At 26.0% G+C, this 115,343-nt stretch carries 101 protein-coding genes, 10 tRNA genes and 1 other RNA gene; 73 read left to right on the top strand and 39 right to left on the bottom strand.

Annotated elements, in window-relative coordinates:
- Positions 1–285: 285 nt before the first annotated feature.
- The 6 genes from MarbSA_RS05245 (at position 286) to MarbSA_RS05220 (ending at position 5,546) form a co-directional block, all read left to right on the top strand.
- Entirely contained in the window at positions 286–1,533 is a 1,248-nt protein-coding gene (locus tag MarbSA_RS05245) for an N-6 DNA methylase (protein ID WP_221062012.1), read from the top strand.
- Positions 1,502–3,394: an Eco57I restriction-modification methylase domain-containing protein gene (locus tag MarbSA_RS05240; protein ID WP_221062011.1), complete on the top strand. Its 1,893-nt coding sequence runs from the start codon at positions 1,502–1,504 to the stop codon at positions 3,392–3,394. Before MarbSA_RS05245 ends, MarbSA_RS05240 begins: the two co-directional genes overlap by 32 nt.
- A 281-nt stretch (positions 3,395–3,675) precedes the next feature.
- The gene (locus tag MarbSA_RS05235; RefSeq protein WP_156314552.1) at positions 3,676–3,813 is read left to right on the top strand and encodes a hypothetical protein; all 138 of its coding nucleotides are present in this window, start codon (positions 3,676–3,678) and stop codon (positions 3,811–3,813) included.
- Between the two features lie 345 nt (positions 3,814–4,158).
- Positions 4,159–4,452 (top strand): hypothetical protein, encoded by a 294-nt coding sequence (locus tag MarbSA_RS05230; protein ID WP_054834644.1) that lies wholly within the window; start codon positions 4,159–4,161, stop codon positions 4,450–4,452.
- 64 nt (positions 4,453–4,516) lie between these two features.
- Positions 4,517–4,807: a hypothetical protein gene (locus MarbSA_RS05225; RefSeq protein ID WP_221062010.1), complete on the top strand. Its 291-nt coding sequence runs from the start codon at positions 4,517–4,519 to the stop codon at positions 4,805–4,807.
- Between the two features lie 268 nt (positions 4,808–5,075).
- Positions 5,076–5,546, top strand: coding sequence for a hypothetical protein (locus MarbSA_RS05220; RefSeq protein WP_054834643.1), 471 nt, complete (start codon positions 5,076–5,078; stop codon positions 5,544–5,546).
- A 350-nt stretch (positions 5,547–5,896) separates the two neighbouring features.
- Here the strand turns inward: MarbSA_RS05220 and MarbSA_RS05215 are convergent.
- The 5 genes from MarbSA_RS05215 to MarbSA_RS05195 all read right to left on the bottom strand — a co-directional run bounded on the left by MarbSA_RS05215 (position 5,897) and on the right by MarbSA_RS05195 (position 7,954).
- Positions 5,897–5,970 (bottom strand) — tRNA-Arg (locus tag MarbSA_RS05215).
- 99 nt (positions 5,971–6,069) lie between these two features.
- Positions 6,070–6,144 (bottom strand) — tRNA-Arg (locus MarbSA_RS05210).
- A 364-nt stretch (positions 6,145–6,508) separates the two neighbouring features.
- A complete protein-coding gene (locus MarbSA_RS05205) occupies positions 6,509–7,222 on the bottom strand; it encodes a proteasome assembly chaperone family protein (RefSeq protein ID WP_221062009.1) in 714 nt (237 codons plus the stop codon).
- A gap of 28 nt (positions 7,223–7,250) precedes the next feature.
- Positions 7,251–7,448, bottom strand: a complete 198-nt coding sequence (locus tag MarbSA_RS05200; protein WP_054834642.1) for a hypothetical protein — start codon at positions 7,446–7,448, stop codon at positions 7,251–7,253.
- Between the two features lie 35 nt (positions 7,449–7,483).
- Entirely contained in the window at positions 7,484–7,954 is a 471-nt protein-coding gene (locus tag MarbSA_RS05195; protein WP_221062008.1) for an endoglucanase, read from the bottom strand.
- An 840-nt stretch (positions 7,955–8,794) separates the two neighbouring features.
- Between MarbSA_RS05195 and frhA the strand changes: the two genes are divergently transcribed.
- The 4 genes from frhA to frhB all read left to right on the top strand — a co-directional run bounded on the left by frhA (position 8,795) and on the right by frhB (position 12,277).
- Positions 8,795–10,012 (top strand): coenzyme F420 hydrogenase subunit alpha, encoded by a 1,218-nt coding sequence (frhA, locus tag MarbSA_RS05190; protein WP_054835494.1) that lies wholly within the window; start codon positions 8,795–8,797, stop codon positions 10,010–10,012.
- Between the two features lie 81 nt (positions 10,013–10,093).
- Positions 10,094–10,564: a coenzyme F420-reducing hydrogenase, FrhD protein gene (frhD, locus tag MarbSA_RS05185; protein WP_042702369.1), complete on the top strand. Its 471-nt coding sequence runs from the start codon at positions 10,094–10,096 to the stop codon at positions 10,562–10,564.
- A 3-nt stretch (positions 10,565–10,567) separates the two neighbouring features.
- Positions 10,568–11,419, top strand: a complete 852-nt coding sequence (frhG, locus tag MarbSA_RS05180; RefSeq protein WP_042702366.1) for a coenzyme F420 hydrogenase subunit gamma — start codon at positions 10,568–10,570, stop codon at positions 11,417–11,419.
- A 12-nt stretch (positions 11,420–11,431) separates the two neighbouring features.
- Positions 11,432–12,277 (top strand): coenzyme F420 hydrogenase subunit beta, encoded by an 846-nt coding sequence (frhB, locus tag MarbSA_RS05175; protein WP_042702364.1) that lies wholly within the window; start codon positions 11,432–11,434, stop codon positions 12,275–12,277.
- Between the two features lie 599 nt (positions 12,278–12,876).
- On the opposite strand, the gene map is transcribed toward frhB, so the two are convergent.
- Positions 12,877–13,797: a type II methionyl aminopeptidase gene (gene map / locus MarbSA_RS05170; RefSeq protein ID WP_054835897.1), complete on the bottom strand. Its 921-nt coding sequence runs from the start codon at positions 13,795–13,797 to the stop codon at positions 12,877–12,879.
- Positions 13,798–14,127: 330 nt separating this feature from the next.
- Between map and MarbSA_RS05165 the strand changes: the two genes are divergently transcribed.
- The 4 genes from MarbSA_RS05165 to rnpB all read left to right on the top strand — a co-directional run bounded on the left by MarbSA_RS05165 (position 14,128) and on the right by rnpB (position 15,830).
- Positions 14,128–14,559 (top strand): hypothetical protein, encoded by a 432-nt coding sequence (locus tag MarbSA_RS05165; protein WP_054835462.1) that lies wholly within the window; start codon positions 14,128–14,130, stop codon positions 14,557–14,559.
- 12 nt (positions 14,560–14,571) lie between these two features.
- A complete protein-coding gene (locus MarbSA_RS05160; RefSeq protein WP_042702358.1) occupies positions 14,572–15,063 on the top strand; it encodes a hypothetical protein in 492 nt (163 codons plus the stop codon).
- Positions 15,064–15,311: 248 nt separating this feature from the next.
- A tRNA-Met gene (locus tag MarbSA_RS05155) sits at positions 15,312–15,386 on the top strand.
- Positions 15,387–15,541: 155 nt separating this feature from the next.
- Positions 15,542–15,830, top strand: an RNA gene (rnpB, locus tag MarbSA_RS05150) — RNase P RNA component.
- 474 nt (positions 15,831–16,304) lie between these two features.
- Here rnpB and MarbSA_RS05145 read toward each other — a convergent pair.
- Positions 16,305–18,143, bottom strand: coding sequence for a NosD domain-containing protein (locus MarbSA_RS05145; protein WP_221062007.1), 1,839 nt, complete (start codon positions 18,141–18,143; stop codon positions 16,305–16,307).
- Between the two features lie 487 nt (positions 18,144–18,630).
- Between MarbSA_RS05145 and MarbSA_RS05140 the strand changes: the two genes are divergently transcribed.
- Positions 18,631–20,280, top strand: coding sequence for an ABC1 kinase family protein (locus MarbSA_RS05140; protein WP_221062006.1), 1,650 nt, complete (start codon positions 18,631–18,633; stop codon positions 20,278–20,280).
- Positions 20,281–20,417: 137 nt separating this feature from the next.
- Here MarbSA_RS05140 and dnaJ read toward each other — a convergent pair whose 3' ends face one another.
- The 3 genes from dnaJ to MarbSA_RS05125 all read right to left on the bottom strand — a co-directional run bounded on the left by dnaJ (position 20,418) and on the right by MarbSA_RS05125 (position 24,691).
- A complete protein-coding gene (gene dnaJ, locus MarbSA_RS05135) occupies positions 20,418–21,563 on the bottom strand; it encodes a molecular chaperone DnaJ (RefSeq protein ID WP_221062005.1) in 1,146 nt (381 codons plus the stop codon).
- 339 nt (positions 21,564–21,902) lie between these two features.
- Positions 21,903–23,780, bottom strand: a complete 1,878-nt coding sequence (gene dnaK, locus MarbSA_RS05130) for a molecular chaperone DnaK (protein WP_054835183.1) — start codon at positions 23,778–23,780, stop codon at positions 21,903–21,905.
- A gap of 332 nt (positions 23,781–24,112) precedes the next feature.
- The gene (locus MarbSA_RS05125; protein ID WP_054835184.1) at positions 24,113–24,691 is read right to left on the bottom strand and encodes a nucleotide exchange factor GrpE; all 579 of its coding nucleotides are present in this window, start codon (positions 24,689–24,691) and stop codon (positions 24,113–24,115) included.
- A gap of 490 nt (positions 24,692–25,181) precedes the next feature.
- On the opposite strand from MarbSA_RS05125, the gene MarbSA_RS05120 reads away from it, so the two are divergent.
- Positions 25,182–25,640, top strand: a complete 459-nt coding sequence (locus MarbSA_RS05120; protein ID WP_042704437.1) for an ArsR/SmtB family transcription factor — start codon at positions 25,182–25,184, stop codon at positions 25,638–25,640.
- Positions 25,641–25,851: 211 nt separating this feature from the next.
- On the opposite strand, the gene hypF is transcribed toward MarbSA_RS05120, so the two are convergent.
- Entirely contained in the window at positions 25,852–28,245 is a 2,394-nt protein-coding gene (gene hypF / locus MarbSA_RS05115) for a carbamoyltransferase HypF (protein ID WP_221062003.1), read from the bottom strand.
- A 722-nt stretch (positions 28,246–28,967) separates the two neighbouring features.
- Here hypF and larB point away from each other — a divergent pair.
- Entirely contained in the window at positions 28,968–29,807 is an 840-nt protein-coding gene (larB, locus tag MarbSA_RS05110; RefSeq protein WP_221062002.1) for a nickel pincer cofactor biosynthesis protein LarB, read from the top strand.
- A gap of 65 nt (positions 29,808–29,872) precedes the next feature.
- A complete protein-coding gene (locus tag MarbSA_RS05105; RefSeq protein ID WP_221062001.1) occupies positions 29,873–30,814 on the top strand; it encodes a GNAT family N-acetyltransferase in 942 nt (313 codons plus the stop codon).
- 89 nt (positions 30,815–30,903) lie between these two features.
- Here the strand turns inward: MarbSA_RS05105 and hisE are convergent, their stop codons facing one another.
- From hisE to MarbSA_RS05085, 4 genes are all read right to left on the bottom strand, one after another.
- On the bottom strand, positions 30,904–31,197 hold the full coding sequence (gene hisE, locus MarbSA_RS05100; protein ID WP_042702350.1) for a phosphoribosyl-ATP diphosphatase: 294 nt from the start codon (positions 31,195–31,197) through the stop codon (positions 30,904–30,906).
- Positions 31,198–31,271: 74 nt separating this feature from the next.
- Positions 31,272–32,126 carry a CBS domain-containing ParB/RepB/Spo0J family partition protein gene (locus tag MarbSA_RS05095; RefSeq protein ID WP_042702347.1) on the bottom strand — a complete coding sequence of 285 codons (855 nt, stop codon included), beginning with the start codon at positions 32,124–32,126 and terminating at the stop codon, positions 31,272–31,274.
- Positions 32,127–32,220: 94 nt separating this feature from the next.
- The gene (gene gatB, locus MarbSA_RS05090) at positions 32,221–33,573 is read right to left on the bottom strand and encodes an Asp-tRNA(Asn)/Glu-tRNA(Gln) amidotransferase subunit GatB (protein WP_221062000.1); all 1,353 of its coding nucleotides are present in this window, start codon (positions 33,571–33,573) and stop codon (positions 32,221–32,223) included.
- Between the two features lie 390 nt (positions 33,574–33,963).
- Complete coding sequence (locus MarbSA_RS05085) at positions 33,964–34,965, bottom strand: radical SAM protein (protein WP_432420121.1); 1,002 nt, start codon at positions 34,963–34,965, stop codon at positions 33,964–33,966.
- 379 nt (positions 34,966–35,344) lie between these two features.
- On the opposite strand from MarbSA_RS05085, the gene MarbSA_RS05080 reads away from it, so the two are divergent.
- The 11 genes from MarbSA_RS05080 to MarbSA_RS05030 all read left to right on the top strand — a co-directional run bounded on the left by MarbSA_RS05080 (position 35,345) and on the right by MarbSA_RS05030 (position 40,213).
- Positions 35,345–35,959 (top strand): zinc ribbon domain-containing protein, encoded by a 615-nt coding sequence (locus MarbSA_RS05080; protein WP_221061999.1) that lies wholly within the window; start codon positions 35,345–35,347, stop codon positions 35,957–35,959.
- A 206-nt stretch (positions 35,960–36,165) separates the two neighbouring features.
- Positions 36,166–36,238 (top strand) — tRNA-Asn (locus MarbSA_RS05075).
- Between the two features lie 5 nt (positions 36,239–36,243).
- A tRNA-Ile gene (locus MarbSA_RS05070) sits at positions 36,244–36,317 on the top strand.
- Positions 36,318–36,556: 239 nt separating this feature from the next.
- Positions 36,557–36,631: transfer RNA gene (locus MarbSA_RS05065), tRNA-Glu, on the top strand.
- A 135-nt stretch (positions 36,632–36,766) separates the two neighbouring features.
- Positions 36,767–36,849 (top strand) — tRNA-Leu (locus MarbSA_RS05060).
- Between the two features lie 115 nt (positions 36,850–36,964).
- Positions 36,965–37,040 (top strand) — tRNA-His (locus MarbSA_RS05055).
- 390 nt (positions 37,041–37,430) lie between these two features.
- The gene (locus MarbSA_RS05050) at positions 37,431–37,970 is read left to right on the top strand and encodes a hypothetical protein (RefSeq protein WP_054835710.1); all 540 of its coding nucleotides are present in this window, start codon (positions 37,431–37,433) and stop codon (positions 37,968–37,970) included.
- Positions 37,971–38,352: 382 nt separating this feature from the next.
- Positions 38,353–38,760, top strand: coding sequence for a Holliday junction resolvase Hjc (hjc, locus tag MarbSA_RS05045; protein WP_042702335.1), 408 nt, complete (start codon positions 38,353–38,355; stop codon positions 38,758–38,760).
- 235 nt (positions 38,761–38,995) lie between these two features.
- Positions 38,996–39,067: transfer RNA gene (locus tag MarbSA_RS05040), tRNA-Cys, on the top strand.
- A 50-nt stretch (positions 39,068–39,117) separates the two neighbouring features.
- Positions 39,118–39,278, top strand: a tRNA-Trp gene (locus MarbSA_RS05035).
- Positions 39,279–39,592: 314 nt separating this feature from the next.
- Positions 39,593–40,213 carry an MBL fold metallo-hydrolase gene (locus MarbSA_RS05030; protein WP_054835405.1) on the top strand — a complete coding sequence of 207 codons (621 nt, stop codon included), beginning with the start codon at positions 39,593–39,595 and terminating at the stop codon, positions 40,211–40,213.
- Positions 40,214–40,712: 499 nt separating this feature from the next.
- Here the strand turns inward: MarbSA_RS05030 and MarbSA_RS05025 are convergent, their stop codons facing one another.
- The 3 genes from MarbSA_RS05025 to MarbSA_RS05015 form a co-directional block, all read right to left on the bottom strand.
- The gene (locus tag MarbSA_RS05025) at positions 40,713–41,363 is read right to left on the bottom strand and encodes a potassium channel family protein (RefSeq protein WP_042702330.1); all 651 of its coding nucleotides are present in this window, start codon (positions 41,361–41,363) and stop codon (positions 40,713–40,715) included.
- A gap of 204 nt (positions 41,364–41,567) precedes the next feature.
- Complete coding sequence (locus tag MarbSA_RS05020; RefSeq protein WP_042702327.1) at positions 41,568–43,019, bottom strand: TrkH family potassium uptake protein; 1,452 nt, start codon at positions 43,017–43,019, stop codon at positions 41,568–41,570.
- A 685-nt stretch (positions 43,020–43,704) separates the two neighbouring features.
- Entirely contained in the window at positions 43,705–43,926 is a 222-nt protein-coding gene (locus MarbSA_RS05015) for a TRAM domain-containing RNA chaperone (RefSeq protein WP_042702324.1), read from the bottom strand.
- A 1,030-nt stretch (positions 43,927–44,956) separates the two neighbouring features.
- Between MarbSA_RS05015 and MarbSA_RS05010 the strand changes: the two genes are divergently transcribed.
- The 3 genes from MarbSA_RS05010 to MarbSA_RS05000 all read left to right on the top strand — a co-directional run bounded on the left by MarbSA_RS05010 (position 44,957) and on the right by MarbSA_RS05000 (position 48,097).
- Positions 44,957–46,060: a UPF0104 family protein gene (locus MarbSA_RS05010; protein WP_221061998.1), complete on the top strand. Its 1,104-nt coding sequence runs from the start codon at positions 44,957–44,959 to the stop codon at positions 46,058–46,060.
- Between the two features lie 279 nt (positions 46,061–46,339).
- Positions 46,340–47,233, top strand: a complete 894-nt coding sequence (gene fhcD / locus MarbSA_RS05005; RefSeq protein WP_042702321.1) for a formylmethanofuran--tetrahydromethanopterin N-formyltransferase — start codon at positions 46,340–46,342, stop codon at positions 47,231–47,233.
- Between the two features lie 333 nt (positions 47,234–47,566).
- The gene (locus tag MarbSA_RS05000; protein ID WP_042702318.1) at positions 47,567–48,097 is read left to right on the top strand and encodes a beta-class carbonic anhydrase; all 531 of its coding nucleotides are present in this window, start codon (positions 47,567–47,569) and stop codon (positions 48,095–48,097) included.
- A gap of 185 nt (positions 48,098–48,282) precedes the next feature.
- Here MarbSA_RS05000 and MarbSA_RS04995 read toward each other — a convergent pair whose 3' ends face one another.
- Positions 48,283–49,458: an NAD-binding protein gene (locus MarbSA_RS04995; RefSeq protein WP_052332082.1), complete on the bottom strand. Its 1,176-nt coding sequence runs from the start codon at positions 49,456–49,458 to the stop codon at positions 48,283–48,285.
- A gap of 574 nt (positions 49,459–50,032) precedes the next feature.
- On the opposite strand from MarbSA_RS04995, the gene MarbSA_RS04990 reads away from it, so the two are divergent.
- Positions 50,033–51,637 carry an NAD(P)H-hydrate dehydratase gene (locus MarbSA_RS04990; protein WP_221061997.1) on the top strand — a complete coding sequence of 535 codons (1,605 nt, stop codon included), beginning with the start codon at positions 50,033–50,035 and terminating at the stop codon, positions 51,635–51,637.
- A 234-nt stretch (positions 51,638–51,871) separates the two neighbouring features.
- Positions 51,872–52,570: a DNA/RNA nuclease SfsA gene (sfsA, locus tag MarbSA_RS04985; protein WP_221061996.1), complete on the top strand. Its 699-nt coding sequence runs from the start codon at positions 51,872–51,874 to the stop codon at positions 52,568–52,570.
- Positions 52,571–52,756: 186 nt separating this feature from the next.
- On the opposite strand, the gene MarbSA_RS04980 is transcribed toward sfsA, so the two are convergent.
- The 3 genes from MarbSA_RS04980 to cyaB form a co-directional block, all read right to left on the bottom strand.
- On the bottom strand, positions 52,757–53,497 hold the full coding sequence (locus tag MarbSA_RS04980; RefSeq protein ID WP_221061995.1) for an NAD-dependent protein deacylase: 741 nt from the start codon (positions 53,495–53,497) through the stop codon (positions 52,757–52,759).
- A 144-nt stretch (positions 53,498–53,641) separates the two neighbouring features.
- Entirely contained in the window at positions 53,642–54,265 is a 624-nt protein-coding gene (locus MarbSA_RS04975) for a hypothetical protein (RefSeq protein WP_054835442.1), read from the bottom strand.
- 112 nt (positions 54,266–54,377) lie between these two features.
- Complete coding sequence (gene cyaB / locus MarbSA_RS04970) at positions 54,378–54,929, bottom strand: class IV adenylate cyclase (RefSeq protein WP_054835441.1); 552 nt, start codon at positions 54,927–54,929, stop codon at positions 54,378–54,380.
- Between the two features lie 620 nt (positions 54,930–55,549).
- Here cyaB and MarbSA_RS04965 point away from each other — a divergent pair.
- From MarbSA_RS04965 to MarbSA_RS04875, 19 genes are all read left to right on the top strand, one after another.
- Positions 55,550–56,095, top strand: coding sequence for a TATA-box-binding protein (locus tag MarbSA_RS04965; RefSeq protein WP_042702310.1), 546 nt, complete (start codon positions 55,550–55,552; stop codon positions 56,093–56,095).
- A 12-nt stretch (positions 56,096–56,107) separates the two neighbouring features.
- Positions 56,108–57,898, top strand: a complete 1,791-nt coding sequence (gene serB / locus MarbSA_RS04960) for a phosphoserine phosphatase SerB (RefSeq protein ID WP_221061994.1) — start codon at positions 56,108–56,110, stop codon at positions 57,896–57,898.
- A 160-nt stretch (positions 57,899–58,058) separates the two neighbouring features.
- Positions 58,059–58,244, top strand: a complete 186-nt coding sequence (locus tag MarbSA_RS04955; RefSeq protein ID WP_042702308.1) for a hypothetical protein — start codon at positions 58,059–58,061, stop codon at positions 58,242–58,244.
- Between the two features lie 595 nt (positions 58,245–58,839).
- On the top strand, positions 58,840–61,026 hold the full coding sequence (gene topA, locus MarbSA_RS04950) for a DNA topoisomerase I (RefSeq protein ID WP_221061993.1): 2,187 nt from the start codon (positions 58,840–58,842) through the stop codon (positions 61,024–61,026).
- Between the two features lie 760 nt (positions 61,027–61,786).
- Positions 61,787–64,534 carry an STT3 domain-containing protein gene (locus MarbSA_RS04945; protein WP_221061992.1) on the top strand — a complete coding sequence of 916 codons (2,748 nt, stop codon included), beginning with the start codon at positions 61,787–61,789 and terminating at the stop codon, positions 64,532–64,534.
- Positions 64,535–64,941: 407 nt separating this feature from the next.
- Positions 64,942–66,036: an OBG GTPase family GTP-binding protein gene (locus MarbSA_RS04940; protein WP_221061991.1), complete on the top strand. Its 1,095-nt coding sequence runs from the start codon at positions 64,942–64,944 to the stop codon at positions 66,034–66,036.
- Between the two features lie 188 nt (positions 66,037–66,224).
- Positions 66,225–66,863 (top strand): adenylate kinase family protein, encoded by a 639-nt coding sequence (locus MarbSA_RS04935; protein ID WP_231624110.1) that lies wholly within the window; start codon positions 66,225–66,227, stop codon positions 66,861–66,863.
- 832 nt (positions 66,864–67,695) lie between these two features.
- A complete protein-coding gene (locus MarbSA_RS04930) occupies positions 67,696–68,067 on the top strand; it encodes a ribonuclease P protein component 4 (protein ID WP_054835302.1) in 372 nt (123 codons plus the stop codon).
- Positions 68,036–68,293, top strand: coding sequence for a YhbY family RNA-binding protein (locus tag MarbSA_RS04925; RefSeq protein WP_042704428.1), 258 nt, complete (start codon positions 68,036–68,038; stop codon positions 68,291–68,293). Before MarbSA_RS04930 ends, MarbSA_RS04925 begins: the two co-directional genes overlap by 32 nt.
- 127 nt (positions 68,294–68,420) lie before the next feature.
- The gene (locus tag MarbSA_RS04920; protein ID WP_042702300.1) at positions 68,421–68,861 is read left to right on the top strand and encodes a 30S ribosomal protein S19e; all 441 of its coding nucleotides are present in this window, start codon (positions 68,421–68,423) and stop codon (positions 68,859–68,861) included.
- Between the two features lie 245 nt (positions 68,862–69,106).
- The gene (locus MarbSA_RS04915; RefSeq protein WP_042702298.1) at positions 69,107–69,454 is read left to right on the top strand and encodes a DNA-binding protein; all 348 of its coding nucleotides are present in this window, start codon (positions 69,107–69,109) and stop codon (positions 69,452–69,454) included.
- Between the two features lie 17 nt (positions 69,455–69,471).
- Positions 69,472–70,086 carry a DUF7411 family protein gene (locus MarbSA_RS04910; protein WP_221061990.1) on the top strand — a complete coding sequence of 205 codons (615 nt, stop codon included), beginning with the start codon at positions 69,472–69,474 and terminating at the stop codon, positions 70,084–70,086.
- Positions 70,087–70,288: 202 nt separating this feature from the next.
- Positions 70,289–70,444: a 50S ribosomal protein L39e gene (locus tag MarbSA_RS04905; protein ID WP_042702295.1), complete on the top strand. Its 156-nt coding sequence runs from the start codon at positions 70,289–70,291 to the stop codon at positions 70,442–70,444.
- Positions 70,445–70,452: 8 nt separating this feature from the next.
- Positions 70,453–70,698, top strand: a complete 246-nt coding sequence (locus MarbSA_RS04900) for a 50S ribosomal protein L31e (protein ID WP_042702293.1) — start codon at positions 70,453–70,455, stop codon at positions 70,696–70,698.
- A gap of 208 nt (positions 70,699–70,906) precedes the next feature.
- Positions 70,907–71,578: a translation initiation factor IF-6 gene (locus MarbSA_RS04895; RefSeq protein WP_042702290.1), complete on the top strand. Its 672-nt coding sequence runs from the start codon at positions 70,907–70,909 to the stop codon at positions 71,576–71,578.
- A gap of 148 nt (positions 71,579–71,726) precedes the next feature.
- Positions 71,727–71,951 carry a 50S ribosomal protein L18Ae gene (gene rpl18a / locus MarbSA_RS04890; RefSeq protein ID WP_042702286.1) on the top strand — a complete coding sequence of 75 codons (225 nt, stop codon included), beginning with the start codon at positions 71,727–71,729 and terminating at the stop codon, positions 71,949–71,951.
- 64 nt (positions 71,952–72,015) lie between these two features.
- Complete coding sequence (pfdA, locus tag MarbSA_RS04885) at positions 72,016–72,444, top strand: prefoldin subunit alpha (RefSeq protein WP_042702283.1); 429 nt, start codon at positions 72,016–72,018, stop codon at positions 72,442–72,444.
- 756 nt (positions 72,445–73,200) lie between these two features.
- Positions 73,201–74,544: a signal recognition particle-docking protein FtsY gene (gene ftsY / locus MarbSA_RS04880; protein ID WP_054835342.1), complete on the top strand. Its 1,344-nt coding sequence runs from the start codon at positions 73,201–73,203 to the stop codon at positions 74,542–74,544.
- 45 nt (positions 74,545–74,589) lie between these two features.
- Entirely contained in the window at positions 74,590–75,384 is a 795-nt protein-coding gene (locus MarbSA_RS04875; RefSeq protein WP_221061989.1) for a phospholipase D-like domain-containing protein, read from the top strand.
- Positions 75,385–75,430: 46 nt separating this feature from the next.
- On the opposite strand, the gene dmpI is transcribed toward MarbSA_RS04875, so the two are convergent.
- Complete coding sequence (dmpI, locus tag MarbSA_RS04870; protein WP_221061988.1) at positions 75,431–75,619, bottom strand: 4-oxalocrotonate tautomerase DmpI; 189 nt, start codon at positions 75,617–75,619, stop codon at positions 75,431–75,433.
- Between the two features lie 270 nt (positions 75,620–75,889).
- On the opposite strand from dmpI, the gene MarbSA_RS04865 reads away from it, so the two are divergent.
- Positions 75,890–76,342: a dCTP deaminase gene (locus tag MarbSA_RS04865; RefSeq protein WP_054835338.1), complete on the top strand. Its 453-nt coding sequence runs from the start codon at positions 75,890–75,892 to the stop codon at positions 76,340–76,342.
- 145 nt (positions 76,343–76,487) lie between these two features.
- Positions 76,488–78,191 carry a thiamine pyrophosphate-binding protein gene (locus MarbSA_RS04860; protein WP_221061987.1) on the top strand — a complete coding sequence of 568 codons (1,704 nt, stop codon included), beginning with the start codon at positions 76,488–76,490 and terminating at the stop codon, positions 78,189–78,191.
- A gap of 289 nt (positions 78,192–78,480) precedes the next feature.
- Here MarbSA_RS04860 and MarbSA_RS04855 read toward each other — a convergent pair whose 3' ends face one another.
- On the bottom strand, positions 78,481–79,623 hold the full coding sequence (locus tag MarbSA_RS04855) for a pyridoxal-phosphate-dependent aminotransferase family protein (protein WP_221061986.1): 1,143 nt from the start codon (positions 79,621–79,623) through the stop codon (positions 78,481–78,483).
- A gap of 449 nt (positions 79,624–80,072) precedes the next feature.
- Between MarbSA_RS04855 and MarbSA_RS04850 the strand changes: the two genes are divergently transcribed.
- Complete coding sequence (locus tag MarbSA_RS04850) at positions 80,073–80,843, top strand: 6-hydroxymethylpterin diphosphokinase MptE-like protein (RefSeq protein WP_054835381.1); 771 nt, start codon at positions 80,073–80,075, stop codon at positions 80,841–80,843.
- Positions 80,844–80,937: 94 nt separating this feature from the next.
- Complete coding sequence (locus tag MarbSA_RS04845; protein ID WP_221061985.1) at positions 80,938–82,056, top strand: ORC1-type DNA replication protein; 1,119 nt, start codon at positions 80,938–80,940, stop codon at positions 82,054–82,056.
- A gap of 438 nt (positions 82,057–82,494) precedes the next feature.
- Here MarbSA_RS04845 and MarbSA_RS04840 read toward each other — a convergent pair whose 3' ends face one another.
- Positions 82,495–82,683 (bottom strand): hypothetical protein, encoded by a 189-nt coding sequence (locus MarbSA_RS04840; protein ID WP_221061984.1) that lies wholly within the window; start codon positions 82,681–82,683, stop codon positions 82,495–82,497.
- A 196-nt stretch (positions 82,684–82,879) separates the two neighbouring features.
- Here MarbSA_RS04840 and MarbSA_RS04835 point away from each other — a divergent pair, with 196 nt between their 5' ends.
- From MarbSA_RS04835 to mtnP, 3 genes are all read left to right on the top strand, one after another.
- Positions 82,880–83,350 (top strand): archease, encoded by a 471-nt coding sequence (locus tag MarbSA_RS04835; protein WP_042704426.1) that lies wholly within the window; start codon positions 82,880–82,882, stop codon positions 83,348–83,350.
- 444 nt (positions 83,351–83,794) lie between these two features.
- Entirely contained in the window at positions 83,795–85,255 is a 1,461-nt protein-coding gene (locus MarbSA_RS04830) for an RtcB family protein (protein ID WP_221061983.1), read from the top strand.
- Between the two features lie 77 nt (positions 85,256–85,332).
- Entirely contained in the window at positions 85,333–86,112 is a 780-nt protein-coding gene (gene mtnP / locus MarbSA_RS04825) for an S-methyl-5'-thioadenosine phosphorylase (RefSeq protein WP_221061982.1), read from the top strand.
- A 20-nt stretch (positions 86,113–86,132) separates the two neighbouring features.
- On the opposite strand, the gene MarbSA_RS04820 is transcribed toward mtnP, so the two are convergent.
- Positions 86,133–86,324: a helix-turn-helix transcriptional regulator gene (locus MarbSA_RS04820; RefSeq protein ID WP_042702244.1), complete on the bottom strand. Its 192-nt coding sequence runs from the start codon at positions 86,322–86,324 to the stop codon at positions 86,133–86,135.
- Positions 86,325–86,326: 2 nt separating this feature from the next.
- Complete coding sequence (locus tag MarbSA_RS04815) at positions 86,327–86,743, bottom strand: DUF2178 domain-containing protein (RefSeq protein ID WP_042702241.1); 417 nt, start codon at positions 86,741–86,743, stop codon at positions 86,327–86,329.
- A 619-nt stretch (positions 86,744–87,362) separates the two neighbouring features.
- Here MarbSA_RS04815 and MarbSA_RS04810 point away from each other — a divergent pair.
- The 12 genes from MarbSA_RS04810 to MarbSA_RS04755 all read left to right on the top strand — a co-directional run bounded on the left by MarbSA_RS04810 (position 87,363) and on the right by MarbSA_RS04755 (position 99,684).
- Complete coding sequence (locus tag MarbSA_RS04810) at positions 87,363–87,932, top strand: flavodoxin family protein (RefSeq protein ID WP_042702238.1); 570 nt, start codon at positions 87,363–87,365, stop codon at positions 87,930–87,932.
- A 12-nt stretch (positions 87,933–87,944) separates the two neighbouring features.
- Complete coding sequence (locus MarbSA_RS04805; RefSeq protein ID WP_054835180.1) at positions 87,945–88,280, top strand: NifB/NifX family molybdenum-iron cluster-binding protein; 336 nt, start codon at positions 87,945–87,947, stop codon at positions 88,278–88,280.
- 89 nt (positions 88,281–88,369) lie between these two features.
- Positions 88,370–88,819, top strand: coding sequence for a flavodoxin family protein (locus MarbSA_RS04800; RefSeq protein ID WP_221061981.1), 450 nt, complete (start codon positions 88,370–88,372; stop codon positions 88,817–88,819).
- A gap of 528 nt (positions 88,820–89,347) precedes the next feature.
- Entirely contained in the window at positions 89,348–89,926 is a 579-nt protein-coding gene (locus MarbSA_RS04795) for a 30S ribosomal protein S3ae (protein ID WP_080459367.1), read from the top strand.
- A gap of 299 nt (positions 89,927–90,225) precedes the next feature.
- The gene (locus MarbSA_RS04790; protein WP_278523826.1) at positions 90,226–90,924 is read left to right on the top strand and encodes a TIGR00297 family protein; all 699 of its coding nucleotides are present in this window, start codon (positions 90,226–90,228) and stop codon (positions 90,922–90,924) included.
- A 377-nt stretch (positions 90,925–91,301) separates the two neighbouring features.
- On the top strand, positions 91,302–92,549 hold the full coding sequence (locus MarbSA_RS04785; RefSeq protein ID WP_221061980.1) for a 2,3-bisphosphoglycerate-independent phosphoglycerate mutase: 1,248 nt from the start codon (positions 91,302–91,304) through the stop codon (positions 92,547–92,549).
- A 40-nt stretch (positions 92,550–92,589) separates the two neighbouring features.
- Positions 92,590–93,984: a phosphoglucosamine mutase gene (gene glmM, locus MarbSA_RS04780; protein WP_221061979.1), complete on the top strand. Its 1,395-nt coding sequence runs from the start codon at positions 92,590–92,592 to the stop codon at positions 93,982–93,984.
- A gap of 98 nt (positions 93,985–94,082) precedes the next feature.
- Positions 94,083–95,363, top strand: coding sequence for a bifunctional sugar-1-phosphate nucleotidylyltransferase/acetyltransferase (gene glmU / locus MarbSA_RS04775; RefSeq protein ID WP_042702219.1), 1,281 nt, complete (start codon positions 94,083–94,085; stop codon positions 95,361–95,363).
- Positions 95,364–95,669: 306 nt separating this feature from the next.
- Positions 95,670–96,170 carry a gamma carbonic anhydrase family protein gene (locus MarbSA_RS04770; protein WP_221061978.1) on the top strand — a complete coding sequence of 167 codons (501 nt, stop codon included), beginning with the start codon at positions 95,670–95,672 and terminating at the stop codon, positions 96,168–96,170.
- 228 nt (positions 96,171–96,398) lie between these two features.
- Entirely contained in the window at positions 96,399–97,511 is a 1,113-nt protein-coding gene (hisC, locus tag MarbSA_RS04765; protein ID WP_221061977.1) for a histidinol-phosphate transaminase, read from the top strand.
- 21 nt (positions 97,512–97,532) lie between these two features.
- The gene (locus tag MarbSA_RS04760; protein ID WP_221061976.1) at positions 97,533–98,231 is read left to right on the top strand and encodes an anaerobic ribonucleoside-triphosphate reductase activating protein; all 699 of its coding nucleotides are present in this window, start codon (positions 97,533–97,535) and stop codon (positions 98,229–98,231) included.
- Between the two features lie 304 nt (positions 98,232–98,535).
- Positions 98,536–99,684 (top strand): tetratricopeptide repeat protein, encoded by a 1,149-nt coding sequence (locus MarbSA_RS04755; RefSeq protein WP_054835632.1) that lies wholly within the window; start codon positions 98,536–98,538, stop codon positions 99,682–99,684.
- A 70-nt stretch (positions 99,685–99,754) separates the two neighbouring features.
- Here the strand turns inward: MarbSA_RS04755 and glmM (MarbSA_RS04750) are convergent, their stop codons facing one another.
- The 6 genes from glmM (MarbSA_RS04750) to thiC form a co-directional block, all read right to left on the bottom strand.
- Complete coding sequence (glmM, locus tag MarbSA_RS04750; RefSeq protein WP_221061975.1) at positions 99,755–101,137, bottom strand: phosphoglucosamine mutase; 1,383 nt, start codon at positions 101,135–101,137, stop codon at positions 99,755–99,757.
- A gap of 384 nt (positions 101,138–101,521) precedes the next feature.
- Positions 101,522–101,920 carry an OB-fold nucleic acid binding domain-containing protein gene (locus MarbSA_RS04745; protein ID WP_221061974.1) on the bottom strand — a complete coding sequence of 133 codons (399 nt, stop codon included), beginning with the start codon at positions 101,918–101,920 and terminating at the stop codon, positions 101,522–101,524.
- Positions 101,921–102,521: 601 nt separating this feature from the next.
- The gene (locus MarbSA_RS04740) at positions 102,522–104,174 is read right to left on the bottom strand and encodes an ATP-dependent DNA ligase (RefSeq protein ID WP_221061973.1); all 1,653 of its coding nucleotides are present in this window, start codon (positions 104,172–104,174) and stop codon (positions 102,522–102,524) included.
- Between the two features lie 418 nt (positions 104,175–104,592).
- Positions 104,593–105,081 carry a ferredoxin-thioredoxin reductase catalytic domain-containing protein gene (locus tag MarbSA_RS04735; protein ID WP_054835696.1) on the bottom strand — a complete coding sequence of 163 codons (489 nt, stop codon included), beginning with the start codon at positions 105,079–105,081 and terminating at the stop codon, positions 104,593–104,595.
- Positions 105,082–105,149: 68 nt separating this feature from the next.
- A complete protein-coding gene (locus tag MarbSA_RS04730) occupies positions 105,150–105,428 on the bottom strand; it encodes a glutaredoxin family protein (protein ID WP_042702205.1) in 279 nt (92 codons plus the stop codon).
- A gap of 225 nt (positions 105,429–105,653) precedes the next feature.
- The gene (thiC, locus tag MarbSA_RS04725; protein WP_221061972.1) at positions 105,654–106,928 is read right to left on the bottom strand and encodes a phosphomethylpyrimidine synthase; all 1,275 of its coding nucleotides are present in this window, start codon (positions 106,926–106,928) and stop codon (positions 105,654–105,656) included.
- Positions 106,929–107,329: 401 nt separating this feature from the next.
- Between thiC and MarbSA_RS04720 the strand changes: the two genes are divergently transcribed.
- Positions 107,330–107,716: a CBS domain-containing protein gene (locus tag MarbSA_RS04720; protein ID WP_042702199.1), complete on the top strand. Its 387-nt coding sequence runs from the start codon at positions 107,330–107,332 to the stop codon at positions 107,714–107,716.
- Between the two features lie 171 nt (positions 107,717–107,887).
- Here MarbSA_RS04720 and MarbSA_RS04715 read toward each other — a convergent pair whose 3' ends face one another.
- The 6 genes from MarbSA_RS04715 to MarbSA_RS04690 form a co-directional block, all read right to left on the bottom strand.
- Positions 107,888–108,730, bottom strand: a complete 843-nt coding sequence (locus tag MarbSA_RS04715; RefSeq protein WP_042702196.1) for a methanogenesis marker 8 protein — start codon at positions 108,728–108,730, stop codon at positions 107,888–107,890.
- Between the two features lie 111 nt (positions 108,731–108,841).
- Positions 108,842–109,366, bottom strand: coding sequence for a phosphatase PAP2 family protein (locus MarbSA_RS04710; RefSeq protein WP_221061971.1), 525 nt, complete (start codon positions 109,364–109,366; stop codon positions 108,842–108,844).
- A 736-nt stretch (positions 109,367–110,102) separates the two neighbouring features.
- Positions 110,103–112,307 carry a CDC48 family AAA ATPase gene (locus MarbSA_RS04705; protein WP_221061970.1) on the bottom strand — a complete coding sequence of 735 codons (2,205 nt, stop codon included), beginning with the start codon at positions 112,305–112,307 and terminating at the stop codon, positions 110,103–110,105.
- Between the two features lie 1,021 nt (positions 112,308–113,328).
- On the bottom strand, positions 113,329–113,709 hold the full coding sequence (locus MarbSA_RS04700) for a hypothetical protein (protein WP_221061969.1): 381 nt from the start codon (positions 113,707–113,709) through the stop codon (positions 113,329–113,331).
- Between the two features lie 7 nt (positions 113,710–113,716).
- The gene (locus MarbSA_RS04695) at positions 113,717–114,118 is read right to left on the bottom strand and encodes a hypothetical protein (protein WP_054835829.1); all 402 of its coding nucleotides are present in this window, start codon (positions 114,116–114,118) and stop codon (positions 113,717–113,719) included.
- 24 nt (positions 114,119–114,142) lie between these two features.
- A complete protein-coding gene (locus tag MarbSA_RS04690; RefSeq protein WP_221061968.1) occupies positions 114,143–115,132 on the bottom strand; it encodes a cysteine peptidase family C39 domain-containing protein in 990 nt (329 codons plus the stop codon).
- Positions 115,133–115,343: the final 211 nt, after the last annotated feature.

The following is a 115,343-nucleotide window of genomic DNA, read 5'->3' as shown; positions in this document are numbered from 1 at the left end:
GTTCTTTTTTGATTCATTGTTTTTCATTATTTAATTTTTTTTAAAAAAATTTTTTATTTTCAATTGTATATGATTATAAATACTTTGAGGTAGGAATTTTTGTTTTAACATTAAGTTTTCTTCTTTATATTATTATTAGATTTTGTTTTTTCTTCTTAATTTTATAATTTTTTTTAAATTATTATTTAGTTTTGTATATTTTCTATTAATATAACTTAGAAAAATATTTAATAAGAAAGTATCAAAACATAATATTAAGAAAATAATATTTTAAATGATTGGTGTGTGTTAGTTATTAAAGAAGCTCCAAATAACATGAAAAAACTAGTTGAAAAATTTAAAGAAAACATTGAATCTTACAAAAGTAGCTCCTATAATGAAACAACAGTAAGGCAAGAATTTATAGATCCATTATTCATAGCATTAGGATGGGATGTTAATAATGAACAAGACACTGCACCACAATATAGAGATGTTATTCTTGAAGATAGTATAAAAGTAGGAGGTAAAACAAAAGCTCCTGATTATAGTTTCACTTTACATGGAAGAAGAATGTTCTTTGTAGAAGCAAAAAAGCCATCAGTAAACATTGCTAAAGACAAAAACCCTGCACACCAATTAAGAAGATACGCATGGAGTGCAAAACTATCATTATCAGTATTAACAGACTTTGAAGAACTAGCAATATATGAATCAAAAACAAGACCTTCAAACAAAGATAATGTTTCAACAGGAAGAGTAGCATTATACAAATACACCGACTACATAGAAAAATGGGATGAAATATACAACATACTATCAAAAGAAGCAGTCCTTAAAGGAAGCTTCGATAAATATGCTAAAAGCACAGGTAAAAAAGGAACAAGCGAAGTTGATGATGAATTCCTAAAAGAAATAGAAAACTGGAGACTAATATTAGCAAAAAACATAGCCCTTAGAAATAAAGAATTATCAGTTGAAGATTTAAATTACGCAGTTCAACAAACAATAGACAGGATAATATTCCTACGAATGGCCGAAGATAGGGGAGTAGAACCTTACCAAAAATTGTTAAAAATACTTGAAAAACCAAATATTTACGCTGAATTTGGAAAATTATGCATAAAAGCAGATGCCAAATACAATTCAGGTTTATTCCACTTTAAAGAAGAGAAAAACATAAGTCAACCTGCTGACACATTCACACTAAAATTAAAAATTGATAATAGTGTGTTTAAAGAAATAATAAAAAACTTATACTACCCATTATCACCATACGAATTCAGTGTTTTATCTCCAGAGATACTTGGAAATGTTTATGAGCAATTTTTAGGGAAAATAATAAGATTAACTCCTTCACATCAAGCTAAAATTGAAGAAAAACCAGAAGTGAAAAAAGCAGGAGGAGTATATTACACTCCACAATACATAGTGGATTATATAGTAGAAAACACAGTTGGGAAAATATGTAAAGGTAAAACACCAAAAAAAGTATCTAAAATAAGAATACTGGATCCTGCATGTGGAAGTGGATCATTCTTACTTGGAGCATAATTATCTTTTAAAATGGCATATTGATTATTATTCAAAGTTAACCAAACACCCTAAAAACACAATATATCAAGGAAAAGGAGGAGAATATTTCCTAACAATACAAAAGAAAAAAGAAATATTATTAAACAATATTTATGGTGTTGATATTGATACACAAGCAGTTGAAGTAACTAAGCTCAGTTTACTGTTGAAAGTATTGGAGAATGAGAATAAAGATGCTCTCGAGCAACAAAAGAAATTAATACAAGAAAGGGTGTTGCCATATCTTGGAGATAATATAAGATGTGGAAATAGTCTTATAGGAACGGATATATTAGAAAATAATGATTTAACACAAGAAGAGATAAAAAAAATAAATCCTTTTGATTGGGAAGAAGAATTTCATACTATAATGACTAATGGAGGATTTGATGCAATAATAGGAAACCCACCATATGTTGGGCAAAAAAATAATAATGAAATTTTCGCTCCTATTTTCTCTACTAAATGGGGAAATGATTTTGCTAGAAATATGGTGAAAGTTGATTTATTTTATTTCTTTTTCCATAAGTCTATAGATATTGCTAAAAAGAATGGATTAATATCTTTTATTACAACTAATTATTTTTTAACAGCAGATGGTGCTTTTAACTTAAGAAAAGATTTCAAAGAAAGAACTACTATTCTAAAATTGTTAGATTTTAACGAATTAAAAATTTTTGAAAATGCAAAAGGACAACACAATATTATAACCATACTCAAGAAAAAATATAAAGGAAAAGATTTTGCTGAAAATCTAATTACAAAAAATAAGGGGGATGCTTCGGAATTTTTAATCAAATCAATTTTTAATCACAAAGATGAAAATACTGAATATTTTAAAATAAATCAGAATGATTTGTTTGAAGGAGAAAATAATTATTTAAGAATTGTGGGTTCTGGTAACTCTCCTTCCGGAAATAAAAAAACTGATTCTATTTTAAAAATCTTAAATAAAATAAGTGACCAAGGGGTTATTATAACTAAAAAGTGTGATGTTAAAACTGGACTTAGAACAGGTATAGATAAAGTTAGTAAAAGTCATATAAACAAAATTAAAGATGGAACATATAAAATAAAAAATAATTATGTCATAAATGAAGATGTTTTTATAGTTTCTAATGAATTTTTCGAAAATACTCCTAAAAATGAAAGAAATTTATTAAAACCATTATTTAAAAATTCAGATATTAAAAGATATTCTAATAAAAAAATTGCAAATAAATATGTGATATATAGTAATAAAAATACTCTAATAGATAACTATCCTTTTATTAAAAAACATCTTCTAAAATTTAAACCTTTAATTAAATCAATTAGGGGAAAAAATGGAGAAAAATGGTATAGTATAGTAAGATCTCGTGAAAATAGGATTTTCAATTCTCGCAAAATTGTTATACCTCAAAGAAGTAAATTAAATGATTTTTCATATAATGAATGTGATTTTTATGCTTCATCCGATGTTTATTTCATAATCGACAAAAAAGAGAAAACTAATATTGACTTAAAATATGTATTAGCATTGATTAATTCTAAATTGTATTATAATTGGTTTAATCAAAAAGGAAAAAAGAAAGGTGATGCTCTTGAGTTATATCAAAAACCTCTTTCTCAAATTCCTATAAAAGATATAAATAAAGATAAACAACAACCTTTCATTGATTTAGTGGATAAAATGATTCAATTAAATCAGGATTTATCTAATGCTAATAATCCGCATGATAAAAAACTATTAGAAAAACAAATAGAAATCACAGACGATAAAATAAACAGACTAATTTATGAATTATATAAGTTAAGTCCTAAAGATATTGAAATAATCGAAAATTCATTAAAAGAATAATAATCCTCTATAAAACATATTTAAAGATAATTTTTAAGGAGGATCTAAAAAAATGGATAAAGGATAATATTATTATTAATATTATTTACAGCAGTAATAGGATTTACATTAAGTAATGTATCAGCAGTATTGAGTAAAACTATATAAAAAATCAATTAAATTTAGAGATAATAGTTATGATGGAGTAATTGACACTGTTAAAATTGGACCTAAAAACAAGATATAGAATATATTATGGTCATTGTGAGAAAAAACACAACCATAAAAAAGATTATGGATAGGTGGGAAAACAAACAGACATAGCAACTAATTTAGGTTATTATTCTCCTTCTAAATATCATTTATATAAAGCAAAGATTACTTTGTTAAAAATCATTATAGTAGTAAATGGTTTAAAGCAGGTAAGTGGGAAACAATAGATTATAATGCTAAAAATGGTTATATAAAATATAAAGCAACAACATACTATTATAAAAAATAACCATATACTTTTCTTATTTTCTTTTTAAATTCTTAATTTAAATATTAATTTTTCTAATAGATTATTCATTTATTCTGTATTGTTGGATGATTAATATAGAAAATTATAATAATAAAAAATACAGATAATTGTATAGAATGATTATCGTATGATAGAATTAACAAGAGATTTTTCAAATTAACAGATTAAAGGAAAGAGTTTTTAAAATATATTGAATATGCATTATACTCATAGAGGAATTATTATATATAAATAACTTAATATTATTTACAGTGGGTTTAAAATGGATGCTTTATTTTTTAAATTAATATTATTAATTATTTTTATTTTAATTATAGTAGTTAATAATGATTTAAGAAAACAGTTTATAGAACAAATGAAAACAAATATGATAATAAAATACTTGGTATTCCCTATATTATTATATGTTATATTTGTAATTGCATTATTAAGTATTAATGTAAAAATAGAACCTCCACAATTAGTAACGGTTGGTTTGTTTGTTGTAATGATTTTGGGAGTTATTCTTGGTTGTATTGAAGATAGAAAAAAGAAAAAACAGGAGAAAAATGAATAGTTTATTAAATATAGTTATATTATAAGATGGATGGTTAAAGATGAATTATTTTGAGTATATAAATATGGATCCTGTATTGGCTATTGTGGTTGCTATGGTTTTACTTATTGCGTGTTTTTTAGGGCCGATTTTATTAAATAAATATTTTTTACCTAAACGTCTTAATGATGATGGGGAATTAGAAGGATTTCTTGATACTGATACAAAAGAAGGAATTATATATCTTATAAGTTTGGCAGCACTAATAATTTTTATTAGTATGATTTTAAGCTTACTCTTTTGGGGTCTCATGGTTTTTGCCATTGTTCCAATTGTAGGGCTTATATATTTTACCTATAGATATTTTAAACTATAATATCTTTCTTATATATTTTCAAGTAGCTACTTTTTAATAGTTTTACTTTAATAAACTTATTTCAATGTTTGCATCATTTCAAATCAATAGTTACTTAAACTTAGTAATTTACTTAATAAGTTTTGTAAGAATAAATAGGATATTTGAAAATTAGTATTTTATTAAGTGTTTAATCTATTATTATTTTTATTTTTTTTAGTAATATTTATATATTATTTTGTTGTATATTTAATATTATCTTATGTTTTTTTAGGAGGTGTATTTTTTTATGGGTAATAAGAATTTTGCTATAATATTGGTTGTGATAATTGCTTTTTTGGTTGTTGTTTCTGCAATAGGGGTTTTTTATTTTTTAAGCCCTGCTAGTTCTGATTCTATGAAGAATGAGACTTTTGATAATGTTATTATTAGTGTTCCATCTAATGTAAATTTTGCAAAAAATGATTTAAATATTTATGAAGATATGATTAAAGGAATTTCAATTTATACTTATACAACTGGCACTGATAAAAGTTTTATTGAAGAATTAATTAGATCTGAACCTATTTTAAATAATTTAACTGAGATTAATATAACTAATCTTTCATCTAATGCTAAAGCTTTTAAATGGGGTCAAGATGAGAATATGACAACAATCATTGTTATTAATGATGAAAAAGATAAGGCGGTTTTTATAGTTTCTGTTTATGATAGGGATTTAGCTGTTCAAATGGCAAATAGTGTTGTATTTCCTAATTAATTAGGAAACTTTTTTTTATTTTTTGTATATTAAAATTATAAATTTTATAAGTAGTAATAATTTTTAATTATTTTAATAAATTATTTTAGATTTTTCAAAAAATTAACAAACGAACTTGGAAATGATTTAAACTCTCAATCTTAAAATTAATTTTATTTACTATTAAAATGTCTACTTTTTAATATTCTTCTTTTTAATAACTTATTCTTATATTTCCATCATTTTAAACTAATAGATTCTTGAAATATAGTAGTTTAATTAATAGTTTCTATAAGAATAGTTGGGGTATTCTAAAAATTAGTATTTTATTTAGTGTTTAATCTATATCTCTTTATGTTAAATTTAGCATACGGACTTGGAGGGATTTGAACCCTCGATCGCAAGATTAGGAGTCATGCGCCTTTCCAAACTAGGCCACAAGCCCTTAAAATAGATTTTTATGAAAAATAGTATTTTTTGAAAAAAAATGAACTTTTTTAAAGTTTTAATAATTTTATTTTTTTTTAAAATGAAAAGATAGGTACGGGCCGGGAGGGATTTGAACCCTCGATCTACGGATTAGAAGTCCGTCGCCTTATCCAGACTGGGCCACCGGTCCATATGAATATGTATATGTTTTATTTTTTTATTCACTGAAGTTTTTTTCTTCTTTTTAACCTTATTTATTTTATTTATTGAATAAATAGGTTTTAATTAATGTTTTTTTTCTGTTGTATCATATTATTGTTAGATATACTTATGATTTACAGAATAATAAATTATTGTACTTTTTACTATATAAACATAACTCTTATATAAATATATTTCTTTTTAATATTTATTTTTAGAGCTAATTTTTTTCTGTAGAAATAGTTGAAAAATATATTTTGAACTTTTTAATATTTAAACTTAACATTAAAATTAACATTAATATATATTATAAAAATTATAAAAAAATAGTTGTAAATAGCAAAAATAGCTATTTACATATAAATAGGTGGTTGAGGATCTTTTGTAACTTCTTCAGCTAGTTTTTGAAGTCTTGATTCAATATCTTGAGCTTCTTTTATAAGTGGCTCATAATCGATATCCATATCAAGTAGTTTATTAAGTCCTTGAACTGCTTCAGCAGCAGCTCGTGGATCAGGATATTGTGTTAGAGTTTCTGCAAGGATACATGTAGCAGGGATATTTTTTTGTGCAGATTGGGTCAATAAAGTTCCTGAAATTCCATTTATATTTCCCATTTGCATTATTGGAAGATCTTTTTCTTTTAGTTTATCTAGTGCTTCTGTTGAGTTAGCAACCGCACCTGCGGGATTCATTTTTTCTCTAACAAGTGCACTATTAAATGTTAATAATTCTTTGCTGTTATTTTTATCCATCCAGTCAACTATCACATTTGTCATATCAAAAACAACTTCTTGTGGAACTATAAAATCTGATAAAAATAGTACTAATCCTTCTCCTTCATATATTCTAAAAGGATGTAATGCTATACCTTTGTATAATACTGCCAATGGAGGAAAATGTTTTGATTCAATATAACCAATTTCTCTCATTTTTAGGTTATCTACTAATAACCAACCTATTATGTTCCCAATAAGCCCTGCGTTTGGGGAACCTTCAAGTACAATTGCATCTTCTATATCTTCTGAAACTATTTTACAACAATCAGTTTTAGTTTCCACTATCATTTGATTCAACCCTATTCTTAAATTTTAATTAGCAACCAGCTCCACCAAGATTTTCGCCAGTTTCACTATTTATATGGATTTCTCCAACGATGACTTCATTTATAAGTATAGGAACAATATAAACTAAATTATTGTCCATTTCTTTTAATCTTGGTGTTCCAGCTATTGCTTCTTTTTCTTCAATATATTTTGAAGCAATTAATTGTGCTTCTTCTTCATTTATCATATATTTCCGCCTCTCATGATTATGAATATTTTTAGTTATACTCTATTTGTGTGTCCGTTTGGTTCTACGCCAATACCGTCTACTACATTACCATTTTTATCATAGACTTTAACAACCCACATTTGTATAGAACTATCCCATTGTGCATCTCCTGCATATGCTCCTGGCTCTTGAATTACACCTTGAGCTATTTGTTTAGCTTGGGATGCAGTCATACCTCCCTGGGACGAATCGCCACCACTTCCAGAATTTCCATTTGTAGATCCTCCACTATTTGATGATGATCCACTTGAGCCACCACTGTTACTAGCTCCATTATTGTTATTATTATTTGTTCCATTTACATCTCCAACTCCAGAAGAACCAGCATCACTAGAACTACTATCTGGAGTATAACCTGGAAGACTAAATATGCTATTATCTGGATTGGTTACACTATAAGCTGTTACTCCAGCAGCTATACATAAAACTATTATAACTGAAATAATTATGTTTGAACTTTTCATTTAATTACCTCTTAGGTTTGGTATTATTATGCTTTTTACAAGTTATTTAATAAGATCTTCTTTTTTTGTTTATTTTTTATTTTTTTTATTCTTATTTAATATAACTTAACATAATTATACATGATATTATATATTCTAATTACTTAATATATCTTTCTGTTGTTCTATTTTATTACTTAAATAATTATTTTTTCTTTTTTAATAGTGTTTTATTTCTTTTTTATCATTGTTTTATTGTTTAAAGTTTATTCTATGGAGTTTTAACTTTATTTTAGATAATTTTTAGATAATTATTATTTAGTAGATAACTTATTATTTGATATAAACTTGGATATTTTAATTATAAATAATATTTTTAATTATATAGTTTAAATTATAATATTATTAAGTATTGCTAGTTTAAATTATAATATATAAGATTATATAATTTAAAATTATAAAATTCTTAATTGTATCTAGTTTAAATTTTGATAATTTTATATTATACTATTGATTTATAATCTTTTGATTTGAATTTTATATTTATATTTTAATTTATAGTTTTTAATTGATTATTAATTAATTTTTAATAAATTTTTTGTTTTGCCTAAATTTCATTCATTTGCTTGTTTTTTAGTTATTTTTTCTTATTTTTTCTTTTAAGTAACTATTTGATTTTTATTCTTTGATTAATACTTAGCTTAAAATTTTTATTAAAAAACTGTTTTTTAACCAAGCCTAAACTTCACTTTATAATATATAAATGTTTCCTTTTTTTTCAAATGGAAACTTTATTAATAAAGAGTTATGTAAAATATATTTGTTAGTTTCTAATTTTTTATAAATAAAGAGGTGACACATTTGAGCGAAAAAATAGTTATATCTCCTACATCTCGTCAGGAAGGGCATGCTGAGCTTGTCATGGAAGTCGATGATGAAGGGATAGTTACCAAAGGAAGATACTTTAGTATCACTCCTGTTAGAGGCTTAGAGAAACTCGTAGCTGGTAAAGCACCTGAGACTGCACCAGTTATGTGTCAGAGGATTTGTGGTGTCTGCCCAATACCTCATACTTTAGCTTCCGTAGAGGCAATGGATGACTCATTAAATATTGAAGTCCCAAAGGCCGGTCAATTGTTGAGAGAATTAACCTTAGCTGCACATACAGTCAACAGTCATGCTATACATCACTTTTTAATAGCTACCGACGTTGTGCCAGAAAACTTATTTGCTGATGCTGTTAACAGTGTTTCTACAATAAGAAAAAATGCACAATATGTTGTAGATATGGTTGCTGGTGAAGGTATCCACCCATCTGATATTAGAATTGGTGGTATGGCTAGTAATATTACTGAATTAGCTAGGAAAAAATTATATTCAAGATTAAAAGCACTAGTACCTGTCGTTGATGCTCATGTAGAGTTAATCACTGGTTTAGTTGCTGATAAAGAATTCCCTGCAGGATTAGGTGTACATAATCAACCTGTTTTTGCAAGTGATAAGATCTATGGTAAAAGAGAATACTTTGACTTAGATAGATTTACTGAGATAATGCCTGAAAGTTGGTATGATGACCCTGAAATAGCTAAAAGAGCTTGTTCAACCATTCCTTTATATGATGGTGTTAACGTAGAAACTGGTCCAAGAGCAAGAGCTGTTAAGTTTGGAGGCTTTAATGAAAGAGGAGTTGTAGCTCAGCATGTTGCTAGAGCTGTTGAAATGAAATCCCATCTTTCTAGAGCAATTGCCATCTTAGATGAATTAGATACTTCAGCAAATACTTTAGCTGACTTTGATCCTAGAGGAACAAATAAGCTTGGTATTGGAGCAATTGAAGGACCAAGAGGTTTAGATGTTCACATGGCACAAGTTGCCGATGGTAAAACTCAATTCTATAGTGCATTAGTACCTACTACTTGGAATATTCCAACTATGGGTCCTGCTACTGAAGGATTCCATCATGAATGGGGACCTCATGTTATACGAGCTTATGACCCTTGTTTATCCTGTGCTACTCATGTAATGGTAGTTGATGATGAAGACAAGAGTGTCGTTAAAAACGAAATGGTAAAAATCTAATTAATATATGATTTTAGTAAAGTTAATTATTTAATTTTACAATACAATCGTTATTATTAATGGATTATTGAAGGGAAAAACATGCCATATGATGCAGAAATATTAGTTGTTGGATGCGGAAACATACTCTTTAAGGATGATGGTTTCGGTCCAGAAGTTATTAATGCTTTAGAAGACTATTTTAAAGATAAAGAAATGCCAAATGACACCATGTTTATTGATGCAGGAACTGGTGCAACACACTTTATATTTACTTTGCCACATGAAAGTTGGAAAAAGTTAATAGTAATTGATGTTGTGGAGTTTGATGCAGAACCAGGAACTCTAAAAATTTTTAGTCCCTATGATATGCCAAGAGGAGCATATGAAAATGTTCATTCTTGGCCAGTTGAAGAACCTCTTCATGACTTAGCTAAAGACATTGAAGTAGTTATTGTAGGGTGTAAACCTAAGGAAATTTCTGCACCAAATGTGGAAATGGGCTTATCAGAGCCTGTTAAAAATGCAATCCCTGAAGCCATTGAGATGATTTTAAAAGAAATAGGGGTTTAGCAAATGCTTGCAAGAATTAAAAGATTTTTAGGACTTGGAGGTAAGCCAGAAAAACAAGCTAAGCCAATTAAGCCAAAAGATGATGAATCTTCACAACAGGAGGTTGAAAAAGTGGCTGATAAACCAAGAATAGGATATATTCATTTGAGTGGGTGTTCTGGTGATGGTATGGCATTAACAGAAAATTATGACATACTCGCCGACCTACTTACTGATATGGTAGATATTGTATATGGACAAACCTTAGTAGATGTGTGGTATGAAGATGGTAATAACCAAAATAATCCACAAATGATTGATGACATGCCAGAAATGGACTTAGCATTAGTAGAAGGGTCTGTCTGTTTACAAGATGAACATAGTATGCATGAACTTAAAAAATTAAGAGAAAAATCTAAATTAGTATGTGCTTTTGGGTCTTGTGCTATGAATGGATGTTTCACACGATTCTCTCGTGGTGGACAACAAGCACAGCCAAAACATGAAGCATTTTTACCAATTGGAGATATAGTACAAGTTGATTGTGCAATTCCAGGTTGTCCTGTTTCTCCAGAGATTGTAGCTAAAACTGTAGTTGCGCTTATTAATGGAGACATGGATTATTTACAACCTATGTTAGATATTGCAGGTTGTACATATAACTGTGGTTGTGACTTACAAAAAAATATTGTTAATAAGTCCCTTTGTACTGGATGTGGAACTTGTGCAATGGCTTGTCAAACAAGAGCTATTGATATGAGAGAAGGTAGACCAGAAGTCAATATAGACAGATGTATTAAATGTGGTATATGTTACACTCACTGTCCAAGAAGCTGGTTCCCTGCAGAACAGATCAATAAGGATTTAGGACTATAGGAGGGTTTAAAAATGGTATTAGGTACTTATAAAGAAGCTGTATCTGCAAGAGCTACTGATAAACAAATCCAAAAAGTCTCACAAGATGGTGGAATAGTAACTGCATTATTATCTTATGCATTAGATGAAGGTATTATTGAAGGAGCTGTAGTAGCAGGACCTAGTGAAGAGTTATGGAAACCAGAACCATTAGTTGCTATGACTTCTGATGAAATTCTTTCTGCAGCAGGAACAAAATACACTTTTTCCCCTAATGTATGGGCATTGAAAAAAGCTGTTAGACAATATGGGCTTGAAAAAGTCGGTACTGTTGCAATTCCGTGTCAATTACAAGGTATTAGAAAAACACAATCTTATCCATTTGGAACAAGATTCTTAGCTGATAAATTATCTTTAATTGTTGGTATTTTCTGTATGGAAAATTTCCCATTTGCTTCACTTGAAACTTTCATCAGTGAAAAGATGAAATCTTCACCTGAAGTAACTGAAAAAATGGATATTGGAAAAGGTAAATTCTGGATTAATGCTTTAGGCGAAGATATTGGTCTTCCATTAAAAGAAACTCATGGATATGAACAAGCAGGATGTAATATATGTCCTGATTACACTGCTGAGTTAGCAGATGTATCTACAGGTTCTGTTGGTTCTCCAGATGGTTGGTCTACTGTTCTTAAAAGAACTGAAGCTGGTATATCCATTTTCGATCAGGCTGTTGAAGCTGGTATTATCGAAATTAAATCCATGGATGATGTAAAACCAGGTTTACCATTACTTGAAAAACTATCAAAAGGTAAAAAAGACAATGCTAAGAAAGAAAGTGATAGTAGAAGAGAATTGGGACTCCCTGTTCCATTCTAATTCTATTTTCATTTTTTATTTTTATTTTTAAATTTTTCAATATATAATCCTTTTAATAATATAATAAATTATACTATTTTTAAATATCATAACAGTTTAATACATCATAATACTGTTACATATAATGCTATTTGTATATCATAATATTTTTGCATATTATACTATTTTTAAATATCATTAATACTTTTATATATTATAATATTATTACATATCATAATATTTTTGAGATAATTGTTATTAACAAAATTATTATTAAAATTATTATATTAAAATTATTATTAATTAATAATACAATAAAAATAATATAATAATTATAATAATCTTACTATTAAAAACAGTCTTATTATCTAAAATAAAAGCTTTATTGATCTAAATATTATTATTTAAATAATTTTAATAATTATAAAAATTTTTTATTTTTATAAAATTAAGAAATTTTTGATTTCTTAATAACTAAAAATTTTTAATTATTAGATCAAAAATGTTATTTTTAACTTTATACATCTTAAAAATAATAATACCTATCTTAAAAATATAAAAATTATATTAAAAATAAAAAAGATATTAGCTGAATTTTTATGTAAATTTACATAGATTGATTATTTGGTTGTTATAGTACAACTGTCTCCTTCAACAATAACAGTATGTTCACTTTGAGAAACCCAACAATTAGTTTTTTCTTTTAATGCAGGATAGGGATATATTGCCATTGCTTGTGAAAGTTGCCTCATAGAACTATTTAATCGATTTGGATTGAATTTTTCTGTTAGCCATCTGATAGAAAAGGGTAGTGTATTGTAGTTTGTTTTTATTTCACTTAGAACTTTTGTAGTATGTGCCATCCTGAAAGGTTTATCCTTTAAATATCTAAATATGTATGTATTTGGAGTATCAGTTACCCAGCCAACTCCATCTGTTGCAAATGGTTCTATAGCTATTACATCTCCTTCTTTTAATTTTGTGATGCTTTTATCATCAACACTAGGGATTGATAAACCAGAGTGTAAATTCCATTGTTCTAAACTATGTCCTGTTAAATTAGATACTGGATTAAATCCATAACTATTTATAGCTTCTTGAACAGCTTTGCCTATTTTACCAATTTCAACACCTGGTTTCACTGTATTAATGGCTGCTTCAAGCCCAGCATCTGAACTTTCAATCATTTCTTTATTTTTATTTATAATATCATCATCATACTTTTCTTCTAAATCTTTCCCAGGAACCATTACTGTTATTGCAGAATCAGCTATATAACCATCAATATGCGCTCCTAAATCTAATTTTACTAAATCTCCAGTAGATATTTTTGTTTTATCATTAAATGGAGAGGTATAATGAGCTGTCATTTCATTTACAGAAACATTACAGGGGAATGCTATTCCTGCTCCTGCTTTTTCAATTTCATTTTCTACAAATTCTACTAAGTCTAATATTGGTAAATCATCTTTTATAATTTTAATTGCATCTTTTCTGACTTGTGAAACGATTTTCCCAGCTTTTTCATATGATTCTATCATGTTTTCATCTTATTTTTTTATATACTAATAAATTTATTGATTTTGATGTTCTATTACTATTTAAACTAATTTTTAATAAAACTAAATTGTAACAATATTAAATATATTACAATATGAATTATAATATATTAAATATAAAATATATTTATAATTTTACTAAATGTAGTAATTATATTTTGCTAATCTGAAGTATATTTAGTTTTTTATTTTAAAATTCTTACAAAATTTTTATATACTTTTATTAACAAATATTAATCATAATAGTCTTTCATATAGATATATAATATATATTAAAATTTTTAAATTAAAATTTTAAAATGAGGTAAAATTATGGCAAATGTGGTATTATCTGGTGTAAATACAATATCAGTTAACCAGATATTCATTGTTGTTATCGCCATCATTGCTTTAATAGCTATTATAATAATAGTTATGCAGTGGAGACGAGTTAGAGAATCTCAAAATAATGTTCGAATAATGGAAACCGAGATTGAGCTTAAAAAAATAAGCATGGTCGAGAAAGATTTGGAATCAAAGCGTTTAATGGAGAATCCAATTCAGTTACCTAAAGAACAACAAGAGAATCTTTCTACTATTCGTAAATCTACATCTGATATAATGGGTGATGTTGGATATTTACACAGTGAAATTAATGAAAGGTTAGCTAGATTAGAAGCTCAAACAGAGCAAAAAAAGCTTGAAAAGATGCTTAAAGAAATTGAAATTAAGGAAAAACAACTCCTTAAAAAAGGTAAACTCTAATGGGGTGTTATTATGGATGCTTTAGAAGCTTTAGCTGTTTTAATACTTGCAGGAGCAATAATAGTTTTATTATATTATTATTTACAAAATAATACAGAAGCTATGAGTAAAGTTAGAGAATATATCCCTTCCAATGTTCAACAAAATAATGAGGAAGAACAAATTCCAACTGGAGGTTTAAATATGACTCAAAATGCAAATTCGGATTCAAATACTTCTATGGGAGAAAAATTAAAAGTTAAATTTAAAGACATTGATATGCCTAATTTTAGTACTGATTCATTTTCAAAGAAAATCGATTCATTTTTAGATGAAAAAAGTGATGAATTAATTAAAGATTGGTCTTTAGCTACTAAAGAAGATACTGAGGCTCTTGAAAAAAGATACGAATCAGTTTCTAGAAATGTTGATGAATTAACTAAGAGATTTAATGAATATAGGGAATATACTAATGAAAGATTAGATTCTATCAATGAAAGGTTAAGCAAACTTGAAGAAGAGTAAATAATAAAAATAATAAAATAATTTTTATCCTATTTTTTTATATCTTTTTGTTTCTATTTTTTTTATTTATTTTTATAAAAAGCTTTATATACTATAAAAACATATAGTTTGATGATGACTATTTTTAAGTAGATCTCAAACTTTATTAAAAGTATTTTTTTAAAATTCAAATTTATTATTTTAGATTTTTGTTCTAAAAATAATTTGTTTTTTGTAAACTATTTGTTTAAATATATTTTCATTCATTTAGCAGGGTGGGGTAGTCTGGTGATCCCGCGGGGCTCATAACCCCGAGAGCCCTAGTTCAAATCTAGGCCCTGCTATTCTAAATTTTTATTTTTTACTATTTAATAAATATTATGTTTTTAGGAATTTCACAAATTTTTCAAGAATTTGCAGATTTCATAATATTTTTAGGTTAAATATAATAATTTTAATTAAACTTATTAATAATAAAATATATAATTTTTTAGTGATAGCAAGCTAAAGACAGTTACTGGTTATTAGTTAACTAAGGAAACTCCATCCATCACACAGAACTATAATGTTGAAAGACATATGCTGAGAGGTATGACTCTGGAGCAGAAACGACACGTCTTTTAATGAATGACTATGATAGTTTAATCTTGATTGACATTAAAAGGATCGGTGAAACGGCCATTCTATAGGGTGCAAGGACAAGTTTGCTTTTGATCCTCTGTGGTAGGCAAGGTAGTCCGCGTAGATGAATACTGTATAAAACAGAAGGTGGGTTACTCTTAGCATGCTATCACCTTCATTTTTTCTTACTTTCTTACTTTTTTAATTATTTTTAGACAAATTAAGCTTATTTAAAAGATATTCGTATATCTATAATATTCTTGGAAGTCATTTTTGGGAATTCCATATTTCTTTTATTTTTTTCTACATAAATAATTATAATAAACCTTCATAATTATATTAAGTTAGGCAGTTATTATGTAAATTTTCATAGACTTTTTTAATATAATAAATGTATCCATAGATTTCATAGTTAATACTTTAGTATATACACATCTTTTAATATATCATATCTAATCTAATAGATGATTTATAAGCTTTTTTTATATATATTAAAAAAATAAAAAAAGAAAGAATATTAAAAATAATTTAAAAAAAGATAGCAAATAGCTATATTAGCTATTTACTTGATTTTAAAAGTTCTAAAAGTTCTAAAAATTTTGGAATATTTTGAATAGAATTTTATTAATTATTCTATAACTTCACCTTTTAACTATTCTCATTGTATTTTTGGTGAATATATTCTTTGAAATAGTATTTTTAATCCCTTTAATATATATTCCGTACTTATGGTATGAAATTTTATTTTTTAAGATCTTATTTTTACTTCCTAGAATACAAATTCCAATTTTTGAATTTTTATATACAGTATTTATATATACAGTAACACTTTTAGCAGTTTTAGGGAGTATAAGTCCATATTTACAATTTTTCAAGGTATTATATTTTATTGTTGATGTGACACTAGAGTATATTCCTTTAATATTAGATTTTACTGTGTTTTCTCTTATTAAAGTATCTTTACCTATATTATAAATACCATATTTTGCATTTGAATAAATCTTGTTGCTATTTATATTAACTGACTTTGCTTTATTATAAATACCGTTTTGATAGTTCTGTATTGAAAATCCACGTATACTTGTTCCAATAGCATTGGTATTAACTTTTATAGCGATTCCTTTGTTATTAATACCTTTTAAATTAACAGTACCATTAGTTCTTAAATCTAAAGTTTTAGATATTGATAATGTTAATCCTTTATAAGTTCCTTTTGCAAAAAGTATAATGTCTTTAGATGCAGCTTTGTTGATTATGGACTGTATTGTACTTTTACTCATCTTATTATTAACTTTCCATATAACTTTGGCATTTGCTACATTAACTCCCCTATTGTTTTCAGAAGATATATGATTATTATCCCCTTCAAACACAGTTTTTACAATTAATTTACCATATGAATATGAAATATAACTAAATTTAGCTATTCCATTAACATTGGTAATGCTATTACCAATATATACATTGTTCACATAAAATTTAACAACTTTATCAGAAATTGGATTACCCTCTTCATCTTTTAAAGTAGCGATGAGATTAAACAATAGTCCTCTTTTACCATTAACAGAATTTATATTAATACTAGTGTTTTTAACTACTAAAATTTCTGAAGTATATATAGAAATTAAATTTCCTTTAGTATAATTTGAATAATATTCACCAGACAGAAGATATTTGCCTAAAGTAGTTATGCTTAAATCATATTTTGCTAAGCCTTCAGTTACTATTGCATTAAATCTTTCATCACCTAATAAAAATGTGAAATTACCTCCAGAAATATTATTTCCTTTATCATCAGTAACTAAAACATATAAACTTATATCTCCTTTTATAATTTTAATAGTCTCATTTTTTAGTAATGTTAATTTTACAGTATCAATTGATCCATTATTGTATATATAATGCCCCTCAGTAGAAGCAAAACAATTATTCATAGTGTTATTTTTAAGTTTTAACATTCCATTGTTCCAGATTGCTCCTCCTCTTTCTGCTGCAGTATTATTTTCAAAGTTACAATTTGTTATTGTTAAAGTACCATAATTAACTATTGCCCCTCCATTTATGTTTGTACAATTTAAAATTGTTAAATTGTGTAAATAAACAATAGAGTTTGAACTTATGTTAAATAGATATGAAATTGAACTTCCATCAATGTACGTTTTGTCAACTCCCTTACCTATAATAGAGATACTTCCCTCTTGATTTTTATGAAACTTACTGATTTCAATTTTCGTGTTATTATCACCTTTATAGATTCCTTCATCTAAATAAATAATGTTTTTATCGGAATCTGTTGATTGATTGATAGCCTTACCTATTGAATTGTAGGGATTATCACTTGATCCATTCCCTGATGAATCATCTCCACTAAGAGAAACATAAATATTATTTTCAGCTGCTGAAACTTCTGATGCTATAACAACACCTGAAAATAAACTTATTATAAGTAAAAAAATTATTATTACCTTATTAATTTTCAATAATTGCGCCCCCTTATTTAATATTTTTAAAATTAGCTAATCAATAATTAAAAAGAAAAATTAAAAAGAAAAAATAGTATTAAGATTATTTTGTATATTTAAAAAATTTCATTTCACTGATAAATTAAAAGCATGATTGATTAACTAGTAATACTATATACTAGACAACATATATAATTAACTATACTATTATTTAATTATACTATTTTTATATTTTATTTATAGTTATATATATTTTATTCACAAATATAGGGAATATTCATATTGATATAAATATTACTCCTATTCTATAAATTAATATATAATTTTTATATATTTATATTAATTATTATTTAATTTTTATATAATCATTATTTAATTTATATTTAATTTATATCTATTTCTCATTTGTTCCTTATTATTCATTATTTATTATTTATTCAATTTTTTTCATGATTTAATGATTTTTGATATAATTATTTATAGTATTAAAATCTATTATTTAATTATGAACATAATTAAAAGGGGAAACAATACAAATCTAAGAAGATTAAATGAGATTCTGAAAGTTTTCAGCAAATATGAGTTTGGTTTTGTAATTGAGAGAATAGGTCTAAAACACAAGATTCCATTTTTTGGGCATTCTAATAAATATGAATCATTAGAGGAACTTGATGATTCATTGCCCGTAAGATTAAGAAAAACATTACAGGAATTAGGTCCTGCATATATCAAATTAGGACAGATGATAAGTACTCGTCCTGATTTGGTTGGAGAATCGATTGCATCTGAGTTTTCTAAAATGCAGTCTGATAATCCAACTGTAGAATTTTTAGAAATAAAAAAAATTGTTGAAGAAGAATTAGATAGTCCTATAGATGATATATTTGATATATTTTATGAAACTCCTTTGTCTGCTGCATCTATTGGTCAAGTTCATGTAGCTAAATTGAAAAATGGTCCTTATGTTGCAGTTAAAATTCAAAAACCAGATATTGAAAATGTAATAAAAAGTGACTTAGCTATAATGAAATTTTTAGCTAAAAGAATTGACCAATATATTCCAAGAGCTAAGCCTTATAATTTTCCCATTATAATTAAGGAATTTGAAAGGTCAATTTTAAAAGAAATTGATTATAATCAAGAATTAAATAATATGGAGCATTTTAAAAAGATATTTGATGATGATGAAACAGTTCATGTTCCAAAAGCATATTCTGAATTTTCAACTAAACGGGTACTTACTATGGAATATGTTAATGGGGAAAAGATTTCTGATGTTATATTGTCAGAAGGAATTTACGATAAAAAATTAATAGCCCAAAGAGGAATGAAATCTTACTTTAAACAGATTATAGATCATGGTTTTTTCCATGCAGATCCACATCCATCTAATATTTATATTTTGAAAGGTAATATTGTTTGTTATATTGATTTTGGAATGATGGGATTTCTTGATAATGAGTTTCGTGAAAATTTAACTGAATTATTCGTATATTTTATTGAAAAGAATGTTAAAGGAATGATTAATCAGTTATCTTATATGGGAATATTAAACAATCGTGTAAATAAGAAGAATTTAAGCTATGATTTAATGGATCTAATGAATAAATATTATGGAGTAGAATTAAAGGGAGTTCATGGTGGAATGATGGATTTAATATCTGTTATGAGGGATTATGAAGTTACTATGCCAAGAGAATTTGTTTTAATCTCTAAAGGCATTTCAATGTTAGAAGAAACAGGTATAGAATTAGATCCAAATTTTGATACAATATCAACACTTGAACCATATGTTCGTAAAATAACGGTTAGAAGATTAAGCCCATTTAGATTAGTTAAGTTTATTAAAGATAATATTTTTGAAATTGAGCATATATTAAAGACACTCCCATTAAATATATCTAAAACACTTTATAAGTTAGAAGAAGGCAAGCTACTTATTGAGTTAGAGCATAAAAATTTAGAAAAAATGATTAATAGAATTTCAATTTCAATGATTTTATCAGCATTGCTTATTGGATCTTCACTAGTTATATTATCTGATAAAGGCTTTATGATATTTGGTTTGCCGTTTTTAGGAATTATAGGATTTATTTTCAGTGCTATATTGGGTCTATGGCTAATTATATATACATTAAGAGGAAAAAATTATTAAAAATAAGATTAAAATAAGTAAGATTAAAATAAAGAAATATAAAGTAAGGAAATATAAAGTAAGGAAAAATTAAAATTAAAAAATTATATTTAATATTTTTTATTAAAAATTTTATTAAAAAGTGATAAATTGGAATTTTAGTGGTTAATAGCTTCTTTTACTTTATCAAAGAATCCTTTTTCATAAGTTTTTATCTCTTCACCACTTATTTCAGCGAATTCTTTAAGTAATTCCTTTTGTTTTTCATTTAATTTTTGAGGAACAACTACACTAGCTGTAACATAAAGATTTCCTTTGGAATTTCTCCTCATTATAGGCATACCTTGACCTCTTAAACGGAATACAGTACCACTTTGAGTTCCAGGAGGTATTTTGAGTTCTACTTCACCATCAATAGTAGGAATATCTATTGAATCTCCAAGACTAGCTTGAACAAAACTGATTTGTTGTTCATAATAAAGATTAGGCCCTTCTCTTTCAAATTTTTTGTGTGGTTTAACATTAATTAAAACAATCAAGTCTCCATATCCACCATTAAAATCTCCAGCATTTCCTTCACCAGGAACACGAAGACGAGAACCAGATTCCACTCCAGCAGGAATTTTTATACTAATTGTATTATTTTCTCTTACTTTTCCTTTTCCATTACAGTTCTTACATGGGTCTGTTATGATTTTTCCTTCTCCTCTACATTCGGGACAAGGTCTTACATTCATCATTTGACCTAATATTGTATTAGTCACTTGTTTCACTTGACCAGTTCCACCACATGTTTGACATTCTTTAGGATTGCTTCCAGGCTCAGATTTGCTTCCATGACACACTGGACATTCTACATCATGCATTATAGAAATATCTTTTTCTATATCTTTTGATGCTTCTTCTAGAGTTATATCTATTTCTGCATAGATATCAGATCCTCTTTGAGGACCTCCTCTTCTGTTTCCACCACCAAATCCAAACATTTCAAAGATATTTCCCATGTCAAATCCACCACCAAATCCTTGGAATATATCTTCAAAATTAACATTTCTGAATATGTCTTCATTAGAGAAGCCATCCATACCAGCATGACCGAACTGATCATAAGTTTTTCTTTTTTCTTCGTCAGATAAAACAGCATAAGCTTCACTTATCTCTTTAAACTTCTCAGTAGCTTCTTCATCTTCAGAAACATCTGGATGGTATTTCATAGCTAATTTACGATAAGCTTTTTTTATTTCTTTTTTATCTGATCCCTTCTCTACCCCGAGAACATCATAATAGTCACGCTTTTCTGGCATTTATTCACCTAAAATATAAAATCATTTATAAAATAAAAATTATCAATTTTGTTAATTTTGTTTTGAATATTAACTCTATTTATTAATATTAATCTTATATATTAATATTAAGCTTACTTATGAATATAATTTTTTTTAAATATAAAAATAATTAAAAATAAATCAATTATTAAAAATAAAATTTAGGATATATAATAGTTTTGATTATATTAGTTCTAATTATATTTTAACTAGTATATATCCATTATTTAGTAATATATTGTTTAATAATGTATTATTTAGTATAATTTAGTATATATCTACTATTACATTATAAGTTTATTTTTATTATAGATATATTTATTTTTTAACTTCATAATCTGCATCAATAGTGTCATCATTGTTAGACTCATTATCTTGGTCTTGATTTCCACCTTGATCTGCTGCTCCTTGTTGAGCTTGTTGTGCTGCTTGAGCTTCTTGATAGATTTTTGCACCTAATTCCTGAACAATTTTTGTTAATTCTTCAGTTTTATCTTTTATAGCTGCAATATCATCACCAGTTATTAATTCACGAAGTTCTTTAACTAAATTTTCAATTTTAGATTTTTCATCATCAGATACTTTATCTTTAAGATCTTCTAAGGTTTTTTCTGCAGTATAAATCATAGAGTCTGCATTATTCCTAACTTCAATCTCTTCTTGTTTCTTTTTATCTTCTTCAGCATGCACTTCAGCTTCTTTAACCTTTTGATCGATTTCATCATCAGATAATTTAGTTGAAGCAGTAATTGTAATAGCTTGCTCTTTACCAGTTCCCATATCTTTTGCAGATACATTTATAATACCGTTTGCATCAATATCAAATGTAACTTCAATTTGAGGAACTCCTCTTGGTGCTGGAGGGATTCCTACTAATTGGAACCTTCCAAGAGTAGTATTATCAGAAGCCATTGGTCTTTCACCTTGTAGCACATGAATATCCACAGAAGTTTGATTATCTGCAGCTGTTGAGAATATTTGGCTCTTTTTAGCAGGTATTGTTGTGTTACGATCTATGAGTTTAGTTGCAACTGCTCCCATTGTTTCAATACCTAATGAAAGTGGAGTAACATCAAGAAGTACAAGATCTTTAATTTCTCCGGCTAATACTCCTCCTTGAATAGCTGCACCCATAGCTACACATTCCATAGGATCAATTCCTCTTTCAATATCTTTTCCAATATATCCTTCAACGAATTTTTGGACTACTGGCATTCTAGTAGGTCCACCAACAAGAATTATTTTATCTATGTCTCCTTTTGTCATTTTAGCATCTTTTAATGCTTGTTCCATAGGATTTCCACATTTTTTAACAATAGGATCAACTAATTCTTCAAGTTTTGCTCTAGTAAGGTTGTTTATTAAATTTTTAGGACTTCCATCAGTTCCCATAGTGATGAACGGTAAGTTTACTTCACTGGTTAAGGTGGTTGAAAGTTCTATTTTTGCTTTTTCAGCTGCTTCTCTAAGTCTTTGAACTGCTTGATCATCATCCATAAGACTTATACCTGTCTCTTTTTTAAATTCATCAGCTAAATAATTCATTATAGTATTATCCATATCGGTTCCACCGAGTTGTGTGTCACCGCTGGTAGATTTAACTTCAAATACTCCTCCACCAAATTCCATAATGGTTACATCAAGAGTACCTCCACCAAAATCGAATACCATAATTTCTATTTCATCTGCTTCTTGTTTATCAATTCCATAAGCTAAACTTGCTGCTGTTGGCTCGTTTACAAGACGTACAACATCTAAACCTGCTATGGTACCAGCATCCTTAGTAGCTGTTCTTTGATTATCATCAAAATAAGCTGGGACAGTAATAACAGCTTTTTTTACTTCTTCTCCAAGGAATGATTCTGCATCTTTTTTAATTTTTTGAAGAATAAAAGCAGATATTTCTTGTGGAGTATATTCTTTTCCTTGAACTTTAACTTTTCTGTCAGTTCCCATACTACGTTTTATTGCACTAATTGTATTTTCTGGGTTTGTAACAGCTTGTCTCCTAGCTGGTTCTCCAACTAATCTCTGTCCATCTGGTGTAAAAGCTACATAACTTGGAAATGCTTTACCATACTGACTAGCTCCTTCTGCACTTGGTATTACAGTTGGTTTTCCACCTACAAGAACTGCTGCAGCTGAATTACTTGTTCCTAAATCGATTCCTATTATCTTTTCTTTTTTATCTGCCATGAATGTCACCTATATAATTTTTTGTATTACTTTTTATTTTTATTATTTTTCATTAAAGTTTTATTTTTATTAAAATAGAGTATATATTAAAATATTTTTATATGAAAATTATCATTGTGTATAAGATTTATATAAAATAAGACTTATTTATATAAAAATTATTTTTTATATATGACTCATTTTATGTTATATAAGACTTATTTTAAGTCATATTAGGATTATTTTAACTATAATACTATTTTAAGTTATATGAAAATTATTTTAACTTATATAATAATTATTTTGATTTATATAAGAGTTATTTGATTTGTAAATAAATTTATTTGGCTAATTTATTTTTTACAAACTCTAACTTTGGAATATTTAATTACCTTATCTTTTAGAGTGTATCCTTTCATTAATTCATCAATGATTTCACCATTCTCATGTTCTTCACTAGCTTCTGCCATTAAAGCTTCATGTTTAAATGGATCGAATTTTTCGCCTTCTGCAACTATTACTTCAAGCCCTTCTTTTTCTAAAGTTGATTTTAATTTGGAATATATTAATTCTACTCCTTCTCTTAATTCTTTTTCAGTTTTAGATTGTTCAAGAGCTCTTTCAAGGTCTTCATAGCTGTCTAATATATTCATTATTAAATTTTCATTTGCAAACTTAATGATTTCTTGTTTTTGTTTTTCAGTTTGCTTTTTAAAATTTTCAAAATCAGCCTGAAGGCGTTGAATATGAGACATATATTCACTTATTTCTTCATTTTTGTCTTCAAGGTCTTTTTCTATATTAGCTAACTCATCTATCTTTATTTTTAACTCTTTCTGAGTATCATCAAATTCTTTTTCCTGAAGCTTCATTTTTTCTTTCATTTCTTTTATTTGCTCTTCAAGACTTACTATTTTTTTGTCATTAGCCATCAATTCACCTTTTTTAATAATAATGAAAGAAAGAGTTTTGTTATAATTAATAAATTTGATTAATGAATTTATATTGTTTGAAATAGATATTAATTATTAAAATTTCTAATTTATACAATTAAATAATTGTGCAATTAGAAAAAAATTAAATGTTTTTGATTATCAAAATTTTGGGTTGAGGTTAGTTTTATTTTAATAATAAAAACAATTATTTTTGAATTCATATTTGGACTTTTTTCTATCAAATTTATTAAAGTAACAAAAAGTTATCTTTCTCATTATCTTATAGTAACAAAAAGTTATATAAATGTTTCGATACATAGTTAATATGATGATTATGATAGGCGATAATTTTAATAATAAAAAAAATAATAAGGGCAACTTTGGCACTAATACTAAAGAATTTATTAGTGATAATGATTTAAACAATTTTAATGCTCCTAATCCTTATAATATTACTGATAATAGTAACCAATTTAATAATGTGGATATGGAAGATATTCTTGATGTCATGGGATGTCGAACTAGAAGAGAAATTATTAATTTGTTAAGAGAAGAACCAAGATTCGTGAGTGAAATATCACAAGAGCTTGAAATTGGACAAAAAGCAATTATTGAACATTTAAGAGCTATGGAAGAAATTGGAATACTTGAATCTTCTTTTAAAAAAATTGTTAGAGGTAGACCTCGTAAATACTATGATATGCCTCATGATTTCACCATTAACATAACTATAACTGAGAATTCTTTTGATGTTAATATTTCGGAGGATATCCTTAATCTTAAACAACTTCCTTCTGGGGATGAATGGTCTAAGTTATTAGATATTGAAAAAAGAATTGATCAAGGGCATTGGGAGGCTGTTGAAGAGCTCAAAAGCCAAATAAGATTATATGAGAACTTAAAGAATAGGGCAGAGTATATTCTTGAAAGAACTCAAATGGAATGAGTTATATCTTTCAATCCATCCATATATGTTTATAACTAATAAATATATATTCAAATTATCCATATATTCTCAATTCATTCATATATCTACTCATATATTTTCGCATATCAATTCATGTTATTTTTTATAATGCATTCTCTTTTTATTATGTTATTAAATTAATGTTATCTTATTATTCTATTAATTCCATTTATGGCTATATTTAATAGACTTATTTTTTAGTTTTAGAAGATGCTATTATGGCCTGCCCAAGTGAGATAGAACCATCACCTGCACAAGAATTTCTATGTTGAATGAATTTAAATCCTTCTTTTTCAATATATTGTTTTGTAGCTAAAGTAATAGCTTCATTATAGAAAACTCCTCCAGTGGCACCAATATAATCAATTCCAATTTTTTCTGCAGCATCTACAGCTAATTTTGCTAACCCTTTACTAATAGCAACTTGTCCAGCATATGCTATCTCTTTTTTATTTTTTCTTTCTTTTATTAAATCCATTATATCTATAAGTATTTGACTAGTATCAAGGACAGGTCTATTATCCACCTTTTTAAATTTTGGTTGGATGGTTATATCTCCATTTGCAGCATATGCATATGATTCTAATTTCATAGAACATTCTCCTTCATAAGTTCTTTTACCACAAATATTTAAAGCTGCAGAAATGGAATCTAAAATTCTACCAGTACTTGTTGTGATTTGGACATTTAAATTTGATTTGATTTGATTTAAAACATTTTTTATTTCAATTTCTCTGTGTTGGAAATAATCAGAATAGTTAGAAATTAATATATTCTCAAGTTCACTATCTATTTTACTCTCTTTATAATAATCACTATTATATAAAATAGAAGCTAACATTCTTGCAGGATATTTAGTAGAAATATCTCCTCCTGGCATTTTTTGAGGTTCAAGAGAAGCTAATCTCTCATAATTAGTTACATCTGTGTAAAGTATTTCTCCTCCCCATGCAGTTCCATCTTCACCATATCCTACACCATCAGCAGCTATAAAAATTAATTCATCTATAGAATTGTCAATAGCTAATACTGCTCCATGAGCATGGTGGTGTTGAACTGGAACAACAGGGCAATCGAATTTTTCTCCCATTCCTCTAGCTAAACGTGTTGTAAAAAATTGTGGATGCATATCGCATGCTATCAAATCCAATTTTTCTGTTTTTGTAATATTCATCATATTTTTTATAGCTTCTTGAAGAAATTCATAGGTTTTGAACTTGTTTGTATTTCCAATATGCTGAGAAACATAAGCTAATCTTTGTTTTTGAAGTGTAAATGTAACATCAAGTTCTGGTCCAAGAGCTAAAACATTAAAATTACTTTTTAAACCTTTTAAACTATTTAAATTACTTAAATCATATGGTTCAGGAACATAACCTCTTGATCTTCTTATAAATGACAATTCGTTATTTCTATATCTTATTACAGAATCATCGCAACGATTTATAATTTTCCTATCATGTAAAAGAAAGTAATCAGCTATTCCATAGAGACTAGAAAGAATTTCCTTGTTTTTTATCATCATAGGTTCTCCTGGAATATTTGCAGATGTCATAATGAATGCTGGTTCTTCTGTGTAATCAAAAATAAGATGATGTAATGGAGAATATGGAAGCATAACTCCAATATTATGAAGTTCTGGAGCTAAAAATTCCGAAAAATCATATTCATCATTCTTTTTTAGTACAACTATTGGTCTTTCTTTTGATAATAAAGAACTTATTTCAAGTTTTGATACTTCAGCGAACTTTGTTATTGTTTCTAAATTTGGAGACATAACTGCAAATGGTTGGTTAGGTCTATTTAATCTTTTTCTAAGTTTTTTGATTGGTTTATCTTCAGTCACCTTAGCCACTAGATGTGTTCCACCTATTCCCTTAATTGCTAATATTTTTCCCTCATTTAATAAACTAACTCCTTCTTTTAAGGGGTTATTTTTTTCATTAAGTATTAGTTCTTTTTTATCTTTATCAAATAGTTTTAATGAAGGTCCACAATTTTTACAACAACTAGCTTCCGCATGATATCTACGGTCACTTGGGTTTTCATATTCTGTATTGCATTCATAACAAAGAGGAAATTCATCCATTGTTGTTCTACTTCTATCATATGGTACTGCTTCGATTAAAGTAAAACGAGGTCCACAATCTGTACATGCTGTAAATGGATATTTATATCTTCTATTATTTGGATCATTCATTTCATCTAAACAATTATCACAAACAGCTAAATCTGGAGGAATAACAGAAGCACCTGAAAAATCTGATGAACTTTCAAGTATATTAAATCCATCTGGAACTTCAATATACTCTAACTCTTTTCCATCTTTTCTATCTTTTTCACTTTTTTCATCTATCCAATTTATTTCAATTGAATTTATCTTAGCTATTGGAGGACATTTATTTTTAAGTGTTTTTATGAAGTTATTTACATTATCTTCATTTTCAAATAAAACTATTTCAACAACATTTCCAAGATTTCTAACATATCCTACCATATTAAGAGCATTAGCTATCCTATACACTGTTGGTCTGAATCCAACTCCTTGCACTATTCCTTGGACTAATATTCTAGCAATTTTCATTTATTGCACCATTAAAACCAGTTTTTAATATATAATTACTTATAATTGGTGAATATTATGTTATATTAAATTATATTAAATTATATTAAATTATATTAAGTTATATTTTAGTTATATTAATTATACTAATCATTATCACATTAATTATCTTCTTAATTATATTATACTCTAATAATCATGATACTTTAATAAATAACTAATAATCAATAAAACAAGACATAATCAATAATAATAAAGACATGATAAATAATAATATTTTTAATAAAAATGAATATGATAAATGGATATTCAATAAAGTATACATTAAATAAATTACATATTTATAAAATAGGGTATTTACTAAAGAAAATTATTCAATAATACTTTTAATAATAATTTTTTAATAAGATAGATTTTATATGATTGTGCTTATAATTTTAATATAATAATTACATTAATATCTATAATTTATAATATTTATAATAATTTACAGTATTATTATTTATATCACTTATATTATTTACAGTATTATTATTTGGATTATACAGTATTATTATTCATATTATTAAAAATATTATATAATGTTAATAACATATAAAACTATTAATCATTTTATTAAATATTTAATAAAAGTTTACTAAATCTTTATTAAATTGTTATTAAATTTTCATTAAATATTTATTATTCATCAAACATTTATTCGATCTTCATTACATTTTTTATCAACAATTAGTTGTGATATTATGAGAAAAATCCTTGAAAAACTTTTAAATGGGGAAATAGATATTGAAACTTGTGAAAACCTTTTAAAAGCCAATACTATATTAGAATTAGATGGAATAGCCAAATTTGATAATAATAGAAAAATAAGAACAGGGTTTCCAGAAGCAATTCTCGCTCAAGGGAAAGATTATAATGATTTATTAGCTATAATTAAAGGATATTTTGATAACAAGAAGAAGAATGATTTCAATAATTCTATTATTATAACTAGATTGGATAATGATAAATATGATAAATTGAAAGTGAATTTAGCTTATTTAAATGAAAAATTTGATTTTGAATATAATTATAAGGCTAAAATACTAATAATATCTAATAAAATTATTAATAACGAGACTAATGGGGATGAAATTAACAATGAATCTGATAATGACTTTGATAGTAATGAAAACTCTAAAAAAATAGGTATAATAACTGCTGGAACTTCTGATATACCTGTTGCTGAAGAAGCTAAGGTTATTGTTGAACAAGGAGGTTGTAAAGCTATAACTTCTTACGATGTTGGAGTGGCAGGTATTCATAGACTTTTTCCACAGATTGCTAAAATGATTGAAGAGAGAGTATGTGTAATAATTGTATGTGCTGGTATGGAAGGGGCTCTTCCTTCTGTTGTAGCTGGTTTAGTTGATGTTCCTATAATTGGTGTTCCAACTTCTGTTGGCTATGGAATTGGTGGGAAAGGTAAAGCTGCCTTGTATGCTATGTTACAATCATGTGCTCCTGGATTAGCAGTTGTTAACATTGATAATGGTTTTGGAGCGGGAGTTTTTGCTCTTACAATAGCTAAAAATTTAAAATAATTATTTTTTTCATTGATATATACTATGGCATTGTTGTCTATTAATCATTTTTAAGAGGAATTGCCTTGATTTTTAAAGAATTTAACCCTAACAAACATGATACTCGTAAAGTTGCAGAACTTATTTATTCCGTTGATTATAGAACAAATCTTAAAGTTTTTAGATCTAAAGAAAGAGCAGTTCTAGCTATTGAAACTCTCCTCTTATCTGAAAAAAACAATTATAATGAAAAGAAGTCTGAAGATTATATTATCGATCTTAATCATCACAATAATCAGAAAAATATTGCTAATATTAATAATGATCAAAAATATAATGCTAATAATAACTCTATTAAAAAAACAAATAATCATAATAAGTCTAATTATAATAATAAATATAATGATAGAGAAAACAATAAAAATATCAACAATAAAAGTGTGAATAATAAATATCTAGATAATAAAGATAAAAATAATAATAATAATAATAATAATAAAAGTGTGAATAATAAAGATTTAGATAATAAAGATAAAAATAATAAAAATATTAATTCTAATAATTTGAATAATAATTATAAATTTTATATTATATTGGATGAAAATGATTTTGATGATGAAGAGGATATAATTGGAATAATATCTCTTGTTAAAGGCAAAAAAGGTAGCTTATTAAAAGATATTTTAGTAACACTTAAAAATTTAAATTTATTGGATTCTCTAAGATTTTCTTTTATATATATTTTAGATTATTTTGTTTTAGCTAAAACTCTTCCAGATGATATTTATCTTGCTGAAATAGCTATTGATAAAAGTCAAAGAGGTAAAGGCATGGGAACGGAGATATTAAATATTATTATTGAAGCAGCAAGAAAAAAAAGATTTAAAAGAGTTGTTTTAGATGCTGAATTTAATAACAAAGGAGCAATAAAGTTATATAAATCTTTAGGATTCGAAATATTTGATAAAAAAAGTATTAAATTGTTTAAAAAAGAAAGGGGAATGTATAATATGGAATATGTATTATAAAATTACATACTTATATTAAATAGACTCATGATTATATTAAATAGATCACAATATCTAGTAACTTTTAATAAAATTGCGATATTTAGTAACTATAATTCATGTCTTCTTTTAAATTCATCTAATAATTCATCTAGGCTAATTCCTTTGTATGCTAAAAGAAGAAGTGTGTGAAAAATTAAATCAGCAGATTCATGAACAAGATTTTCATTATTTTTTGATGCAATTATAACTTCAGCTGTCTCTTCCCCTATTTTTTCTAAAATTTTATCTTCAGCTAATTTTTTGCTATCTTTCATTATATTAGAAGTATATGAATTAATTGGGTTATTTTTTCTATCTTCTAATGTTTCATAAATATCTCTGATAATTTTTTCTTTAGTCATTAAGGATCCTTCTTTATTGTATAAATTAAATATGATTTGATATATGATACGAATCTTTTAAAGCTATTTTTACTTTATTCATTACTTTCTTGTTCTTCATCTTCTTTGGTCCAATATTTACCAGGTTTCATTTTTTCAGGCATTTTTTTCTTTAAACTTTCTGTAATAGCTATAAGTGGATGTTGTGCATCATCAATAATTTCAATATCATCAAAATTATGTATTCCTGCTTTGTCAGCTGTTTTTTCCATGCCTAACTCTAAATCTTTGTTTAAGTTAATAACATAACAATCAATTTCATTACATCCTAATTTTCTTGCAGCAACGGCTCTGTGATGTCCATCAACAAGTATCCATCTATTTCCACTTTTTACTACAATAGCTGGCTCAGCTAGCCCTCTTTTTAATTCATAAGTCCTTCCTTCTAATTCATCTGCATAGACTTTATCTTGAGTAGGTCTTAAATCATTAGTACTAACTTTTTCTCTTTTTAAATTTGTTCTAATTCCATATAACTGTTCTAAAGTCTTTTTAAAGTAATTTACTTTAGTTGGAGTTGATCGTTCTATATGGGATCTAACCATATCTGTGTTTGTTATTATTCCATTAAGTCTCCCATCTCTACCTACAACTGGTAATCTTGAAATTCCTTGTCTAAACATTACTCTAGAAGCATCATTGATAGACATATCTTGTTGGGCAACTACTACTTCAGTTGACATAATATCTTTCACTAACTCTTCCCATTCTTTTAATAACAGGTCAAAAGCAGTAACTATTCCTACAATATGTTCGTTTTCATCAATAACTGGAAATCCATCGTGACCAGTATCTTTCATTAATTTTATAACATCTGCATTAGGTGTATTAGGATTTACGCTAATAACATCCTTTGTCATATAGTTTTTTACTAAAGATTTTCCACTCATTTTTCTATACTTCCTTCAATTATTAATTTTTAAAATAGCTATTTTCCCTTTTAATTCTCCTCTAATTCAATTTGATACATTAATAATTTTTATTCTATTTAAGTAATTCTTTTAATATTTTTACAGTTTCTCCAGGGTCTGCTTTTCCTCTAGTTAATCTCATAACCTGACCAACTAAGAAGTTTAGTGACGCTCCTTTACCTGCTTTATAATCTTCTACAGCCTCAGAATTTTCTTTTATGGCTTGTTTAGCTGCGTTTATTACTTCATCTTCTTCTACAACGCCTATTAATCCTAAATTTTCAGCTATTTCTTTTGGAGATTTTTTATTCTTAGGCATTTGTTCAACTATTCTTTGTCCTGCTTTTGTTGTAATCTCTTTACCCTTAAGAAGTTTTAATAGATCTATAATATTATTTGGACTTATTTGACTATCTGCAAATTCAAGTTTGTTATATGTCAAAACTCTTTTAAGTTCATCTCTCATCCACATTGCAGAAAATTTTGGATCTATTGATTTAGCTACTTCTTCATAAGCATTAGCTAATTCGAGTTCTGAAGTTAATGTTTTAGCAGTTTCTTCGTCTATTTTATATTGCTTCATGAATCTACTGACTTTATGGTGAGGAGCTTCAGGCATAGATTCAGCTACTTCATCAAGTTGGTTGCTTTGAATCTTAATTGGAGGTAAATCGGGGTCCGGTATAAATCTATAATCATCTGCATCTTCTTTTGTTCTCATACCTACTGTTATCATTTGAGATTCTAAAAATGCTCTTGTTTCTTGTTTTACTTCAACCCCTCTTTTTATTAGATTTTTTTGCCTGATCATTTCAAACTTAAGTGCTTTATATGCACCTTTTATAGAGTTTATATTTTTAATTTCTGCCCTATTTCCTCCTTCAAGGGATATATTGACATCCGCTCGCATTGTTCCTTCTCCACGAGCACATTCACTATAATTTAAGACTCTAATTAGCTCTTTTAAAAATTCACGAGCTTCTTCTGGGGAATGCATGTCTGGCTCTGTAACAATTTCAACGAGAGGAATTCCAGACCTATTAAAATCAACTATTCCAAAATCTGGTTTAAATTGACCAGGATCTTCTTCCATATGTATTTCACGTATTCTGATTCCATTTAGATCTCCTTCATATCCAATTGGAACTGAGGTTCTTTGATAACCAGAAGGTAAATCTGGGTAATCGTAATGTTTTCTCATGAAATAGGTTATATTTTGGTCTATTTTGCAGTTTAACATTAATGCTATTGTTAGAGCATTTTCTAAAGCTTTTTCATTAGTTGGATATGGTTTTGCTCCTGGTTGATTTAAACAAACTGGACAAATGTTTGTGTTTGCTGAAGCATCTTTATAGTTTGTAGGGCAATCACAAAATAGCTTTGAGTCAGTTTTTAGCTGTACGTGAATTTCAAGTCCACATTTCATGTCAATAATAATTCCTCCAATAATTAGAAATACTAATTAGAATTAATAATATATAATTTTAAATATTTTAAACTATTAACTAAATAAACTATTTAACTAAATCATATTTTTAATTTATTCAAATCTTTAATTTATTTACATATTAATTTATTTTTGATAATATTCTATTTAAATATTTTATATATTATAAATTTTTCCAAATTTTTAATATTAATTTTTTGAGTTTTATAGAATATTTATTATTTAAAAAGTATCAATACCATTAAATATTAATAATTTAAGTAATACTGGAGTTTTATACAATCTTTTATATTATCTAATTATATTATCTAAGTTTAATACTCTGAATTTAATAATTTAAGTTTAATAATTCAAATTTAACAATTTAAGTTAATATTTATCATTTAATGATTCTTTAATGTATCTTTTTATAAAAGGATCTAAATTAGACATATATTCGCTTTCCTTTTTTCCCAGTTGTTTTCGATCTGTAAATGTTCCCTTTAATTTTCTACCTGCCCAATAAACTTCTTCTTCAACTCTTTTTCCATACTTTGTTCCAAACATTTTAAAAAGAGGAAATTTTGTTATACCATTAGCTCCACTTAAAATTAGGGGGCCAATATTAGCTAAATTATCTGTCCAAGTACCGCATATTATTTCAATATCTGGAAAGACAAGCCTTATTGTTGATACTACTCCTGCATAATATAAAGAGGCAGGTTGTGATGATTTTTCAAATTCTGTGTCTCTATGCGGATTTAAAGAATAAAATATTACTCTATCAATTTTATGATTTTTAATGTATTCGATTAAATATTCAATATCATCAGGAGTCTCACCTAGTCCTAAAATCACAGTAATTGCTTTTTTGAAACCTAATTCTCCAGCTTTATCTAGCATATTTCCAATTTTATCTAATGGCTTACTTGGACATAGTTTATCATGCAATTTTGGGTTGGCTGTTTCAACCGCCCCAGTTATTCCAATAATTTCCTTACCATATTCTTCTAAATCATTTGTTATGCCAATATTTAACCATACTTGATTGTTTGTTATATTATATATTTTTTCTGCTATTTCTTTTATTTCTTTTGTTTCAAATGATTCATATCCTCCAGATAAAAATTCAATGTTCCAATTTAATCGTTTACACATCTCTGCTTCTGCTAATATACTTTCAAATTTTCTTCTAGCTTTTTTAGGGTCTTTAATCTTGCTTTTTTGTGTACTCATATAACAAAAACCACAATCTCCTTTTTCACACCACCATGATAAAAATATTGCTCTTTCTAAACTTATAGTGTTGTATCCTTTTTTTAAACTGAGTTTATTAGCGGCACTGATTAAATCTATAACTTCGAAGCTTTTTATTTTATTTATATATGTCATTTTGTTTCCTTTGGTTTTATGTTAAATACTCTTATTTTTATATAATATTATTTAAAATATTTTATTTAAAATTATTAATAAAATGATATATATAATATTAGTTAAAATTTTAATATTATATAAAATATAGATAAATAATAAAGTAAAATGTTAGATTAAGATAATAGATTATAATAATAGGTTAAATAATAAGTTAAAAATAGATTAAAAAATAGACTAATAAATAGATTAATAAATATCTAAAAATTTATAAACTTAATAATATATATTATAATAAATTGATACGAATTATATTTTATGTTTTTATGTTTTTATGTTTTTATGTTTTTATAATTATATAAATTGTATTTTATAAAAAAGAAGATATTAAAGGGATTTGATGGTATATTGTAGATATTGTGGGACTCAAAATAGGGATGGTACTTTAAAATGTACTAATTGTGGTAAACCTTTGAGTTTAATTCCTAATGATTCTCACTCAAACTCAATGCAAGATTCATCTAGAAATCATTACTCAAAAGGGGATGATTATAGGAAAAATAATAATTATGGAAAAATCGATAATTATGGGAATAATCGTAATAATCATAATGATTCTATTAATCCTAATGTTTCTAATTACCATAGGAGTCCAATTAAGGATAGTTATATGAGGAAAAATCAAGAATTTGATAATTTTGAAAATCCTTCTAAATATCCTGCTAATCTAAATAAAAATCAAAATAATGATTACCATTCTCAAAATTATAGGAAAGAACCTGTAAAATCAAGTAAAAACTCAGTTGAATGGGATGTTGTTATAGCTACTGCTTTAATGGTTATCATCTTAACTGCAATACTCCAAAGAATCTTTCCTTTTATGGCAATATTCATATCATTACTAATAGGATTATTATACATATTAATAGCTACTAAATCTAAATCAAGTCTTTTTAAAGCTATTCCACTGACAGTTATAACTATATTAGCTATTTCAGCCTATTTTAGTATTTGAATATTTTTATTAGTTTATAATAAGTCTATTTTAATTACCATTTCTTAATTTAAGATTTTTAAAAGATTTTAAATTTTTGCTTGGTTTATTTAATTATCAAAAAGTTTATATATGATGATTATCAACCTATGTAATGCTGTCTAAAGCTTCACTGATTTTAGACATATGCTATCATCATGCCCGATTATAGGCGTGGGTTTTCATATGCCGTCGTAGCTCAGTAGGTAGAGCGTTCGGCTGTTAACCGATTGGTCACAGGTTCGAGCCCTGTCGACGGCGTTTTTGGGCCCATAGCTTAGCCAGGTAGAGCGCCCGGCTCATAACCGGGCGGCCATGGGTTCGAATCCCATTGGGCCCATTGATATAAGCTTTAATTTGATTATTTTAGATTATTGGATAATTTTGAATAAATATAATTTTAAATAAATTTGTAATAATCTTTATCATAGTAATCTTATTGATAAAATATATTAATAAAATAATATTAATTAATAATTATAATAATTTGATAGATTAATATTATAAATTGTGTTATAATAGTAATGTTTATAAGCTAATACAATAATACTATTATAAGTTTACTAAATTTTTTTATTTGCTCCGGTGGTGTAGTCCGGCCAATCATTTCGGCCTTTCGAGCCGAAGACTCGGGTTCGAATCCCGGCCGGAGCATTTTTATCATTTGTTCATTATGTAGTTCATTTCATTATATATTTCATTTATTTGTTATGTAATTTTTTCAATGAATTATATTATGTTATATTTATATTTTGAAGGTTCATGGGACAAACCTCCTTCTTATCTAAAGCGGGGGTGCCCGAGCGGCCAAAGGGGACAGGCTTAGGACCTGTTGACGCAGGTCTACCAGGGTTCGAATCCCTGCTCCCGCATTAATCTTTAAATATATAAATACTTTAAATGTTATAATGATTTAATTAATCTAATGTATTATTATATTTTAATTAATTTAATGTTTTAAATAAGTTAATTTTATTTGTTATCAATGCCGGGGTGGGGTAGGCGGTTATCCTACGGGACTGTGGATCCTGCGACTCGGGTTCGAATCTCGGCCCCGGCCCCATTTTTATATAATTTAGTTTTTCTATTGTCCATTATTTTTATTCATGATTATAATTTTATTCAGGCTCATAATAGTTAATATAATAGCTATTATAATTATTATTAATAAATATTATTTTAATAATAAACTTGATTTTATGCTTTTTTTAGGAAAAAGATAACTATATATACTATCTTCAATATATAAATCCTTGCTAAACCATATATTGTTAAATGATAATAAGATAAAGATATATTTCATGGCTGTTATTTAGTTTAATTATTACTTATTTTTCAGGTAATCAAAATTAAAATGATATTATTGTGAATATTTTAAAAATGATTTTATTCATTCTATTTTTGCTGATGTTTATAATAGTATAGTCATGAATATGGTTTAAGGAGGTATTTTATGCAAAATAAATTTATAGCATTAATAATAGTTATTATAATTGCTATTTGCGGAGTTTCAGCATTTTTATTAACTCAAGGTACTGATAATGAAGTTAATAATATTACTGATAATAGCAGTTCAAATAAAACTGTTAACAATGTTACTAATAATACGAATATTAATAATGGAAATACAAATTTCAATGGAAATACTGATGAAAATGATATCACTGCTTCTTTGAATGGTCCTAAATATTCTGCTGAAGGAAAAACAGTTAATTTAATATGGAAAATTACAAATAATGGTAATACTACCATTAATAATATTCTTGCAGAGGATCAATCATCTTCTAATAATTTTGGAAGCTTAGCTCCAGGAGAATCTAAAACATATTCTGTGTCTTTAAATATTCCTACTTTAGCTCAAGTTAAAGAGGATTTTGGTTCTGATGCAACTGTTTCAAATCCATTTTCTATTGGGGGATATTCTATAACTTATGTACTAAATGGAGAGCAATTCCAATTTAACTCAAATTCTCTTGAGATTAAATTAGTTTAATAACTTTTCATTATATTAGAATATTTATTTCTTTTTTATTTTCTTTTTTATTTATTTTCTCATTATTTTTTATTTTCTTTTTTATTTTTTCTTATTAATACTCATTTAAATTTATTCTAATTTAAATTTATTATTTAAATTCATTAACTTTTGATTTTTATTATTTTTCAAGTATTGTTGATTAAAATATTACTTTTCATTAGCTAGGAAAAATTTAAAGTATATTATATTAGATATTATAATTTAGATACTATAATCATTATTAAACTGTTTATTTCATTAAGATTATTTCATTAATTATCATGTTATTATGATATTTTCCTATAATTATTATCATAGGATTATATTATAATATTTATCATAATATTGCTGTGTTGGTAAGATGGCTAAAAAAGGTTCAGCAGAAGAAAGAGATTTAGTTCATAAATTATGGGAAAAGAATTTTGCAGCTATGAGAGCTCCAGCGTCAGGTGGAGCTACCAAAAGACCTCTTCCAGATGTTTTGGCAGGCAATGGAAAATTATATCTTGCAATTGAGGTTAAAACTACTACTAAAGATAAAATTTATATTGATTCTCCTCAGATTGATGCTCTTTGTGAATTTTGTGATATTTTTGGGGCATCTCCATTTTTAGGAATTAAATTTAAATATACTAAATGGCTATTTTTATCTCCAGATAAAATAGATAGAACTAGAAGTAATAATTATAAGATAGAAAAAGATGTAGCTCTGAAAAATGGTCTAGAATTAGATGAAATTATAGGCATTGATAAACAAATTAAATTTTAGAAATATAAGGTATATGTATCATATAATAAATTATATTTTTATTCTTTTTTTCATGTTAAATGGCTTATTTTTTAGTATTGATGGATATTTTAATTAATTTATCATTGTTACTATTTTTAATGAGATTAATATCTAATTCAACTTATTAATTTATTTTTAATATTTTATGAAATATTCATTATTCTAAATTTTATCAAAACATTTAAATATTAAGTTAAACTAAACTTTCAATGTTGCCAAGGTAGCTTAGCGGCGAAGCGGTGGACTGCAGATCCATTACACGGGAGTTCAAATCTCTCCCTTGGCTTCAAATTTATTATAAAAAACCATTACTATGTTCATTTTTGTTTTGTAGTTGGGGTTATAGTGTAATCTGGCATCATCTGGGACTCCAGTTGTCTTTGAAGAAAAAACGCGTAACTGACAGTATGATGATCAACATCGTATAGTATGATGATCAATTGGAGTACTGAGACATGAGAAATCCCAGGATCGGGGTTCAAATCCCTGTGACCCCACTTATTTATTTTTTAGAAGGACTATTTTTAAAAATAATAGCTAATTTTCATTGATAATTATTTTTCAAAATCTATTTAAATATTAAATTAGATACTAATTAAAATAGATAATGAATTATTATTTACTTTTATATGGTTTAAATTATTATTTTAATTTTAGCTAGTATACAGTATTATTAATACTATCATTATCTATGATTATATATGGTATTATTATACAAATCATATTATTATATATTATAAGTTATTATTATAACTTGTATTATTATATATTAGTATTATGAATATTTTTATGAATATTATTGAGGATTTTTATGGAAAAAATAAAAAATATTTTTTGTATTGAAGGCTTTGGACCTGACTCTAATTGTTATTTGTTTGATGATATATTAATTGATACTGGAACTGGTATAAAAAAAGATTATTTATATCAAAAAATTAAAGAAGCTAACTATAATATTGATGATATATCAATGATTGTAAATACACATTGTCACTTTGATCATGTTGGTGGAAATTATTTATTTCCTAATGCTAAAGTTCTTATTCATGAAAATGATGCTGAATCAATTAGATCTGGAGATCTTTCATCAACCGCAGGCTTTATCTTTGGAGAATCTATTAAGAGAAATGATGTTGATATAGAACTTAAAGAAGGAGATAAGGTATCAAACTTTGAAGTTCTCCATACTCCTGGTCATACTAGTGGAGGAATTTCTCTTTGGGATGGTGAAATATTGATTTCAGGAGATACCGTTTTTTCTAATGGTGGTTTTGGTAGAATAGATATTGGTGGAAATTCTAACGATATGGCTGAATCTATTGATAGATTGAGTAAATTAGATGTAAAATATCTCTTACCTGGACATGGGCCTTGGGTTAATAATGGTAAAAGACATATAGAACTAGCAAGACAAATGTTTCAAGGATATTAGTTATTATTTGTAACTATTATCACTACTTATTATTTTATAACTATTATTTATAGCTATTATTTATATCAATATTGTTTTCAAATCTTTGACTAATAATTAATGATAACATAAAATATTAAAATATTTCTCTAACTTATTTTTACTTCAATTTTACTATTTTACTTGTCCTTGTTTTAATTAATAGTTTCATAATTTTAAATTTAAAAAAATAATTAACTCATTGTTTAAGCAATGACTATTATGATATTTTCATATGTTATTTAATTTTTAATAGTATTAAATATCTTATATACATAGTCATATATAAATTACAATGTATAATACACATTATAGATGTATTATATTGCCTAATCATATAATATCTAAATATAAATTATTATTAATTATTTATTTGATTTTAATAAATATTTATTTTATAATAGCTATAAGTAATAGTTATAAAATAATGATTAAGAATAATTTATTTTATTATTTAACTTTATCTATTTCACTTTATTAACTATTTCATGAATTTTTTAGCTGCTTTTTTAAAGTTCCCTCTTTTCACAAGTATTGAAATTTTATTTCCTTTATTTAACACTGTATCAGGTTTTGGAATAGTTAATTTGCCTCCATGATAGGTAGCAATTATCATATAATCATCAGTTGGAGAAACTTCAGATACTTTTTTACCAGTAACTTTCTCATTTTCTATAATCATATCAAGAATTTCTGCGTTGCCTTTTCCAAAAGCAGTTAAATCAGCTACATTAGGGCGGGTTATAATTTTTTCAAGAAAACCTGCAGCTGTTATTTCCGGACTTATTACATCATCTATTCCAACTTTTCTGAAAGCTTCTTCATGATCAGGATTACTTACTCTAGCTATTATTTTAGGTATTCCATAATCTTTAACTAATATACATGAAAGAAGATTAGCTTCATCATTTCCAGTAGCTGCTACAAAAAAATCAGCATCTTGTATATTGGCTTCTTCTAATGTTTTTGTATCAGTACCATTTCCACAGATTATCAATGCATCTAACTCTGCAGCTGCATCATTACATAAATTTTCACTATTTTCGATTAGAGTAATATCATAACCATCATTTATTAGAAGATCTGCAAGTGTGAGTCCTACACGCCCGCCTCCCATTATAACAACATACATTCAAACACCTTGATTATTATACAATGATATTATATTATACAATTATATTAATAATTTTTGTAATTATATATAATAATTTATAATTATTTTTAATAATATCTTATAATTTTTTATAATTTTAATTTGATAATGATTTTAAGTCTATGTTTATTGATATTAATAAGTTTTTTGTTATTATTAATTTTAGAACATTTTTTATTTATTTTAATAAGTTTTTTTAGGAATTATTCCTTTAAATATTTCAATAAAACTTCTTAAAATTACTAGCACAGGTATTATTTCTAGACGACCTATCCACATGTTAAATATTGTAATTATTTTAGCTCCAATAGGCATGTCTCCGCTCACAATTCCGGCACTTAGTCCTACGTTTCCCTGTGCAGAAACTATTTCAAATAAAGAGTTCATTCCATCATAACCATAGAATACTAATACAGACCAACCAATAACGATAAATATTAAATAAAGAGAGATATATGAACTTGCTTCTCTAACTTGGGTTTCTTTTAAGTGTTTGTTAGATAGCTTCATATTTATTACTCGTCCTTCTGGAGAAATTATATTGATTATATTTTTGTATATTCCTCTTAGTAAGGTGATTACTCTGATTATTTTTACTGCACCAACAGTAGAACCTGCTGCACCACCTATAAACATAAGAACTATTATAATAACTTTTATGAATGCGTTATAATCTGTAAAATATCCAGAAGGATTTATACTTGATCCTGTTGTTGTTATAGCAGAAACTACACTATAAATAGCTTCCATAGGGAGTATATTAGTAGCTAATATTAATAAAAAGCTTGCAAAAATCACTACTCCTATCATAGCTTTAAACTGTATGTCACTAAAGATTGATTTCCCTCTGGTTTTAATTGCTTGATAGTGAGATAGAAAACTAGTTGCTCCAATTATCATTATAATCATGGATATTATATAAAATAAATCATTATTATAAAAACCCATATTAATATTTTTAATAGACATTCCTCCAGTCGATATTGCAGTAAATGTATTGTTTACAGCATCAAAAACTGGCATTCCAGCTATAATAAATAGTAAAGTTCCTATGATTGTGTAAATTAAATATATTTGGAGAATCTTTTTTAATGTGTTGGCTATACTGGGTTTTATTCTGTCTTCTCTAGCTTCGGACTTATAAAGACGAGATGCGGCAGTTCCTGAATGGATTAAAACTCCAATCATTATAACAACAACTCCTAATCCTCCTACCCACTGTTCAAGGCTTCTAAGAAATAGTATGGAGTTTGGTAAGATTTCTACATCTTTGAATATTGTAAATCCACTTCCTGTCCAAGCAGACATATTCTCAAAAAAAGCATTTATGAATGAAATATCTAAACATATATACATTACTAGGGCTCCAATAAATGCAGCCCAAAGCCAAGCTAATGAGGATACAATCATCCCATGTTTCAACCTAACTCGATTACATTTAGGATTTATTCTTCCAAGTAATGTCCCCACACCTAATGATATTAAAGAAGGTATTATAAACCCTAAAAGATAAATATGTTCTCTGTATATTAAGGCAATAATTATTGGTAATAGTATTACTATTCCTACTCCTTGCATTACTTTACCAAGATAATATAATGCTATATAAATATCTCTTCGGGTAATATATTTCATCTTTAATCATTTGATTTTTATATATAAATATCTTATTATTTTATTGATTATTATAATTATTTTAATTCATATCTCAAAATTATATTTACAGATTTAATATATAAAAATTTGATTTTTATCTTTAAGAGTTAATATTAAGTTAAGATTTAATATTAAGATTCTAATATTAACATATTATTGCATAATTATTTAAAATAACCATATTGTTTATAATAAGTATGTATTATTCAGAATAAGCATATACTATTGTTTATAACAGTATCTAAATGAATAAAAAATAAAAATACAATTAAATTAAAATAGAAATAAAAAATTGTTTAAAATCAAATGTTAAAATCAGATCAGAATAAGTTTTTTTAATCACTGATTTAAATTAGATAATTTATATTAAAAATAAGTAGGAGTATTTAGTTTATTAGATATTTATTAATTGATCTAATGTATTAACTATGGATTGTTTTAATATTATCCATCTTAATGTAATTTTCATCTAATATATAAAATTTAATAATATCTTAAAACATTAAATTAAAACATTATTAAATTTTATATATTTTAATATAGCTTTTTGATTCATTATAAAATAATAATAACAAATATGTTAATAAATAGTAGTACTAATGTACTAATACTTTATTAAATCATATTCATCATTTGATTATCTTATAAAATCAATGAAGTAATATTATTCTACTACTTCTCCGAAAGCGAACTTTCTGCGGGTTGCATTGACTTTTACTTTTACTTCTTGACCAACTTCGGTTCCAGGAATGAATATAACAAACCCATCTACTCTAGCAATACCGTCTCCAGTTTTACCTTGGTCTTCTATTTTAACATCATACTCTGTACCGACTTCTACTGGGCAAGAGAATTCTTCTTGTCTATTATAACTATCTTCAAACATTTTAATAACACCTAGTTCTGGATTAGATAGCACTAATCCTTAACTTCAATGCAAAAGTAGTAATAACATAAAAATTTATCATACAACCAATTTAAATTATGTAATAAAATAATTAATTAAAAAAAGTATGAATCTATATTCAGTAAAATCAGTATGAATTTATATTCAATTTTATTTTTAATGTCTTATATTATTTTAAGAAAAAATTTAATTAATTCAGAATAAAACCTATGTATTTATTATCTATTTTATGCATTATTAATACAATGTTTTTTGACATATATAAATATTTCTATTTCATAACATTTTTTTTATAAAACAACATTAAAAATGTTCATTATAGATATAGAATAGTTAATAATAATTATATAATAGTATATAAAATATATGGTGTTATATAAAATATTTTAGATTATATAAAAATATTTAAGAATATTATCTATTTAAATTGAAGGTACTGTTTTTATAATAAAATTTTTTTATAGAGATATTACTATAATTGTTTTGTAACTATTACTTTATTTTATAAATGTCACTTTATAATATATATTAATAATCTTTATTATATTAAGTTTTATAATAATATTTAATCTAGAAATTTTATAATATTTATTTTATTATCATTTATTTTGATAATATATATTATTATATATTATAATAATAATTTTATTTATAATAATTATCTTACTATATAATTAAATAAATGAATTTATAAACTTATAAAAGCTATATACTTATAAAATTATAAATTAATAAACTAATAATATAATAAAGATTCAATTATAATAAGTTATATAAGTTATAATATAAATTATTATAATTAAATAATGTTTAATTTATTAATTATTATTTTAATTAAGTTATTTCAGCTATAAATAGCTATAATATAAAATAACTTGAAGTATTATCGATATAATTAATTATATAAATATATTATAATTCACAACCAATTTATTAAAAGAGATATTTTCTTTATAAATGTATAACATATTAAATATATATTTAACTGTGTATATGATGTGATGTGATTATGAAACATAAAACTGTTATATTTTTAGCTATTGGATTAGCAATAATGGGAGTTATGCTATATTTCATTGGCATAGACCAAGTAATCGATGCTCTTAAGTTAGCTAATTTTTGGTTTATTTTATTGGCTATATTAATTCAGTTTTTCATTTTTTATCTGTATGCACTTCGATGGAATATAGTAAATAAAACTGCCAACATCAATACAACAGTTAAAGAGATCATTCCAATGGTTTTAGTTGGCATGGCGATTAATAATATAACTCCCAGTGGTCGTGGTGGTGGAGAACCAGTTAGGGCATATATACTTTCTAAACATGTTAATAAACCGACTGAAGAGACTTTTGCTACAGTAATAGCTGATAGAGCATTGGATACTTTTCCTTTTCTTGTACTTGCAGTAATTACTATAATTGCTGTTATGATATATTTTTCATTAAGCAAATTAATTTTATCAATTTTAATTATTTCAGTTATAGTTATTACAATTGCTTTTATTCTTTTAGTATATATGTCAATAAATCAAAAAGCTGGAGAAAAGATTACGGCATGGATTGTTCGCATTATTAAAATTTTTTACAAAAAAATTGATCCTGAAACATTAGAAAAAAAAGTTATTAAAGCTATTGGAGGATTTCAAAAAACTATGAAGAGAATGTTGGCTGATAAGATGATTCTTTATTATGGTTTACCTCTTTCTTTCTTTATTTGGGCTGTTGAAATAACACGTGTTTTTGTAGTTTTTTTAGCTTTTGGTGCTAATGTAGATCCAATCTTAATAGGTGAGGTATTTATTGTTGCTAGTTTAATTGGTATGATTCCGTTACTTCCTGGAGGTATTGGTGCTGTTGATGGAGTTATGATCCTTTTTTATAGTTCAGCAGGAATTCCTCCTTCTATAAGTGCAGCAGCAACTGTTATTGAGAGACTTATATCTTTTTGGATGCCAACAATGATTGGGTTTGCTATACTTCCTCATTATGGTTCTTCTGTTCTTGATAAGATAGGCACTACTAGTATTAGTGAAGAAAAAACAGCTAAAGAAATTATTGATGAATTAGATTATATTGAAGATATTGATGAAGAAAAAATAAAGCCCGAATAAATGATAATTAAAATAATTAACTTAAAATAATTAATACTCTCGACAATATATAAATAACGCTTTAAATAATAAAATCAATAATAGAATTAATAATAGGATTAATAATAAGATTAATGATAAAATTAATAATAGAATCAATAATATTTTAAATAAAAATAATATTTTAGATAATAAATTATTGATTGAATATTTGATTAAAAATTAATAGGATAAATTAAGACTAAAGTTAAATAGAAAACTTTATTTTATAATAAATGAAATTCTAAATTGGTGAAATTTATGCAATTAAATGGTGTAGATATAAAAGATACTTATGCAGAAGCTTTTGGAATAAAAGTTTCTAGGTTACTCGTAACTGCAGCAACTAAAAAATTGGCTCTTGTAGCAGCTACTGAGGCTACTGGTTACGGTACTTCTGTAATTGGATGTCCTGCTGAAGCTGGAATTGATGGTTATGTTTCTCCACTTGAAACTCCTGATGGAAGACCAGGTTACACTATAATGATTTGTAACTCTGGTAAAAAAAAGTTAGATCATGAACTTCTTGAGAGAATTGGTATGGGAATATTAACTGCTCCTACTACTGCTGTATTCAATGCATTAGAAGATACTGAAGAAGTATTAAAAGCTGGTTTCAAATTGAAATTCTTCGGTGATGGATATGAGAAGGAAGTTGAAGTTGGTGGAAGAACTGTTCAATCTATCCCTATTATGTCTGGTGACTTTTTGGTTGAGTCTGATTTTGGAATGAAAGATGGTGTTGCTGGAGGAAACTTCTTTATACTTGCTGATAGTCAAATGAATGCTCTTGTAGCTGCTGAAGCAGCTGTTGATGCGATTTATGAAGTACCTGGAACAATCACTCCGTTCCCTGGTGGAATTGTTGCTTCTGGATCTAAAGTAGGATGTAATGAATATAATTTCTTAAATGCTTCTACAAATGAGAAAATGTGTGTTTCTTTAAAAGAAGAAGTTGTAGAAAGTGAAATTAGAGAAGATGTAAATGGTATCTATGAAATAGTTATTGATGGTATTGATGAAGAATCTGTAAGAGAAGCTATGAAACAAGGAATAAAAGCTGCTTGTACAATTCCAGGAGTTAAAGAAATCAGCGCAGGTAACTATGGTGGAAACTTAGGTGCTTATAAGATTAATTTAAGAGATTTATTTTAATTAGATTTATTTAGTTAAATACATTTATAGTTATTTTACTTTATAATGTGTTTTTTAAGTATTTATTAAATAAATCTTTATTCTTAAACTCTTTATTTTTTTATTTTTTATTTTCCATTTTTTTTTCATTTATTTTTTTATTTTAGTTTATTAAATTATTTTTAACCTATTTTTAATCTACTTTTAATCTAATTTTACTTATTCTTAAATTATTTTTAATATTTGTAACGTTTTTAGTTATAATCTTTTAATTATATTTTTACAAATTTTGTTAAAATGTTAATTAGAATAATTTATATATTTTAATAACTAATTTTTTAATGTGGGTTTGTTATGTTACTTAATGAAATAATAGAATATAATAAAGAATTTGTTGATGAATTTGAAGGGATTAAATTGTCCCATATACCTCAAAAAAAATTAGCTATTGTTACTTGTATGGATACACGGCTTACTGATGGTTTTTTAGAAAAAGCTATGGGTATAAGTCGTGGTGACGCAAAAATAATCAAAAATGCAGGGAATAATGTTTTAGATCGTGATGTTATACGTTCTATTGCAGCAGCAATATTTGCTTTAGGTTCTGAAGAAGTTATTTTAGTTGGGCATTATGATTGTGGTATGTCTAATGTTGATGGAGAAAAATTAAAATCAATAATGTTAGAAAGAGGAATATCTCCTGAAGAAATAGCTAAAATAGATATTGAAGATTGGATTGGATCTATTGATAGCGAAGAGTCAAATGTAATAAATGGAGTTAATAAAATTAAGAGTTCTCCTCTTATTCCTAATGATGTTCCTGTTCATGGCCTTATTATGGATCCAATTACTGGTAAGGTTGATATTTTAGTAAATGGATATTAATATTCATTTTTATTTTTTATATTATTATTTTTATATTATTTTTAGTTTTATTATTTTTAATTATTTTTATTTTATTTTTAATAATAGTTATTTTTATTATCTTTTCATTAATTTTTCATTAGTTTTTTCATTATAATTTTTGTATTTGGTTTTATTATACTTTTATAATTCTTAGATCTTACATATTATTTATCTTTTTTTTCTTCTAAAATAACTTCAACTTTTCCATATTCTTTAGCTATTTCCATGATTTCTTCATGGGATAAATTAACACCAAATATTAAATTTTCTTTTTTTAAAGCTTCTACCATTTTATCTAGTGTTTTATGATTAGGTCCAGATATCCAGTGGGAATGTATACCGTTAACAGATTCATATATTGATTCAAGGGCTTTTTTTGTTTCTTCATCTTTATCTATCATTCCAAAGAATTTATTTACTTGTTCTTTTGATGAAGCTTCAATTTTTCTTTTCAATGGTTCTTTTAAGTATGGATAGTGATACTCTATATTTTCAACTGAACATCCATAGTCTAAAATTATTTCCATTTCTCTTTTAGTATCTGATATATCATGCTTTGTAGTTATTTTTATAAGGTTAGGCTGGATTGCTGCAAAGTATATGTCACTTCCTCCACTTTCCTCTGGAGATATTACTTTATTAGCTCCTGAATGATAAAGACGCCTTATATTTTCTTTTCTACTAGCTCTTGACACGATCCAAAGATTTTCTGATATTTCCCTTGAAGTTATTGTTATAAAAAGGTTATCAACATCATTCCCTGTAGCTAATATAAGGCCAACTGCTTTTTCAATTCCTGCATATTCTAAAGTCTCATCTTCGGTTGCATCTCCGTTAATAACTAATATATCTTTTCTTTCTTCTAATTTTTCAGTGATTTCTCTATTTTTATCAATAATAACAAGCTTTTGGTTTCTTTTTAGAAGTTCATCTGCTACAACAACCCCAACTCTTCCATATCCACATAATATGTAATGTTCTTTTAAAGATTTAATAGTCCTCTTCATTTTAACACCACTTCTCACTTCTTCAATTCTTTGACCAAATAAAGATATAATTAAGCTGAATACATATGCAATAAGTCCTACTCCTCCAATAGCTAATGTGACTGCAAACATCTTTTGTTCAGGTGTTATTGGAACTATGTCTCCGTAACCTAATGTAGCTACTGTCACTATTGTGAAATATATTGAATTAATAATGTCTAAATTCATTATTAAAAGAGAACCAGATATTCCATAACAAATAAGTATTGCTAATGCAATTACTGAATAAATAAGTATGTTTGTTGGAACATCCTTTAATGCTTTTTTAATCATTTCTGGAGTGTCACGACTCAAATAAACACCTTTATAATGAATTTTTATTATATAATTAAATTTTACTATTATATAATTGAATAAAAATAAATAATACAATTAAATTGAACATACTTAAAAATTTAATACCTTAAAAAATTATTTTATTAACACTATAATTATAAGTATTTTAATAGTCTTTATATTTTTTCATTGATATATTCATGATTGTATTAGTTCTATTAATATAATTAGTTCTATTAATAAATAAATATGTTATTTTTAAATATATTACTTCTATGAATAAATAAAATAACTATATAATATATAAAATTCCATGAATTATATAAAATAATTCCATTAATTATATAAGATAATTTCATAAATATAAAATAATTTATATCATAATCTTATAGATAATAATTATATGAAATATGTGAATATATGGAATAGAAGTATATTGCTTATAAATACTTATAATTATAGTGTTAATAAAAGTTATATTGTTTATGAATTAATTAATATTTTTTATAAAATAACTTATGGCTATATTTTATGATATTTGTTCAGGATATTATAAATTTGCTTAAATGTTATTTAGATTGGAGATTTAAAAATGGATCCTATTGATATGATGGTAACAGATATAAATTGTGAAGATTTAGGTCTATCAAGGTTATGTTTAATGGAAAATGCAGGTAAGTGTTTGTCAGATGAGATAGCTACGATATCTACATTTACATTTTCAAAACCAGTTAAAATAGCAATATTTACAGGTTCTGGTGGTAATGCAGGTGATGGGTTTGTAGCTGCAAGACATCTTCTGAACCGTGGTTTTGAAGTAGAAATTTTCATGCTTACTTCTCCAAAAGATATTAAATCAATAGATGCTCAGATTAACTTTGAAATTTTGGAAAATATGGTTCCTTGCATTTCAAGGTTAAAAATCATCGAATTAAATGATTCTAGTGATATTGATAATATAGAACTAGTTAAATCAGATAGTTTTAGTGAATATATTATTGTAGATGGGATTTTAGGAACTGGAATCAAAGGGGATTTGAGAAAAAAAGTTAAAAAATCTATTGAAGTAATAAATAATTCAAATGCTTTAAAAATATCTATCGATGTTCCTTCTGGAATGAATCCATTAACTGGCAAAATCAATGATATAGCTGTAAAACCAGAATATACAATAACATTTCATAAAGTAAAAACTGGTGTTAAAAAAGCTAGTCTTAATAATGAATCTTCAGTTGGTGGGCTTGTAATTTGTGATATTGGAATTCCTATAGAAGCTGAAATATTTGTTGGTAATGGTGACTTGATTAGGCTAAAAAACAGGGATGATGTTTCTCATAAAGGTAATAATGGAAGAATATTAATAGTTGGAGGAAACAAAGATTATCATGGGGCTCCAACGATTGCTGGTTTATCTGCTATGTCTAGTGGTGCTGATTTAGTTTATATTGCTACTCCAGAGTCTACAAGTTTAGCTATTAAACAAAAATCACCTGATTTAATTGTTAAAGGTTTAAATAATTGTAATGGAAGTAAAAATTATTTAAATTTGGATAATCTAGATGAAATAATGACTATTATTGATAAAAATAATATTGACGCGATTTTAATAGGTCCTGGATCAGGATTAAATGAAGAAACTGGAAAATTATTTAATATTTTGGTTAAAAAAATAGATATTCCTATTGTTCTTGATGCAGATGCTTTAAAATTAGTCAATCCTCTTTTAATAAAAGATAAAGATAATTTAATTGTTACTCCTCATTTAAAGGAATTAAAAATATTTTTCAATGATTATGTTGATGATTATATAGATGATTTAAATAATTTATCTAATATTTCTAATTTTGATAAGGATTTTGATAAATTCAATGAAAAATTATCTGTCTTACAAAGTATAACAAGAAATATAAATGGCACTGTTGTGTTAAAAGGAAAGTATGATTTAATTTTCAATGGAATTAATTTTAGAGTTAATAGAACTGGAAATTCTGGAATGACTGTTGGAGGTACTGGTGATTCTTTAGCAGGTATAGCTACAAGTCTTTTATCTCAAGGTTTGAATAGTTATGATGCAGGTGCTTTAGCTACTTATTTAAATGGTAAAGCAGGAGATTTTGCTAAAGAACAATATGGTAATGGCTTTTTAGCAAGTCACTTATCCGAATTTTTAGGTATATTGATGGAAAATATATATTGATTCTAAAATAGTATATTATATATTATTTTCTTCATATTGATTCTTTATATTATTTTAGACTTTAATTTCACTATAACTTTAGTTTCACTATTTACCTTCACTTTATTTTCATAGATATTTTAAGTTTATTATAATATAATACATATTATTGGTGATATATTAGTTTAGTTATATATATTAGTGATATTTAATAATATATCTAGTATACATATAATATTGATTATGAGTAATATTATGAATGATTATATAAAAGCTGTATTTAGATCTAGACCGAATCGTTTTATAGCAGAAGTTGAAATTGATGGAAATTTAGAAATTGTTCATGTTCCAAATACTGGAAGATGTAAAGAACTTTTAGTCCAAGGGGCAACTGTTTATTTATTGCCTAGTAATAATCCAAAAAGGAAAACGAAATATTCATTGCATTTTGTAGAAAATGAGGGGGCTCTTGTTTCTATTTATTCTCAACAAGCTAATGATATTGTATATAAATCTATTTTAGATGGTAAAATAAAGGAACTTTCAAACTATGACATTGTTGAAAGAGAAAAAAGAGTTGAAAATTCAAGAATAGATATATATCTAGCTAATGAATATGGGGATTGTTATGTGGAAATAAAAGGTGTTACATTAGTTACTAATAATATAGCTATATTTCCAGATGCTCCAACTGAAAGGGGGCGAAAACATCTTCAAAAATTAATAAAACTAAAAAAAGAAGGTCATAGGGCAGTTGTTTTCTTTTTAATCCAACATCCCAATGGTAAAAGTTTTAAACCTAATTGGGAAACAGATATAGATTTTAGTAAAACTCTTTCTAAGGCATATGCTGAAGGTGTAGAAATTTTAGTCTATAAATCTGATAATAAACTTGATAAAATTGAAATTATTGAAGAAACTATAGAATTTGATTTAGAAAAACCTCATAATTGATTAATTATCATATGGTTTTGTAATATTGATTTAATTGTTATATAATTTGTTTAAGTAGTTTCATTGTCTTGTTTGTTTAAATATTTTAATAAATTGACATCTCTCTCATGTTCTATATCTCATATATGTCTAATGCTATCTCATAATTTAGTTATTTTTTCGGTATATAAATTCTTCTATATTCATTTATATTATTTTTTTAAAAACTTCTCCTATAGGCTCATTTATTACTAAATTAGCATAATTATCATATGATGTCATTGTTTTATTGATTAGAACTAAATTTTTTCCTTTGAAATGTTGGACAAGTCCTGCTGCAGGGTAAACAACAAGAGATGTTCCTCCAATAATTAGTAGATCGGCTTTAATTATAAATTCAATAGCTTTATTAATAATTTCTTCTTTTAGGGGTTCTTGGTATAGAACTATATCAGGTTTTATTATTTCTCTACAATATCTGCAAATTGGGACATCTTTAGAATCTATAATATAATTTAGATTGTATTTGGCATTACAGTTCACACAATAATTTTTTAAGATATTTCCATGAAGTTCTAAAACATTTTTGCTTCCTGCTTTTTGGTGAAGGCCATCTATGTTTTGCGTGATAATTGCTTTAATTTTACCTTCTTTCTCAAGTTTATTAATTCCTATATGGGAATAATTAGGTTGGGCATATTTATAGATTATATTTTCTTTATAATATTCATAAAATAAGCTTGTATTTGAAAAAAAGTATTCATGGGATAGTATAGTTTCAGGAGATTCTCCATATTTTTTCATAGTGTTATAAATTCCTTTTTCTCCTCTGAAATCTGGAATCCCACTTTCAGTTGATACTCCTGCCCCTCCAAAGAAAACGATATCTTTTGAGCTAGATATTCTTTTTTTTAAATTAGATATCTTTTTTAAACTTTCTTTTTTCATAATTTATTCTTTGATAGTTTAATCTTTCTTTTTCATAGATAATTCTATTGAATCTAGTAAATATGTAGATATAATTTATTAATAATAAATTTATTAATAAAATACACATTTATTATAAAAGTATTTGATATAAAACATAATTTATTAAGTTATAAATATTCCAAGTATTAAAAAGATTAGTAAAATTGTTAAAAGTATTAATATTATTTTTAGTAAGTTTTTCAATATTTTTATAACCGCTTTTTGGTCTGATAATTTTGATTTTTCTAATATTTCCTCAATTTCAAGATTGTTAAATCTATTTGGAGGATTATATGATTTGTTTAAAATAGTAAAACTATTCAATATTATTTCTATATCATCTATTAATAGGTTTAAATCTTTATCAGTTAATAACTTAATTTGATAAATATATTGGTTTTTTATAAAGCCAATAAATCTCTCTTCAAATTCCATATCTCTAAATCTTCTTTTAGCCCAAATATCACAAGCCTCTATATCATCTATCTTTGTTTTATTGGTTTTTGTAATCTTTGAGTCAAAAGTATTTATAATATATCGTTTAGTATATACTTCATAATCAGTAGTTGTATAATTTTTTCCATTTTTATAATTTATGGGAATTTTTGATATATCTAAAATTGTTTTTTCACTTAAATTATTATACATAGCAAAAATAGAAAATGGATCATTAGATTTATACTTTTTTATCCAATTTTCATTATATTTAAATGAAATACCATTATCAATATATACCAAAATAGGCATTATTCAACCTACTATTAATTATAATATTATTATTTATCTATTATTTTTAATTCTTATTCAATCTACCACTATTTCTAATTATTATCATCACATTTTTGTTGTAATATTAATTTTAATTCTTTTCTCTTTTAATATCTAATAATTCTAGATAAGAAGTTCTTTCAAATCCTTCAGATATATTTAATTTTTTAAATAATTCAAATATTTTATCTATTTCGGCTTTATAATCATTACCTTCTTCAATATCAGTTTCAATTTCCATGTAAGGTTCTAAACCAACAACATCATCAAGGCTTATTATATATTGTTCAAAGTTATATATTGTCCTTTTTTTAATAACTTTTGAGGTTTTAACAAATTCCAATGATTCAAATATATCTGCTACCTTTTCTGGGTCTTCAATTTTCACTTCAACTTCTTTTCTGGTTTTACTTTTATCATCAATTTTAGGTCCTTTATATGTTATAAATGTTTCAACAGAATCTTTACTTGTAACTTTCCTTATTCTTAGTGCTTCATCGCTTTTTGCAAAATCTTTTATAGGACTATTAAAATAAATATCTTCTTGGTGTTCAGTATGGCTTTCTAAAGCTCCAATAGTGTATAAATCTTTTTTAATAGAATTAAAGTCATTTATTTTTGCTTTAACTTCAACTTCAATCATTTTATCACCTTTTAACTAATCCTATTTTATTAAATTCTATAATTTATACAAATTTTTATACAAATTTTTATACAAATTTTTATACAAATTTTTTATAAAATATTTATACAAAATATTTATATGATGAAATATATATTAAACTTATAAAAATATAGTAAGCTATTTATACTAGTATTTAAGTATTTTTATATTTACTCTTTATTGATAGTATGGATTTTAATGTAATAACCTTTTGTAATATTTTTAAGAATAATTTTTATACTATTATTGACTTTATCTAAATACTATGTATTAAAGTATTATTATTGCTTTATATTACTTTATAAGTGAGCTAAAAAATGATAATTTTTAAAATATTTATTTAAAATATACATTTAAGCAATTTATTTAGTTATTTATTTAAAATATTTATAAATTTTTTAAATTAAAATTTTCAAATGTTTAATAGTTACGATCATTATAATAATTATATAATTCTTGTTATAATTACTCTTGTTATAATTCTTGTAAAATTTTCATTTCTGAAATTTTTAAATAGGTTTATATAGTATATAAATTAAAAAATAGATAAAGTAAATTATTACTATTTTTTTTAAAATTTGATTGGGAGGAATCTTAACTTGACCGATGTTGATATTAAAATAGAGAACATTGTAGCTTCTGCAGCCATTGGAAAGGATATAGAATTAACTGAAGTTTCCAAAGCTTTAGAAGGAGTTGATTTTAATCGAGAACAGTTTCCAGGATTAGTTTTTAAACTAAAAGAACCTAAAACTGCTGCACTTATTTTCAGTTCAGGAAAACTGGTTTGTACTGGGGCTAAATCTATAGATGATTCTATTTTAGCTATAAATAAAACTGTTGATCTAATGAGGACTGTTGATAAAGATATCCCTCATGAATTTGAGATTAAAATTCAAAATATTGTGGCTTCTGCCAACTTGGAAGCAACATTGAATCTAGAAGCAGTAGCTCTAGAATTAGAAAATACGGAATATGAACCTGAGCAATTTCCAGGTTTAGTTTACCGTTTACAAGACCCTAAAGTTGTTTTATTATTATTTGGATCAGGTAAAGTAGTTTGTACTGGTGCCAAAACTAAAGATGATGCTAAGCTGGGAGTAGAGAGGGCATACGATCGACTTAGCGAGTTGGACTTAATATAATTGGTGATATGATTGATTAAACTTGTAGTATTTGACTTAGATAATGTTATTATTGATGGTGAAGCGATAGATGAGATCGGGAAATTAGTAGACGTTCAAGAACAAATTGCAGAAATCACCGAAAAAGCTATGAATGGTGATTTAGACTTCGAAACATCTATAAAAGAAAGAGTTAAACTTTTAGAAGGAGCTTCAGTAGAAGATATTAAAAATTTAGCTAATGAAATGAAGCTCATGGAAGGAGCAGAAGATGCTATCAAAGGTTTGAAAGATAAGGGCTATGAAATAGCTGTTATAAGTGGCAGTTTTGATTTGATTGCTGATCCTTTAAAAGAGAAACTCAATTTAGATTATTTATTTACTAATAAATTAGAGGAAAAAGATGGAAAACTTACTGGAGAAGTTACTGGTCCTCTAGTTGAAGGTTCTAAAGCTGATGTACTTAACAGTATTATTGAAAGCAGTGATATTTCTGTTGAAGAATGTATAGCTGTTGGTGATGGTGCTAATGATATTTCCATGATGGAAATAGCACAAGTAGGTATTGCATTTAATGCAAAACCTGCAGTTAAAGAAGTTGCAGATATAATTTTAGAAGAAAAAGATTTAAAGGAAGTTTTAAATATTATAACTGATTTAAATTCTGAAGCTACTGAGGAAGCTACTGAGGAAGCTACTGAGGAAGCTACTGAGGAAGCTACTGAGGAAGCTACTGAGGAAGCTACTGAGGAAGCTACTGAGGAAGCTACTGAGGAAGCTACTGAGGAAGCTACTGAGGAAGCTACTGAGGAAGCTACTGAGGAAGCTACTGAGGAAGCTACTGAGGAAGCTACTGAGGAAGCTACTGAGGAAGCTACTGAGGAAGCTACTGAGGAAGCTACTGAGGAAGTTAAAACTTCTAAAGAAGCTGATAAAGAACCAAAAACTAAGCCTAAAAAGTCTAAAAAAGATGCACTTCCTGAAGTAGACTTTGATCTTGCTCCTACTCCTGAAGGAGTTAGAAAGCAAAAAGATGAAAGAGAAGAGATCATCGCTAAAATAGCTGATGAAAGAGAAGAATTCAATAAAATAGCTAAAGAACAACGTAAAATACGTGATGAACTTAACGATGACTTAAAAGAAAATCTTAAATTAGCTATTGAATTAAGAGATAAACGTAATGAAGTTAATAAATCTGTTGAAGAAGCTAAAAAATCACGTGATAATGTCAATGAGGAGCTTAAAAAGCTGGAATGGTCTTCTGGAAGAAGGGACAGATTAAAACTTGAGAATGAAATTAAAAAAATAGATAAAATTATTGAAACTCGAGTTTTAGACATTAAAAAAGAAAATCAATTGGTAAAAAATGCTAATGATTTGAGAAAACAACTAATGGACATTCAAGAAGATGAAAAAATTAAGGATGAAGCTCAAAATCTTAAAAAGATTTCTGAAGATCATCATGCTAAAGTTGTTGAATTATCTACTCAAGCTCAAGACTTCCATGAAAATATGCTTAATTACTTTAGAAAAACTGATGATATTAGAACAGAAGCAGATGAAGCTCATAAAAAGTTTGTTGAAGCTAGAAAATCTGCATCAGCTAAACATGAAGAATTTAAAGTTGTTTTAAGCGAAATTCATGTTATTAATAAAGAACTTGGAACTAACAAGTCTAAAAGAAGAAAATCTGAAAAACAAGCTAGTACAAAGAAAAATCGTGAAGAAAAAGAAAAAGCAGAAGATATCTTTGAGAAGTTTAAGCATGGTAAAAAGCTTACTACTGAAGAACTTTTACTTTTACAAAAACACGATATAGGTTAAGTCAATTACTAGTTTATTGATTTATAGAGATTTTTAGGTATTGAAAATATTAACTTTATGTTTTCAGCCTTTATTTCTATTTACCAAATTTAGTCCATATAGTCTTTAGAATATATATTAATTCTAAGATTAGTCATTTAATCTAGCTATTGGTGAAACAATGGATAAAAAGACAGTATCGGAATCTCCTAATCAAATTGATAATAATGAAAAAATAGAAATTTGTTATATGTGTCACCAGGAATTTAATATTAACAAAGATGATGATAGTCATTATCATTATGATAATTATCCTATGTGTGCATATTGTAGTGAATTCTATGGATTTTATAAAAAAGACCGCTAATTGTCTTGTTTTTTATAGTAGCTAGTATTTTTTATTTTATATTTAATTTTATATTAATTTTATTTTTATTTCATTTTTTATTCTATATTTTATTTTTCTTTTCTATTTTTAAATTTATTTTATTAATTTATTTTATCCTATTGGGGTTTATCAAACTTTTTTATCAAATATTATTATAATATTCATTAACAAAAAATTTAAATAATACTATTTTATATATTAGTATTAAACAATTTATTAATTATATATTTTGATTAAAGTTAATGTAAATTATATTTATAAAAAAAGAATTATTTATAAAAAAGAATTACTATAATATTTAGTTATTAATAAATATATTATTTATTGTAAAATGAGATATTTTAAAAATTTTATAAAGTTAAGTATAATTATATGATTAAGTATAAAATTAAGATAAAAGCTAAGTATATATTTTTAAATAGATACTTATAAAATTTATAAATTAGATAATTCATAAGGCTTATAATAAACTTCATAAGATTTATAATAATTTATATATAAAAGTAATGAAATAGACAAAGTAAACAATTTAACATTGGTAATATAATTTATAGTATTAATATAAAGTGATATAATGCATGAAGTGATTATCTGTGAGAAACCAAAATCTGCTGAAAAGATAGCTCAAGCTCTTTCTTCTAATGTAAAAAAAATGAAATATGGTAGAAAAGTTAACTATTGGGAAATCGATGAAAATGATAAAAAAATTACTATAATATCTGCTGTAGGCCATTTATATTCTTTAACTCCAAAAAATCAGAAAGAAAAGGTTTATTTTGATTTAAAATGGGTTCCATCATATGAAACTCAGAAGAATTTAAATTATGTTAAGGATTATGTTTATGCTATAAAAAAATTAGGTAAAGGTGCAGATAAATATATTCATGCTTGTGATTATGATATTGAAGGAACTTTAATAGGTTTCAATGCATTGAAATATGCATGTGGCGAAAACTCTATCGATATAACATCTAGGATGAAATTTTCAACCTTAACAAAGAAAGATCTTATTGATGCTTATAATAATCAAATTGAATTAGATATTCATCAAGTTAATGGGGGTATAGCTAGACATATTGTTGATTTTTATTTTGGAGTTAATATATCTAAAGCTTTAACAACTGCTGTTAGAAAAGCCAAATATAGATATTTACAACTTTCAGCAGGTAGAGTACAAACTCCAACATTGTCTATATTAGTTAATAGAGAAAAAGAAATTCAAAAATTTGTTCCAGAGCCTTATTGGTTGATTAAGGCCTTACTTGAAAATAAATATGAAAAAAATAAAGATGAAGATATTATAGCTGATCATGTTGAAGGTAAGATTTTTGACCCAGAACGTGCTGAAAAAATATTTGAAAGCTGTCAGGGGGCTGATTCAACTGTGGATAAAGTGAAAATCAATGAAACTATTAGAAAACCACCTATACCATTTAATTTAGGTGGTTTGCAGTCTGAAGCCCATACTGTTTTTGGTTTTAGTCCTAAAAAGACTCAAACTATTGCTCAGAATTTATATACTGAAGGTTATACTTCTTATCCTCGTACTTCTTCTCAAAAATTACCTGAAAGTTTGGAGTTTAAAAAAATATTCAGTCAGTTATCTGCAAATGAGGTATTTAAAAAGCATATTGATTCTCTTCCTCAAAAAACTAAACCAAATGAAGGTAAAAAAACGGATGCAGCACACCCTGCTATCCATCCAACGGGTATAATTCCTAAAAAATTGGATAGTGATAGTGCTAAAATTTATGAACTTATTGTTTATAGATTTATTAGTGTTTTTGCTGAAAATTCTAAGCTAGAAACATTAAGGGTGGATCTTAGTGTTGATAAAGAGAAATTTTTCTTTAAAAGGAAAAGAGTTTCATATATGGGTTGGTTAAGTCATTATCCTTTCCGTAAGATTGAAGAAGATTTTTTCCCAGTTCTTAAAAAAGGAGATAATATTAAAGTAAATGAAATATTATCTGAAGAAAAAGAGACTAAACCTCCTGCTAGGTATAATGAGGCTTCTTTAATTAAAGAATTAGAAAAAAGAGAGTTAGGTACGAAAGCTACAAGAGCTGATATCATTGCAAAACTATATGATAGAAAATATATTTCTGGTAAAAAAATTGAGGTTAATCAGCTCGGTATGAACATTATTTCTAATTTACAGGAATATTGTAAAAATCTTACGAGTGAAGAACTTACAAGAGACCTTGAAAAGAAACTTGAAGGCATAATGGCAGATAAGATAACTAAAAATAAAGTTATTGAGGATGCTAAAAAGGAAGTCTTAACTATATTGGATGATATTGATAAAAACAATCTTAAAATTGGTGAAGGGCTTTATAATGCTTATCAAGAAAGTAGAATTGTTGGTAAATGCGCTTGTGGAGGTAATTTAGTTGTTAGATTCTCTCCAAAAACTAAGTCTTCATTTGTTGGTTGTTCTAATTATCCTGATTGTAATGTAATATATTCACTTCCAAAAGGTGCAGAAGTTTTAAAAAGTAAATGTGAAAAATGTGGACTTCCAAATATTTCTTTTGGAAGAGGTAAATCTCGAAAAAGAGCATGTTTAGATTCTAAATGTGGTGTTGATCATTCTAAAATTAATGAAGCTGAAGTTGTTGGTCAATGTCCAGATTGTGGAAATGACCTTCTTAAGAGACATGGGCGTTATGGAGAATTTGTTGGGTGTAGTGGATTTCCAAAATGTAAATTTACTTCTTCATTAGAAGATTTAGAAGATAAAGTAAATAAAGAGGGCTAATTATTAAATGATAATTAGATTTTATATATCTATACATAACTCATCTATCATAATTCACATATCTATACATAATTCATACTATATATAATTCATATCTATATAATTCATTTTTATATATTTATAAAAAATTTATTTTTATATAATTATTATATAATTATTATATATTGAATATTATATTGGAGTTTATTTCACATTGAATCATTTCATCTTGAACTGTTATTATCTTTTTTCTTATTTTTAATATTTTTAAATTTATTATAATTTTTTCATAAAATAGCTTTGAAAATAGTATAATTTAATAAGGTAAAGTTATAAATATCTAGGATAATATTGTTATTTAGACAATTAATAATATTTCTAATAATATTTCTAATAATATTGTTGGCGTTACAATATTTATCATGTAACTATTTATATACAATATTATTTTATGATATTATTTTTAATCTCGAATCATATTTATTAGATTATACTCAATGATTTCATTATTATCGAGTATATTTTCAATTATTGAATATATTTTCAATGTTATTGATTATAAAACTTAATATAAATTATTCTTGGATTTTTGAGATTATTAGTCTTAATAATTATTAATTATTTAGATTATAATTATTTAATAATATAATTATTTAATTTATGATTGTTTAATTTATAGTTATTTAGAAAATTTGAAAAATCTGTTTATAAATATGATAATTCTCTTTATAATCATGTTTATAAACATATTAATATTTGATTCATTTATTGGATGATATTTATGGATAAAAGTAAAATAATGTCGATATTAAAGTCAGTAGCTATCATACTGGTAATCGTCTGTTTTGTTGCATTTTTGCGATTTCAAGCAGCTGATTTATCAGTTATTCCAGCTGATCAACAATCTTACTACAAAGACGCTAGCGGACTCCCTTACTTCACTGAAATGGATTCATATTATAATTTACGTATGACAGAAAACTTCCTTGAATATGGACATATGGGAGATACAATTAAAAACGGTACTCCTTGGGATACTCTTTCTTATGCTCCTGAGGGTAGAAGTGCGGAATATAAACCTATGATTGTTTATGTAACTGCATTCTTGTATTATATTTCTAATATATTTTCGGATGTATCTTTAAAAGAAGTAGCATTCTTTGTTTCTGCAATAGTGGCTCCTCTTGCAGCTATACCTGCATTTATAATTGTTAGAAGACTAACTAATAATTATGGTGGTGCAACAGCAGCTTTAATAGTAGCTTTAGCTCCAAATTATTTTGCTCATACATTTGCAGGATTTTTTGATACAGATATGTTTAATGTAGTCTTACCTTTGTTTTTGGTTCTATTCTTTATTGAAAGTATAAGATCGAGTAAATTGGCCTATAGAATAGTTTATATTTTATTAACTATCATTACTATGGTACTTTTCTCATTAGCATGGGATGGATATGTATTCTATATAGGCATGTTAGTTATATTCATGATTGTGTATTTATTATTAGGTTTTATACTAAAATTGGATCTAATTAAACCAAGGAAGAATTATTCAAATTTATTATCTTGGTTCACGGATCAAAAAGAGATATTTTCCATTGTTTTAATAGCAATTATCGGGTTTATAGGACTTGGTTTAACCAATGGATTCGATTCTATTATACAAGCCCCTATGAATCTTCTTGGAGCAACTCAAATTCAATCAGCAGCTAATGCGGCTGCTTATCCTAATGTTTTTATTTCTGTTGCAGAACTCCAAATTCCAAGCCTTTTAACTGGAGGAATATCTGGTGCATTTTCAGCTAATTCTGGAGGCATAATAAATGGTGTAGGTGGAATTGTAGCTATTTTTGGTGCATTTTTCATATTAATTTTATTTGCACAGAGATTATGGAAACTTAGGTCATTTAATGCAAGGGGTGTAAATAAAAAACCTCCTAAAGGGCAACGTAAAGCTACATCTAAACTAAAAGAGAGTAAAAGTAGAGATTCTCTTATTGAATCTACATTATCAGATATTAAAACTATTGAAGATGTTAATAGAAATAAACGTGAAACATTGCTTTATTTAGTTTTATTTTCTGTATGGATATTTTTATCTGCAGTTGCAGTAACGCAGGGTTCCAGGTTTATCATGGTATTAATGATTCCTTTAGGTCTTTGTGTTGGTTTATTTGTAGGATATGCAGTTGTATATATTAAAAATAAAATAGATAGTAAAAGTAAACTGATGGCAATAGCAATAATAGGAACATTTTTGATTGTTTATCCTATATTCCAAACATTTAGTGTATTCTATCCTTTATTTAACATATCTTCTACATTAGCTTTTATCATTCCAATAATCATAGTTTTTGCTTTGATTGGAATTTCTGCTTTATTAATTTATGGTTTTAAAGGATTTAAAAGTTCTAAATTTGCTAAAACAGCTGTAATGCTTATATTAATGTTTGCTATAGTTTCGCCTACTGTTTTTGGTGCTTATCAAGTTTCAGAATCTGTTGTTCCAAGTACTAGTGATCCGATGTGGGATTCAATGCTATGGGTTAAAGCAAATACTACTAATGATACTACTTTGGCTTCTTGGTGGGATTTCGGTTACTTGTTTGAAATAGCATCTGAAAGACCAACACTTTTTGATGGTGGTTCTCAGACGGGTATACGGGCATTTTGGACAGGTAAGGCAATGACAACAAATGATACGGAACTTTCAGCAGCTATATTTGAAATGTTAGCTTTTAGTGGTGATAAAGCGACTGAACTATTGGATAATTACACGGGCAATAATAGTCAAAAATCTGTTGAAATTCTTGAAAATACATTAACATTACCAAAAGAAGAAGCTAAAACCACGATGATTAATTCATATAATTTAACTTCGGATCAAGCAGATAATGTTGTGAATTTAACACATCCTGATGAGCCTGTTCCTGTTATATTTGTTGCAAGTTCGGATATGTTACAAAAAGCTGGTTGGTGGACTTACTTTGGAAATTGGGACTTTGATTCTAAAAGTAGTACTGGATATCAGTATCTTATTGCTCAACAACCTGCAAAATTGGAAGATATTGGAAATGGTTTATATCAAGCAAATATAACTAATTTAGAAGAGAATGGTATTTTATTTAAGACTGTAGTTACAAAGAGTATTGATAATAATACTACTAATGCAACTACTGCTGCGGTATTTGAAAATGGAACTCCAGTTAAAACGCAGGATAATACTACTTTCAATCCTTTCACAGTTAATAGGCTTGTTATTATAGAAGATAATATGCTTGTCCAGAATGAGACTGTTAATGAAAGTGGAAATTACACTTTACTTGTAATGGGTGACAATGGAACATATACTTCTGTTATTATGAGTAAAGAACTTGAAAATGCCATGTTTACAAAACTTTTCATACTTGGAGGATTTGGACAGAATTCCTTTGAAATGGTTCATATGGATGATGGAATCTCGTTATGGAAAATTAGTGGATATAATACTTTAAGAAATGAAACAGGATCTACTAATAGTTCAAATTAGTGTTAATCCCTTATTTCAAGGTGTAAATTTTGAAAAAGTGATATTAGCTTATATTAAGCATATTCCATGATAATGAATGGTCTATGCTTAATTTTATATATTTTATTATTTTAATTTTTAATTAGTTATATACTATTTTTTAATTTAATGGAATATTAGATTTATTGAAATTAACTATTAATAAAGATTATTAAGTATTATTTAATATTATCAGCTATTATTAAAGTTTATTAACTATTACTTAGATTCATTGCTATTGTCTAAATTTATTAACTATTATTTAAGATTATTGACTATTATTTAACCTTATTAATTATTATTAAATTTATTATTATCACTAAAGTTTATTATTAATTATTAGAAATATTATTCATTGAAAAAAAGATTATTGGATATTAGTGAGTTTTATGGATATTGATGAAAAAATAAAGAAAATTGAGGATGAAATTCAGAAAACTCCTTATAATAAGGCTACCTCTCATCATATTGGTAAGCTTAAAGCTAAAATATCAAAATTAAAAGAAGAATCATTACAAAGAAAAAGTTCTGGAACTAAAGGTAAAGGGTTTCATGTAAAAAAAAGTGGTGATTCTACAGCAGTTTTAGTTGGATTTCCTTCTGTTGGAAAATCCACTCTTCTTAATGAATTAACTAATGCTGAGTCAAAAGTTGGAGCTTATCAATTTACTACCTTAGATATTGTTCCAGGTATTATGGAATATAGAGGAGCTAAAATTCAGATTTTTGATATTCCTGGAATTATAACTGGGGCTTCTGGTGGAAAAGGGAGAGGAAGAGAGATTCTTTCTGTAGCAAGAACTGCTGATTTGATTATAATAGTTTTGGATGTTTTTAATCCTCAACATTTGGATATTATTTTAAGAGAATTAAGGGATATAGGAATCCGCCCAAATGAAAGTAAACCTGATGTTACTGTTAGAAGAAAAAAACTTGGTGGGGTTCAAGTTTCTTCAACAGAAGAATTAACTCATCTTGATGAAGCTACTATAAGGTCTATTATAAATGAATATGGAATGCATAATGCAGATGTTTTAATTAGGGGTGATGTAACTATGGATCAATTCATTGATGCTTTAGAGAATAATAGATCCTATGTTCCCGCAATTGTTCTTTTAAATAAAGTTGATCTTGTAGATGAAAACTACTTAAAAGAGCTTAAAAAGACTATTCCTAACTTTATCCCAATTTCTGCTGATAAAAAATTCAATATTGATTATCTTAAAGATCAAATATTTGAAAATTTGAATTTGATAAGAGTATATCTCAAACCTCAAGGTAAAAAGGCCGATTTTGAAGAACCTCTTATAATTAAAAAAGGGTCTACTGTTTTGGATGTTTGTGGAAAGTTACATAGGGAATTTGTAAAAAATTTCCGCCATGCAAAGATTTGGGGGGATTCTGTCAAGTTTCCTGGTCAAAAAATTGGACCGGATCATATTTTAGAGGATAAAGATGTTTTGAGAATAATTCTTAAAAAATAATACTAATTTATTAAATAGCTTTATTCTTAATATGTTTTAAGTATTTTATTTATTCGGGTATTAATTAAATTTTATCTAATTAGTTTTATAAGATATATTATGAGAAATATCATTAATATAGGATCATTAATTAGTAAATATCTATAGGATTATATTATTAGAGAATTACAGTATTATAGGAAATATCTATGAAAATAATGAAATCTTCAAATAAAGAAAAGATTAAAGAGAACGATAATAAAATTATTTTTATCACTGGAACACCAGGTACTGGTAAGACTACATTAGCTAATTTATTGGAAAGTAAATTTTCTAAAAATTACAATTTTCAAATTGTTAAAATAAATGATTTGGCCATTGAAAATAATTTGATTGATGGTGTTGACTCTGATAAAGGTTATAATATTGTTAATGTTCAAAAATTAGATAAGAAACTTAATGAAGTTTTAGATTCTTTCTTTAATGAAAAAGATCTCAATGACTCTAAGTTGAAAATATCTATTGTTGAAGGTCATCTTTCTCATCTATGTAATTGTGAAAATGTTGATAAGATAATTGTTCTTAGATTAAATCCAAAAATTTTAGAAAGTAGACTTAAATCAAGGAATTATAGTGAATATAAGATTCATGAGAATTTAGAAGCTGAAGCATTAGGAGTATGTTCAGTTGAAGCATATCAAAAATATGGAACTAAAGTTAATGAAATTGACACTAGTGATTTATCTATTAAAGAAGTTTTTAAGTTTGTTGAAGATATAATATTTAATAAAAAAGATTTTCCTGTGGGGAATATTGATTTTATGAAGTGGATATTAGGCGGATACTGATATAATCACTTATAATAATATTATTTTTATTATTATTAACATTATCATTAGTATTATTATTAACAATATTATTATAAATGTTTGTAATATTAACAATAATAATATTAATAATATTTGTAATATTAATAATATTAATATAGTAATCTTTTTAAGGTATAAAACATATAATTTTTATTGATTGATTATTTACTTAGAACAACTTTGATTACTAATTAAATATTATAAATTTATGATAATTTATAATAATACTTTGTTTAATTTATAGTATAAACTTATAAAACTTGTAAAATTTGCAAGATTTAATAATGAATTTATTTTATAGCTAATGAATTCATAATAAATATAAAAAATCAAATATAATAAACTAATCTAATAAAAACTAATGTAGTAAATTAACAATTATATTATAATTAACATATATTATAGCTATAAATAATCAAACAATTATATAATCAATTATAATTATAAATAGAGCAATATAAATCGCTTGTATTATAGATATATGAATTATATCGATTGTAATTATGAATAATCATATTTGATAAAATATTTAATCATATAATATTTATAATTCTGAATTTTATAATTCTTAGTAATTTTTAAAATAATTTTTAAAATATATAAAAATATTATAGAATAAAAGTCTATAGAAAGCCTTTTTAAATAGAAGATACAAAAGATTATTATTACTCTTCTACTACCTAAATAGTTGAAACTAACTTTTAATGTATCGTTTTAAAACATTCAAAATCATGTTATAATTACTTGAATAATATAAATCTATATTTTATTTTATTCAATTGCATGTTTTACAATTATATGGGGTTTAATATTGCGAAGAGGAAGAAGACCTAAGTGGATGCTTGATATAGCTCGTGAACGTATGAATATTCTATTTTCCATGGCAAAGAATGAATTTTCAAATAATCCTGATAGGTCACATAGATATGTGAGCTTAGCTCGTAAGATATCTAAAAAATATAATACTAAAATTCCTGATAACTGGAGACGTAATTATTGTAAAAATTGTTATAAATTTTTATATCCTTCTAAAAATTCTTCGGTTAGACTATTTAATGGTGAAGTAAATATTAAATGCCACGAATGTAATCAAATTATGAAAATACCTTATAAAAAAGAGAAAAAAGAAAAAAGGAGAGCTAAAATTGACTATTACACTATCAAAAAAAGAAATGATGAATAGAGCTCTCAATTCTATGACAATAAACATTGGAAAAGCTGGAATAAATGAAAATGTTATTGAAGAAATAAAACGCCAGCTAAAAGCAAATGAAATTGTTAAATTAAGATTTGCAAAAAATATAGCAAATCAAAAAGAAGATTATCTTGCAGTAATTGTTGAAAAAACAAGATCTAAACTTGTTGATTTAAGAGGAAATGTTGCTGTAATTTACAAAAAGAAACCTTAAAACTTTAAAAATGAAACCTTGAGTTTAAGATTCAGTGGAATTTATTTGTGTGTGCTTAATATTTCAATGAGTTGTTTTCTAATTAGTTGGTTTCTCAATAATTATAAAATTTATTAGGAGAATTAATATGACTACTGTATATGATGTACCTGCTGATTTATTAATAAATAAAGTTGCAAAAGATTTTAATGAGAATAATGATAAAATTGCTGCTCCAGAATGGACTAGCTTAGTAAAAACTGGTGTTCATAAAGAAAGAAAACCAGAAAATGTCGATTGGTGGTATGTAAGATGTGCTTCTATTTTAAGAAGAGTTTACATGGATGGTCCAGTTGGAATTAATAGTCTAAGAACTTTTTATGGTGGAAAAAAAGATAGAGGAGTTACTCCAGAAACTTTTAGAAAAGGTAGTGGGGCTATTGTAAGAGGAGCATTACACCAACTTGAAGATGCTGGATATATTCAAAAAGTAAATGCTGGAAGAATTGTAACTTCTGAAGGTAAATCTTTCTTAGATAAAACTTCTAGTGAAGTAATTAAAGATATTCCAGAACTTGATAAGTACTAATAATTCTTTATTAATAATTCCTTATTAATATTCCTTATTAACAATACATTATTATTAATTCTATAATTGTTTATTAATTTACCTATCAATCAATTTAATTCTGTTTAATGAATTATTATATAGCTAAATCCTATAAATCATTTATAAAATTAATTATTTATAAAATTAATTTCTTATAAAACTTATCTATAATTAATTATATTTTTTATACTACTATAATTTAATACAAAATGGAGGTTCTGAAAATGAGTGATCTTGATGAATTACGCCGTAAAAGGATGCAAGAGTTGCAACAGCAAGCTGCTGCTAATGAAAATCAGCAAGCACAGCAACAGATGCAACAGCAACAGATGCAACAAGAAATGGAAGCACAAAAAAGGCAATTAATGATGCAAATCTTGACTCCAGAAGCTCGAAGTAGATTGGCCAACCTTAGATTAACTAAGCCTGAATTTGTAGATCAAATTGAGATTCAACTTATTCAATTGGCTCAAAGTGGTAGAATGAAAGGTAAAATTACTGATGAGCAACTTAAAGTTCTTCTCAAGCAGTTATCTGGTCAAAAAAGAGACATAAATATTACCAGAAGATAATTTATAAATTCATTACAATGAAAGCCTATGTTTTATTTAGTGGAGGGAAAGACAGTTCTTTAATGGCTATTCTCCTTAAAAAAATGGGAATAGAAGTTGAACTTCTAACAGCAAATTTTGGAGTTTATAATTCTTATGTTCCTTCTCAAAAATCTGCTGAATCTCTTAAAATAAAACATAATGTTTTAAATTTAAATAAAAAAATATTAAATAATGCTGTTGATATTATATTGAATGATGGTTTCCCTAATAATGGGATTTCTTATCTTCATAAGGCTGTAGTTGAAAAATCAGCTGATTTAGCAAATAAAAAAAAATTTTCAATCATTGCTGATGGAACAAGAAGAGATGATAGGACTCCCAAGCTAGATAAAAATGAAATTAGAAGCTTAGAAGATAGGAAAAATATTCAATATATTAATTTAGATAGTTTTGGTTATAAAACGATTGATTATTTAGTTTCAAAATTATTTAATATTACTCAAGAAGGAAGTAATCGAGATAATAGTTCTGATTATGAAGTAGAAATACGTTGCTTAATTGATAAAGAAAAAGGCGTTAATTCAGCTGATTTATTTCCAAAGCATTTTCAGACAAGAGTAACTGGATTGAATAGAATTCAAAAATTGTAAATTAATAATATAAAATAGTGTATAAATTAATATATCAATTAATTATATATCATTAATGATACAAAAATTAATGATAATTTAATAAATCAATAATAATTTTAATCTGTATAATTAAGATTAATTCTACTGTGGTGATGATGCTTAACTGTGGTAGTATTCATATATTTATATTCAAATATATTTATGTTCATATGGTGTAAAAATGAGTAGAAATAAACCATTAGCTAAAAAACTAAGACTAGCAAAAGCTAATAAACAAAATAGAAGAGTCCCAATATGGGCTTATGCGAAAACTAAACGTCAATTAAAATATAGGCCTAAACCAAGACATTGGAGAAGGAATAATCTTAAAGTATAGGTGTTATCATGGAAAGAACTTACACAATACCTCTTAGAGATGCTAAGAATGTACAAAGAACTATAAGAGCAGCTAAAGCTATTAGGGTAGTTCAAGAATTCTTACAAAAGCATATGAAATCAGAAGAAATCAAAATTGATGCTTCTGTAAATGAAAAAATTTGGGAGAGAGGAATTCAGAAAATTCCTTCAAAAATAAAAGTTAAAGCTGTTAAAGATGATGATGGAGTTGTAGAAGCAACTTTAGCTGAATAATGTTATAATTAATATTACAATTAATATTATGACTAATTATATTATAACTATAATTAACTATATTATAAGTAATATTATAATTTTAATAGATAATTATAATTTTAATTAATACAATAATATAATAATATTATAAATAATTAGTAATTTTAAAAAAGATTTAAATTATAAAAAATTAGATTATATTTGTTTAGATGTGGAGAAAGGTACAATGCTTAAAAGAATAAATTTAACTGGAAATCCAAACTTAGGTGTATATATTTCAGTCACTGATCAATTAGCTATTGTTCCTTTTAACTTTCCAGAAGTAATGGAAAATCATATAAAAGAAGCATTAGAAATTGATGTTGTAAGAACTACAATATCTGGAAGTAATTTGTGTGGTGCATTGTCTTGTGGAAATTCTAATGGTATTATAGTATCTCCATATACATTAGATAGTGAAATTTTTGCTTTAGAAGAAGTTGGACTTAATGTAGCTAAAATTCCTGATAAATATACTGCTGTTGGAAATATTATTGCAGCAAATGATAATGGGGCTATCATAAGTCCCTTAATTTCTGAAAAATCAATTAATATTATTGAAGAAACTCTAGATATTCGTGTAGAGCGATCAGAGATAGCAGGATTTAATATTATTGGTTCTTTACTTAATGTTACTAATAAAGGAGCTCTTGTTCATAGAGAAACATCTGAATCTGAACTCAGATTCATTGAAAATGTTTTTAAAGTTAAAGGTGATATTGGAACTGTTGGTCAGGGAATAAATTTTGTTGGAGCATGTTCTGTAGCTAATTCTTATGGTGCAATTGTTCCAGAAAATAGTACTGGTCCTGAAATGGCTCGTATCGAAGAAGCTTTAGGATTTTTAGACTCTTTCTAGAATTTAAACTTCTTTAGCTATGTTTTTAATAGTATAATTTAATAATAATATAATTTAATAATCAAAAATTTAAAATTTACATTAATTTAGGATTTACATTACAGACTTACAAATATTACAGATTTACAAATTATTATAGTGTGGTAGTATGAAAACAAAAATATATAGAATTCAAGGTAGATTTACAATGGGTGATCAAACTCAAGTATTCACTAAAGAATTAAAATCAATGAGTGAAAAAAATATTTATGAAAAGATTTACTCTGAGTTTGGTAGTAAGCATGGAATAAACAGAAATCAAATCGAAATTGAAGAAATTAAAGAGATTTCTGCTGATGAAGTTAATGATCCTTTAGTAAAAGCATTATTATAAATTTTTTATTTCAGTATATTTATTTTTTCCTTATTGGATGATATAACATTATTAAGGTGTAATTATGGAAGATCAGCAAAAATTAGATGAGATGGTAAATGAGCTTAATTTATATAAAAATCAAGCTGAAGTATTACAACAACAAGTTGAAGCTATACAAGCTTCATTAGCGGAAGTTGAAACATTAGAATCAACATTAGAAGATATTAAAGAAGAAAATTCTTTAGAAGCACTAGTGCCTGTTGGTGCAGGATCTTTCATGAATGCTGAAATTAAAAATACTGATGAGATTATTATGAGTATTGGTGCAGGTGTAGCTATTAAAAAATCTGTTGAAGATGCTAAAGAGACTTTGTCTTCTCAAAAAGAGGAGTTAAATGACAGTCTTGATAAAATGCTAAATAATCTTCAAAAAATCAGTCAGATTGTAGCTCAACTATCTCCTCAAGCTGAAGAGCTTATGAGAAAAGTTCAAGGAAACAATGCACAATAAATGATATAATACTCTTTTAAGTTTTTTTTTTTATTGTTAATACTTAAATTATCTGGTTTAAATTTTTTAAATTAGTTTTTTAATTAGCTTTTTCATTTTATTTTTAATATTATTTATAATATTATTTTCAATATTGTTTTTAGTATTATTTTTAATATTATTCTAAGTATTACATTTAATATTATTAATAATAATATCAACCTCAATATTATATTTAATATTAATTTTTATATTTTTCTTCTAATGTTTTTCTCATTATTTCATTATTATTTCTAATTATTATTTCTAATTATTATTTATATTATTATCTTTATTATTATTCTTATTATTATTTTTAGTATTATATTTTAGTATTTTATAGTGCTTTTTTAGTATTTTTATTTTTGTTTATTGGATTATTCTATATCTTTAATCATTTGGGATATTTTTGAGTTTATTATAATAATTAAAGAATTAATAATTGGAAGTAATTATATAAATAAATTATATCTTATGGTTAAATTTTTATATACTAATAACATAAATTTGATTATATATTAAATTGATTATATATTGAAGTTTATTAATTATTTTATGCAATATAATATTATTAATATTATATAATATTAGTAATACTATAATTAATATTACATATTGAAAATCCCTCTGATGATTTTCATGTTTTAAAGAATGTTATTTATTATAAATATTAAATTAATGCTATTCATTTATAAATATTAAATTATTTTATTATACTTTATTAGGGAAGGTAATATTTTGTTTGAGTCAATAAAAAAGAAATTCGCTGAAGCTTCTGGAAAATTAACTAAAAAAGTTTCTGAAGAAGCAGAAGAAGAAAACAATGTTAAATTAGAAGAAAAAGCTGATGAAGTTGATGAATCTACTTTGATTAATCAACATGATACAAATAAAGATGATCTGATTAATTATGAAAAAGATAATGAAAAATCAAATGATTATGAAAAAACTGAAAAGGATATTTCAAGTGAATTAAACTCTTCTGAAGATGAATTTGAAGTCATTGAGGATAAAGAAACTACTTTTTCAAAGATAAGTGAAAAATTAAGATTTAAAAAGCCTAAAGCTGATAAATCTGATGATAAGATTAAAATTGATAGATCGGATGTTATATCTAAAAGTGATAAACCTGTTGATGAGAAGATTGTTGAAACTGAAACTGATATTTCATCAGATTTAGAAACATCGGATGATGAAAAAAAGAAGTCTGGAATTTTTTCTTTTATTCGAGAGAAAACTATTTCTGAAAAAGATTTAGAAGATATTTTATGGGAATTAGAACTTTCTCTTCTTGAAAGCGATGTAGCTATTGATGTAGCTAACTTTGTTGTTGAATCTGTAAGAGAAGACCTTATTGGTCAAAAAATTAAAAGAAGCAGTGATGTTGATGAATACACTTATCAGGCTCTTCGAAATGCAGTATCAAAAATTATTGATATTGAAGGTAAATCAATGACTGATATGATTGAAGAAAAGAAAAAAATGGGAGAACCTCTTGTTGTTATGTTTGTTGGAATTAATGGAACTGGTAAAACAACTACTATTGGTAAATTAGCTAATTATTATATTAAAAAAGGTTATACTCCTGTTGTAGCTGCTTCTGATACTTTTAGAGCTGGAGCTATTGAACAAATAAATTATCATACTGATAAACTAAATGTTAAGCTTATTAAACATGAAAAAGGATCTGATCCTGCAGCTGTAGCATTTGATGCAGTTGAACATGCAAAAGCAAAAGGTAAAGAACTAGTTTTAATTGATACTGCTGGTAGAATGCAGACAAATACTAATCTTATGGATGAAATGAAAAAAATACGTAGGGTAGCTAAACCTGATCTTGTTGTTTTTGTAGGAGATGCATTAACTGGTAATGATGCTGTTGAACAAGCTACTAAATTTAATGATGCTATAGATATTGATGGTGTTATTCTAACTAAAGCCGATGCAGATTCAAAAGGAGGAGCATCTCTTTCAATTGGCTATGTTATTGGAAAACCTATACTATTTTTAGGAATAGGTCAAGGCTATGATGATATAAAAGAATATGATCCCGACTGGATGTTAGATCAGATATTTAGTTGATTTTTTATTTTTATTATTAGGAATCTTTTAAACTAAGGTGTTTTTATGGAAGTTTTGAATTATCCAATTGCTGATCTTTTCATGAATCTAGTTCGAGAATCTACTGATGAGATTAAATTATGTTCTCCTTTCATAAAAGAAAGTATAATTAATGAAATATATGATAATATAAATTGTAATATTTCTTTAAATGTTTTAACGAAATTCAATATTGCAAATTTTTATAAAAAAGTTTCTGACATTTCTGCTTTAGATAAGATTTTGTTCAATAACCATCAAGTTTTCAATCATTCTGCATTACATGCTAAATTTTATGTTTTTGACAATTCTAATGCGATTATTACTTCTGCAAATCTAACATTCTCTGGATTAAACAGAAATTATGAATATGGTATTCTTATAAATGATCCAAATTCGATATCTCAAATTTCAAACGATTTTGATCAGCTATGTAAAAGTGATCAATCAGGCAATATTAATCAGGATAATATAGTCGAAATACAAAAAATATTAAAGGATATCCCTAATTTTGAAAGAATTGATATTCCTAAATATGAGATTTCATGTGAAAATGAAGATAATATTTTTAATGAAGATATAGAGTTTATCGTTGATAAGTTATCTGGATGGAAAAAAACAGTTTTTGAAAAATTAAATCAAATTGAAGGCCAAATATTTGAATTAAAGGATGTTTATTTATTTGAAAATGAAATTCAGAGAATTTATCCGAATAATCAAAATACTAAACCTAAAATTAGACAAACTCTTCAATTTTTGAGAGATTTAGGACTAATAAAATTTGAAGGAAGTGGATTCTACAGAAAATTATGGGAAAATTAATGTTTTTCATTTATTTATTATAGATGATAATAGTTTTATATTATCCCTATTCCTCTAACTCACTTAATAAATTTCCAGCCACCCCTATATTTTCAGCTTTGTTCTCTCTTATTATGATTGTTACTGTGTTTTCAGGTAATCCATATGTTTCAGCTGTTAATTTTGTTAAGTTTTTAACATACTCTCTTTTTTTATCAACATCTAATTTATTTGATTCTACTATTACTACGGGCATTCTTTTATCTCCATTATTTTTATTTTATTAAATAGCTACTATTAATTCTATTAAATATTAATAATTTTCTAATAATTTTATTTACAACCTTATTTAACAATCATCTTAATTTTTTTTTTTTTTTTTTTATTGTTAGATTGGATTGATTTTTAATAGCTATTAAATATTTTATGATATAAAGTTATATCTGTTAAAGTACATAATTATTTTTATATAAATTTTTAAATAGTCTTATAAAAAATAACCTTATAAAAATATATGTGATTAAAAATGTTAGGAGAAAAAGAACTTATAAAATTATTTCCTGATTTTAAAAAATTAGTACAACCTTCTGGAATTGACTTAGCTCTTGATGAAGTATTTATCCAAAAATCAGCTGCTTCTCTTATTGATAATGAAAAAAATCTACCTGATATTGAAGCTATAGATGGACCAGTATATACGCTTAAACCACATACTGCTTATTTAGCTACAATTGATCGGAAAATTAAGATTCCTAAAGGATATTCTATGTTATATTTGCCTAGATCTACTCTTCTTCGTAGTTTTGTTTCAGTTCAAACTGCTGTTGGTGATCCTGGTTTTTATGGTACTCTTATGTTTATGATTTATAATCATGGAAATTTTGATTATAAAATTAAAAAAGGAGATAGGATAGCTCAAGGTGTTGTTTTTAAAGTTGATGGTTCTGGAGAGTATTCTGGTAGTTATCAAGAGGAATAAAATCTATAATTATATATTGGTTTGTTTTTATTCAATTTTTTCATTATCTAATCTTTTTTATTCAATATTTTTTATTTAACATTTTATTTAATGTTTTTTATTTATATTTTATCATTTTTAGTAATATTTTGGATAAGTGTGTCAAATGAATACTGCGGAATGTATTGTTAAAATTCTTGAAAATTCAGGTGTTAAACATATTTTTGGACATCCTGGAGAACAAATTATTCCATTTTATGGTGCTTTAAACAATTCTAAAATTGATCATGTTCTTATGAGACATGAACAAGGTGCTGTTCATGCTGCTGATGCTTATTCTAGAGTTTCTGGTAATTTCGGAGTTTGTATTTCTACTGCAGGTCCTGGTGCCTTAAATATGGTGATGGGTGTTGGAGTTGCCTTTAAAGATTCTATTCCTCTGCTTGTTATAACTGGAGATAATTCTTTGAATCATGAAAATGATGATGAGTTTCAAGATATTGATATTGAAGCTATTTTTAAACCTATTACTATTAAAACTTTCAATCCTAAAAATGGTAGATCAGCTATTAATAATATTAAAAAAGCTGTAAAAATTCTTAATAATGAATCAAGAGGTCCTATTCACATTAATTTTCCAAAAAACGTTCTTTTAGATAAATCTATCGATGATAATGATTGTAATTTAGATTTGTCCTCTGATTATTATCTTTTCTCTGATTATCGAGTAGCATCTGATTTATCCTATGATTATTGTGACTATAATAAAATAGATGAGGCATTATTAGAGATAAAAAAATCCAGAAGGCCATTGATTGTTGCTGGTGCCGGAATATTTTGGGCAGATTCTATTGAAGAGCTTAAAAAATTTTCAGAGATTAATAAAATTCCTATTGCTCATACATATCACTCAAAAGGTTTGATAAATGATTATGGCCTTGAACTAGGCCTTGTAGGTATTAGAGGATCTAAAATGGCTAATTTTGCATTTAAAAACGCTGACTTAATAATATTTTTAGGTTCTAAAATATCTGAAAGAACAACTCATATTAACAGTAATTTTGATTTTAAAAATGCTAAAACCAAGGTTATTAGTGTTAATATTGATCAAAACGTACTTTTTGGAGATATAAAAATCCATGCAAATGTAAAAAAAGTTTTAAATCATTTTAATCATTCAAAAATAGTTAATAATTCATCTAAAAGTTCGTTTAATAATTTGTCTAATAATTCATGGGTAGCTGATATTTTTCAAAATAATGAAAAAATTCATATTGATGGCTTAGAAAGCAAAGAAATCCCTTTAAAGCCACAAGTAGCTATTAAATTAGTAATGGAATATTTTAATGATTTAGATAATTTAGATAATTTTAAGGATTATATTTTGGTTAATGATGCAGGTTCACACACTACATGGGTTAATCTTATATCTGAAATTTATAATAAAAGGATTATTTTCTCAGGAGCTATGGCTCCTATGGGTTATGGATTGCCTGCAGCTTGTGGAGCATCAATATCTAAACCTAATAATAAGGTTATTCTTATTAATGGAGATGGCGGCTTTCAGATGAATGTTCAGGAGTTAGCTACTATTTCTTCTAATAAACTCCCTATTTTAATTATAGTATTAAACAATTCTCAATTAGGTGTAATTAGACAATGGGAAACTATTTATAATGAAGATTTAAGATATTCTGTTGATTTAGAAAATCCTGATTTTTTAAAATTAGCTAATGCTTATGGAATTGAAGCTGAATCTGTAAATTCTATTGAAGAGTTAATATCAGCTATTAAAAATTTAAAATTAGATAAACCTTATTTATTAGAGGTTTTAATTGCAGAAGAAGATATTCCTCTTGTTAAATTTTAATAATAACTATAAATTAAACCTAAGATTTTTTATAAATAATAAAGTTTTAATACTTAGTAAAGAATTAAAAATAATAATTAAAAATAGAGGATAATACAATAAACAAAAATAAAAATACTAAAAAAGCACTATAAAATACTAAAATATAAGTTACTAAAAATAATAATAAGAATAATAATAAAGATAATACTATAAATAATAATTAGAAATAATAATGAAATAATGAGATTTTATATTATTATTAATATTATTTAATAAATGTATTATAACATATAATATATAAAATGAATCATAAATATGATTCATTAACTGCAGCTACTCCTGCACCCATGTCAATATCGAACCCAAGCCCTTTTAAAGTCATTCCAAGTGCAGAAAAGGTAATAGCTAGTTCTTTATAAGATATGTTACCCATATGTCCAATTCTAAAGATATTTCCTTTTAAATGGTCTTGTCCACCAGCTAATTCTACTTTATATTTATTTCTCATTGTTCCTCTTAATTCTGCATCAGTGACGTTTTCTGGCATTTTAACTGCAGTAACAGTTGTAGATGAAACTTTTTCATCAGGGAATATTTCAAGGCCAAGAGCTTTAACAGCATTTCTTGAAGCTTCAGCTGCTGTTTCATGTCTAACTACTCTATTTTCTAGACCTTCTTCTTTAATTATTTTTAAAGCTTCAAATAAAGCATAAATTAATGAAACTGAGGGAGTGTATGGAGTTTCAGGAGGTGTTCCAGCACCACTTTTTTTGTATTTTTTCATATCTAAGTAATATGTGTTAGAATCAGTATTATCAATAACTTTCCATGCTTCATCATTTAAAGTAATTGCAGCTAATCCTGGAGGAGCAGCTAAACATTTTTGTGATCCTGTTACACAAATATCAATACCATAGTTATCCACATCTACTCTATCTCCTCCAAGAGATGATACAGTATCTACAATGTATAGTGCATCGTAATTTTTCATAACTTTTCCAATTTCTTCAATAGGAGCAGCTACACCAGTAGAGGTTTCATTATGAACTACAGTCACTGCTTTAATGTCTTCATCATTTTCAAGAGCAATCTTCACTTGTTCTGGTGTTACAGCAGTTCCCCATTCAACAGCTAATTCTTGTGCATCTATTCCAAATGAGTTAGCTATTTGCATAAATCTTTGTCCAAATTTACCCCCTACAACATTTAATATTTTTTCTCCAGGTTTTATAGTATTGGCTATAGCTGCTTCCATAGCTGATGTACCTGAACCAGTAAGTAAGTAAGATTGATTCTGTGTTTTAAAAACTTCAGACATTAGTTCAGTAGTTTCAGTAAATATTTCTCCAAAGATCGCGCTTCTATGGTTAACAATATTATTAGACATAGCTTTTAAGACTCTTGGTGCTACGCTTGTTGGTCCAGGAAGCATTAATAAAGTATCATCCATTTATTTATTCCTCCAATTGATTATTTGCTATAAGAATGATTATTTATAGTTTAATTATAAAATATTTTAAACTATATTACAAACTTTATTTAATATATATAAAAAGCTTTTCTATTGGGTATAATTGTAGTACTTAATTTAATTATTTAATTCAATGATTAAAATAATTAAAATAATTGAGATTCAATGTTTAAATAATGGGGATTATGTACTATTTTTGTGATTGATTTTTTAATTATAAATTATATTTTTTATCATTGTACATGTTGTTGTATTTATTTGTCATTTATTTATTCATTTTTTTGTTGCTTTCTTGTTTTTTATTTATTTTTATAGTTATATTAATTTGTAAGCTTTGGACTGATTAAGATTGAAAATAAGATAATTTTAATTAAAAACAATATTAATTTCAAAAAATTTATTTAATAGAAAATATATAATTTGTAATAATGAAATTTGATGAATGGAATATTTGGTATGAGAAAATATTATCTGATTTTGGATTTCCAAAAGAAGAAGATGAAAAAACTGCTGCTATTTTAAATAAATTATTATCTGTAAGAGACTCAATCAAAATTGAAGATTTATTGGATAATTTAGAACATGAGAATATTAATGTTCATAATTTTCATAAAAGTAAAGCAGATATAAGAAATTTTATAGTTTTTGGTGCAGGACCATCATTAAAAAAAGACATAGAAAAAGTTAAAAAGATTTCTAACTTAGAAGACTCTGATGATTATATATTAATTTCTGCTGATGGTGCAACAACAGCTCTTTTAGAAGAAAATATTGTTCCAGATATAATAGTAACTGATTTAGATGGTAAAATTGAAGATTTATTACTGGCAAATGATTTAGGATCTTTATTTGTTCTTCATGCTCATGGTAATAATTTTGATCAAATATTAAAATACACGAATAAGTTTAATAAGATTTTAGGTACTACTCAGTCTAAACCATTTTCTAATCTTTATAATTTCGGAGGTTTTACTGATGGTGATAGGGCAGTGTTTTTAGCTATTACTTTAAATGCCGAGAAGATTGTTCTTGCTGGAATGGACTTTGGAAAAATTGTAACTAAATATTCTCGACCCAATATCAATTTAGAAACTGCTGAAGCTGATGAAATTAAGCAAAAAAAGTTATTATATGCTGAAAAACTTATTGATTGGATAAAAAAGAATAATGATGTTGAAATAATTAATTTAAGTAAATAATTTATTTACTAATCAACTAGATTTAGTAATAATTTATTTTATTTTAAGATAATTAGAATATACTTTTTTATATAAGTTTATACATACTATTGTTATGGGAATTGAAGATATATTACTTCATGATGAAACAATATTTCAGGATATAAATGCATTTAATCCAGATTATATGCCTGAAAATTATAATTTCAGAGATTCACAAATGGAAGGCATGGCAATGTCTATTCGTCCAGCTTTAAATAAAGGACGACCTGTTAATACTGTTATACTTGGGTCTTGTGCTACAGGAAAGACAACTGCAATAAAAAAACTTTTTGAAATGGTTGAAAAAAATTCTAATAAGATTTTTTGTTGTTATGTAAATTGTCAATTACATACTACTCGTTTTAGTATATTTTCACAGATACATAAAAAGATTTTTGGGCATGCTCCTCCTGAAACAGGAATTCCTGTATCAAGGGTATATGAAAAAATAATGCAACATCTTTCAGATGAAGATAAAGCATTATTGGTAGCTTTTGATGATGTTGATTATTTATTCAAAAATAACATGATTAATAAGATATTTTATGATATATTACGAGCTTATGAAGAATTTCCAGGAGTTAGAACAGGACTGTTTGCAATTTTATCAGAACTTGAATTTAGGTTTGCATTAGATAAAAATGTGAATACAGTTTTCATTCCTCAGGAGATAACATTTCCTCCTTATACTCGAAGTGAAATACTAAGTATTCTCACTGATAGGGCTAAATTGGGATTTTATCCTGGAGTAATTAGTGATGAAATATTAGAGGAAATTACTGATTATTCTATAGATGGAGGAGATTTGAGAACTGGGATTGATCTATTGAGAATATGTGGAAACATAGCTGAATCCAATGCATCTAGAACAATAGAATTATCTCATCTTGAAGAAGCTAAATCTAAGAGTAATTCTTTAAAATTAGTTGAAACATTAAGATCATTAAATAAATCAGAAAAAGATTTGTTAAAAGTCATTGCAACCAAAGATGAGCCTTTAAATTCTGGCCCTTTATCTAAGTTGTTTATGGAAGAAACAGGACTCAGCTATGCAACATTTGGAAGAGCTTTAGAAAAATTAGAATTTTTGAGACTAATTGATACAAAATTCACAGGAAAAGGAGTTAGAGGAAATTCTAGACAAATAATACTTAGAGTTAACTCTGAAGATGTTAAAAAATGCCTTTTATAATTAAAATTTTTTTTTAAATGTTTTATATATCTATTTTTAAGCCATATAATTTAATATCTAAATTATATGGCCTTATTATGAGTATTCATTTTTATAATTAATATTTATTATTATGTTCTTCATCAAGATTATTTTTATTATAATTCTTTTTATCATAATTATTTTTTATTATAATTATTGACTGATGTAGATTGTTAATTTTTATACTATCTATAACTTTTGATCAAAATTTTAATTATTTCCTATTAGCATATTGTAATGCAATTCTCGCTATAATCATTCATATAAATATTTATATTAATATTTATAATAAAAAGTCTTGCATGGTTTACTCATTAGCTACTTAGGGTTTGGTAGTATAATTTTTTTAAGTTATATATTGGATTTATATAATATTAAAATATATAATATCACTATTGGGCAATAGTGGTACTATTTTTAAATTCCAAAAATAACACTAGGATTAGGGGTTGTAGCTATAGATAATATACTGAAAAGTAATACTAGAAAAACAAAGAGTATTACCATGCAAGATTGAAAGCTAATGTTTTTAAAGAATAAAAAATCGTTTATATCATTTTTTTTCCTTAAATCATTTCTTATATATTGATTTGTATTTTTTGACATATAATCACTCAAATTTTCACTCAAATTTGTTCATAAATATAATTAGTTGAAAAATGCATATAAAGAAAATCCGAGAGAGCTTATGAGGAGTAATATTAAAATTATTGAATTTTAATTATATGTACTTATTCTCATAAAAAACATTTAAATCAACTTAAATAGCAAAAAACTGACTTTAAAAATTTTCATGATTAATATGATTGAAGAAAATAGAACTAATCATAAAAATATTCAAAAAAAGTTTGAATTTTTCGATGTAACTGCTGACATTGGTTATTGGGCATATGGGAAAACATTAGAGGAAGCTTTTGAAAATTCTGCTTTAGCAATGTTCAATGTTATAACTAATGTTAAAAAAGTAGATAAAAAAGAAATAAAAGAATTTAACATTGAATCTGAGGATAAAATTTCTTTATTATATGATTTCTTAGAAGAATTATTATTTATTCATGAAGTTAACCTTCTTCTTTTTTCAAATTTCACAGTATCTATTGAAAAGAAAAATTCAGGTGATAATAAGTTTTATAAACTCAATGCAATAGTTGAAGGTGAAAAAATAGATTGGAAAATTCATGAAAGAAGAAGTGAGGTTAAAGCAATAACATTTCACATGATGGAAGTTTCATGTAATGAATTATGTAAAATAAGAGTTATTTTGGATTTATAAGTAGGTATTGTTGTATTTAATTAGTATTTGTAGTTTTATATTATTCATAATATTTATTTAACATTTTTATTATTATTTATACTATTATTTATATTATTATTTATATTATTATTTTCAGTATTATTTTTAGTATTATATTTTAGTATTTTATAGTACTTTTTTAGCATTTTTATTGTTTCTATTTTTTATAGTATTTTTAGTAAATTATATAATATCATCAAAACTATATAATATACTATATAGTACCATATAATATAATGTATCGATATGTGGTTTATAAGATTCTTAATTTAGTGTTTAATCGTCATTATTTAATTAAATTTTTTAATTTAATATAATGCTTTAAACTTTATTTTATACATATTTATACAGATTATACAAATTTACTGAATATTTTCATAATAAAAAATTTATCTTTCTATTTAATTAATACAGTTGATTCTTATGAGTATAAACAAGAATATTAAGGAAAATATTACTGAAATTCGCCCAAATGTTTGGGAGATTCCTAGTAACTTTAAAAGAGAAATGAAAGTCCCTGGTCGCTTTTATTTAGAAAAAGATGCACTTTCTAGTTTAGAAGAGGGGGCTATTGAACAGATAACCAATGTAGCTTGTCTTCCTGGAATACAAAAATTTGCTATTGGTCTTCCTGATATTCATTTTGGTTATGGTTTTCCTATTGGTGGAGTTGGAGCTTTTAGTGTTCGTACTGGGGTAGTTAGTCCTGGTGGAGTTGGATTTGATATTAATTGTGGTGTCAGAATGGTTAGAACAAATTTAACTGAAAAAGATATCAAACCTAAAATGAAAGAGATTGTTGATAAACTTTTTGTTAATGTTCCCTCTGGTGTTGGAAGTAAAGGAAAAATTAGACTAAAAAATAATGAAATTGACAATGTTTTAGACTTTGGGGCTGAATGGGCTGTTGAAAACGAATATGGTTGGGAAGAAGACCTTAATTTTCTTGAAGAAAATGGTAGGATGTTAGATGCTGATTCATCTAAAGTATCTGATAAGGCTAAAAAACGTGGAATCCCCCAACTTGGTTCATTAGGGTCTGGAAATCATTTTTTAGAGGTTCAAAAAATTGATGAAATCTTTAATGAAGAAGTAGCTAAAACTTTTAATCTTGAACCTGGAACAATAACTATTATGGTTCATAGTGGATCTCGTGGATGTGGTCATCAAGTTTGCTCTGATCATCTTCGTGCTATGGATAAGGCATATAAAAAACACAATCTTAATATACCTGACAGACAATTAGCTTGTGCTCCTATTGATTCGATTGAAGCTGAAAATTATTTTAGAGCTATGGCCGCTGCGGCTAATTATGCTTGGGCAAATCGTCAGATGATGGTTCATTGGGTTAGGGAGACTTTTGAAGGAATATTCAACCAGTCTGCTGAAGATATGGAAATGAGTGTTATATATGATGTTGCTCATAATATTGCTAAAAAAGAGGTCCATAATATAAAAAATAGGAATCAAGAAGTTATGGTTCATAGAAAAGGAGCTACTCGTGCTTTTGGTCCAGGTAGAGTTGAAATTCCAAATGAATATAGAAAAGTTGGTCAGCCAGTTTTAATTCCTGGAACTATGGGCACTGCTTCTTATATTCTTCATGGAACTGATATTGCAATGGAAGAAACTTTTGGGTCTACTGCTCATGGTGCTGGAAGGAAATTAAGCCGTACTGGTGCTAAAAAGAAATTTACTAGTGATGAAATAAAAGCTGATCTTGAAAGTAAAGGTATTCATGTGAGGGCTAATTCCGATCCAGTTCTTGCTGAAGAAGCTCCTGCAGCTTATAAAGATGTTGATCAAGTTGTTAGAACATCTGATAGCACTGGAATAGCTAAACTTGTAGCTAAAGTTGTACCATTAGCTGTTACTAAAGGTTAATCTTTTTATTTTTATTCTTATTCTCTATTTTTGTTCTTTATTTTTTATTCTTTATTTTCTTAATGTTTGGTGTATTTATGATAGGTATTATTGGTGGTAGTGGTGTTTATGACATTACAAAAGAAGTTGATAATGTTGAAAAGAAAATAATCATGACTCCGTATGGTGAGTCTGCAGAAATTTCTCTTTTTAAAATTGGGGAAAATGATGTAGCATTTATGCCAAGACACTCTGGAGATCACAGTTCACCTCCTCATAAAATCAATTATCGTGCAAATATTTGGGGACTTCATAACTTAGGTGTTAAACAAATCATAGCTACAAATGCAGTAGGCTCTTTAGATGAAAAAATTCATCCTGGTTCATTAGTGATAGTTGATGACTTTATTGATTTTACTTTTAGAAGAGAAAAAACATTTTATGATGATGCTGTTGTTCATATTGATGTTACAGAACCTTATTGTAATAGGCTGAGGTCTCAAATTATAGCTAATAAATCAGTTGTTACTGATGGTGACTTTGTAGAAGTGGGAGTTTATGTTTGTAATGAAGGTCCACGATTTGAAAGTCCTGCCGAGGTAAGAATGCTTCAAACTTTAGGTGGGGATGTTGTAGGGATGACTGGTCTTCCTGAAGCAGTATTAGCTAGAGAAAAAGAAATATGTTATGCTAGTATTTGTCTTGTTTCTAATTATGGGGCTTCTATTTCTCCAAATAAGTTAACAATGGATGAAGTTTTTGAAATAATGGAAGTTAAAGGACAAGAACTTATTAACCTTATTTATAAAACTGTTGAATCAATGGATAGAGAATATGATTGTCATTGTTCATCTGCTTTAGATGGTGCTGGAGTTTAATCCTTTGATTTATTATTATGTTACTTATCTATGAATAGTTCTTCTACAGAAACTTTAAAGAATTTAGCTATTTTAAATGCTAGTTTTAGTGATGGATCATATTTATCCTTTTCAATAGCTAAGATTGTTTGTCTTGATACTTGTAGTTGTTTAGCTAATTCTTCCTGAGTAGTGTCATGTATCGCTCTGAATTCTTTTATTCTATTTTTCATTTTTACTCACTATATTTTCGTTTAAAATAGATTCTACTTATTAAAAATATTATAATTCCTATGATTGCTGTAAAAAAGAATGCATATGACATTGGAGTATATTGTGGGTATATGTTTCTGAGAGTAAAAATAGCTATTGCTACATATATAATTATTCCCATTACTGATCCAAAAGCTGGAAGTGAAGCTCTTTCATCAATATATTGTGTTCTTTCATCTTCAATTATTTCTCCATTTCTGCTTTTAAAGAATTTATCTAGTTCTTTATAATATCTAATTGTTGGTATGAGTGTTATCATTAACACAATCATGGATATTATAAATAAATTGAAATTTGCAAATATAATTCCTAAAATCCAGAGTAGTGTTACTAAACTTGATAATATAATGGTTATTATTGCTTTTATTTTTGTTTTCATATTTTCACTTTTAATATATTCTTTCCTTATTTTTTATTTTCTTATTATTTTCTTTCTTTATTCTTTTCTTAAGCTATTTTTTCTTAAATTATTTTTTTCTTAAGTTATTCTTTTCTTAAATTATTCATTCATTAAATTATTTTTAAAATATTTTTTAATTTATAAAACTTTTTAAGATACTTTTTAAGATACTTTTTAATTTAAAAGTTTTTTATTAAATCTTCAATGAATTTTTTGTTAAGCTTATTAAACATTTTGTAAATAGTTTTTTACATTTTGTTAAAAATATTATACACTTATGTATTTATAATTTTCTATTTTCAATATTTTAATAACTTTTAATTTTATTTTTAAGGCTATTTTTAAAACCATTTTTTAAAATTATTTTCAATCAATATTTTTAAATAATATTTTTAAGTACTATTTTTAAATACTATTTCTAAGTACTATTTTTAATTTAATGAAAGTAATAAATGAATAAAATTTAATTAAAATAAAAAATATACATATTATTTGTATATTATATTAATCTATTTACAATTTTTAGTAAAGTATCTAAAATTGTTTAATATTTGAAATATCAAAATATTAAACATTTAAATTAGATGGAGTGTTAAAGATGGCAGATGTAATTTTATTAAGTGGAAGTCCTAGGAAAAATAGTAATACTGTTGAAGTTTTAGAAGTATGTGCTGATGAAATAGAAAAAGGTGGATTAAGTACTGAGATTTTATCCCTTCGTGGAATGCAAATTCAGTCTTGTATAGCTTGTAATAAATGTATAGAAAAGGGGAATTGTGTTTTAAAAGATGGACTTGATGAAATCATTGAAAAAATAAGAAAAGCTGATGGGTTCATCCCCGCAGCCCCTGTTTATTTTGGGACAGCTAGAGGGGATATAATGGCTGCTCTTCAAAGAATTGGGAAAGTTTCTCGTGGAACTGATCAATTTCTTTCATGGATGGTTGGTGGTCCAATAGCTGTAGCTAGAAGAGGTGGTCAGACTTTAACTCTTCAAGAAATGGCAATGGTTTTCCCTATAAACAATATGATCATGGTAGGTTCAAACTATTGGAATATGGTTTTTGCACTTGAAGAAGGTACTGCTAATGGTGATGAAGAAGGTATTGGAACAATAAAATTATTTGCCGAAAATGTTGCTAAATTAATTAATAAAATTAGAGATTAATTGGAGATAATCATGAGAATTGCTGTTGCTTCATCTGATGGAAAAAATGTTGATCTTCATTTTGGAAAAGCTAGATCTATATGTATTTTTGATTTTGATGAAGAAGGGAATAATAAAAAATTTATTGAAAAAAGATCTGTTGAATTTAACCCTGGAGAAAAACATCAGTGGATGAAGACTTTGAATGCAATTGGGGATTGTGACGTGGTTATTTGTGTTCAAGCAGGATTTAAATCAAAATTTGGAATTGAAGAATCTGGTATAAAACTTGTTGAAGATGAGGGTTCAATTGATGAAGCTTTAAATCGTTATATTGACCATTATAAGTTTATGAAGACTCCAATATAATAGAATAAAGTATAATAGATTAGATATAATAGAATTGGATATAAATCAATTATAATTAAATCAGATAAATAAATAGGAAAGGTTGGAATATGAAGTGTATTATTATATATGAATCAATACATCATAATAATACTGAGAAAGTAGCTAAAGTAATTGCAGATGAAATTGGTGGGGAATTAGTAAATGTGAGGGATTTTAATAAGAAGTACAAAAATCTGGATGAATATGATTTAGTTGGTTTTGGTTCTGGTATATATTATGGGAAAATTCATAAAAACATTAAAAATTTTATTGATACTACTGAACATATGGATAATCAGAAAAGTTTTATTTTTACTACAAGTGGTAGGAGTAAAAGTAGCTTCAATGAAAAGTTTAAAGATTTTTTAAATTCCAGAGGTTTTAATGTCATAGCTGATTTTAATTGTAAAGGTTTTGACACTTTTGGCCCACTTAAAATTGTTGGAGGTATAAATAAGGATCATCCTAATGAAGATGATTTGAATGATGCAAAAAAATTTGCAAAGTCTTTAAAATAACTTTTTTATTTTTTCCATTTTTTCCTGATTATTTAAAAGTATAGATGATCATTCGGATTTCTTTAATTATTTTTAATTATTTAACTTTTTAATTTTCTAATTTTTAATAATTTTCAATTTTTTTAAAAAACTTTAAATATGATAAATCCAAATGTTATATTAACCTTTATGGGCGGGTTTTAAAGTATTTTAAAACTTTATTATAAACAATTTTTACTAGTATTTGGATTGAGTCCAATATCAGATTTGCGAATTAGCTTATTTTATAGCTAAGAGGTCAATTTGAGTTAATTTTATTGTTTTTATAGTTATTATAGATAATTTTATGTAATTTTATATATTTTTATATAATTTTATATTTTTTATAAAATAAAAATATTATTTTAATAATATTCTATGCATTAGTAATATTGATATTAATTAGTATGAGTTCCAATTAAGGTACTCTTTGATTATATATTTCTGTTTCTAAAAATATTAATTTACAAATTAGGAAATTGAATAAAAAATTTATAGGATGTAATATTTATGGCAAAGGCAAAAAGAAGAAGAGCACGTGATACATGGAAAGAAAAATCTTGGTATACAATTAAAACTCCTGTGGCATTTGGAGATAAAGAAATTGGGGAAACTCCTTCTAGAGATCCTGATTTTTTAATAGGTAGGGGTGTAGAAGTCACTATGAGGGAATTAACTGGTGATTTTTCTAAACAATACATAAAATTAAAGTTTGAAGTTGATAATGTAGCTGGAGATATAGCTAATACTAAATTCACTGGTCATAAGGTAACAACTGATTATGTAAGAAGTATGATTAGAAGAGGAACAAGTAGAATTGATACTCATGTTGTTATTAAGACTAAAGACGATCATAAAATGAAACTTCATGTTTTAGCTATAACTACAAGAAGGTCTAAATCTTCCCAACAAAAGTTCATGAGAGAAACAATCACTGGGCTTGTTCAAAAATTAGCAAGCGAAAGAAGCTATGAAGATGTAATTGAAACTTCTGTTAATGGAAGAATGGCTTCTGAGATATATCATAGGGCTAAAAAGATCTATCCTCTTAAAAGAGTAGAAATTATTAAAAGTAAAGTATTAGATTAATTATTATATTATTCTAATATTTTTATTATTACAACTTTATTTTATTTTTAATAGTGTTATTATTATTATATTTTCATTATTATTATTTTTATCAATATTTTTATTATTATTATATTATTTTTATTATTACTACTTTTATTTTTACTTATTTTTGTATTAATCATTTTTATCATATTTTGTAATTTTCATAAAAAAAAGTTAAATTATACTTATATTTCTATAACTCATTTAACAATTAATTTTCACCAATTCGGCATATTTATATAAATCATATAATAAACTTAATAATGATGATTGTTATGGAAGAGACCTTAATGATAAATTGGGGGTATGTAGTTTTGCTTCTATTAGTGGGAGCTTTCACCTATAATCGAAAGGCTTTAGATTTATGGGGAACTCTTGCTATGGTTATTATGGGTATTATAATAATATTTTCTGCAGGTATCAGCTGGTTACTTCTAATATTAATTTTCTTAATTTTAAGTCTTGTTGCTACAAGACAGAGTAAATATTATAAACAGAATTTAGGAATATATGAAGGTAAAAGAACTGCAAAAAATGTTATTTCTAATGGTGTTGTAGCCTTCATAATGGCTGCATTTGGAGGCTATTATCTTCCACTTGTAGGGGGTTTTATAGGAGCTATTGCTACTGCTACTGCTGATACATTAGCAAGTGAGATTGGAATACTTCAAAGACCACGCCTTATAACTACAATGAGAAAAGTTGATCCTGGAACTGATGGTGCGATTTCTGTCCTTGGTACATTGGTGGGGATAATTGGTGCAGCTATAATTGGTATTGCTGCATTTTTTTTAGGCATAATATCTGATCCTGTTCTTTCTTTAAAAATCGCAGTTATTTCTGGTACTGTCGGTTGTTTTATGGATAGTATACTTGGAGCAGTTTTTGAAAGAAGAAATTTCATAAACAATGAGCATGTTAATCTTTTAGCTACTATAACTGGGGCATTAGTTGGTATAATTTCAACTTTGTGATTAATCAGTATTTATTTTTAATTATTAACTTTCTTTAATAACTAGATTTATTTTATTAAAACTTATATGTTTTAAATTTCAATATATATTACAATTATGATATATTGTAATTATGAGATAGAATTTGAAAAATAGATAAGATTTAAAAGATAATTGTGATATAATCAAAATATTAATATTAATATTAAATATTGATTATAAATATTGACTATGTAAATTTTGATTATATAAATTAATATTGAATAGTGGTATAAATATTGATTATAAGCATTATTTATAAATATTAGTTATTGATATTGATTATAGATAGTAATTATAATATTAATTATAAATATTTACTTTAAAATAGTTTTTTAATAATATACATTGTGATTTTTATGAAAGGAATGATTTTAATAATGGATGGACTTGGAGATCGTCCATTAAAAGATTTAAATGGAATGACTCCATTACAAGCAGCTAAAACTCCAAACATGGATAAAATGGCTGAAAAAGGTATTAATGGATTAATGGATTCTATTAAACCGGGTATAATTCCTGGAAGTGATACTGCCCATATTTCAATACTTGGTTATGATCCTTATGAGATTTACACTGGAAGAGGTCCTTTTGAAGCTTCTGGTGTTGGTGTTGATATTTTACCTGGGGATATAGCATTCAGATGTAATTTTTCAACAGCTGATAATAATAAAATAATTACTGATAGGCGTGCTGGAAGAATAAGAGATGGAACAAAAGATATTATTAATACTCTTAATGAAATGGTTATTGAAGAGTATGAAGATGTGAAAATTATTTTTAAAGAGTCTACTGGTCATAGAGCAGTTCTTGTTCTTCGATCTGAAGGTGATGAGTCTCTTTCAGATGCAGTTTCAGATGCAGATCCTAAAAATGAAGGAAAACCCCCAAAAATAGTTTTTCCAACTGATGATACTAAAGAAGCTGTTAGAACCGCAGATATTTTAAATAAAGTTGTTAATAAATCATATGAAATGATTAAAAATCATCCTGTTAACCAAGAAAGAGAAAAAAATGGTGAACCTCCTGCGAATATAATTGTACCTAGAGGTGCTGGTGCAGTACCTGAAGTTGAACCTATAAATGAAAAATATAATCTTAATTCTGTATGTATTGCAGAAACTGGACTTATTATGGGTATAGGAAGGTTTGCAGGTATGGATATTATTGAAGTTGATGGAGCAACTGGTGGAACAGACACTAACCTTGATAATATTATTGATGAGATTGTTAAACATGCAACTGGTGATGAATATAATTTTTTACTTATAAATATTGATGGTGCAGATGAAGCTGGTCATGATGGTAGTTTTGAAGAGAAATTGGAATTTATAGAGAAAGTTGATAAAGTTGTCATAAAAAAATTGTTAGAAATTGAAGATTGTTATATAATATTGACTGCAGATCATTCCACTCCGATTTCTAGAATGGATCATACTGCAGATCCAGTTCCAATAATTATTAATGGTCCTGAAGTCAGAATTGATAATGTAAATGAGTTTAATGAAATAGAAGCTCATAAAGGAGGACTTTGCAGAATACGTGGTTCTGATGTTATGGACATTTTAATGGATTTGATGAATAATTCTTCTAAATTTGGAGCTTAATCTTTAATTATCTTGATCTTAATTATGGTGGAATAATAAAATGCCTGTTAATACTAAGAATAATAAAAAACTTTTTGGAACTTCTGGAATAAGGGGGAAAATTGGTGAAGAAGTTACATCAAATCTTGCCTTGAATGTTGCAAAAGCATTAGCCACTTATTTAGGTGGGACTGGAAATGTTGTTTTGGGTTATGATACAAGAACAACTAATAAAATGCTTGACAATGCAATTACAGCAGGATTGCTTGAATCAGGAGTCAATGTTTTAAAAATAGGTATGGTTCCAACACCTCTTGTAGGTTATGCTGTTAAAACTTTAAATGCTGATGCAGGAATAATGATTACAGCATCTCATAATCCTTCACAATATAATGGTATTAAAATATGGAATAGTAATGGAATGGCATATACTCCTTCTCAAGAAAGAGAAATAGAAAATATATATTATTCAAAAGAATTTAAAGAAGCTAGTTGGGATAATATTGGAACAATTTATCATGATAAAGAAATTAAACAAAAATATATTAACAATCTTTTGAGCATTGTTGACATTAAACCAGGATTAAAAGTAGTAATTGACTGTGCTTCTGGTGCAGGTTCTGAATTATCTCCATTGATATTTAGAATGGCAGGATGTGAAGTTGTTACTGTAAATTCTCAAATTGATGGATTTTTCCCAGGCAGAAATCCTGAACCAAATGAGGCAAATTTAGGGGATTTAATGAAAGTTGTCATAGCTACTGGGGCTGATTTAGGAATAGCTCATGATGGTGATGCTGATAGAATGATTGCAATAGATGAGAATGGTCGAGTTGGGGATTTCGATAAGCTATTAGCAATAATATCAGGATATATGGCTGAAAAATATGGAAAAAATGATTTAAAGGTTATTACTACTGTTGATGCAGGTATATGTCTCGATGAATCTTTAGATCATGTTAATGGCAATATTATTAGGACAAAAGTCGGTGATGTGAATGTAGCCGAGTCTATAATTGAAGAAAATGCTATATTTGGTGGAGAACCTTCTGGAACATGGCTGCATCCTGATTTTTGTATGTGTCCTGATGGTATTCTTTCAGGTCTTAGGATGGCAGAAATTGTATCAAAAAAAGGTTATCTTTCTAAACTTTTAGATAATATTCCAAATTATTCAAATATTAGGGAAAAAATAAACTGTTCTAAAGAAGATAAAATTAAAGTAATGGAAAATATGGAAAAATTACTAACAACATCTTTTGATGATGTTGTTGATGTTAATACAATTGATGGAGTTAGATTAACATTTTCAGATGATAGTTGGGTTTTAGTTAGACCTTCTGGAACAGAAGATTACATTAGAGTAACTTTAGAGGCTAAAACCATTGAAAATGCAAATTTAATAAGAGATGTTTCGGTTAAAATAATTAAAGATAATTTGAATTATAAAAAATAATAATTGTAAAATAATTATTTCTATTATTTTATTATATTTGTATTATTTAATTTATTATTTACTTTATAAATATATAGAAATTATATAGAGGGGATTTTTTGAAAGCTATAATTTTAAGCGCAGGGGAAGGAACAAGAATGAGGCCGTTAACACTTACTAGGCCGAAGACAATGCTTCCAGTAGCAGGTAAACCTATTATACAATATAATATTGAGTCTTTAAGAGATAGTGGGGTTACTGATATTCTTTTAATTGTAAATTATAAGGAAGATATGGTTAGAAATTATTTCAAGGATGGAAAAGACCTTGGAGTCAATATAACTTATAAAAAACAAGAAGAATTGTCTGGAACTGCCAATGCTATTGGTTATGGTGAAAATTTTGTTGATGATGAATTTATAGTTTTGAATGGGGATATAATACTTGACACTGCTCTTTTAATGAATATTATAGAGGAATATTATAAAAATAATCCTGATACTTTAATGGTTTTAACAGAAGTTGAAGATCCAACTCTTTTTGGTGTTGTTGAAATTAAAGAGAATATAGTTAATGAAATAATTGAAAAACCATCCATTGATGAAGCACCAAGTAACTATGTTAATACTGGGATTTATATATTTAATAAAGATATCTTTGAAAAAATATCAAAAACAAAAAAATCTTCAAGGGGAGAATATGAGATTACTGATTCATTAGCTATGCAAATTGATGATGGCAAAACTATTTGGGGATTTAAATCTAATAAAAAATGGCTCGATGTTGGACGCCCTTGGGAGCTAATTGAAATTAATGAATATTTTTTAGAAGAAATTACTACTAATATTAAAGGTAAAGTAGAGCCTGGTGCTCATATTCATGGTAATATTCATCTTGGTGAAGGTAGTGTGATTAGATCTGGAGTTTACATAATGGGCTCTGTTTATATCGGAGAAGATTGTGATATTGGTCCAAATTGTTATATTAGAGGAAGTACTTATCTTGGTAATAATGTTAATGTTGGTAATGCTGTTGAGATAAAAAATTCAATAATAATGGATGATACTAATGTTAATCATTTAAGTTATGTTGGTGATTCTGTTATTGGATCTAATTGTAATATAGCTGCTGGTACAAATGTAGCTAACTTAAGATTTGATAATGAAACTGTTAAAACAACAATAAAAGATGAAAAAATTGATAGTGGTAGACGTAAGCTTGGTGCAATTTTTGGTGATTCTGTTAAAACTGGAATTAACTCAAGTTTCAGTCCTGGGGTGAAAGTTGGTTGTAATTCTTCTGTTGGTTCTGATGTTTTACTTTATGAAGATCTTGATTCTGATAAAGTTGTTTTAGTAAAACAAGAACATATAATTTCTAATAAAAAAGAAGATAAGTAGTAGATGAAAATAATTTCTATGGTGTAATGCTTATTTCTTTAATTATTGTTCAATATTAGTAATAAAGTTCAATACTTATAATAAAATATTTTTAAATAATTTATTTTAATTATTATTTTATTCTAACATTATTTGATATATTAGAATTACACTTGTATTATATTTATTATTAAATTTAGTATTATAATTAGTATTATACTTAAAATACTCAATATTAGCATATTTTGTATTATATTAGCATAATTAATAATTATACTTAGCATAATTAGTATTATATTTAACATTATATTTATTTATAGTGATAGTATGGTCATTAATAGTTTAAATGATTTAAAACCAGTATTGCATAAATCTGTGAGGACTTTTGAGGGTTCTCATATTATCGGTGATGTAAAAATAGGTGAAAATTCTTCTGTGTGGTATAATGCAGTTATTAGGGGGGATAAAGGACCTATAATCATAGGTAAATCTACTAATATTCAAGATAATTGTGTTATTCATTGTTCTGATACTTTAACCACTACATTAAAGGATTTTGTTTCAGTAGGTCATGGTGCAATTATCCATGGCTGTGAAATAGGTGAAAATGTTATTATTGGAATGAATGCGACAATTTTAAATGACTCAAAAATTGGTAATGATTCTATTATTGGTGCAGGGTCTGTTGTAACAGAAGGAAAAGAATTTCCAGACAAAAGTTTAATTTTAGGAGTTCCTGGAAGAGTAGTAAGACAATTAACTTCTGATGAGATAAATAAAATTAAATTAAATGCATTAAATTATGTGGAATTAATGAAAGATTATTAGCTTTATTTTTAATTTAGTTTAGTTTTATGTAATCTATTAATTTTTTAATATATTAGCTTCTTTAATATATTATTTTGTTTAATTTAATGGTTCATATTAGTTAAATTTATTCTATTTCAATTAAATATATTTATATTATCAATATTTAAATTGTTATTATTTAAAATAATTTTATTAATTAAAGTAATTTTTATTAATTAATATAATTTTATAGATTAAGGTAATATTATGAGAGTAAGAAAAATAGTAAATGAATTAGATCCTTATATTCCTGGAAGGTCTCAAGATGAGATAGCTGAAGAATTTGGTTTGAAAAAAGAAGATATAATAAAATTAGGATCTAATGAAAACCCCTGGGGTCCTTCAAAAAAAGCTATTTCTAGTATTGAAAATGAATTAAGTTCCATAAATCGTTATCCTGAATCTGATTTATCTGATTTAAAAAAAGAGATTGCAAGTTATTCAGGAGTTAATATTTCGGAAGTTATTGTTGGTGGAGACGGTGCTGATGAAATTATTGATATCTTAGCAAAAACATTTATAGAAGAAGGAGATGAATTTATTGTTCCTTTACCATCTTATATGTATTATGAATTTTTGTTTAAACCATATGGAGCCATTCCTATTTATGGAAGGTGGAATTTAGAAGATAATACTCTGGATCTTGATTCTATTATATCTAAAATAAATGAAAAAACAAAAATGATATTTTTATGCTCTCCTAACAATCCTACTGGTGCTTTAGTATCTAGAGAAGATATAATTAAGATTTTAGAATTTACTGAAGAAAAAGAAATAGTTTTAGTTATAGATGAAGCTTATTTTGAGTATTCTGGAGTAAATAACTTAGATCTTATAAAAAACAATTCAAATGTTTTTATAATGAGGACAATGTCTAAAGTTTTTGGATTAGCGGGCATGAGAGTTGGATATGGTCTTGCAAATTCTGAAATGATAGAATATATGCATAGAATAAAACCAGTATTTTCCCTTACGAAACTTTCTTATTTTGCAGCATTAAATACACTTAAAGATAAAGAATATATTGAAAATTCAATAAAAAAAGGTATTGAAAGTAGAGAATTTTTATTTAAAGAGTTATCTAAAATAAATTCACTAAATGTTCTTAAATCATATTCTAATTATATTTTAATTGGAATAAAAGAAATTGGAATTACTGCAAAAGATTTATCTCAGAAACTTATGGAGAATGGTGTAATTGTTAGAGATTGTACTTCATTTAAAGGATTAGATGAATATTGGATTAGAGTTAGTATTGGTACAATAGAGGAAGATAAAAAATTTTTAGAAATTTTTAATAAGATTATTAATGATATATAATATTGTGTAATTTGTGATAATATGGAAACAGGAGGAACTTTAATATCTTCAGTTGAGTATAATGGAAAGATATCATTAGTTATATTTATGGCTCATTGTCCTTTAAGATGTCCATATTGTCATAATGCAGAATTATTAGAAACTGGTGAAGAAACACCTTTAAAAGATATTCTGGGAATTATTAATGATTCTTCAGACTATATAGATGCTGTTGTAATATCTGGAGGAGAACCTTTGGTTCAATTAGATAATACAATTGAAGTATTAAAATATTCAAAATCTTTGGGCCTTAAAACTAAAGTTGATACAAGTGGCTGTTATCCTGAGCGCATAAAAAAAATTTTAAATTTCACTGATTATGTTGCTATGGATATTAAAGCTCCATTTAATAAGTATAAGGAAATTATAGGTTCGGATATTGGTAAAAATGTTGAAAAAAGTATGGAAATAATCAATGGCAATCAAAATACTTTTTTAGAGTGTAGAACTACTTATGTCCCTACACTTTTGAATCATGAAGATATTAAACAAATTTCTCGTGAAATTGATTGTGATGTTTATACATTACAACAATTTAGAAATAATAATGTATTAGATGAAAATTTAAAAGATGTTAAAAGCCCAAATCCTTTAGAACTTAAAAAATTAGCTAAAGAAATAAAACCTATTTTAAAAAAAGTAAAAGTAAAAACATCAGAGTTTGGAGAAGAGTGTATTTAGTAATTTATAAATTAATATACATTTATCATAATTTTTACTAATATTTCTTATTAAATATTAACATATGATTAATTTGTAATATATACTTTAATTTTTTATATATAATAACTATACTAATTTATAAATATTTATTTTATAATATTACTAATTTATAATATACTAATTTTATAATATATAATAATTTATAAATTACTAAATCAAACCCTAAATAATATCATATTATTAATAGAAACTTTAATTATTTTATATGAAACAATAAACACATATAATTTTATTGAAGTATTCTTTTATTTGGAGGAAGATAATGCCAATTATATCATTTGGAAGCCAAGACATAGACCTCATAACTGGCAAAAAAACAATGACTATTAGAAAGTTATGGAAAAATCCTCTTAAAGTTGGAGATAGATTACATTGTTATTGGAATCTAGTTTCTAAAGAAAAAAAGAAAATATTTGAAGCTGAAGTTATTGATGTTGAACTAATTCCATTCAAAGATTTAAAAAATAATGATAAAATAGCTAAAGAAGAGGGATATGGCAGTTCTCAAGATATGATTAAAGAATTTAAAAAGATGTATGTTAATGGTATTGATGATGAAGATATATTTCAAATAATTCATTTTAAAAAGTTAGATGTTGATAAATGGGAAGGTGAAAAGATTGATGAAAAAGCAATGGTGACTCAAAGAGCAGATATATTGTTTGATAGTGGTAAATATGATAAATCTGCTCTGTGTTATACTGCTGCTTTAAAATTTGATCCTGAAGATGTTTATTTACTAAATAAGAGAGGAGATAATTTATCTCGTTTAGGTAAGTTTGAAGAGGCTATTGAATGTTATAATAAAGCTTTGAAAATAGAGCCTAAAAATGAATATATTTGGAATAATAAATCTATTGCTCTTCTTAATTATGGTGATCCTGAAGAAGCTTTAAATGCTAATAATAATGCAATGAAAATAAATCCTAAAAACCCTGTTGTTTTATATTGGAGAGGATTTATTTTGGAGGTTTTAGGAAAATTTAACGAAGCTATTGATATCTATGATGATTTATTAAAAATAGATAGTAAAAATCCTGAAGTTTGGAATGCTCGTGGAAATTTGCTTTCTGAAATGGAAAAATTAGAAGAAGCCTTAAAATCATATGATACGGCATTAGAATTGTGTTTTGATGATGAAGAAGTGGATGCTGAAACACAAAATAGAAAAGGCAATGCTCTTTTAGATCTTGGAAGATTTGATGAAGCATTAGAATCTTATGACAAAGCTATAGAAATTGCTAATAATAATTCAGAAGATTCAAGCTATTTCATACTTAATAAAGGAGTCGTTTTAATGGAATTAAATAGATTTCAAGAAGCAATGGAAAGCTTTACTAAAGTATTAGCAATAGATCCTAATAATGATGATGCTAGAGTTTTAAGAGATGAATGTTTGGAGAATTTATAAGTTTTATATAAAGCTTTATAGAAGAAACAATATAAAGCTTTATAGAATATTATTCTATTTTTTATGTTAATCAATAATCTTTGAATTTTTCAATCAATGATATTCCCCATTCAGCCATTTCAGTAGCTGTTTTTTGGGAATTACTTTCAGAAAAACATCTAAATATTGGTTCAGTACCAGAAGGACGAATTATAACCCAACCCTCATTTTTAAAGATTTTAACACCATCTGTTGTATCAATGGCATATCCCAGGTTAGCTACTTCACCTGCAACTTTTTCCATAACTTCTTGTTTTTTATCATCTTCACATTCACATTTCATTTTTTCTGAATAATATACTGGAAGCTCTTCTACAAGTTCTGATAATTTTTTGTTTTCTATGGCCATTATTTCTAATATTTTTGCTGCTGAAAGTGCTGCATCTCTTCCATATACGAAGTCTGGAAAAATCAATCCTCCGTTTTCTTCTCCACCAAATAGTCCATTTTCTTCTTTTAATTTTCGAGCTACAAGAAGATCTCCTACAGCAGTAGCTATTACTTCTCCATTATTTTCTTTTGCAATATCATATATTGCTGTTGAGGTAGCAACTGTAGTTACAATTATATTTGTAGTGTTTTCATGAGCTAAATTTTCATTTTTTTCTTTTAACATTCTTTTTTGAACTAAAGAGAATGATTTATCACCAAGAACAAACTTTCCTTTCTCATCAATACATATTGTTCTATCAGCATCCCCATCATGAGCTATTCCTAAATCTGCACCTAAATTTTTAACAGCAGATATTAAATCACCTAAATTTGCTTCAATCGGTTCTGGGTCACGACCAGGGAAAAATCCATCTGCTTGAGAATTTAATGTTATCAATTCACATCCAAGTCTTCTTAAAATAGTTGGTGCAGTAAAACATCCTGCTCCTGATCCACAATCAAGAACAACTTTTAATTTGACCTCTTGAATTGCTTTAACATCAACTCTTTTAAGAACTTCTTCTATGTATTCTTCGATTATTTTATCATTTTTAAAAAGATTTCCAATAGATTTCCAAGATGCACGATTTACTTCACCATCAAAATATATATTTTCGATAGCTATTTCATCAGTATCACTTAAGCCTATACCATCTTTATCAACAAATTTAATACCGTTGTATTTTGGAGGGTTATGAGATGCAGTGACTATTATTCCTCCATCATAATAATTTCGAACTGCATACTGTACTGCAGGGGTTGGTAGAATTCCTAAATCTATAACATCACATCCAGAGGACATAAGTCCTGCAATTATAGCATGTTTTATCATTGGCGTTGTTGTTCTAGTATCTCCTCCAATAGCTACTTTCCCTTTAATTAAAGTACCATAACTTGCAGCTAGCTTTGATGCAAATTCTGGTGTTAAAAAGTCATTAGCTGTTTTTCTTACACCAAATGTTCCGAATAATCGTTTTTTCATTGTGATAACCTTTTAAATTCTTTTTATCATTATAATATACTTTATTGAAGTTTTTTCATTGATTAAATAAATTTTTATAACTTTCTTATTTGATATATTTAATTATTATATTATTAATGATTTTGGATATAAATTTAATTCTTCTATTTACTTATCTTTTTCTGTTTCTATACATTTAATTTCTATTTCAGTTTCATTCTATTAAATTTAATTCTATTTTAAGCTTTAATTAAATTATTATTATAATAAATATTAATTGGATAGATTTTAATGAATATATTTTATTAGATATATTTTATTTGATATATTTTATTTGATATATTTTATTAGAAGAATATTTTATTATAATAAGTTATTGAATATAATTTGCTAGATATAGAATTTTTAATTTTCTATCTTGATGGAATTTGAATCATGTATAATTAATTCCATCGTTGATTTAAATTCAGTAACAGTTCCTGTAACTATAACCTTTTTATTTTCGAAATTTTCAATGTTAATTTCATTTTCTGCAAATTTTGTTATTGTAGATTCAAATATCATCATATTTATTCTTCCAGAACCATCATTAAGAGTTAGTATGTAATTTTTTCCATTTGATGATTTTTGTATCGTATCTATATTCCCAGTAACCGTGACCTCTTCATCTATCATTCCTCTATCTATATCTTTTATAATCACTTCTTTTGGACTTATTTCTCCTGCAAAAATAATCATTCCTATTAATCCAATTAGTGTTGTTATTAAAGCTATTTTAAATATTTTTTCATCTGTTATTTCCATTTTAACATCCTAATTTTTTATTTTAGATTAAATATTCTAAAATGATATTTTATTTATCTTTATGAATGTTTGAGGAAAAATAATATTTAAATCTTATTCAATTATATTAATAATTTAAATTCTTCTCTTTTTAATTGTTTTACAATTAATAAATTCTTATTTTATTGTAAAATTTATCTTCTTCTTTAAAAGATTCATTCGTTTTAAAAATACCTATAGCAAATAATAAAATAAATTAATAAGAATAATGGCTATGGTAACTATGATAAAAATAATGGAGATAATAGAAATAGTGAGAGTAGTAGAGATATTAATATAAGAAATTATAATAGAAATTATAATAGAAGTTGTAGCATAGAATTTGTAGCTTTAATAATAGTAGTAACTAATAGAATATATGGATTTAATATTAATATGATAATGAATTTATAATACTAATTATTATAATAATTCCTATAATTAATGATATAACTTAAAAATAAACGATATATAATAATTAATATAGAAAATAAAACATATATAATATTCAATAGAAAAAATAAACAGATATGCTATACTAATAGGTATACTATACTAATAGGAAGATAATTATTTATTCGTCCTATCCTTTAAACATAGATTTTAAACGTTCCACTGTATCAATATCTGATAGTCCTTTATCTTCCCTAATCCTTTTTACTACTGGAAATCGCAAAGAGTATCCTGCTTCATATTCAGGACTTTTAACGATTTCACTATATGCAATTTCTAGAATTATTCTTGGCTCAACATCTATCTTTGTACCTTTTTCTACAATCTTGTATTTTTTCATGAGATTAGTTAGTTCTGCTAATGTTTCATCATCTAAACCAGTAGCTACATGTGCTAATGTTTTTAAATCACCATTTTCATCAGCTAAAGCTACTTTATATGATCCAATAAAGCTTGCTCTTTTTCCAACACCATAAGTCCCACCTACCACTACTACATCTAATGTTTCTGGTTCAGCCTTAAATTTTAGCATTTTTTTTCCACGTATTCCAGGAATATATGGTTCTTTTGGATTTTTTATCATAATTCCTTCATGTCCTTTCGATATGGATTCATTAAAGAGTATTTGAGCATCTGAAATATTTTCAGATGTGACTTTAATCATCTTACTAAGATTTATTTGATTCTTTTCAGTTTTAACAATAGATTCAAGTGTTGCACGTCTTATTTCTAATGGTTTATCTATCATTGGCTCTTTAAAATAGAGAAGGTCAAAAAGATATAATTTGAGTGGTACATCTTCAATTGCTTTTTCAATATTGTATTTTCTTCTTACTCTTTGCAGCATATACTGAAAAGATATAGGATTATTATTTTTTGTAGCAATTATTTCACCCTCGGCTATAAAATCTTGGTTGGGAAATGATTCTCTGATATAATCTACCATTTCAGGAATTGCTTTACTAATATTTTCAAGTCGACGGGTAAATAGATTTATTTTGTCATTTTTTTTATGTATCTGAACTCTTATTCCATCATATTTTGTTTCACAGATAGCTTCTCCCATTTCTTCAACACTAATAGCTATTCCCTCTGAAAGCTGAGCTAACATAGGTTTCACCGGCTTACCAGGACTTAAATTCAATTTTTTGAGTCCATTTTCTCCTTCTTCTTTAGCTACTTTAGCTACTAATCCTAAATCATTTGTAAGCATATGTGCACGATCTGCAACTGATTTTTCTACTTCAAATGCTTGTGAAATTGCGTCACGTATTGTTCCTTCTCCAACCCCTATTCTAAGCTCTTCAATTATAGTTCTAGATATATATTTTGCTTCAGTTGCTGTGGCAGATGATAAAAGTTCTAAAACAATAGCTATTTTTCTTGATGTTGACCTATCACCAGAGATTTTAGCTAATTTTCTAAGATTATTAAATACAAAATCTATCTCGAGAGGTTTAAAAAAGAAAGTTGTTTGAGATTTATTTTTATATAATTCTTCAGCAGCTCCTCCAATATCACCTTGTTCTCTGACTTGATCCTCTACTTTATTTATTGAAACACCCACAACATTGGCTATTGATTTCATAAGTAATTTATCAGCTAAGCCTTGTTCTTCTTCACACCATGGGGGGAAAACTGTACCTAGGGCCATAAGAACAACCTTTGGAAGTGTTTCAATATCTACTTCTTTAAAAAATTCAGATAATATGCTTGTTTTTTCCAAACGCTTTGTTGTTGCAGCCAATGATTCATATACATCAACTAGTTTTTTATACTTCATTTTACCTTTACCTTGCTTTATCAGTATATTCTAGCAAATAATTATCTATTTATGTTTTCTGATTTACTATCCATTACTATCATATTTCAATACTTAATAATTATCTATTATATTACTATAAATATTTAATACTATAAATATTAAAGTTATAGGATTGAAATTGAGTACTATAATAAATTTATATATTATAAAAAGATATTTTATGAAAAATTTAAAGTTTAAAAATTAAAGTCAAATAATTAAATAACTAAATAATTAAAGATTCAAATAATTAAAGACTAAACTAATTAAGACTAAAATCAAATAATTTTAAATATTAATAATTATAATTAAAGATAAAATTGTTAAAATAGTAAAATTGTTAAAATAGTAATTTATATTAAAAATAAAAATTAATTTGAATAAATATTATGTTAAATTACAATATTTGTTCAAATCTTTCAGCATCTACTTTACAGATTGGACAGTTATTTGGAGGTTTTGGTCTACTACATAAATATCCACAAACTTTGCATCTCCACACAGGAAACTCAAAATTAAGAGATGAAACATTATCTTTGTTTGATTGAGTCTTTTTATTTTTTTTAAGTTCCAATTCCTTCAACCTCCTATCTGGTATTGATGTTAACTTTTTTTTACCATCTAGAACATCTTGAGTAACATATAATGCACAGAAACAGGCTCCATAATCATTTAAATCCTCATCTCTGTAATCACAGGGACAAATTAAATCAAGATCTTTTTCTTTTTCTCCTGATGCTAATCTACAAGGACAAGCTCCATATCCATATCTTTCAATATTAACATCAATGTTTTCAAGCAACATCTCTACAAATTCCACATCATCATTGACATTATAACCAGAAGATTCAGCTTCTTTTTTAAAGTTATCATAAGCTTGACCCATAATATCCCTTTTTTCCCTATATTTACTCTTTTATGTTTGATACATCACTTTTATTAATTTTTAAGTTTTTAACTTAATTTGGATTTAATTCTATCCTCTTCGAATCCGATTATTGTATCTGAATCGTTTATAACTAATGTTGGGAATGAGATGTCTGGATTATATTGTTTAAGGGTTTCAACAGCTTCTTCTCTTTCATCACCATTTGTTAAATCAACATAAATGTAATCGTATTCTACCCCAAGATCTTCAATTAACATTCTTGTTTTTTTACACCATCCACAAGTACTCAAAGCAAACAGAATAATGTTTCCTTTATTTTCACCATCTACATGTTCTAATTTCATTTTATAACTTCCTTTTATTAAATTTTATTAAATTTTAAGTAATAATTCATTTATACTTTTATTATTCATATTATATTAATTTATTCTATTATTTTACTAAAAATTCATTATCTTAGTGACAATTTATTATTTTACTAAAAATTCATTATTTTTCTAATTCATTGTTTTATTAAAATTCATTATTTTGTTGAAATAAATATTTTCTTAAAAATCCTATAAAGATTTTTAAAAGTCGTCTTTTGCTATTCGAATAGCACAGTATTCTCCACACATGGAACACATATCTTCTTCTTCCACTGGACAGCTTTCACGATATTTTTCACATTTTTCTCTATCAAATGCAAGTTCAAACTGTTTATCCCAATTAAATGTTTTTCTAGCTATTGCCATATCTTTTTCTTTTTTTAATGCAGAATTTAATCCTTTTGCAACATCTGCGGCTTGAGCTGCTATTTTAGAAGCAATAACTCCTTCTTTTACATCTTCAAGATTTGGAATTGATAGATGTTCAGCAGGTGTAACATAACATAAGAAATTAGCTCCTGATTGTGCAGCTATAGCTCCTCCTATTGCAGAAGTAATATGGTCATATCCTGGAGCTAAATCAGTGACAATTGGTCCAAGAACATAGAAAGGAGCACCGTAACATAGAGTTTTTTGTATTTGCATATTTGATGCTATTTGGTTCATTGGAACATGTCCTGGGCCTTCTACCATACTTTGTACTGATGCATCTTGTGCTCTTTTTACTAAAGTTCCAAGATTTACTAATTCTTGTATTTGTGAGATATCTGTTGCATCCTGAAGACAACCTGGTCTTAATCCATCTCCTAAACTTAAGGTAATATCATATTCATATGCTATTTCAAGAATATAATCATAGTTTTCGTATAAAGGGTTTTCTAAACCATTATGAAGAATCCATGATGCTAGAAAAGTACCTCCTCTACTAACAATACCCATTGTTCTTTTAGCATGTGTTAATTTTTCTACAAGGTCTTTATTTATACCACAGTGAAGTGTCATAAAATCAACACCTTCTTTGGCTTGATTTTCAATTGCTCTAAAAATATCTTCTTCACTCATACTTGTTATAGGTTCTCCTCTTTTTTGTGTAGATACTCCTGCTTCATATATTGGAACAGTTCCTATGGGGATATTTATTTCATCCATTATTCTTTCTCTAAATTCTTTAAGATTTGGTCCAGTACTCAAATCCATTAATGCATCAGCACCATATTTCACTGCTGTTTTAGCTTTTTCAATTTCAAGAGGTAGATTTTCCATTTTTGATGATGATCCAATGTTTGCATTGATTTTTGTTTTCAAATTGTCTCCAATTCCACATGGTTTTGTTTTTTTGTTGATATTTTTTGGTATTACAACTTTACCTATAGCAATCATCTTTCTAAGTTTTTCAGGAGAAATATGTTCCTCGTTAGCTATAATTTCAACTTCTTTGGTTATGTTGCCTTTTCTAGCTTCTTTCATTTGAGTCAATTAAATACCTCTTTTATTTGTTGATTATTATTTACAAATATTTACTTATTAAACTATTATTATTGTTATTATTATAGTTGGAATCTTTAATATTTTCAATATTATTGTTTCAACTATTATCTTATCTTAGATTTCTTAATATTTATTATTCTTATTTTTATTATTTTTATCATTATTTTTTATTCTTGCTTTTTTATACTATTTTTTATTTATTATTTTTTATATTTTTCATTTTCAGCATTTTTATTTTATTTTTCTATGTTTTGCTATTAATTTTATTAATTAAAGTATTAAAATTAATTTGATAATTAATGAATCTTTAATAATTATCAAATGAATTAATAATATTAACAAAAGAATTAATAATAATTTTAATATATTAGTAAAAACAAAATATTACTATGATTGAAGATTTATGTGCTAAAGATATAATGTTGAAAGATGTTATAGTTTCATCACCCACTGATTTGGTAGCAGCTGCTAAGCTTAAAATGGTAAGGGCAAACATTGGGGGCGTCCCTGTTGTTGACGGTGATGAACTTGTAGGTCTTATAACTCATAGGGATGTTTTACTTGCAGGTAGTGAAGCTATGGGACTTAAAGTTAGAGATTTAATGAGTAAAGAATTATCTACAGTAACAAAATCAGTCAATATAAAAGAAATAAGTAGAATAATGGCAGATACTGGATACCAAAGGATTCCTGTTGTTGAAGATAAAAAACTCCTTGGTTTAATTACTCAAAGCTGTATAATAAGAGCAGTTGCAGATAATATTGATAAAAAATAGTTTATTATGATTAAAAATATAATTAAACATTAATATATTAAATTAATTATTATAATATTAATCTAATCAATATTTATATAATATAGAATCTTTACACGATATTTAAATAAGTTTTAATGAGATTTAACAAATTTTACTAGTTTTAATAAGATTTAAATTAGAAATCATATTTTAAATTAATGGTTCTGGTGTTTTAGGATCTTTTTTAGGCTTCATTCCTCCTATACGTTCTAATCTTAGTTCTAAAAAATATTTTCCTTTGTTTGTTGCAGCATAGATTGGTATTGACTCTCCTACTTTTTTCTTAGATTTTTCATCACCAATATCTCTAATATCTTTTGAAGCACATGAAGTTATAACATCACAGTATTCAAATAGCTTTTCACAACCCTCTCGTTTAATACCAGTAGTATGAACACTAAATATGTATATATTTATTTTTTCATTATTTTCATTATATTTCTTTTCTAATTTTCTTATATTTTCTGCATCATCAGGGTTAGCAATTGTAACTGCAATATTTTTATGTCCTTTAGATTTTGCTAATTCAATACCTTTAATTTGATCTATTAAAGCATTCTTTGGATCAAGAACATTTTTTTCTCCAATTTTATCAACTATTTTCGGCATGGGACTAGTTTTAAACAGACCAGATACTCGTCCTCCAATTCCTTGAGCCATTTCTCCAGTTTCAACAATCACAGTTCCACATCCTTCACAAACCATAATTGCACAATCGATAACATTTTGATTTAGCAGGGTTGAAATAGTTTCAGAAATTCCAAAAGATAAAAAATCTTTCATTTTAACTTCTCTATTATCTGAACACATTCCAAAATCGGCTATCCTAAATTCTATATTTTTTTTGATGGATTCTTTATCTAATTTTTCAATTCCTCTGTGTTTATGAAATAAAGGACAATATTCTATTTTAGGATCCTCCACATCAATAACTTTTCCATCTTTAATAGTAATTTTAGCTCTTCCCATAGCTTCTATAATATGTTCATCCATTTTAACACCTAGTGCTAGTAATTATAATTTAATACTAAATATACTTGTTTTTCTATTTATTAATTCTTTACTATAATTTTTATTAGTATATTTATATTATCAAATTTTTTATCACATTTTCTTATATTCTTTTTTTTCTTTTAGAAAGTTTATATCATTAAAATATTTATTTACTATAAAAGTAGCTAATAAACCTCCGAATATTCCGATTAATCCTCCAATAAGAATATCGAATGGATAATGAACACCAATATACACTCTTGAAAAACAAGTTAATAATGCTATTGGATAAAGAATCCAAGCTAGTTTAAACTGTTTTCCTCTTATTTTTAATGTCCAGTTAAGACCAAATGCAGTAGCTAATGCGAATATATTTCCTGAATGTCCTGAAGGAAAAGAATAGGGGTCATTTTCCATAATTAATAGGTTTACATATTTTAATACTATAAAAGGTCTAGGTTCTTCTACTGATACTTTTAATGTAAATATTATTGTAGCTGTAATTATAAAGGCAATTAATCCGATTATAGCTAACCTTCTTAATTTTATATTTTTTTTTAAAATACCAACTATTAATAGTATTGTACTTATTGTGAAAACGACTGCAGTACTACCTATATCTGTTATAATTGGCATTAAAAAATTAAAAAAGTTATTTTTTAGTGTATGATTTATAAAATAGAATAATGATATATTTATTTCTATTAAACGTTCATATATACTCGTAATTATTCAATCAACCCATTTTCTTTTATTATAATCATCTTTATGTAAATTTTCAATATTTTTATCTAATAATCCTTCTATCTAATAATAATTTTATTTAATATTATTTTTATCATAAATAATATTAATTGTAATTATTAATTGTAATTATTAATAATATAATACCATTATCAAAATATAATTATTAATAATCTAGATACCATTATTAATAAAATTTTTTTATCTTTTTTTTATCGTGTATCTATTCTTTTTTATAATTATGTTATTTTGTATATTATTACTATTTTTATTAAGAGTTATTCTATATTTATTATTATGAATTATATAAAAAGTATTACTAATAGAAAATAAAAAAGTGAGGGTAATCATTAAGATTCCCTCACTTTAATGGGTTTTTAAACCACAGATTGATTTAAAGGGTGTTTTTAAAATTTTGAAAATCAAAAACTTTCATAATATGAAATTATGATTTTCCAATCTTGTAGTATTTTTTGTCTGTTTTCATCAGGAGAGATGAATTCTCTAATTTTTTCTGATTTCAATTTAATGATAGTTTTTTTATATATGAGGTAATATAAGGAGGTTAGTGGCTAATTAATCTATCAATTAATCAGAACTATTCATTAATCTAATCAACAGACTTTACTTAGAGATATTGCACCATGTCTCCATCATCTGAAGTTGGTTTAACTTTTTCCATAGCTTTATTAAAGTATTTCATACTTACTTCTTTAGCTTCAATATTATCTCTTAAGGTTAACATTGCAGCTTCACGACAAACAGCTTCAATATCTGCTCCAACATAATCTTCAGTTTCTTTAGCTAACTTTTTAATATTAACATCTTTTGCAAGTGGCATATCAGCACTGTGAACTTTAAATATTGCGAGGCGTCCTTCTTCATTAGGATTTTCTACTTTGATGTGTCTATCGAATCTTCCAGGTCTCATTAATCCTGGATCAATAATGTCTGGTCTGTTTGTTGCTGCAATAATTGCTACATCTTGCAATTCTTCCATACCATCGATTTCAGTAAGTAACTGGTTAACCACCCTTTGAGTTACACCAGAATCTCCGCTGGAATCTCCTCTTGTACTTGCAATAGAATCAATTTCATCAAAGAATACAACTGTAGGTGCAGTTTGCCTTGCTTTTCTAAATACTTCTCTTACACCTTTTTCAGATTCTCCTACCCATTTAGATAAAAGTTCTGGACCTTTAACTGCTATAAAGTTAGCTTCACTTTCATTAGCTACTGCCTTAGCTAAGAGTGTTTTACCTGTACCTGGAGAACCAAATAACAATGTTCCTTTAGGAGGTTTGACTCCAAATTTTTCAAAGTTTTCAGGATATTTTAATGGCCATTCAACAGCTTCTTGTAATTCTTGTTTAGCATTTTCAAGTCCTCCTATGTCATCCCATCCAATATCTGGGATTTGAACTAGAACTTCTCGAAGTGCTGAAGGTTGAATCTCTTTAAGAGCTTCTTTAAAGTCATCTTTTTTAACAATTATTTTTTTCAAGGTTTCTTTAGGTATCTCTTCATCACCTTTTATTTCAGGCAGGATTCTTCTTACAACTCTCATCGCTGCTTCTTTACATAAAGATTCTAAATCCGCTCCTACAAATCCATGTGTAGTATCAGCTATTTCATCTAAGTCAACACCTTCATCTAAAGGCATTCCTCGTGTATGTATTTCCATTACTTCTTTTCTTTCCTCACTGTCTGGAACACCTATTTCAATTTCTCTGTCAAACCTTCCAGGTCTTCTAAGTGCTGGATCTAAAGAATCTGGTCTGTTTGTAGCTCCTATAACTACAACTTGCCCTCTTGATTTGAGTCCATCCATCAAAGTAAGTAATTGTGCAACGGTTCTTCTTTCTACTTCTCCTTGAGTTTCTTCTCTTTTTGGAGCTATTGCATCTAATTCATCTATAAATATGATAGATGGAGAATTTTCTTCAGCTTCTTCAAAGAATTCTCTAAGATTTTCTTCAGAACCTCCTACATATTTACTCATTATTTCTGGACCATTAATAAGAATAAAATGAGCATCACTTTCACTAGCTACTGCCTTAGCTAAGAGTGTTTTACCAGTTCCTGGAGGGCCATGCATTAAAACTCCCTTTGGTGGGGAAATCCCTAATCTTTCAAATAGTTCTGGTCTTTTAAGAGGAATTTCAATCATTTCTCTTACTTTTTTAACTTCTTCCTTTAGACCACCGATGTCTTCATAACTAACATCTATAACATTTTTCATTCCTTCAACTTTTGAAACATCAACTGGCTCAGTTTGGACTTCTAAAGTTGTGTTTGGACCAACTTTTACAATTCCTGCAGGGCTTGTAGAAACAACTGCTAACTTTATCTCACCGAGTGGAGAAACATCCATCATTTCTCTAAACATATCATCAATTAAACTTCCACCCATTCCAGGTTGAGGGGTACGTTGTTGACGAACTCCGGTAACAATAATATCTCCTTGTGTCATTACTTGATTTGCAAAAGCAGATCTAACATCTCCTCTAATACTTATTTGATGTTCTACTGGTGCAAGAACAATCTTTTTAGCTTCTTTAACCTCAGCTTTTCTAACGATTATTTCTCCTCCAATAGATGCTCCTGCATTTTTTCTTAATATTCCATCAATTCTAATGACACCTAACCCAATATCACTTTGTGATGAAACAGCTTTTGCAGCTGTGATTTTATTTGCTTCAATTTCAATTATATCTCCATCAAGAAGATCTAATTTTTCCATACATGCTGGATCGATTCTCGCGATCCCTCTTCCAACATCGCTTTGAGCTATTGCTTCAGCGACTTTAAGATTTATTTCTTGTCTTTCCATTTTTAAAAACTCCCTTTTTTGTTTAAATACTTATAAAAAATAAAAAAATATAATGTTTCAAAGTTTTTGTAAAATATCTTTTTAATCATACTTTTAAAGCATATTTTTTTAAAGTATTTTTTTTAAATTTTTAATATATTTTGTTAAAGTGTATTCTTGTAACAATAATATATAATTTAAATATTTTATTAATCAATCAAAGCTTGTTATACTTTCTTTTTTGATTTATATTTGTTATAAAATTAATAATAATAAAAATAATAATTTTTAAGCTTGATTAATGCAAAATGGTTTGTTATTTTAAGATTAATATTCATATTACATTAAAAATCTTTTAGTAAGTTTTTGTTACTATAATATAACTTGTTGTTCATACTATATAAAGGTTTCGGTATATAGAAATAATCAAAGTTTAATATTTAGATATTAAAGCTTTGTTTTAAAAATAATCTTTAATTATTAGTTGAAAATTTTAAAAAACTTTTAAAAAAAGTGTATAGTTGTATATTTTATATCTAGGATAATTTTTATTTGATATATTCATCCAAAATAATTGTTTCATTTTAAATAACTTTATTTTGTAATTAAATAATAAATAACCACTTTTCCTACTTTTTTCTGAATTATTATATTTACTAATTTCTCAGGGTCATTTGAATCATTTAATCTACATATTCATTTTTTTCTTTAAAAGTCATTTTACTGAAATTTGTAAGATTTTCAATATTTTCACAAGAGAAATTCATACTTTGTATCAATAGTTATGTATCTGTGATTCAGATTCATAACTGAAATCTTTTCAATCTACTTGTAGACCTATATTCAAACTATCCACTATAATGAATATTCATTAAATAATCAATATTATAATAATTATTATGATGATTCCTATAATTGATATGAGTTCATTTTTTCATATAATAAAACATATTAGAATGTAAAATTTTATTATTTTATATATCAAAAAAAAGAAAAATTCTTAGTATATAAATTAGAGTATATTATATAATTATTTATATAATCATTCTGTATATATGACTACTTTTCCAGTGCTATTTTGGATAATTATTTCTATTGATTTTTCAGGGTTATATGAATCGTTTGTGGCATACCATATTTGAAATCCATCGCTTGGATCAAATTCAATAATATCCCCATATCCTTTAGATGAAGCTAACTTTTCAATATAACTAATTTTTTCATCTGGAGTCATAGTTTTAAAATTTGAAATTATATCAACTTTTTCTCCATTTTCAAAATGTTCTTTAAAAGAAATAGACTTTGTCATCTCTGATGATCCTGAGCCACTTCCAGTTTGTAATGTGAGATTATTGGATATAATGACAAATAATAATAAAAAAATTATTATAATAACTAATAATATTAATCTTTTATTTTTCATATTTATCTTAATTTGGTATTGGTACATTATAGATAACTACATTTCCTGTCTTATTTTGAATTATAACAAGAATTGCTTTTTCTGGAACATATGAATCATTAGAGGCATACCATACTTCATATCCATTATCTATATAATGATAAAAATTTCCATATCCTTTAGATGATGCTAATTTAGTAACGTATCCATTTTTTTCATTAAATGTCATTTCATTGAAATTTTTGAGGTTTTCAATTTTTTCTCCATCATTAAACTGTTTTTCAATGTTAGAAGTTATAGTATTTGATGTTCCACTTCCATTTCCACTTGCAAAACCAGAATTATTATTATTATTTAATAGATGAATAGTACCGATTGATATGATAATTATTAATATAATAATTAATATTATTTTTTTATTTATTTTCATTTTAAAACCCTCTTTTAATATAACTTATATTATATCCTTGATAAAAATATTCCAATTATATTTGTATGCATATGCATAAGGGGTTAATACATTTAGTGTTAAAGTAGGTTTACCAACTAAAACTAATATAGGTTCAATAGCAGATGAAACTAGTTTCTTTTTCTTTACTTTTGTATTGTAGAAGGTAACTGTTGTATCGATATATCCTCCTACAAAAGTTTTTGGAGATAGTTTTTTAAACTTAAATATCATCATTGCATTCCACTTTCCAGAATTTTTAAATGAATATGTGAATTGAAATCCTAAAATGCCTATGGGGAATAAATAAACTAATTCCCCACCATTAAATTTTAAAAGTTTATTTTTTAATACTTTTTTATTTTCTATAAACTGTTTATTATATTTATTTTTTGTTATAACTAAGCTTATTCCTGTATAATATGATTTAAAGTTTTTTAGAGATAAATATGTTTTTCCTCTTGATGAATCGATTATATAAATTTTCCCATTTTTTATTCCTCTTATAACTACATAATGTCCACTTCCATTATTTTTAAGAAGTGCTATATTGTTCTTTTTTAATTTATTGTAGGGTATGTATAGCCCTTCACAGTAAAAATTATTTTTTTTAATAGCTCTAATTAGATTATATGCATTTGTTCCACTTTTGTTTGTTTTTGCAATATTTGATAATTTTTTAACAGAAATATTTTTCCCTTTATTTTTTAATACATTTGCAACAGCTACTGATCCACAATCATAATTATTATCTGTTGTTATAACATTAGTATTATCAATCAGATGATATTTTCCATTGTTATCGATTGTAATAATTCCATGATAAGTTTTTTCACTACTTAAATTGCCACTATCTCCTTTAATAATAAAGTTATTATTTACTTGTTTAATATCACTAGCATAATTTGTTCCAATCATACTAATACTTAAAAAAGCCATAATTCCTAACAATAACATAAAGAACATTCGCTTTTTATTTTCTTTTTGAAAACTCATTTCTCTTTCACCACTTTAAAAATTAATTTATTTCTAAAAAGTATTTATAAAAAGTATTTATAAAAATAATACATTATATTATAATATTAATATTTTATAATTTAATATAATAATTGTTATATATAAATATTTCTATTTAAAAATAGTTTTAAAATAGATAAATATAATAAAAAAGGCTAATGAAGTATTGATTGAGAAATTAAAAATTATT

The organism is Methanobrevibacter arboriphilus, from assembly GCF_019669925.1.
GTDB classification, from domain to species: Archaea; Methanobacteriota; Methanobacteria; order Methanobacteriales; family Methanobacteriaceae; genus Methanobinarius; species Methanobinarius arboriphilus_A.
This window is presented reverse-complemented; position numbering and strand designations above follow the sequence as displayed.

Excerpts from the sequence above, each read along its gene's own strand:
- MarbSA_RS04840 (WP_221061984.1), bottom strand. The coding sequence starts at position 82,683 with ATGTCAAAAAATACAAATCAATATATAAGAAATGATTTAAGGAAAAAA.
- MarbSA_RS04745 (WP_221061974.1), bottom strand. The coding sequence starts at position 101,920 with ATGGAAATAACAGATGAAAAAATATTTAAAATAGCTTTAATAACAACA.
- MarbSA_RS05095 (WP_042702347.1), bottom strand. The coding sequence starts at position 32,126 with ATGAGTGGAAAATCTTTAGTAAAAAACTATATGACAAAGGATGTTATT.
- MarbSA_RS05030 (WP_054835405.1), top strand. The coding sequence starts at position 39,593 with ATGGAAAAAATAAAAAATATTTTTTGTATTGAAGGCTTTGGACCTGAC.
- MarbSA_RS04700 (WP_221061969.1), bottom strand. The coding sequence starts at position 113,709 with ATGAAAAATAAAAGATTAATATTATTAGTTATTATAATAATTTTTTTA.
- MarbSA_RS04955 (WP_042702308.1), top strand. The coding sequence starts at position 58,059 with ATGGATAAAAAGACAGTATCGGAATCTCCTAATCAAATTGATAATAAT.
- larB (WP_221062002.1), top strand. The coding sequence starts at position 28,968 with ATGAGAAAAATCCTTGAAAAACTTTTAAATGGGGAAATAGATATTGAA.
- MarbSA_RS05000 (WP_042702318.1), top strand. The coding sequence starts at position 47,567 with ATGTTACTTAATGAAATAATAGAATATAATAAAGAATTTGTTGATGAA.
- MarbSA_RS05085 (WP_432420121.1), bottom strand. The coding sequence starts at position 34,965 with ATGACATATATAAATAAAATAAAAAGCTTCGAAGTTATAGATTTAATC.
- MarbSA_RS04915 (WP_042702298.1), top strand. The coding sequence starts at position 69,107 with ATGAGTGATCTTGATGAATTACGCCGTAAAAGGATGCAAGAGTTGCAA.
- frhD (WP_042702369.1), top strand. The coding sequence starts at position 10,094 with ATGCCATATGATGCAGAAATATTAGTTGTTGGATGCGGAAACATACTC.
- glmM (WP_221061979.1), top strand. The coding sequence starts at position 92,590 with ATGCCTGTTAATACTAAGAATAATAAAAAACTTTTTGGAACTTCTGGA.
- MarbSA_RS04935 (WP_231624110.1), top strand. The coding sequence starts at position 66,225 with ATGAAAATAATGAAATCTTCAAATAAAGAAAAGATTAAAGAGAACGAT.
- topA (WP_221061993.1), top strand. The coding sequence starts at position 58,840 with ATGCATGAAGTGATTATCTGTGAGAAACCAAAATCTGCTGAAAAGATA.
- MarbSA_RS05230 (WP_054834644.1), top strand. The coding sequence starts at position 4,159 with ATGGATGCTTTATTTTTTAAATTAATATTATTAATTATTTTTATTTTA.
- MarbSA_RS04740 (WP_221061973.1), bottom strand. The coding sequence starts at position 104,174 with ATGAAGTATAAAAAACTAGTTGATGTATATGAATCATTGGCTGCAACA.
- MarbSA_RS04855 (WP_221061986.1), bottom strand. The coding sequence starts at position 79,623 with ATGGATGATACTTTATTAATGCTTCCTGGACCAACAAGCGTAGCACCA.
- MarbSA_RS04785 (WP_221061980.1), top strand. The coding sequence starts at position 91,302 with ATGAAAGGAATGATTTTAATAATGGATGGACTTGGAGATCGTCCATTA.
- MarbSA_RS05200 (WP_054834642.1), bottom strand. The coding sequence starts at position 7,448 with ATGATAAATGAAGAAGAAGCACAATTAATTGCTTCAAAATATATTGAA.
- MarbSA_RS04920 (WP_042702300.1), top strand. The coding sequence starts at position 68,421 with ATGACTACTGTATATGATGTACCTGCTGATTTATTAATAAATAAAGTT.
- MarbSA_RS04710 (WP_221061971.1), bottom strand. The coding sequence starts at position 109,366 with ATGCCAATTATAACAGATATAGGTAGTACTGCAGTCGTTTTCACAATA.
- hypF (WP_221062003.1), bottom strand. The coding sequence starts at position 28,245 with ATGAAAATTGCTAGAATATTAGTCCAAGGAATAGTGCAAGGAGTTGGA.
- MarbSA_RS04830 (WP_221061983.1), top strand. The coding sequence starts at position 83,795 with ATGAGTATAAACAAGAATATTAAGGAAAATATTACTGAAATTCGCCCA.
- MarbSA_RS04795 (WP_080459367.1), top strand. The coding sequence starts at position 89,348 with ATGGCAAAGGCAAAAAGAAGAAGAGCACGTGATACATGGAAAGAAAAA.
- MarbSA_RS04900 (WP_042702293.1), top strand. The coding sequence starts at position 70,453 with ATGGAAAGAACTTACACAATACCTCTTAGAGATGCTAAGAATGTACAA.
- MarbSA_RS05165 (WP_054835462.1), top strand. The coding sequence starts at position 14,128 with ATGGCAAATGTGGTATTATCTGGTGTAAATACAATATCAGTTAACCAG.
- MarbSA_RS04905 (WP_042702295.1), top strand. The coding sequence starts at position 70,289 with ATGAGTAGAAATAAACCATTAGCTAAAAAACTAAGACTAGCAAAAGCT.
- hjc (WP_042702335.1), top strand. The coding sequence starts at position 38,353 with ATGGCTAAAAAAGGTTCAGCAGAAGAAAGAGATTTAGTTCATAAATTA.
- MarbSA_RS04860 (WP_221061987.1), top strand. The coding sequence starts at position 76,488 with ATGAATACTGCGGAATGTATTGTTAAAATTCTTGAAAATTCAGGTGTT.
- MarbSA_RS05020 (WP_042702327.1), bottom strand. The coding sequence starts at position 43,019 with ATGAAATATATTACCCGAAGAGATATTTATATAGCATTATATTATCTT.
- fhcD (WP_042702321.1), top strand. The coding sequence starts at position 46,340 with ATGCAATTAAATGGTGTAGATATAAAAGATACTTATGCAGAAGCTTTT.
- MarbSA_RS04820 (WP_042702244.1), bottom strand. The coding sequence starts at position 86,324 with ATGAAAAATAGAATAAAAGAATTCAGAGCGATACATGACACTACTCAG.
- MarbSA_RS04850 (WP_054835381.1), top strand. The coding sequence starts at position 80,073 with ATGAAATTTGATGAATGGAATATTTGGTATGAGAAAATATTATCTGAT.
- MarbSA_RS04705 (WP_221061970.1), bottom strand. The coding sequence starts at position 112,307 with ATGGAAAGACAAGAAATAAATCTTAAAGTCGCTGAAGCAATAGCTCAA.
- cyaB (WP_054835441.1), bottom strand. The coding sequence starts at position 54,929 with ATGATTGAAGTTGAAGTTAAAGCAAAAATAAATGACTTTAATTCTATT.
- MarbSA_RS04690 (WP_221061968.1), bottom strand. The coding sequence starts at position 115,132 with ATGAGTTTTCAAAAAGAAAATAAAAAGCGAATGTTCTTTATGTTATTG.
- MarbSA_RS05080 (WP_221061999.1), top strand. The coding sequence starts at position 35,345 with ATGGTATATTGTAGATATTGTGGGACTCAAAATAGGGATGGTACTTTA.
- MarbSA_RS05220 (WP_054834643.1), top strand. The coding sequence starts at position 5,076 with ATGGGTAATAAGAATTTTGCTATAATATTGGTTGTGATAATTGCTTTT.
- MarbSA_RS05140 (WP_221062006.1), top strand. The coding sequence starts at position 18,631 with ATGAACATAATTAAAAGGGGAAACAATACAAATCTAAGAAGATTAAAT.
- MarbSA_RS04865 (WP_054835338.1), top strand. The coding sequence starts at position 75,890 with ATGTTAGGAGAAAAAGAACTTATAAAATTATTTCCTGATTTTAAAAAA.
- MarbSA_RS04790 (WP_278523826.1), top strand. The coding sequence starts at position 90,226 with ATGGAAGAGACCTTAATGATAAATTGGGGGTATGTAGTTTTGCTTCTA.
- hisC (WP_221061977.1), top strand. The coding sequence starts at position 96,399 with ATGAGAGTAAGAAAAATAGTAAATGAATTAGATCCTTATATTCCTGGA.
- MarbSA_RS04815 (WP_042702241.1), bottom strand. The coding sequence starts at position 86,743 with ATGAAAACAAAAATAAAAGCAATAATAACCATTATATTATCAAGTTTA.
- MarbSA_RS04695 (WP_054835829.1), bottom strand. The coding sequence starts at position 114,118 with ATGAAAATAAATAAAAAAATAATATTAATTATTATATTAATAATTATC.
- MarbSA_RS05205 (WP_221062009.1), bottom strand. The coding sequence starts at position 7,222 with ATGATAGTGGAAACTAAAACTGATTGTTGTAAAATAGTTTCAGAAGAT.
- MarbSA_RS04910 (WP_221061990.1), top strand. The coding sequence starts at position 69,472 with ATGAAAGCCTATGTTTTATTTAGTGGAGGGAAAGACAGTTCTTTAATG.
- map (WP_054835897.1), bottom strand. The coding sequence starts at position 13,797 with ATGATAGAATCATATGAAAAAGCTGGGAAAATCGTTTCACAAGTCAGA.
- MarbSA_RS04730 (WP_042702205.1), bottom strand. The coding sequence starts at position 105,428 with ATGAAATTAGAACATGTAGATGGTGAAAATAAAGGAAACATTATTCTG.
- MarbSA_RS05015 (WP_042702324.1), bottom strand. The coding sequence starts at position 43,926 with ATGTTTGAAGATAGTTATAATAGACAAGAAGAATTCTCTTGCCCAGTA.
- frhG (WP_042702366.1), top strand. The coding sequence starts at position 10,568 with ATGCTTGCAAGAATTAAAAGATTTTTAGGACTTGGAGGTAAGCCAGAA.
- glmM (WP_221061975.1), bottom strand. The coding sequence starts at position 101,137 with ATGAAAAAACGATTATTCGGAACATTTGGTGTAAGAAAAACAGCTAAT.
- hisE (WP_042702350.1), bottom strand. The coding sequence starts at position 31,197 with ATGACTAAAGAAAAAATTATCAGAGATATTTATGAAACATTAGAAGAT.
- sfsA (WP_221061996.1), top strand. The coding sequence starts at position 51,872 with ATGAATGATTATATAAAAGCTGTATTTAGATCTAGACCGAATCGTTTT.
- rpl18a (WP_042702286.1), top strand. The coding sequence starts at position 71,727 with ATGAAAACAAAAATATATAGAATTCAAGGTAGATTTACAATGGGTGAT.
- MarbSA_RS05160 (WP_042702358.1), top strand. The coding sequence starts at position 14,572 with ATGGATGCTTTAGAAGCTTTAGCTGTTTTAATACTTGCAGGAGCAATA.
- MarbSA_RS04805 (WP_054835180.1), top strand. The coding sequence starts at position 87,945 with ATGAGAATTGCTGTTGCTTCATCTGATGGAAAAAATGTTGATCTTCAT.
- MarbSA_RS04945 (WP_221061992.1), top strand. The coding sequence starts at position 61,787 with ATGGATAAAAGTAAAATAATGTCGATATTAAAGTCAGTAGCTATCATA.
- MarbSA_RS04895 (WP_042702290.1), top strand. The coding sequence starts at position 70,907 with ATGCTTAAAAGAATAAATTTAACTGGAAATCCAAACTTAGGTGTATAT.
- MarbSA_RS04835 (WP_042704426.1), top strand. The coding sequence starts at position 82,880 with ATGATTGAAGAAAATAGAACTAATCATAAAAATATTCAAAAAAAGTTT.
- MarbSA_RS04940 (WP_221061991.1), top strand. The coding sequence starts at position 64,942 with ATGGATATTGATGAAAAAATAAAGAAAATTGAGGATGAAATTCAGAAA.
- MarbSA_RS05010 (WP_221061998.1), top strand. The coding sequence starts at position 44,957 with ATGAAACATAAAACTGTTATATTTTTAGCTATTGGATTAGCAATAATG.
- MarbSA_RS04980 (WP_221061995.1), bottom strand. The coding sequence starts at position 53,497 with ATGAAAAAAGAAAGTTTAAAAAAGATATCTAATTTAAAAAAAAGAATA.
- pfdA (WP_042702283.1), top strand. The coding sequence starts at position 72,016 with ATGGAAGATCAGCAAAAATTAGATGAGATGGTAAATGAGCTTAATTTA.
- MarbSA_RS04760 (WP_221061976.1), top strand. The coding sequence starts at position 97,533 with ATGGAAACAGGAGGAACTTTAATATCTTCAGTTGAGTATAATGGAAAG.
- MarbSA_RS04720 (WP_042702199.1), top strand. The coding sequence starts at position 107,330 with ATGATTGAAGATTTATGTGCTAAAGATATAATGTTGAAAGATGTTATA.
- MarbSA_RS04875 (WP_221061989.1), top strand. The coding sequence starts at position 74,590 with ATGGAAGTTTTGAATTATCCAATTGCTGATCTTTTCATGAATCTAGTT.
- MarbSA_RS05225 (WP_221062010.1), top strand. The coding sequence starts at position 4,517 with ATGGATCCTGTATTGGCTATTGTGGTTGCTATGGTTTTACTTATTGCG.
- MarbSA_RS05125 (WP_054835184.1), bottom strand. The coding sequence starts at position 24,691 with ATGGCTAATGACAAAAAAATAGTAAGTCTTGAAGAGCAAATAAAAGAA.
- MarbSA_RS04735 (WP_054835696.1), bottom strand. The coding sequence starts at position 105,081 with ATGGGTCAAGCTTATGATAACTTTAAAAAAGAAGCTGAATCTTCTGGT.
- MarbSA_RS05050 (WP_054835710.1), top strand. The coding sequence starts at position 37,431 with ATGCAAAATAAATTTATAGCATTAATAATAGTTATTATAATTGCTATT.
- MarbSA_RS04845 (WP_221061985.1), top strand. The coding sequence starts at position 80,938 with ATGGGAATTGAAGATATATTACTTCATGATGAAACAATATTTCAGGAT.
- gatB (WP_221062000.1), bottom strand. The coding sequence starts at position 33,573 with ATGAAATGTGGACTTGAAATTCACGTACAGCTAAAAACTGACTCAAAG.
- frhB (WP_042702364.1), top strand. The coding sequence starts at position 11,432 with ATGGTATTAGGTACTTATAAAGAAGCTGTATCTGCAAGAGCTACTGAT.
- MarbSA_RS05195 (WP_221062008.1), bottom strand. The coding sequence starts at position 7,954 with ATGAAAAGTTCAAACATAATTATTTCAGTTATAATAGTTTTATGTATA.
- MarbSA_RS04810 (WP_042702238.1), top strand. The coding sequence starts at position 87,363 with ATGGCAGATGTAATTTTATTAAGTGGAAGTCCTAGGAAAAATAGTAAT.
- dnaJ (WP_221062005.1), bottom strand. The coding sequence starts at position 21,563 with ATGCCAGAAAAGCGTGACTATTATGATGTTCTCGGGGTAGAGAAGGGA.
- MarbSA_RS05120 (WP_042704437.1), top strand. The coding sequence starts at position 25,182 with ATGGAAGATATTCTTGATGTCATGGGATGTCGAACTAGAAGAGAAATT.
- MarbSA_RS04715 (WP_042702196.1), bottom strand. The coding sequence starts at position 108,730 with ATGGATGAACATATTATAGAAGCTATGGGAAGAGCTAAAATTACTATT.
- MarbSA_RS05025 (WP_042702330.1), bottom strand. The coding sequence starts at position 41,363 with ATGTATGTTGTTATAATGGGAGGCGGGCGTGTAGGACTCACACTTGCA.
- MarbSA_RS04755 (WP_054835632.1), top strand. The coding sequence starts at position 98,536 with ATGCCAATTATATCATTTGGAAGCCAAGACATAGACCTCATAACTGGC.
- mtnP (WP_221061982.1), top strand. The coding sequence starts at position 85,333 with ATGATAGGTATTATTGGTGGTAGTGGTGTTTATGACATTACAAAAGAA.
- MarbSA_RS04975 (WP_054835442.1), bottom strand. The coding sequence starts at position 54,265 with ATGCCTATTTTGGTATATATTGATAATGGTATTTCATTTAAATATAAT.
- MarbSA_RS04770 (WP_221061978.1), top strand. The coding sequence starts at position 95,670 with ATGGTCATTAATAGTTTAAATGATTTAAAACCAGTATTGCATAAATCT.
- MarbSA_RS04990 (WP_221061997.1), top strand. The coding sequence starts at position 50,033 with ATGGATCCTATTGATATGATGGTAACAGATATAAATTGTGAAGATTTA.
- dmpI (WP_221061988.1), bottom strand. The coding sequence starts at position 75,619 with ATGCCCGTAGTAATAGTAGAATCAAATAAATTAGATGTTGATAAAAAA.
- MarbSA_RS04800 (WP_221061981.1), top strand. The coding sequence starts at position 88,370 with ATGAAGTGTATTATTATATATGAATCAATACATCATAATAATACTGAG.
- dnaK (WP_054835183.1), bottom strand. The coding sequence starts at position 23,780 with ATGGCAGATAAAAAAGAAAAGATAATAGGAATCGATTTAGGAACAAGT.